Source organism: Streptomyces lasiicapitis (assembly GCF_014646335.1).
Lineage (GTDB): Bacteria > Actinomycetota > Actinomycetes > Streptomycetales > Streptomycetaceae > Streptomyces > Streptomyces lasiicapitis.
Map to the genome: position 1 here is coordinate 1 of NZ_BMNG01000004.1, position 110,890 is coordinate 110,890.

General features: G+C 72.3%; 111 protein-coding genes, 1 pseudogene and 1 riboswitch (1 of these 113 cut by a window edge). Of the genes and pseudogenes, 56 read left to right on the forward strand and 56 right to left on the reverse strand.

The window, feature by feature from the left end; translation table 11 throughout:
- A pseudogene (locus tag IEY91_RS08555) lies at positions 1–205 on the forward strand (M56 family peptidase); the annotation flags it as partial.
- A gap of 37 nt (positions 206–242) precedes the next feature.
- On the opposite strand, the gene IEY91_RS08560 reads toward IEY91_RS08555, so the two are convergent.
- The gene (locus IEY91_RS08560; RefSeq protein WP_189173501.1) at positions 243–698 is read right to left on the reverse strand and encodes a tellurite resistance TerB family protein; all 456 of its coding nucleotides are present in this window, start codon (positions 696–698) and stop codon (positions 243–245) included.
- A 131-nt stretch (positions 699–829) separates the two neighbouring features.
- Here IEY91_RS08560 and IEY91_RS08565 point away from each other — a divergent pair, with 131 nt between their 5' ends.
- Entirely contained in the window at positions 830–1,522 is a 693-nt protein-coding gene (locus tag IEY91_RS08565; RefSeq protein ID WP_164326595.1) for a transcriptional regulator, read from the forward strand.
- A gap of 48 nt (positions 1,523–1,570) precedes the next feature.
- Here the strand turns inward: IEY91_RS08565 and IEY91_RS08570 are convergent, their stop codons facing one another.
- Positions 1,571–2,296 (reverse strand): 4'-phosphopantetheinyl transferase family protein, encoded by a 726-nt coding sequence (locus IEY91_RS08570; protein ID WP_229696808.1) that lies wholly within the window; start codon positions 2,294–2,296, stop codon positions 1,571–1,573.
- Between the two features lie 107 nt (positions 2,297–2,403).
- Between IEY91_RS08570 and IEY91_RS08575 the strand changes: the two genes are divergently transcribed.
- The 4 genes from IEY91_RS08575 (at position 2,404) to IEY91_RS08590 (ending at position 7,290) form a co-directional block, all read left to right on the forward strand.
- Positions 2,404–3,030, forward strand: coding sequence for a YigZ family protein (locus tag IEY91_RS08575; protein WP_189173502.1), 627 nt, complete (start codon positions 2,404–2,406; stop codon positions 3,028–3,030).
- An 84-nt stretch (positions 3,031–3,114) separates the two neighbouring features.
- A complete protein-coding gene (locus IEY91_RS08580) occupies positions 3,115–5,499 on the forward strand; it encodes an FHA domain-containing protein (RefSeq protein ID WP_189173503.1) in 2,385 nt (794 codons plus the stop codon).
- Between the two features lie 43 nt (positions 5,500–5,542).
- Positions 5,543–6,271 carry a hypothetical protein gene (locus IEY91_RS08585; protein WP_189173504.1) on the forward strand — a complete coding sequence of 243 codons (729 nt, stop codon included), beginning with the start codon at positions 5,543–5,545 and terminating at the stop codon, positions 6,269–6,271.
- The gene (locus IEY91_RS08590) at positions 6,271–7,290 is read left to right on the forward strand and encodes a serine/threonine-protein kinase (RefSeq protein WP_189173505.1); all 1,020 of its coding nucleotides are present in this window, start codon (positions 6,271–6,273) and stop codon (positions 7,288–7,290) included. The genes IEY91_RS08585 and IEY91_RS08590 overlap by 1 nt, the downstream gene beginning before the upstream one ends.
- Positions 7,291–7,335: 45 nt before the next feature.
- Here the strand turns inward: IEY91_RS08590 and IEY91_RS08595 are convergent, their stop codons facing one another.
- Complete coding sequence (locus tag IEY91_RS08595) at positions 7,336–8,604, reverse strand: streptophobe family protein (RefSeq protein ID WP_189173506.1); 1,269 nt, start codon at positions 8,602–8,604, stop codon at positions 7,336–7,338.
- Positions 8,605–8,801: 197 nt separating this feature from the next.
- On the opposite strand from IEY91_RS08595, the gene IEY91_RS08600 reads away from it, so the two are divergent.
- The 3 genes from IEY91_RS08600 (at position 8,802) to IEY91_RS08610 (ending at position 14,311) form a co-directional block, all read left to right on the forward strand.
- Entirely contained in the window at positions 8,802–9,992 is a 1,191-nt protein-coding gene (locus tag IEY91_RS08600) for a DUF6777 domain-containing protein (RefSeq protein ID WP_189173507.1), read from the forward strand.
- A 126-nt stretch (positions 9,993–10,118) separates the two neighbouring features.
- Positions 10,119–11,297: an exonuclease SbcCD subunit D gene (locus tag IEY91_RS08605; protein WP_164326602.1), complete on the forward strand. Its 1,179-nt coding sequence runs from the start codon at positions 10,119–10,121 to the stop codon at positions 11,295–11,297.
- Positions 11,294–14,311, forward strand: a complete 3,018-nt coding sequence (locus IEY91_RS08610) for an AAA family ATPase (RefSeq protein WP_189173508.1) — start codon at positions 11,294–11,296, stop codon at positions 14,309–14,311. Before IEY91_RS08605 ends, IEY91_RS08610 begins: the two co-directional genes overlap by 4 nt.
- A gap of 77 nt (positions 14,312–14,388) precedes the next feature.
- On the opposite strand, the gene IEY91_RS08615 is transcribed toward IEY91_RS08610, so the two are convergent.
- Complete coding sequence (locus IEY91_RS08615; protein ID WP_164326604.1) at positions 14,389–14,835, reverse strand: Lrp/AsnC family transcriptional regulator; 447 nt, start codon at positions 14,833–14,835, stop codon at positions 14,389–14,391.
- A gap of 94 nt (positions 14,836–14,929) precedes the next feature.
- Here IEY91_RS08615 and IEY91_RS08620 point away from each other — a divergent pair, with 94 nt between their 5' ends.
- The gene (locus IEY91_RS08620) at positions 14,930–15,508 is read left to right on the forward strand and encodes a rhodanese-like domain-containing protein (RefSeq protein WP_189173509.1); all 579 of its coding nucleotides are present in this window, start codon (positions 14,930–14,932) and stop codon (positions 15,506–15,508) included.
- 19 nt (positions 15,509–15,527) lie between these two features.
- On the opposite strand, the gene IEY91_RS08625 is transcribed toward IEY91_RS08620, so the two are convergent.
- On the reverse strand, positions 15,528–15,905 hold the full coding sequence (locus IEY91_RS08625; protein ID WP_164326606.1) for a nuclear transport factor 2 family protein: 378 nt from the start codon (positions 15,903–15,905) through the stop codon (positions 15,528–15,530).
- Between the two features lie 114 nt (positions 15,906–16,019).
- Between IEY91_RS08625 and IEY91_RS08630 the strand changes: the two genes are divergently transcribed.
- A complete protein-coding gene (locus tag IEY91_RS08630; protein WP_189173510.1) occupies positions 16,020–16,865 on the forward strand; it encodes an SDR family oxidoreductase in 846 nt (281 codons plus the stop codon).
- Between the two features lie 66 nt (positions 16,866–16,931).
- Here IEY91_RS08630 and IEY91_RS08635 read toward each other — a convergent pair whose 3' ends face one another.
- The 3 genes from IEY91_RS08635 to IEY91_RS08645 form a co-directional block, all read right to left on the reverse strand.
- The gene (locus tag IEY91_RS08635) at positions 16,932–18,644 is read right to left on the reverse strand and encodes a DUF885 domain-containing protein (RefSeq protein WP_189173511.1); all 1,713 of its coding nucleotides are present in this window, start codon (positions 18,642–18,644) and stop codon (positions 16,932–16,934) included.
- A 175-nt stretch (positions 18,645–18,819) separates the two neighbouring features.
- Positions 18,820–20,262, reverse strand: a complete 1,443-nt coding sequence (locus IEY91_RS08640; protein ID WP_189173512.1) for a GNAT family N-acetyltransferase — start codon at positions 20,260–20,262, stop codon at positions 18,820–18,822.
- A gap of 195 nt (positions 20,263–20,457) precedes the next feature.
- A complete protein-coding gene (locus IEY91_RS08645; RefSeq protein WP_164326608.1) occupies positions 20,458–22,038 on the reverse strand; it encodes an alkaline phosphatase D family protein in 1,581 nt (526 codons plus the stop codon).
- Between the two features lie 299 nt (positions 22,039–22,337).
- Here IEY91_RS08645 and IEY91_RS08650 point away from each other — a divergent pair, with 299 nt between their 5' ends.
- Positions 22,338–22,748, forward strand: coding sequence for a VOC family protein (locus IEY91_RS08650; protein ID WP_164326609.1), 411 nt, complete (start codon positions 22,338–22,340; stop codon positions 22,746–22,748).
- A gap of 9 nt (positions 22,749–22,757) precedes the next feature.
- Here IEY91_RS08650 and IEY91_RS08655 read toward each other — a convergent pair whose 3' ends face one another.
- Positions 22,758–23,606, reverse strand: a complete 849-nt coding sequence (locus tag IEY91_RS08655; protein ID WP_164326610.1) for an alpha/beta fold hydrolase — start codon at positions 23,604–23,606, stop codon at positions 22,758–22,760.
- A 159-nt stretch (positions 23,607–23,765) separates the two neighbouring features.
- On the opposite strand from IEY91_RS08655, the gene sigJ reads away from it, so the two are divergent.
- From sigJ to IEY91_RS08670, 3 genes are all read left to right on the forward strand, one after another.
- The gene (gene sigJ / locus IEY91_RS08660; protein ID WP_189173513.1) at positions 23,766–24,659 is read left to right on the forward strand and encodes an RNA polymerase sigma factor SigJ; all 894 of its coding nucleotides are present in this window, start codon (positions 23,766–23,768) and stop codon (positions 24,657–24,659) included.
- A gap of 77 nt (positions 24,660–24,736) precedes the next feature.
- Positions 24,737–25,675, forward strand: coding sequence for a DMT family protein (locus IEY91_RS08665; protein WP_189173514.1), 939 nt, complete (start codon positions 24,737–24,739; stop codon positions 25,673–25,675).
- Between the two features lie 341 nt (positions 25,676–26,016).
- The gene (locus IEY91_RS08670) at positions 26,017–26,778 is read left to right on the forward strand and encodes a GntR family transcriptional regulator (RefSeq protein WP_189173515.1); all 762 of its coding nucleotides are present in this window, start codon (positions 26,017–26,019) and stop codon (positions 26,776–26,778) included.
- Between the two features lie 92 nt (positions 26,779–26,870).
- On the opposite strand, the gene IEY91_RS08675 is transcribed toward IEY91_RS08670, so the two are convergent.
- The 3 genes from IEY91_RS08675 to IEY91_RS08685 form a co-directional block, all read right to left on the reverse strand.
- Positions 26,871–28,028, reverse strand: a complete 1,158-nt coding sequence (locus IEY91_RS08675) for an ROK family transcriptional regulator (RefSeq protein WP_164326614.1) — start codon at positions 28,026–28,028, stop codon at positions 26,871–26,873.
- Between the two features lie 97 nt (positions 28,029–28,125).
- A complete protein-coding gene (locus IEY91_RS08680) occupies positions 28,126–28,788 on the reverse strand; it encodes a response regulator (RefSeq protein ID WP_016639509.1) in 663 nt (220 codons plus the stop codon).
- A gap of 34 nt (positions 28,789–28,822) precedes the next feature.
- The gene (locus IEY91_RS08685; RefSeq protein WP_189173516.1) at positions 28,823–30,061 is read right to left on the reverse strand and encodes a sensor histidine kinase; all 1,239 of its coding nucleotides are present in this window, start codon (positions 30,059–30,061) and stop codon (positions 28,823–28,825) included.
- 108 nt (positions 30,062–30,169) lie between these two features.
- Here IEY91_RS08685 and IEY91_RS08690 point away from each other — a divergent pair, with 108 nt between their 5' ends.
- The 3 genes from IEY91_RS08690 to IEY91_RS08700 all read left to right on the forward strand — a co-directional run bounded on the left by IEY91_RS08690 (position 30,170) and on the right by IEY91_RS08700 (position 32,477).
- Positions 30,170–31,099: an ABC transporter ATP-binding protein gene (locus IEY91_RS08690; RefSeq protein WP_189173517.1), complete on the forward strand. Its 930-nt coding sequence runs from the start codon at positions 30,170–30,172 to the stop codon at positions 31,097–31,099.
- Positions 31,096–31,839, forward strand: a complete 744-nt coding sequence (locus IEY91_RS08695; protein ID WP_164328724.1) for an ABC transporter permease — start codon at positions 31,096–31,098, stop codon at positions 31,837–31,839. Before IEY91_RS08690 ends, IEY91_RS08695 begins: the two co-directional genes overlap by 4 nt.
- Positions 31,840–32,021: 182 nt before the next feature.
- Positions 32,022–32,477 carry a hypothetical protein gene (locus IEY91_RS08700; protein ID WP_164326617.1) on the forward strand — a complete coding sequence of 152 codons (456 nt, stop codon included), beginning with the start codon at positions 32,022–32,024 and terminating at the stop codon, positions 32,475–32,477.
- 12 nt (positions 32,478–32,489) lie between these two features.
- Here IEY91_RS08700 and IEY91_RS08705 read toward each other — a convergent pair whose 3' ends face one another.
- From IEY91_RS08705 to kdpB, 8 genes are all read right to left on the reverse strand, one after another.
- Positions 32,490–33,539, reverse strand: coding sequence for an enoyl-CoA hydratase/isomerase family protein (locus IEY91_RS08705; protein ID WP_189173518.1), 1,050 nt, complete (start codon positions 33,537–33,539; stop codon positions 32,490–32,492).
- A gap of 38 nt (positions 33,540–33,577) precedes the next feature.
- Entirely contained in the window at positions 33,578–34,603 is a 1,026-nt protein-coding gene (gene meaB / locus IEY91_RS08710) for a methylmalonyl Co-A mutase-associated GTPase MeaB (protein WP_164326619.1), read from the reverse strand.
- Positions 34,604–34,615: 12 nt separating this feature from the next.
- Positions 34,616–36,853, reverse strand: coding sequence for a methylmalonyl-CoA mutase (gene scpA, locus IEY91_RS08715; protein ID WP_189173519.1), 2,238 nt, complete (start codon positions 36,851–36,853; stop codon positions 34,616–34,618).
- A complete protein-coding gene (gene mutA / locus IEY91_RS08720; RefSeq protein ID WP_164326621.1) occupies positions 36,850–38,706 on the reverse strand; it encodes a methylmalonyl-CoA mutase small subunit in 1,857 nt (618 codons plus the stop codon). Before mutA ends, scpA begins: the two co-directional genes overlap by 4 nt.
- 240 nt (positions 38,707–38,946) lie before the next feature.
- A complete protein-coding gene (locus tag IEY91_RS08725) occupies positions 38,947–39,792 on the reverse strand; it encodes a GNAT family N-acetyltransferase (protein ID WP_189173520.1) in 846 nt (281 codons plus the stop codon).
- 251 nt (positions 39,793–40,043) lie between these two features.
- Positions 40,044–40,121 (reverse strand): 50S ribosomal protein bL37, encoded by a 78-nt coding sequence (locus IEY91_RS42600; protein ID WP_373287920.1) that lies wholly within the window; start codon positions 40,119–40,121, stop codon positions 40,044–40,046.
- A gap of 17 nt (positions 40,122–40,138) precedes the next feature.
- On the reverse strand, positions 40,139–40,987 hold the full coding sequence (locus IEY91_RS08730) for an SDR family NAD(P)-dependent oxidoreductase (RefSeq protein WP_164326622.1): 849 nt from the start codon (positions 40,985–40,987) through the stop codon (positions 40,139–40,141).
- 324 nt (positions 40,988–41,311) lie between these two features.
- Positions 41,312–43,477 (reverse strand): potassium-transporting ATPase subunit KdpB, encoded by a 2,166-nt coding sequence (gene kdpB, locus IEY91_RS08735; protein WP_189173521.1) that lies wholly within the window; start codon positions 43,475–43,477, stop codon positions 41,312–41,314.
- A 430-nt stretch (positions 43,478–43,907) separates the two neighbouring features.
- Here kdpB and IEY91_RS08740 point away from each other — a divergent pair, with 430 nt between their 5' ends.
- On the forward strand, positions 43,908–45,305 hold the full coding sequence (locus IEY91_RS08740) for a GlnX family signal transduction membrane protein (RefSeq protein ID WP_189173522.1): 1,398 nt from the start codon (positions 43,908–43,910) through the stop codon (positions 45,303–45,305).
- A 306-nt stretch (positions 45,306–45,611) separates the two neighbouring features.
- Positions 45,612–46,295 carry a response regulator gene (locus IEY91_RS08745; RefSeq protein ID WP_164326625.1) on the forward strand — a complete coding sequence of 228 codons (684 nt, stop codon included), beginning with the start codon at positions 45,612–45,614 and terminating at the stop codon, positions 46,293–46,295.
- Between the two features lie 57 nt (positions 46,296–46,352).
- Here IEY91_RS08745 and IEY91_RS08750 read toward each other — a convergent pair whose 3' ends face one another.
- On the reverse strand, positions 46,353–47,243 hold the full coding sequence (locus tag IEY91_RS08750) for an endonuclease/exonuclease/phosphatase family protein (RefSeq protein WP_189173523.1): 891 nt from the start codon (positions 47,241–47,243) through the stop codon (positions 46,353–46,355).
- Positions 47,244–47,548: 305 nt separating this feature from the next.
- On the opposite strand from IEY91_RS08750, the gene IEY91_RS42605 reads away from it, so the two are divergent.
- Both IEY91_RS42605 and lysA read left to right on the forward strand, forming a co-directional pair.
- Positions 47,549–48,166: an SAV_915 family protein gene (locus IEY91_RS42605; protein WP_373287910.1), complete on the forward strand. Its 618-nt coding sequence runs from the start codon at positions 47,549–47,551 to the stop codon at positions 48,164–48,166.
- Between the two features lie 397 nt (positions 48,167–48,563).
- Positions 48,564–49,934 (forward strand): diaminopimelate decarboxylase, encoded by a 1,371-nt coding sequence (lysA, locus tag IEY91_RS08760; RefSeq protein WP_164326627.1) that lies wholly within the window; start codon positions 48,564–48,566, stop codon positions 49,932–49,934.
- Between the two features lie 127 nt (positions 49,935–50,061).
- Here the strand turns inward: lysA and IEY91_RS08765 are convergent, their stop codons facing one another.
- Together IEY91_RS08765 and IEY91_RS08770 are read right to left on the reverse strand one after the other, a co-directional pair.
- Positions 50,062–50,697: a response regulator transcription factor gene (locus tag IEY91_RS08765; RefSeq protein WP_204328262.1), complete on the reverse strand. Its 636-nt coding sequence runs from the start codon at positions 50,695–50,697 to the stop codon at positions 50,062–50,064.
- Positions 50,697–51,851 (reverse strand): sensor histidine kinase, encoded by a 1,155-nt coding sequence (locus IEY91_RS08770; RefSeq protein ID WP_164326629.1) that lies wholly within the window; start codon positions 51,849–51,851, stop codon positions 50,697–50,699. Before IEY91_RS08770 ends, IEY91_RS08765 begins: the two co-directional genes overlap by 1 nt.
- A 156-nt stretch (positions 51,852–52,007) precedes the next feature.
- On the opposite strand from IEY91_RS08770, the gene IEY91_RS08775 reads away from it, so the two are divergent.
- Positions 52,008–52,775, forward strand: coding sequence for a DedA family protein (locus tag IEY91_RS08775; protein ID WP_229696810.1), 768 nt, complete (start codon positions 52,008–52,010; stop codon positions 52,773–52,775).
- Between the two features lie 77 nt (positions 52,776–52,852).
- On the opposite strand, the gene purB is transcribed toward IEY91_RS08775, so the two are convergent.
- The gene (gene purB, locus IEY91_RS08780; protein ID WP_189173524.1) at positions 52,853–54,295 is read right to left on the reverse strand and encodes an adenylosuccinate lyase; all 1,443 of its coding nucleotides are present in this window, start codon (positions 54,293–54,295) and stop codon (positions 52,853–52,855) included.
- A 68-nt stretch (positions 54,296–54,363) separates the two neighbouring features.
- Entirely contained in the window at positions 54,364–55,149 is a 786-nt protein-coding gene (locus tag IEY91_RS08785; RefSeq protein ID WP_229696811.1) for an SDR family oxidoreductase, read from the reverse strand.
- Positions 55,150–55,291: 142 nt separating this feature from the next.
- Here IEY91_RS08785 and IEY91_RS08790 point away from each other — a divergent pair, with 142 nt between their 5' ends.
- The 4 genes from IEY91_RS08790 to IEY91_RS08805 all read left to right on the forward strand — a co-directional run bounded on the left by IEY91_RS08790 (position 55,292) and on the right by IEY91_RS08805 (position 59,227).
- Positions 55,292–55,858: a TetR/AcrR family transcriptional regulator gene (locus IEY91_RS08790; protein ID WP_164326632.1), complete on the forward strand. Its 567-nt coding sequence runs from the start codon at positions 55,292–55,294 to the stop codon at positions 55,856–55,858.
- A gap of 128 nt (positions 55,859–55,986) precedes the next feature.
- Positions 55,987–57,423: an MFS transporter gene (locus IEY91_RS08795; protein ID WP_189173526.1), complete on the forward strand. Its 1,437-nt coding sequence runs from the start codon at positions 55,987–55,989 to the stop codon at positions 57,421–57,423.
- Positions 57,420–58,805 (forward strand): carotenoid oxygenase family protein, encoded by a 1,386-nt coding sequence (locus IEY91_RS08800; protein ID WP_189173527.1) that lies wholly within the window; start codon positions 57,420–57,422, stop codon positions 58,803–58,805. The genes IEY91_RS08795 and IEY91_RS08800 overlap by 4 nt, the downstream gene beginning before the upstream one ends.
- Complete coding sequence (locus IEY91_RS08805) at positions 58,802–59,227, forward strand: SRPBCC family protein (RefSeq protein ID WP_189173528.1); 426 nt, start codon at positions 58,802–58,804, stop codon at positions 59,225–59,227. The genes IEY91_RS08800 and IEY91_RS08805 overlap by 4 nt, the downstream gene beginning before the upstream one ends.
- A gap of 39 nt (positions 59,228–59,266) precedes the next feature.
- On the opposite strand, the gene IEY91_RS08810 is transcribed toward IEY91_RS08805, so the two are convergent.
- Together IEY91_RS08810 and IEY91_RS08815 are read right to left on the reverse strand one after the other, a co-directional pair.
- On the reverse strand, positions 59,267–60,112 hold the full coding sequence (locus tag IEY91_RS08810) for an SGNH/GDSL hydrolase family protein (RefSeq protein ID WP_189173529.1): 846 nt from the start codon (positions 60,110–60,112) through the stop codon (positions 59,267–59,269).
- Positions 60,113–60,181: 69 nt separating this feature from the next.
- The gene (locus IEY91_RS08815; RefSeq protein WP_189173530.1) at positions 60,182–60,892 is read right to left on the reverse strand and encodes a maleylpyruvate isomerase family mycothiol-dependent enzyme; all 711 of its coding nucleotides are present in this window, start codon (positions 60,890–60,892) and stop codon (positions 60,182–60,184) included.
- 70 nt (positions 60,893–60,962) lie between these two features.
- On the opposite strand from IEY91_RS08815, the gene IEY91_RS08820 reads away from it, so the two are divergent.
- Positions 60,963–62,024 carry a LysR family transcriptional regulator gene (locus IEY91_RS08820; protein ID WP_189173531.1) on the forward strand — a complete coding sequence of 354 codons (1,062 nt, stop codon included), beginning with the start codon at positions 60,963–60,965 and terminating at the stop codon, positions 62,022–62,024.
- 42 nt (positions 62,025–62,066) lie between these two features.
- Positions 62,067–62,315 carry a holin gene (locus tag IEY91_RS08825; protein WP_164326639.1) on the forward strand — a complete coding sequence of 83 codons (249 nt, stop codon included), beginning with the start codon at positions 62,067–62,069 and terminating at the stop codon, positions 62,313–62,315.
- Positions 62,316–62,458: 143 nt separating this feature from the next.
- Here IEY91_RS08825 and IEY91_RS08830 read toward each other — a convergent pair whose 3' ends face one another.
- The 5 genes from IEY91_RS08830 to IEY91_RS08850 form a co-directional block, all read right to left on the reverse strand.
- Positions 62,459–63,472 (reverse strand): hemolysin family protein, encoded by a 1,014-nt coding sequence (locus IEY91_RS08830; protein WP_164326640.1) that lies wholly within the window; start codon positions 63,470–63,472, stop codon positions 62,459–62,461.
- Positions 63,469–64,809, reverse strand: a complete 1,341-nt coding sequence (locus IEY91_RS08835; protein WP_189173532.1) for a hemolysin family protein — start codon at positions 64,807–64,809, stop codon at positions 63,469–63,471. The genes IEY91_RS08830 and IEY91_RS08835 overlap by 4 nt, the downstream gene beginning before the upstream one ends.
- 232 nt (positions 64,810–65,041) lie before the next feature.
- Complete coding sequence (locus tag IEY91_RS08840; protein ID WP_164326642.1) at positions 65,042–65,467, reverse strand: GNAT family N-acetyltransferase; 426 nt, start codon at positions 65,465–65,467, stop codon at positions 65,042–65,044.
- A gap of 140 nt (positions 65,468–65,607) precedes the next feature.
- The gene (locus IEY91_RS08845; protein ID WP_189173533.1) at positions 65,608–68,172 is read right to left on the reverse strand and encodes an ABC transporter permease; all 2,565 of its coding nucleotides are present in this window, start codon (positions 68,170–68,172) and stop codon (positions 65,608–65,610) included.
- A gap of 10 nt (positions 68,173–68,182) precedes the next feature.
- A complete protein-coding gene (locus IEY91_RS08850; RefSeq protein ID WP_229696813.1) occupies positions 68,183–69,112 on the reverse strand; it encodes an ABC transporter ATP-binding protein in 930 nt (309 codons plus the stop codon).
- A gap of 211 nt (positions 69,113–69,323) precedes the next feature.
- Here IEY91_RS08850 and IEY91_RS08855 point away from each other — a divergent pair, with 211 nt between their 5' ends.
- The 3 genes from IEY91_RS08855 (at position 69,324) to IEY91_RS08865 (ending at position 70,433) form a co-directional block, all read left to right on the forward strand.
- A complete protein-coding gene (locus IEY91_RS08855) occupies positions 69,324–69,551 on the forward strand; it encodes a hypothetical protein (protein ID WP_016643343.1) in 228 nt (75 codons plus the stop codon).
- Between the two features lie 36 nt (positions 69,552–69,587).
- A complete protein-coding gene (locus IEY91_RS08860; protein WP_164328726.1) occupies positions 69,588–69,926 on the forward strand; it encodes a fic family toxin-antitoxin system, toxin component in 339 nt (112 codons plus the stop codon).
- A gap of 144 nt (positions 69,927–70,070) precedes the next feature.
- Positions 70,071–70,433, forward strand: coding sequence for a VOC family protein (locus IEY91_RS08865; RefSeq protein ID WP_229696814.1), 363 nt, complete (start codon positions 70,071–70,073; stop codon positions 70,431–70,433).
- Positions 70,434–70,448: 15 nt separating this feature from the next.
- Here the strand turns inward: IEY91_RS08865 and IEY91_RS08870 are convergent, their stop codons facing one another.
- Genes IEY91_RS08870 through bioB form a run of 4 tightly spaced genes read right to left on the reverse strand, consistent with a single transcriptional unit; the run spans position 70,449 to position 74,381 of the window.
- On the reverse strand, positions 70,449–71,120 hold the full coding sequence (locus IEY91_RS08870) for a class I SAM-dependent methyltransferase (protein WP_189173535.1): 672 nt from the start codon (positions 71,118–71,120) through the stop codon (positions 70,449–70,451).
- Positions 71,121–71,171: 51 nt separating this feature from the next.
- Positions 71,172–71,876, reverse strand: coding sequence for a dethiobiotin synthase (gene bioD, locus IEY91_RS08875; protein WP_189173536.1), 705 nt, complete (start codon positions 71,874–71,876; stop codon positions 71,172–71,174).
- Positions 71,873–73,216 carry an adenosylmethionine--8-amino-7-oxononanoate transaminase gene (locus IEY91_RS08880; protein WP_189173537.1) on the reverse strand — a complete coding sequence of 448 codons (1,344 nt, stop codon included), beginning with the start codon at positions 73,214–73,216 and terminating at the stop codon, positions 71,873–71,875. The genes bioD and IEY91_RS08880 overlap by 4 nt, the downstream gene beginning before the upstream one ends.
- Complete coding sequence (bioB, locus tag IEY91_RS08885) at positions 73,209–74,381, reverse strand: biotin synthase BioB (protein WP_189173538.1); 1,173 nt, start codon at positions 74,379–74,381, stop codon at positions 73,209–73,211. The genes IEY91_RS08880 and bioB overlap by 8 nt, the downstream gene beginning before the upstream one ends.
- Before the next feature lie 197 nt (positions 74,382–74,578).
- On the opposite strand from bioB, the gene IEY91_RS08890 reads away from it, so the two are divergent.
- Positions 74,579–75,715, forward strand: coding sequence for an 8-amino-7-oxononanoate synthase (locus tag IEY91_RS08890; protein ID WP_189173539.1), 1,137 nt, complete (start codon positions 74,579–74,581; stop codon positions 75,713–75,715).
- Between the two features lie 57 nt (positions 75,716–75,772).
- On the opposite strand, the gene IEY91_RS08895 is transcribed toward IEY91_RS08890, so the two are convergent.
- Positions 75,773–75,997: a DUF397 domain-containing protein gene (locus IEY91_RS08895; RefSeq protein WP_164326649.1), complete on the reverse strand. Its 225-nt coding sequence runs from the start codon at positions 75,995–75,997 to the stop codon at positions 75,773–75,775.
- Between the two features lie 9 nt (positions 75,998–76,006).
- On the reverse strand, positions 76,007–76,867 hold the full coding sequence (locus IEY91_RS08900; RefSeq protein WP_164326650.1) for a helix-turn-helix domain-containing protein: 861 nt from the start codon (positions 76,865–76,867) through the stop codon (positions 76,007–76,009).
- A gap of 262 nt (positions 76,868–77,129) precedes the next feature.
- Here IEY91_RS08900 and IEY91_RS08905 point away from each other — a divergent pair, with 262 nt between their 5' ends.
- Entirely contained in the window at positions 77,130–77,561 is a 432-nt protein-coding gene (locus IEY91_RS08905; protein WP_164326651.1) for an ATP-binding protein, read from the forward strand.
- A 134-nt stretch (positions 77,562–77,695) separates the two neighbouring features.
- On the opposite strand, the gene IEY91_RS08910 is transcribed toward IEY91_RS08905, so the two are convergent.
- From IEY91_RS08910 to IEY91_RS08925, 4 genes are all read right to left on the reverse strand, one after another.
- On the reverse strand, positions 77,696–78,238 hold the full coding sequence (locus tag IEY91_RS08910) for a DUF6328 family protein (RefSeq protein WP_164326652.1): 543 nt from the start codon (positions 78,236–78,238) through the stop codon (positions 77,696–77,698).
- A 163-nt stretch (positions 78,239–78,401) separates the two neighbouring features.
- On the reverse strand, positions 78,402–78,875 hold the full coding sequence (locus tag IEY91_RS08915) for a C40 family peptidase (protein WP_189173540.1): 474 nt from the start codon (positions 78,873–78,875) through the stop codon (positions 78,402–78,404).
- Between the two features lie 3 nt (positions 78,876–78,878).
- Positions 78,879–79,043: riboswitch (cyclic di-AMP (ydaO/yuaA leader) on the reverse strand.
- A gap of 460 nt (positions 79,044–79,503) precedes the next feature.
- Positions 79,504–79,833, reverse strand: coding sequence for a hypothetical protein (locus IEY91_RS08920; protein ID WP_189173541.1), 330 nt, complete (start codon positions 79,831–79,833; stop codon positions 79,504–79,506).
- Between the two features lie 7 nt (positions 79,834–79,840).
- Complete coding sequence (locus IEY91_RS08925) at positions 79,841–80,470, reverse strand: ATP-dependent Clp protease proteolytic subunit (protein WP_164326655.1); 630 nt, start codon at positions 80,468–80,470, stop codon at positions 79,841–79,843.
- 121 nt (positions 80,471–80,591) lie between these two features.
- Between IEY91_RS08925 and IEY91_RS08930 the strand changes: the two genes are divergently transcribed.
- The 16 genes from IEY91_RS08930 to IEY91_RS09005 all read left to right on the forward strand — a co-directional run bounded on the left by IEY91_RS08930 (position 80,592) and on the right by IEY91_RS09005 (position 94,491).
- The gene (locus tag IEY91_RS08930) at positions 80,592–80,906 is read left to right on the forward strand and encodes a type II toxin-antitoxin system Phd/YefM family antitoxin (RefSeq protein WP_189173542.1); all 315 of its coding nucleotides are present in this window, start codon (positions 80,592–80,594) and stop codon (positions 80,904–80,906) included.
- Between the two features lie 278 nt (positions 80,907–81,184).
- Positions 81,185–81,487: an urease subunit gamma gene (locus tag IEY91_RS08935; protein WP_189173543.1), complete on the forward strand. Its 303-nt coding sequence runs from the start codon at positions 81,185–81,187 to the stop codon at positions 81,485–81,487.
- A 16-nt stretch (positions 81,488–81,503) separates the two neighbouring features.
- Positions 81,504–81,821: an urease subunit beta gene (locus tag IEY91_RS08940; RefSeq protein WP_164326658.1), complete on the forward strand. Its 318-nt coding sequence runs from the start codon at positions 81,504–81,506 to the stop codon at positions 81,819–81,821.
- On the forward strand, positions 81,814–83,535 hold the full coding sequence (locus IEY91_RS08945; protein WP_164326659.1) for an urease subunit alpha: 1,722 nt from the start codon (positions 81,814–81,816) through the stop codon (positions 83,533–83,535). Before IEY91_RS08940 ends, IEY91_RS08945 begins: the two co-directional genes overlap by 8 nt.
- Before the next feature lie 14 nt (positions 83,536–83,549).
- On the forward strand, positions 83,550–84,224 hold the full coding sequence (locus tag IEY91_RS08950) for an urease accessory protein UreF (RefSeq protein ID WP_189173544.1): 675 nt from the start codon (positions 83,550–83,552) through the stop codon (positions 84,222–84,224).
- 292 nt (positions 84,225–84,516) lie between these two features.
- Positions 84,517–85,239, forward strand: a complete 723-nt coding sequence (ureG, locus tag IEY91_RS08955) for an urease accessory protein UreG (protein WP_189173545.1) — start codon at positions 84,517–84,519, stop codon at positions 85,237–85,239.
- Positions 85,185–86,027, forward strand: coding sequence for an urease accessory protein UreD (locus IEY91_RS08960; protein ID WP_189173546.1), 843 nt, complete (start codon positions 85,185–85,187; stop codon positions 86,025–86,027). The genes ureG and IEY91_RS08960 overlap by 55 nt, the downstream gene beginning before the upstream one ends.
- Before the next feature lie 341 nt (positions 86,028–86,368).
- Positions 86,369–87,589 carry a ferredoxin reductase gene (locus tag IEY91_RS08965; protein ID WP_189173547.1) on the forward strand — a complete coding sequence of 407 codons (1,221 nt, stop codon included), beginning with the start codon at positions 86,369–86,371 and terminating at the stop codon, positions 87,587–87,589.
- A gap of 76 nt (positions 87,590–87,665) precedes the next feature.
- Entirely contained in the window at positions 87,666–88,724 is a 1,059-nt protein-coding gene (locus IEY91_RS08970) for a fatty acid desaturase family protein (protein ID WP_189173845.1), read from the forward strand.
- A 196-nt stretch (positions 88,725–88,920) separates the two neighbouring features.
- A complete protein-coding gene (locus tag IEY91_RS42480) occupies positions 88,921–89,274 on the forward strand; it encodes a hypothetical protein (RefSeq protein WP_189173548.1) in 354 nt (117 codons plus the stop codon).
- A gap of 120 nt (positions 89,275–89,394) precedes the next feature.
- Positions 89,395–90,426, forward strand: coding sequence for an acyl-CoA desaturase (locus tag IEY91_RS08980; RefSeq protein WP_229696871.1), 1,032 nt, complete (start codon positions 89,395–89,397; stop codon positions 90,424–90,426).
- A 74-nt stretch (positions 90,427–90,500) separates the two neighbouring features.
- The gene (locus tag IEY91_RS08985; protein ID WP_189173549.1) at positions 90,501–90,944 is read left to right on the forward strand and encodes a DUF5994 family protein; all 444 of its coding nucleotides are present in this window, start codon (positions 90,501–90,503) and stop codon (positions 90,942–90,944) included.
- A gap of 91 nt (positions 90,945–91,035) precedes the next feature.
- Entirely contained in the window at positions 91,036–91,545 is a 510-nt protein-coding gene (locus IEY91_RS08990; RefSeq protein WP_189173550.1) for a DUF5994 family protein, read from the forward strand.
- Positions 91,546–91,743: 198 nt separating this feature from the next.
- A complete protein-coding gene (locus IEY91_RS08995; protein WP_164326666.1) occupies positions 91,744–92,340 on the forward strand; it encodes a DUF5994 family protein in 597 nt (198 codons plus the stop codon).
- A 5-nt stretch (positions 92,341–92,345) separates the two neighbouring features.
- Positions 92,346–92,600: a hypothetical protein gene (locus IEY91_RS09000; RefSeq protein WP_164326667.1), complete on the forward strand. Its 255-nt coding sequence runs from the start codon at positions 92,346–92,348 to the stop codon at positions 92,598–92,600.
- A gap of 253 nt (positions 92,601–92,853) precedes the next feature.
- Positions 92,854–94,491 carry an alpha/beta hydrolase gene (locus IEY91_RS09005; RefSeq protein ID WP_189173551.1) on the forward strand — a complete coding sequence of 546 codons (1,638 nt, stop codon included), beginning with the start codon at positions 92,854–92,856 and terminating at the stop codon, positions 94,489–94,491.
- 35 nt (positions 94,492–94,526) lie between these two features.
- Here IEY91_RS09005 and IEY91_RS09010 read toward each other — a convergent pair whose 3' ends face one another.
- Together IEY91_RS09010 and IEY91_RS09015 are read right to left on the reverse strand one after the other, a co-directional pair.
- Positions 94,527–95,012, reverse strand: coding sequence for a YbaK/EbsC family protein (locus tag IEY91_RS09010; protein WP_164326668.1), 486 nt, complete (start codon positions 95,010–95,012; stop codon positions 94,527–94,529).
- Positions 95,013–95,103: 91 nt separating this feature from the next.
- Positions 95,104–95,847: a lysophospholipid acyltransferase family protein gene (locus IEY91_RS09015; RefSeq protein ID WP_189173552.1), complete on the reverse strand. Its 744-nt coding sequence runs from the start codon at positions 95,845–95,847 to the stop codon at positions 95,104–95,106.
- A gap of 263 nt (positions 95,848–96,110) precedes the next feature.
- Between IEY91_RS09015 and IEY91_RS09020 the strand changes: the two genes are divergently transcribed.
- Positions 96,111–96,509 (forward strand): subtilase-type protease inhibitor, encoded by a 399-nt coding sequence (locus IEY91_RS09020; RefSeq protein WP_189173553.1) that lies wholly within the window; start codon positions 96,111–96,113, stop codon positions 96,507–96,509.
- Positions 96,510–96,546: 37 nt separating this feature from the next.
- On the opposite strand, the gene IEY91_RS09025 is transcribed toward IEY91_RS09020, so the two are convergent.
- The 5 genes from IEY91_RS09025 to IEY91_RS09045 form a co-directional block, all read right to left on the reverse strand.
- Positions 96,547–96,705 (reverse strand): hypothetical protein, encoded by a 159-nt coding sequence (locus IEY91_RS09025; protein WP_189173554.1) that lies wholly within the window; start codon positions 96,703–96,705, stop codon positions 96,547–96,549.
- Between the two features lie 94 nt (positions 96,706–96,799).
- Positions 96,800–97,759: a cytochrome c oxidase assembly protein gene (locus IEY91_RS09030; protein ID WP_164326671.1), complete on the reverse strand. Its 960-nt coding sequence runs from the start codon at positions 97,757–97,759 to the stop codon at positions 96,800–96,802.
- Between the two features lie 129 nt (positions 97,760–97,888).
- Positions 97,889–98,914 (reverse strand): 6-phosphofructokinase, encoded by a 1,026-nt coding sequence (locus tag IEY91_RS09035; RefSeq protein ID WP_164326672.1) that lies wholly within the window; start codon positions 98,912–98,914, stop codon positions 97,889–97,891.
- 169 nt (positions 98,915–99,083) lie between these two features.
- Complete coding sequence (locus tag IEY91_RS09040) at positions 99,084–99,812, reverse strand: type 1 glutamine amidotransferase (protein WP_164326673.1); 729 nt, start codon at positions 99,810–99,812, stop codon at positions 99,084–99,086.
- A gap of 49 nt (positions 99,813–99,861) precedes the next feature.
- Complete coding sequence (locus tag IEY91_RS09045; protein ID WP_164326674.1) at positions 99,862–101,109, reverse strand: Mur ligase family protein; 1,248 nt, start codon at positions 101,107–101,109, stop codon at positions 99,862–99,864.
- A 148-nt stretch (positions 101,110–101,257) separates the two neighbouring features.
- Here IEY91_RS09045 and def point away from each other — a divergent pair, with 148 nt between their 5' ends.
- A complete protein-coding gene (gene def, locus IEY91_RS09050; RefSeq protein ID WP_189173555.1) occupies positions 101,258–101,803 on the forward strand; it encodes a peptide deformylase in 546 nt (181 codons plus the stop codon).
- A gap of 30 nt (positions 101,804–101,833) precedes the next feature.
- On the opposite strand, the gene IEY91_RS09055 is transcribed toward def, so the two are convergent.
- Positions 101,834–102,490, reverse strand: a complete 657-nt coding sequence (locus IEY91_RS09055) for a TetR/AcrR family transcriptional regulator (RefSeq protein WP_164326676.1) — start codon at positions 102,488–102,490, stop codon at positions 101,834–101,836.
- A gap of 166 nt (positions 102,491–102,656) precedes the next feature.
- Between IEY91_RS09055 and IEY91_RS09060 the strand changes: the two genes are divergently transcribed.
- Positions 102,657–103,883, forward strand: coding sequence for an acyl-CoA dehydrogenase family protein (locus tag IEY91_RS09060; protein WP_164326677.1), 1,227 nt, complete (start codon positions 102,657–102,659; stop codon positions 103,881–103,883).
- A gap of 42 nt (positions 103,884–103,925) precedes the next feature.
- Here the strand turns inward: IEY91_RS09060 and IEY91_RS09065 are convergent, their stop codons facing one another.
- The gene (locus tag IEY91_RS09065) at positions 103,926–105,038 is read right to left on the reverse strand and encodes a hypothetical protein (protein WP_189173556.1); all 1,113 of its coding nucleotides are present in this window, start codon (positions 105,036–105,038) and stop codon (positions 103,926–103,928) included.
- A gap of 141 nt (positions 105,039–105,179) precedes the next feature.
- Here IEY91_RS09065 and IEY91_RS09070 point away from each other — a divergent pair, with 141 nt between their 5' ends.
- The 3 genes from IEY91_RS09070 to IEY91_RS09080 all read left to right on the forward strand — a co-directional run bounded on the left by IEY91_RS09070 (position 105,180) and on the right by IEY91_RS09080 (position 107,518).
- A complete protein-coding gene (locus IEY91_RS09070; RefSeq protein ID WP_189173557.1) occupies positions 105,180–106,322 on the forward strand; it encodes an isoaspartyl peptidase/L-asparaginase family protein in 1,143 nt (380 codons plus the stop codon).
- Positions 106,323–106,455: 133 nt separating this feature from the next.
- The gene (locus IEY91_RS09075) at positions 106,456–106,905 is read left to right on the forward strand and encodes a MarR family winged helix-turn-helix transcriptional regulator (protein ID WP_189173558.1); all 450 of its coding nucleotides are present in this window, start codon (positions 106,456–106,458) and stop codon (positions 106,903–106,905) included.
- Between the two features lie 58 nt (positions 106,906–106,963).
- Complete coding sequence (locus tag IEY91_RS09080) at positions 106,964–107,518, forward strand: isochorismatase family protein (protein ID WP_189173559.1); 555 nt, start codon at positions 106,964–106,966, stop codon at positions 107,516–107,518.
- Here the strand turns inward: IEY91_RS09080 and IEY91_RS09085 are convergent.
- The 5 genes from IEY91_RS09085 to IEY91_RS09105 form a co-directional block, all read right to left on the reverse strand.
- On the reverse strand, positions 107,502–108,305 hold the full coding sequence (locus IEY91_RS09085; RefSeq protein WP_189173560.1) for a GNAT family N-acetyltransferase: 804 nt from the start codon (positions 108,303–108,305) through the stop codon (positions 107,502–107,504). The two genes, IEY91_RS09080 and IEY91_RS09085, sit on opposite strands and share 17 nt — an antisense overlap.
- Positions 108,306–108,346: 41 nt before the next feature.
- Positions 108,347–108,964 carry a trimeric intracellular cation channel family protein gene (locus tag IEY91_RS09090; protein ID WP_164326683.1) on the reverse strand — a complete coding sequence of 206 codons (618 nt, stop codon included), beginning with the start codon at positions 108,962–108,964 and terminating at the stop codon, positions 108,347–108,349.
- Complete coding sequence (locus tag IEY91_RS09095; RefSeq protein WP_189173561.1) at positions 108,964–109,263, reverse strand: hypothetical protein; 300 nt, start codon at positions 109,261–109,263, stop codon at positions 108,964–108,966. Before IEY91_RS09095 ends, IEY91_RS09090 begins: the two co-directional genes overlap by 1 nt.
- Before the next feature lie 316 nt (positions 109,264–109,579).
- Positions 109,580–110,620 (reverse strand): beta-ketoacyl-[acyl-carrier-protein] synthase family protein, encoded by a 1,041-nt coding sequence (locus IEY91_RS09100; RefSeq protein ID WP_164326685.1) that lies wholly within the window; start codon positions 110,618–110,620, stop codon positions 109,580–109,582.
- Positions 110,621–110,735: 115 nt separating this feature from the next.
- Positions 110,736–110,890, reverse strand: the end of a protein-coding gene (locus tag IEY91_RS09105; RefSeq protein WP_164326686.1) for an MmyB family transcriptional regulator. The gene runs 667 nt beyond the window's last position; the window shows 155 of its 822 coding nt (coding positions 668–822); its start codon lies beyond the right edge, outside the window; its stop codon occupies positions 110,736–110,738.

Genomic DNA, 110,890 nt, shown 5'->3' on the forward strand with positions numbered 1-110,890 from the left:
GGGCCTCGCCGCGGCGGGCCCCGTGCCGCGCCGCGTCGCGGCCCTGCTCGGCCCGGCGCCCGCGGCCCGCACCAGGCCCCCGCTGTTCACGGCGGTGGGCCTGGCGCTCTGGGGCGCCGCGTGCGGCACCGCCGTGTCCGCGATGTCCTCGGCGAACGCGGCGGTGACGATGGTGCTTGTCCTGCGGGCGGCCACCCCGCTGTGACGTGCGGGTGACCGCGGCGGTCAGGGACCGAAGGCCGTCAGAGGTCGAACTCGTGCGGCGGCAGGTCGAGCGCGAAGCACGCCTCCCGCACCACGGCCTGCTCGTCCTTGTCGAAGTCGCCGTCGGCGCCGCCGATGACGATGCCGATCTGGATCACCGCGCGCGCCTCGGCCGGCTTCTTCTTGGCCTTCGCGACCTCCTGCAACACGCTCACCTTGCCGAACGCGAAGTCGGCCGTCAGCTTGTCCACGTACGCGTCGAAGCGGCGCCGCAGGTCGTCCGCGGCGAAGTTCTGCAGCACCCCGTTGGTGGCGATCAGCTGCGCGACGCGCTGGCGCTCGGCGGCGTCCACGGTGCCGTCGGCGGCCGCGACAAGGGCGCACATCGCCATGCTGGAGTCGCGGAAGGCCCCGCTCGTGAGGTCGTTCTTCTTCGCCGTCAGCTGCGCCTGCATCGTCGACGCGGATTCCTTCAAGCGGTCCCACAGGGCCATGGAAAAACTCCATCAGTTGGTGCGTGCGGTTGTTGCCCGCAAGTTTCTACAGCACTGTAGAAACTACATCGTCGGAAGCACCCGGACCAAAAAGCACCCAAAGGTTCCGTACGTACGGAAAGGTTGCCCCCATGGCACCGACGCCCCGCGAACAGCCGGACGGCACGGCACGCGCGCTCCTTGAGGGCGCGACGACCGAGCTCGCGCCGAAGCCGCACGCCAACCCCCTGGTCCCGCTCGTCGCCGACGGCCGCGCCGACCGGCGGGCGCTCGCCGCGCTCGCCCAGGAGCAGTGCCGGGTCATCCCGGCCGACCGCCGGTCCTTCCTGCATCTGGCCGGCCGCTCCGGCGACGCGGGCCTGGCCGCGTGCGCCGCCTTCTTCGGCACGCTCGCCGAGGGCGAGGGAGTGGCGCTCGACCGGCTCGGCCCGCTGCTCACGGCCTGCGAGGTGAGCGCGGAGCGGGCCGCCGCGTACGACCCCATGGCGGGCTGCCAGGCCTATCCGGCGTACGTCGCGTGGCTGGCGCTGAACGCCGAACCGGCCGACGCGGTGCTCGCCCTGACCGCCAACTTCGCGGCGTGGGGCGGCTATTGCGGCACGATCGCGGGCGCGCTGCGCACGCACTACGGCTTCTCGGAGGAGGCCTGCGGCTTCTTCGACTTCTTCGCCGAACCCGCGCCGGACGTCGACCGCGCGGGCCTCGCCGCGCTCCAGGAGGGCATCGACCGGCAATGCCTCACGCCCCCGACGGCGCTGCGGCAGGGGCGGCTGCTCCAGGACTACGAGGAGATGTTCTGGGGGACTCTGGCCGGTCTCGCGTGAGCCGCCGGGCCGGACCGGGTGAGGGGCCGCCGGACTGAGTGAGGGGCCCTACTCCGCCCCGCCCTGCTCCGCCCGCAGCACGATCGCCGTCACGGCGATCCCGTCCCGCACCAGCCACGTGCCGGAGAACCCCGTGAGCTCGGCGCCCGCGACGACGGGCCCCTCCACCAGGAGCTTCGCCGAGAACGTGCCGTCGGGCCGGATGTCCAGGTGCGCGTCCTCGAAGCCGAGCCAGCGCTGGGTGAGCGGGAACCATGCCTTGTAGACGGTCTCCTTGGCGCTGAACAGGAGACGGTCCCACGGCACGCCGGGGTGGTCGACGGCGAGCGCGGCCAGCGCCGCACGCTCCTTCTCGTCGCTGACCAGTTCCAGGACGCCGGGGTCCGACAGCGGCTCGGCGGGCTCCGCGTCGACGCCGAGCGAGGTGACGGCGGCGGGGCGGGCGACGACCGCGGCGCGGTAGCCCAGGCAGTGCGTCATGCTGCCGACGACTTCTGCGGGCCACAGCGGCTCGCCCTTGTCGCCGCGGAGGATGGGCGCGGGCGGCACGTCGATGCGGGCGAGCGCGATGCGGGCGCAGTGCCGCGCGGTGGCGAACTCGCGCTGCCGCTTGGCCACCGCCTTCGCCACGTACGCGGCCTCTTCGGGGTAGAGGTAGGCGTCGGCCGGGTCCTCGCGGGTCTCGGCCACGAAGACGGGCTCCCCGGCCAGGAGCGTGCCCAATATGGCGGTCTCGCCGGACAGTTCGCCGGTGGCCTTCGAAGGTGACGTCACGGTCGATCACTTTACCGGCGGGCCGCGCGGCGCGGTCCCCGAGGCCCCGCCCTGCCCCGTACCCCGGGGGCAACGGCCCAGGTGAGCCGAGCGCATAGGGTGGCCTGATGCCCGACGAGTACCGCACAGTGGCCCGCGAGGGCGTGCACGAGACCGAGGTCAACCGCTCGCGCTTCCTGTGCGCGCTCGCGCCCGCCGCCACCGAGCGGGAGGCCCAGGACTTCGTCGCCCGCGTCCGCAAGGAGCACCCGACGGCCTCGCACAACTGCTTCGCGTACGTCATCGGCGCCGAGGCCTCCGTGCAGAAGGCGAGCGACGACGGCGAACCGGGCGGCACCGCGGGCGTCCCCATGCTCCAGATGCTGCTCCGCCGCGACATGCGGTACGTCGTCGCCGTCGTGACCCGCTACTACGGAGGCGTCAAGCTCGGCGCGGGCGGCCTGATCAGGGCCTACGGAGGAGCGGTCGGCGAGGCGCTCGACGCGGTCGGCACCCTGACCCGCAAGCGGTTCCGGCTCGCCACCGTCACCGTCGACCACCAGCGCGCGGGCAAGATCCAGAACGATCTGCGGTCGGCGGGGCGCGAGGTGCGCGACGTGCGGTACGGGGACGCGGTGACCATCGAGATCGGCCTTCCGGACGCCGACGTGGCGGCCTTCACGGCGTGGCTCGCGGACGCCACGGCGGGCAGCGCGGTGTTCGAGCTCGGGGGAGAGGCGTACGGGGACGCCTAACGCCGGGCGGGTCCGACCCCAGGCATGAACAGTGCTGGGCCTGAGCCCAGGCGTGAACGTGTGCGAATAGGTAGAATTCGGGGCATGGGAGAGCGGCCCGGAGTGCCGACTGCGCCCGAACTCGTCCTCGAGACCGACACCGGCTCCACGGTGATGAGTCCGAGCCGGGACTATCACGTCGGCCGCGACCCGCTGAGCGACATCGTCATCGACGACGCCCGCGTGTCCTGGCACCACGCCGTCCTGCACGCCGAGCTCGACCACTGGACGATCGAGGACGAGCACAGCACGAACGGCACGTACGCCGACGGACACCGTGTCCAGGAGTGGGGCGTCGGACCCGGCAGCGTCCTGCGCTTCGGCAACGCCACGGACGGCCCGCGCGCCGTGCTCGTCGGCCACGAGCCCCCCGCGCCCCCGGCGCCCGCCGCCCCCGAGCGCCCCTCCGCCGTCCGCACGCCCTCGGCCACCGGCACCTTCCGGCAGCCGACGAGCGTACGCCCGCTGCCCGCCCGCACCGTCCGCATCGGCCGCGCCGCCGACAACGACCTGGTCATCGACGACCTGGTCGTCTCACGCCGCCACGCGGAGCTGCGCTACCTCGCGGACGCCACGTACGAGATCGTGGACCTCGGCAGCCACAACGGCACCTACCTCAACGGCCAGCCGGTCGCCCGCGCCCCCGTCCTGCCCGGGGACATCGTCGGCGTCGGCCACCGCGCGTACTGCCTCGTCGGCGACGAGCTGCAGGAGTACGTCGACACGGGCGAGGTGTCGCTCGACGTGCAGGAGCTGACCGTCGCCGTCGACCGGGGCCGCAAGACGCTCCTCGACCGGATCTCGTTCCCCGTCGGCGAGAAGTGCCTGCTCGCCGTCGTCGGACCCAGCGGCGCGGGGAAGTCCACCCTCCTCAACGCCCTCACCGGCCAGCGTCCCGCCGACGGCGGCACCGTCCTCTACGACGGCCGCGACCTCTACCGCGACTACGCCGAACTGCGCCAGCGCATCGGACTCGTACCGCAGGACGACATCCTGCACGCGCAGCTCACCGTGCGCAGGGCTCTCGGATACGCCGCCGAACTGCGCTTCCCCCAGGACACCGAGAAGGCCGAACGCCGGGCCAGGGTGGATGAGGTCATCCGTGAACTCGGCCTGGAACAGCGCGTCGACCAGCCCATCCACAGCCTCTCCGGCGGCCAGCGCAAGCGCGTCAGCGTCGCCCTCGAACTGCTCACGAAGCCGTCGCTGCTCTTCCTCGACGAGCCGACGTCCGGGCTCGACCCCGGCATGGACCGCTCGGTGATGCACATGCTGCGCGGCCTCGCCGACGACGGCCGGACCGTCATCGTCGTCACGCACAGCGTGCTCAGCCTCGACGTGTGCGACCGGCTCCTCGTGCTCGCGGCGGGCGGCAGGATCGCCTACTACGGGCCGCCGCAGGACTCGCTCCCGTTCTTCGGCTACGACCAGTGGCCCGAGGCGTTCGAGGCCTTCGAGGGGGACCGCGAGCGGGACTGGGCGGGGGACTACCGGCAGTCGCCGTTCCACCAGCAGTACATCGTCAACTCCTCGGCGCAGCCGTATCTCCAGCCGCCGGGCGGCGCGGGCCAGAGCGGGGCGGGTGCGGCCGTCACCTTCGCGCCGCCGCCGAAGGCGCAGAGCTGGGGCTCCCAACTGCGCACCCTGGTGCGGCGGTACGCGGCCGCCCTCGGCGCGGACCGCACGTTCCTCGCCATCATGATCGCGCTGCCGTTCGTGATGGGCGCCATGGCCCGCGCGCTCGCCGGGAGCAGGCTGACGCAGGAGACGGCGATGAACGCGCTGCTCATCCTCTGCGTCGGCGGAGTCCTGACCGGCGCCGCCAACGCCGTACGGGAGCTGGTCAAGGAGCGCGTGATCTACCAGCGCGAACGGGCCGTGGGGCTCTCCAGATCGGCGTACCTGATGTCCAAGGTCGTCGTCCTCGGCACCATCACCGTGCTGCAGGCCGTCGTGCTGACCTTGGTGGCCCTGCTCGGCGTCGACCTCAACGCGCCCGCGGGCGCGGGAGTGCTGTTGCCGCCGCTGGTCGAGATCACCTTGGCGGTGGCCCTGCTTGCCTTCACGGCCATGATGCTCGGGCTTCTCGTCTCGGCCCTGGTGCGCAAGGAGGAGGTGACGATGCCGTTGCTCGTGCTCCTCGCCATCGTCCAAGTGGTGTTCTGCGGCGCGCTCCTGAAGCTCCACGGCGTGCCCGGCGTCGAGCAGCTGGCGTGGCTCGTGCCCTCGCGGTGGGCGCTCGGCGCGATGGCGGGGACCATCGGCCTCGGCAGGATCGTCCCGGGCGAGCTGACGGCCGACCCGCTGTTCCGGCACTCCACGGGGGTCTGGCTGCTCAACATGGGCATGCTCGTGGCCCTCTCGGTCGTCTTCGGATACGCGGTCGCCAGGCTGCTGCGACGGCACGAACCCGCGGTCATGCGGAAGTAGCGAACGGCGAGCAGGAAGCGAACGGCGAGCAGGAGCGGACGAGATGACCACTGCGGACTTCCGGCCCACACATGTCGTCCCCCAGGACGGGCTGCCCGCCTGGGAGGCGCCGGACGCGAACCGTCCGACGACGCCGCTCGACGCGCTGCTGCCCGTGCAACTGCTCGACCGGCTCGGCGACTGGGGCCGGATCGTCTGCGCCAACGGCTGGTCGGCCTGGGTCGACGGCCGCCTCCTGGTCGCCGTCCCCCACGATCCACCGGCCGCGGGCCACCCCCTGACCCGCACGGCGGACCCGCGCCCGCTCCTGGCGAGGTCCGAGGACGCCCTGGTCCGCTACCGCCGCGCGGCCGAGGAACTCGCGGGCGGCACGACGGACGGCGAGTCCTTCCACCGCCGGACCCGGGGACTGCGCGTCGGCATGATCGTGGACGGCGAGTCGATGTGGCTCTACGACGCCGAACACGAGCGGTGGGTCTTCTGCGACGGGACCCGGCTCAGTACGTACGCGGCGGGGGAGGGGCCGAGCGTCGACGGCGACGGGCCTGCCGCGGGGCCGGAGCCGACGCAGGTGGTCCCGGCCGTGGCGGATCCGGGCCCGGCGCGTGCTCCGTACGGCGAAGGGGCCGCCCCCGACCCGTACGGCCAAGGCAGCACCCCCGACCCGTACGGCCGAGGCGGCACCCCCGACCCGTACGGAGAAGACGCCACCCGCCGCATCCCGCCCGTCACGGTCGACCCCGACCCGCGGGCCCGGCCCGGTGACGCCTGATGGGGACCGCGCCGCGCGACGCGCCGTCGAGCCGCGGTTCGCACTCCGGGCGGCCCTCCGAGCTGCTCGGGAAGCAGATCGCGGGTTACCGGGTCGAGAGCGAGATCGGGCGTGGCGGGATGGCCGTGGTCTATCGGGCCAAGGATCTGCGCCTGGACCGGACCGTCGCCCTGAAGCTGCTCGCGCCCGAGCTGGCGCGCAACGACACCTTCCGGCAGCGCTTCACGCACGAGTCGCGCGTGGCCGCCGCGATCGAGCATCCGCACATCGTGCCGGTCTTCGAGGCGGGCGAGACCGACGGCGTGCTGTACATCGCCATGCGCTACGTCTCCGGGCTCGACCTGCGCCACCTGCTCGACCGCTCGGGTCCGCTGCCCGTCGGCGCCGCCCTGCGCATCGCCGCGCAGGTCGCGTCCGCGCTCGACGCGGCCCACGATCACGGCCTGGTCCACCGCGACGTCAAACCCGGCAACATCCTGGTGGCCAAGGGCACGGACAGCGAGCACCCGGAGCACGTCTACCTCACGGACTTCGGCCTGACGAAGAAGTCCCTGTCGCTGACCGGGTTCACGACGGTGGGCCAGTTCGTCGGGACCCTCGACTACGTGGCGCCGGAGCAGATCTCGGGGCGCCCCGTGGACGGCAGGTGCGACGTCTACAGCCTCGCCTGCGTCGTCCACGAGACCATGGCCGGAGGGCCGCCCTTCCAGCGCGACGACGACATGGCGCTGCTGTGGGCGCATCAGTACGACCAGCCGCCCCGCCTGACCGAGAAGCGCCCCGGCGTCCCCGAAGCCCTCGACGGAGTCCTCGCGAAGGCGCTGGCCAAGAGCCCGGACGACCGGTACGACTCCTGCCTGGAGTTCGCGTCCGCGTTGCGTGCCGCCGCGACGGGTGGCGTGCGGGGGCACCCTCCGACACAGGTGGACGCCCAGGTCGTGGGAGCCTCCGCCGACCCGGGAGCGCCTCCGGAGCCGCCTCGCTGGGCGCTGCCGGTCTATCGGCGGTTGCCGGGCTGAGGGCCTCGTGGCCCGCGCCCCTTTGGAGTGCTCTCCACCTCGCCCCTACGGAGCGCTCTCCACCTCGCCATGCCGGTGGACCCGCCGCGCGAGCAGGCCGCCGATGAACCCGGCGACCAGGCCCCAGGCCACGGCGAGGACCAGCGCCGTCCCCAGGTGCGGCCGCAGGTCCACGACTCCGGACAGGCCGCCGCCGAGGTCCCCGATGCCAAGGAGCGAAAGGCCCGCGTGGGCGGAGACACGCGCGAGCAGGCAGACGGCGAGGACCGTGAGGGCCATCGCCACCGCCATGTGCACGGCGTGCTGCCAGGCCCGCATCCGGGCCGGCGAGCGCGCCGCCATCAGGAACGCGGCGCCCAGCACCATGACCGCCGCGACGACCAGCAGCCACCACACCTTGCCGTCGTGCTCGGAGAGCGTCCGCACGCTGAGCGTGGAGACGTCGGGAGTACGCAGCACCTCGTCGAGCACGCGCGGCATGGGCAGCCCGAACGGCCCGTCCACGCGGCCCTCCCAGGACGCGCCGAGCCCGAGGGTGAACGCGAGCCAGAGGAGGTTGGGCAGCCCGAGGAGCAGCACCGCGGCCGTCTCGGCGGCGTGCCCCCGCGTCGCCGCGACGACCACGCCGATGACGAGCCCCAGGGCGACGTACGCGAGCAGCAGGACCACCATGGCGTACGCCGCGGGACGCACCGACTCCTGGAAGCGCACCAGGCGTGCGGGGAGCGGCGCCCCGCGTGAGACAAGGAGTGCCAGGGCGAGCACGCCCGCAAGCCACAGCAGGCCGAACACGAGGGTCAGCGGCACATTCGTCTCGAAGCCGACCTTGGGCGTGGCTCCCAGCAGGTCGGTGATGTCGGACGCGGTCCCCTCGCCGAGGGAGATGGTGAACCGGTGGCGGGCCGGCAGTGCGAGGCCCACGAGGAGCAGGACCCACAGCAGCGCGATCCGGGCGGCCCAGCCGGTCAGTTCCCTGGTGTCGGCGACGGCCCGGTGCCGCAACGGCCTGAGGAATCCCGCGCCGAGGACCAGGGCTCCGGCCAGGGTGACCGAGAGAGGGACCACGGAGAGCCCCGCGTCCGTCTCGGCGATTCCCCCGGCGCCGCCGGTCAGCTCGATGGACCCGCCGACCGCCATCAGGACGACCGCCGCGACGACGCCGCCGAACGCGCCGTCGGGCAGGTCCCCGGCCCCGGCGGCCCACAGGCCGAGCGCGGCGACGACGACCATGGCCACCAGCGCGGCGAACACGGCGAGGAGGGCGTGGGGCCAGCCGTGGGGGGCTTGTCGGCCGGACGGTGTCTGGTGACTCACGTTGTCACGCTAAGCAGCCCCGCGTCGGCGCGCCCCTCGGGAGGGCCGACCGCGTCGGTTCGTGGACAGCCCGGAATCGGTACGCACAATGGCCGCGTAACGGAATAAGACGTACAGAACAGTGGAAAGCGTGACCAGATCCGTCCGTCACATCCCAAGCATCCGTACGTCGCACCCTACGCAGGGGAGAAGTCTTCGTGAGCGTCGAACCGCCGTCGTCAGGCCGCCCCACAGGACCTCCCTCCGGCCCGCTCTCGGGCCCTTCCCAGCCGGGCGCCACCCAGCCGGACGCGACTACGCCCAGTGCGACTCCGCCGGGCTCGACCCCGCCTGGTTCGACGCCGCCGCCCGGCGGTCCGCCGAGCGGCGGGGGCCCGGGCGGGGGACGACCGAACGAGCCCGACGAGAGCCCCGGAGGGAGCCCGGAGCCGGACCGCCCCTGGTGGAAGTCGGCGCCGCGCGTCGCGGTGATCGCCCTCGCCGTCGTGGCGGCCGTGGTGCTGACCGTCGTCCTCACCCGGCCCGACGACTCCGACGGCGGCTCGAAAGCCGAGGGCGAGGTCCTCCTCCAGCCCGCGGCGAAGTCGGGCCCCGACCCCTTCACCGCGTCGACGGCCCGGTACGACGACACCTCGCCGTCCCCGGCCGCCCTGCCGAGCTCCTCGGCGTCGGCCAACGTGACGCGCGGCGTCGACGGCGCCGCCCCCGGCCTCTACGGCGGGACGCGCAAGGTCGGAAGCTGCGACGTGGAGAAGCAGGTCGACGTACTCAAGAAGGACCCGGCGAAGAACAAGGCGTTCGCCTCGGTCCTCGACATCGACGCGTCCGCCGTCCCGGACTATCTGCGCGCGCTCACGCCCGTACAGCTGCGCATGGACACCCGCGTCACCAACCACGGCTACCGCGACGGCGCCCCCACCGCCTACCAGGCGGTCCTCCAGGCGGGCACCGCCGTGCTCGTCGACGACCGGGGCGTGCCGCGCGTGCGCTGCGCCTGCGGGAACCCGCTGCTGCCCCCCGTCGCGCAGAAGAGCACCCCGAAGCGGACGGGCGAGGCCTGGCCCGGGTACCAGTCGTCGAACGTCGTGGTCGTGGCGCCCGCCGCGCAGGTCGTGAACGTGTTCGTCATGTACGACCCGAAGAGCGGCGAGTGGTTCGAGCGGGACAAGGGCGACACGGGCGGCGGCGACAAGGAGACGGAGCCGCCTGCCGACCAGCCGTCCGCGTCCCCGTACCCGTCCACGTCCGTGTCCTCCTCCCCTTCGCCCTCCGCCAGTGAGTCGCCCTCGCCGTCCGCCTCGTCCTCGCCGTCGGCGCCCTCCTCGGAGCAGGAGCAGTCGCCCGCGTCCCGGCCCGCGGAGCCGCCGTCGGCGCCGGGGGCATATTGAGGTGGGTGATCGAGCAGGTGCCGAGAGGCGCTAGCGTGGTGGGTGCTGTCGGCGGGGCCCGTGCTGGGGCGGTCCTCGATCCGGGGCACAGGAGGGGTGAGCGAGCATGCGGGCCGGAGCGGCGTCTTGAGAATTCTGCACACGTCCGACTGGCATCTGGGCCGGTCGTTCCACCGCGTGAACATGCTCGACGCCCAGGCGGAGTTCATCGGCCACCTCGTCGCCACGGCCCGTGAGCGCGAGGCGGACGCCGTCGTCGTGTCCGGGGACGTGTACGACAGGGCGGTGCCGCCGCTCGCCGCCGTCGAGCTGTTCGACGACGCCCTGCACCGGCTCGCGGACCTCGGCGTCCCGACGGTGATGATCTCCGGCAACCACGACTCGGCGCGCCGCCTCGGCGTCGGCGCCGGGCTCATCGACCGGGCGGGCATCCACCTGCGCACCGCGCCCGCCGCCTGCGGAGAGCCCGTGGTCCTCGCGGACGCGCACGGGGACGTGGCGTTCTACGGCCTTCCCTATCTCGAACCGGCCCTGGTCAAGGGCGAGTTCGGGGTGGAGCGGGCGGGCCACGAGGCGGTGCTCGGCGCCGCCATGGAGCGGGTGCGCGCCGACCTTGCCGCCCGCACGCCGGGCACCCGTTCCGTCGTCCTCGCCCACGCCTTCGTCACCGGCGGCGAGGCCAGCGACAGCGAGCGGGACATCACCATCGGCGGGGTGGCCGCCGTGCCCTCCGGGGTCTTCGACGGCGTCGACTATGTGGCGCTCGGCCACCTGCACGGCAGCCAGGCCATCAGCGAGCGCGTGCGCTACAGCGGCTCCCCGCTGCCGTACTCGTTCTCGGAGTCCGCGCACCGCAAGAGCATGTGGCTCGTCGACCTCGGAGCGGCGGGGGAGATCGAGGCCGAGCGGATCGACTGCCCGGTGCCGCGGCCGCTCGCCCGCGTCCGCGGAGACATCGAGACGCTGCTCGCCGACCCGGACCTCGCCCGCCACGAGGAGTCCTGGGTCGAGGCGACGCTCACCGACCCGGTGCGCCCCGACGACCCCATGGCCCGCCTCTGCGAGCGCTTCCCGCACACCCTCAGCCTCGTCTTCGACCCGGACCGCGCCCCCGAGGACCCGGACGTGTCGTACGCCCAGCGCCTCAAGGGCCGCGACGACCAGCAGATCGCGGAGGACTTCGTGACCCATGTGCGCGGCGCGGGCCCCGACGAGCGGGAACGGATCGTGCTGCGGGACGCGTTCGACGCCGTACGCACCGACGCTGTGCTCATTCAAGACGGGGTCCGCGAGGTGGCCCGATGAGGCTGCACCGGCTCCGGATCACCGCGTTCGGCCCCTTCGGCACCACCCAGGAGATCGACTTCGACGACCTCTCCGCCGCCGGGCTCTTCCTGCTGCACGGGCCGACCGGCGCGGGGAAGACCTCCGTCCTCGACGCGGTCTGCTACGGCCTGTACGGCTCGGTGCCGGGACCCCGGCAGGGCGGCGGGCAGGGGGCGACGCTGCGCAGCGACCACGCGCAGCCCGCCGCGCGCACCGAGGTGTGCCTCGAACTCACCGTCGCGGGGCGCCGGTTGGAGGTCACGCGGCAGCCGCCGTGGGAGCGCCCGAAGAAGCGCGGCACCGGCACGACCATGGAGAAGGCGCAGAGCTGGCTGCGGGAGTACGAGGCTGGGGGCGCCGACGGTGGTGGCGTCTGGAAGGACCTCTCCCGCTCCCACCAGGAGATCGGTGAGGAGATCACGCAGCTCCTCGGCATGAGCAAGGAGCAGTTCTGCCAGGTCGTGCTGTTGCCGCAGGGTGACTTCGCCCGGTTCCTGCGCGCCGACGCGGAGGCCCGCGGCAAGCTCCTGGGGCGGCTCTTCGACACGCGCCGGTTCGCCGCCGTCGAGCAGCGGCTCGCCGAGCAGCGCCGCGCCGCCGAGGCACGGGTGCGCGAGGGCGACGCGGACCTGCTCGCGGACGCCCACCGCATGCAGCAGGCGGCGGGCGCCGACGGCGCCGAACTTCCCCTGCCCGACGGCACCCCGGGCGACCCCGGGCTCGCCGACTCCGTGCTCGCCTGGGCGGCCGTTGCCCGCGCGGGCGCCCGCGAGCGCCTCACCATCGCCCGCAGCGCCCTCGCGCACGCGGAGTCCGGCCACGCGACGGCGAGCGCCGAGCTGGACGACGTACGCGAACTGGCCCGGCTCCAGCGGCGGTTCGCCGACGCCCAGGAGCGCGCCGCCCGCCTCGACGAGCGGGCCGACGACCACGAGCGTCTTGCCGCGCGCATGGAGAAGGCCCGCAAGGCGGAGACCGTCGCCCCCGCGCTCGCCCTGCGCGCAGACGCCGACGACGACCACCGCCGCGCCACGGCCGACGAGGCACGCGCGCGTGCGCAGCTCCCCGCGACGTACGCCGACGAAGGCGCCGCCGGGCTCGCGGGCGCCGCGCGCAAGGCCAGCGAGGAGCTGGGCGGCCTCGCCTCCGCCCGCCGCGCCGAGCACCGCCTCTCCGAACTCACCGCCCAGCGCGCCGACTTGGACCGCCAGGAGCGGGCCGACGACGAGCTTCTCCAGGAGGCCGCGGGCTGGCTCGCCGACTGGGACACCACCCGGACCCGGCTGCGCGACGGCATCGAGGCGGCCCAGGAGGCCACCACCCGCACCGAGCACCTGGCAGGGCGGCTCAAGACCGATCAGGAGAAGCTGGACGCGGCCCGCCGCCGCGACCGGCTCACCCAGGAGGCCGCCGCGGCCCAGGAGCGCCTGATCGCCGCCCGCGAGCACGCCAGTGCCGCCCACGAGCGCTGGCTCGGCCTCAAGGAGCAGCGCCTCGCGGACATCGCCGCCGAACTCGCCGCACACCTCGGCGACGGCGCCCCCTGCGCGGTCTGCGGCGCCACCGAACACCCCGCCCCCGCGCGGAAGTCCGCGGGCCATGTCGACCGTGCCACCGAAGAGGCCGCCCTCGCCGCCCACCAGCGCGCGGACGAGGCCCGCAGTGCCGCCGAGCGGGACCTCGGCACCGTACGGGAATCCCTCGCGGCCGCCACCGCCGCCGCGTCCGACACGCCGGCCGACGAACTCGCCGCAGCCGTCGAGGAGTTGCGGCGCGCCCACGCCGAGTCCCGTGACCTCGCGTCCGGCCTGCACGCCGCCCGCGAGGCGCTGGCGCGGGCGGAGCGGGAGCACGACCGCCGGGTCGCCGCCCAGCAGGAAGCGGCCCGCCGCGTCGAGTCCCGCGCCGCGATGCGCGACGCCCTCGCCGGTGAACAGGCAGGCCTGGAAGAGGAGTTGACCCGGGCGCGCGGCGCGTCCGCGAGCGTCGCCCAGCGCGCCGCACAACTGGAGCGCCAGACCGCCCTTCTCACCGAGGCCGCCGACGCCGCGCGCGCCGCCGACGAGTCGGCCCAGCGCCTCAAGGACGCCGACGCCCGGCTCGCCGACGCCGCCTTCCGCGCCGGATTCGACACGCCGTCCGCCGCGTCCGCGGCCCTGCTCGACGCCGCGGGCCACCGCGAGCTCCAGCACCGCATCGACGCCTGGCAGAACGAACAGGCCGCGGTCCGCGCGCTGCTGGCCGAGCCGGACGCGGCCGCCGCCGCGCAACGGCCCCCGGCGTCGCCCGCCGCGGCCGATGCCGCCGCGGAAGCGGCCGGTCGGCGGCTGCGCGCCGCCGGGTCCGCCTGCGACGCCGCCGCCCGGCGGTCCGCCGAACTCGACCGGCTCTCCGCCCGCTCGGCCACGGCCGCCCGGCGGCTCGCCCCGCTGCGCGAGACCCACGACCGCGTGGCCCGGCTCGCCACGCTGGCCGCCGGGACCTCCGCCGACAACGAACGCAGGATGCGCCTGGAGTCGTACGTCCTCGCGGCCCGCCTGGAACAGGTCGCCGCCGCGGCGACCGTCCGGCTGCGCCGTATGTCTTCGGGCCGCTACACCCTCGTCCACTCCGACGACCGCACCGGCCGCGGCCGCTCGGGCCTCGGCCTGCACGTCGTCGACGCCTGGACCGGCCGCGAGCGCGACACGGCGACGCTGTCCGGCGGCGAGACGTTCTTCGCCTCGCTCGCCCTCGCCCTCGGCCTCGCGGACGTCGTCACGGACGAGGCGGGCGGTGTGCGCCTCGACACGCTCTTCATCGACGAGGGCTTCGGCTCCCTCGACGACCAGACGCTCGACGAGGTCCTCGACGTCCTGGACTCGCTGCGCGAGCGGGACCGCAGCGTGGGCATCGTCAGCCATGTCGCAGACCTGCGGCGGCGGGTGCACGCGCAGTTGGAGGTCGTGAAGGGCAGGGCCGGGTCTGTGGTGCGGCAGCGGGGAGAGGGCTGAGCGCCGGGTCCCCTGGCGCGGCCGCCGGGCTCGTGCTGCGGGGGCGCCGGGCTCGCGGTGAGAAAGGGCGGGCGGCTTCACTGCCCCAAGGGGCGGCCCGTCAGCGGTGACGAGTAGACGACGCTGGTCGTCACCGACCCGAGGGCGCCGATCTTGCCGGAGACCTCCTCCAGGTGCTTCATCGAGCGCGCGGCGACCTTGATCACGAAACAGTCGTCGCCGGTGACGTGGTGCGCCTCCAGGATCTCCGGGGTCGTCTCGACCAGGTCGTGGAACGGCTTGTAGTTGCCGTTCGGATAGCGGAGCCGTACGAAGGCGAGCACCGGCAGGCCGAGGCGCTCCGGGTCGACCACGGCCGCGTACCCCTGGATGACGCCCGCCTCCTCCAGGCGCCGCACCCGCTCGGTGACGGCGCTCGCGGACATCGAGACGGCACGCGCCAGCTCGGCGTAACTGGCGCGGCCCTGCCGCTGCAGGACATCGAGGATGCGCCAGTCGGTGGCGTCCGTGGAATAAGCGGTCATGTCCGAGAGGAAACAGGGAAAACCCCGGCTGATCAAGAGGTGGACCGGGAATCGCCCCTTCAGGACCGCGGCGTGCGCGCATAGATTTTCAGCCATGAACACCATGACTTCGCAGAGCGCCACAAACGCCGTGAACAGCACGAACGCCGCGAACGGTGCGGGCGCCGAGAACACCGCGAGTGGCGCGACCTCCGCGACCCCCGCGACCTCCGCGAACTCAGTCCTCCGTGTCCCCCCGGCCGCCCCCGCCGCGGCCGCCGCCTACTTCGGCGCGAGCCTCGCCTTCCACGCGGACGTGTCCGACGTCGCCTCCGCGCTCGCCGCCGGCGGCGACCCCGGCTTCGTCGTCCTCGACTCCCGCTCCACCGAGTCCTGGGACCAGGGGCACGTCCCCGGCGCCGTGCACCTGCCCACCGCGCTCATCCCGAGCCAGGCCGAGCAACTCCTCGACAAGTCGGTCCCGGTCGTCACGTACTGCTGGGGCCCCGGCTGCAACGGCGCGACCCGCGCGGCCCTCGCCCTGGCCCAACTGGGCTTCCAGGTCAAGGAGATGCTCGGCGGCTTCGAGTACTGGGCCCGTGAGGGCTTCGCGTACGAGACGTGGGAGGGCTCCGACCGCCGCGCCGTCGACTTGCTGACGGCGCCCGAGGAGGGCGCGGACTGCGGCTGCTGAGGCGCGGCCCCGGCCCGCCTCACATCGGCTGCACGAAGTCGGCCCGCCACTTGGGCGACGGGTCGGAGCCGACTTCGCTCCAGTACTCGCGGCCCGCCACGATCCGCCCGTCCCACACCGTCCAGAACGACGCCACCCTGTGCACCCCCATGGTCTCGTGTTCCACCTCCACCTCGGAGACCACGGTGTCGCCGGCCGCGACGATCCGCAGCAGCCGGATCGACCAGCCCTCCGGATACTCCGCGTTCACGCGCAGGTAGTTGTCCCTGCCCACGATGCGCTCGGCGCTCACCGGCCATTCGACGACGACGTCCTCGGCAAGCAGCGCACGCACCCCCGTCCAGTCCCGTGCCCGCATGCGGTCCCACAACGCCGTGACGATCTCAGTAGGTGTCATGGCGGAAATCGTGGCAGGAGCCACTGACAACGGGCGCTCGCCCACTGCCAGTTGATCCCGTGCCCCCGGATAATCCCGTGCGCCGCGAGCCGCGAGTCCGCATCATGACCTGTCATGCCGAAACTTCCCCAGCCCACCGCCGCCGGACTCCGCCGCGATCCGCTGCCGTTGCGGGGGCGCACCGCCCTCGTCACCGGCGCGAGCCGCCGCGACGGCATCGGCCACGCCGTCGCCCGCCGTCTCGCCGCGTACGGGGCGAGCGTCTATCTGCACCACCACGTGCCGCACGACGCCGAGATGCCCTGGGGCGCCGACCGACCCGAGGACGTCGTCGCCTCCGTGCGCGAGGCGCTGGCCGACCCGGACGCGCGCGTCGCGCACGGACCGGCCGACCTCGCCGACGCGGAAGCGCCCGCCGAACTCGTCGCGGTGGCGGCCGAAGCACTCGGCGGACGCCTCGACATCCTCGTCGCCAACCACGCCCGCAGCGGCCGCGACGGCACCCTCGACGAGATCGACGCGGCGATGCTCGACGCCCACTGGGCCGTCGACACCCGCGCCGTGATCCTGCTCGTGCAGGCGTACGCGAGGCTGCGCGCCGGGCTGCCGCCGCGCACGCCCGGCGGGCGCGTCATGATGATGACGTCCGGCCAGGACATCGCGGGCGGCATGCCGGACGAACTGGCGTACGCACTGCAGAAGGGCGCCCTCGCCTCCGTGACCCGATCGCTCGCGACGGGGCTCGCCGACCTCGCCGTCACCGTGAACACGGTCAACCCCGGCCCCGTGGACACGGGCTACATGACGGGCGACGCGTACGAGGAGATCGCCGCCCTCTTCCCGGCGGGCCGCTGGGGCATGCCCGACGACCCGGCCCGCCTCATCGCGTGGCTCGCGACGGACGAAGCCGAGTGGATCACGGGGCAGGTCGTCAATTCGGAGGGCGGCATCAAGGGCTGACTCCAGGCCGGAGGCCGGGGGAGTGCGACGGGGCGGGGAGCCGAAGGAGCCCCCGCCCCACCCGCCTCACAACGCCGACAACTCGTCCACCAGATCGTCGAGCCCCAGCGACCCCTGCGACAGCGCCGCCATGTGCCAGGCCTTCGCGTCGAACGCGTCCCCGTGCCGCTGCCGCGCGTTCTCGCGGCCGAGCAGCCAGGCGCGCTCGCCGAGCTTGTAGCCGATGGCCTGGCCGGGCATCGTGAGGTAGCGCGTCATCTCGCTCTCCACGTAGTCCGCGGGCCGGCTGCAGTGCGCTCCGTAGAACTCCTGGGCCAGATCGACCGTCCACCGCTCGCCGGGATGGAACGGCGAGTCCGCAGGGATCTCCAGCTCCAGGTGCATGCCGATGTCGACGATGACCCGCAGCGCGCGCATCATCTGCGCGTCGAGGTAGCCGAGCCGCCGCTCGGGGTCGGTGAGGAAGCCGAGCTCGTCCATCAGGCGCTCCGCGTACAGCGCCCAGCCCTCCGCGTTGGCGCTGACGATGCCGACGGTGGCCTGATAGCGGGACAGGCTCTCGGCGACGTGCGCCCACTGCGCGATCTGCAGGTGGTGGCCGGGAACGCCCTCGTGGTACCAGGTCGAGACCAGGTCGTACACGGGGAAGCTGGTCTCGCCCATGGTGGGCAGCCAGGTCCTGCCGGGCCGCGAGAAGTCCTCGGAGGGCCCGGTGTAGTACGGGGCGGCCGCACCGCCGGGCGGGGCGATCCGCGACTCCACCTTCCGCACCCGCTCGGCGAGTTCGAAGTGCGTGCCGTCCAGCGCCTCGATCGCCTCGTCCATGAGGTCCTGCAGCCACTGCCGGGCCTCGTCGACGCCTTCGATTCGCGCACCGTGCTCGTCGACGTGCGCCAGCGCCACCCACGGCGTGGCGGCGCCCGGCAGGATCTTCTCCGCCTCGGCACGCATCTCGCCGAGCAGCCGGTGGTACTCGGCCCAGCCGTACGCGTACGCCTCGTCGAGGTCCAGGTCGGTGCCGTTGAAGTGGCGCGACATACGGGCGTACCGCTCGCGTCCCACCACGTCGGACGCGCCCTCGACGGCGGGCGCGTACACGTCCCGCATCCAGTCGCGCAGCGCCACCACCGCGCCGGTCGCCGCCTTCGCCGCCGCGTCGAGATCGGACCGCAGCGCCCGCGGTCCCTCCGCCGCGAACTCCTCGAACCAGCCGGGACCGCCCTCGACGCCCGCCCACTGCGTGAGCTGCTCGATGAACGTGGCCGTCGGCCGCGGCGGACCGAACAGCTCGCGCTCCAGGCCGAGTTCGAGGGAGGCGCGGTAGCCCTCGTACGCGGCGGGCACCGCCCGCAGCCGCTCGGCGATCGCCGCCCAGTCCTCGTCCGTCTCCATCGGCGTCAAGGTGAAGATCTCGCGCACCGCGTGCGGGCGCGTGTGCAGATTGCCGACGGCACGCAGGCCCTCGTCGGCGTCGTGCACGGCCAGCTCCGCCGTCAGCCGCTCGCGCAGCAGCCGCGCGCAGCGCCGCTCGACGTCGGAGTCGGCGCCCGGCCGCGTCTCCGCCTCGTCGAGCCGCGCCAGCGTGTCGCGCGCGAGCGCCGCGAGGGCGTCCAGGCCGGCGGGCGAGAGGTCGGGGAGCTTGCCGCTGCTCTCCCTGACGCCGAGTTCGGTGCCGATGACGGGGTCCAGGGCGATGAGCTCGTCGACGTACGCGTCGGCGACCTGGCGGGGCAGCGGCGCCGGGGCCGCGGCCGTGGGGGTGATCTTCGTGTCTGACATGCGGACATCCTGATACGAGACGGGGGCCCGCGTCGACCTTTTCCGGAACGGCCCGGCTTTCCCGGCACGGCCCGGTTTGCGCACGCCGGACGCCCGCGTTCTCCGCGCGGGAGGCGGGGGAACGCGGGCGCCGGAGGCATACCGGGAGCGTCGCCGAGATGCGGGCGGCTTCGGCCTACTGGTGGCGGGCGTACGGCGGTTGGGGCTGGACCGGTGTCGTGTCGAGGCGGGCCGTGATGACCAGGGTGCCCTCCTCGATCTGGAAGTCGAGGGGCAGATTCAGGCCGCGCATCGCGGCGACCATGCCGGTGTTGGACGACTGCGTCACCGCGTACACGCTCTCGCAGCCCGCCTCCATCGCCATCGTGACCAGACGGCCGAGCAGTTCGCCGCCGATGCCGCGGCGCTGCCAGTCGTCCTCGACGAGCAGCGCGATCTCCGTCTCGTCGCCGTCCCACAGCAGATGGCCGAGGCCGACGACGCGGCCTGAGGCCGTGCGGGCGGCGAGCGTACGGCCGAAGCGGGGGCTCAGGAGGTGGTTGAGGTAACGGTCGGCGTCGTTCACCGGGCCGTGGTAGCGCATGCTCAGGGTGCGCTTCGAGCAGCGGTCGTGCATGGCCTTGGCGGCCCGGACGTCGCCCGTGTCGGCGCGGCTGACCGTGATGTCGCTGCCCTCGGGGAGCGTCAGGACGTCCTGCCCGCGCGGGATGCGCGGGCCGAGCCGGGTGTCGAGCTCCACGAGCGCCCGCGCGCGGGCGAACTCCGTGGGGGTGAACGGGAGATAGGGGCGCTCGACCGTGATCACGCCGCCTTCGGGGGCCCGCAGCCGCAGCACGGTCCCTTCCAGCGCGCCCTCGACGGGCGCCGACTCCTCCGTGCGCGCGGGCAGCGAGCGGATGGTGCACCGGCCCAGCAACTGGCGCAGGGCGAGCGGCAGTTCCGCCGCGTCCAGGGCCGTGCGGGTGGCCAGGCCCAGGATGCGCGTCGGCGCGTCCACCAGGTCGTGCGCGTCGGCCCGCTCGATCCAGGTGCTGGAGCCGCCCGCCCGGGAGATCGTGCGCGTGAGGTCGGACGCGGGCAGCGCCGCCGGGGCCCGCAGCAGGAACTCGTCGACCGTGCCGTCGGCCAGCGGATGGGTCTGCAGGCTCAGGATGTCGACGCGGTCGTGCGCGAGCGCGGTGCACAACACGGCGAGCGAGCCCGGCTGGTCGCGCACGGTCGTCCGCATCCGCCACAGCGTCGTCGGCGCGCCCTGCGGGTCGGCCGCAGCGTCATCGGAGGCCGCATCTGGTGCTGCCTCGGCGGCGGATCCGGCCCGGTGCCCGGCCTCGTCCTCCGTCGGGGATGGCCGGCCGCCGGTATCGGACCCGTCGCCGCCCGGCGGCGCGTGCGTGTGGCGTCGTGCCCACCATGTGTGGAACCCGGCCGTGGCCACCAGGATCACGGCCGAGAGAAGGAGGAGCTCGGGCCCGTCGGGGCCGTGCCCCACGAGGTTCGCCACGGCGTCGGCCACGGCCACGGCCGTGAACAGCGCGGCGAGTTCGACGACATCCCGGCGCCAGTGGTGGGCCGGCCTGCCGTGCCTCTTGCGCGTCAGATCAGACATGTCAGCACTCATGCAGCCACTGTGACCGAAGGGTGTTGCGTGATCACGAACGGTTTGTGACTGATGGGTTAAGAGTGGTTCTGTCCGTTTCATTCTCTTTACTCACCCTGGTTGTCCGTCGCTGTCCCCCGTACGCCCGCAACGGTCCGCGCGGGTGCGGGCGGGCCCTGAGGCCTGTCTGCGGCCTGCCCGCACCCGCGCCGGCCATCACTGGCCCACGCGTCCCGGCTGCAGCACCTTGGTGAAGAGCACGCCTCCGCCCTGCTGCCGCAGTCGCACCGTCAACTCCCCGCTGTCGCCGTCGATGTCCACCTCTCCGTAGTAGGGCGGTGTCTCCGCCGGCGACGTGTTGGGACGGTCCGGCGCCTTGACGAACGTCTGGTCCGGACCGAAGGTTCCATCGAGCTTCACGGCCGGGAAACCGCCCGCGGCGAGCGGCCCCGACACGAACTCCCAGAATGGCGCGAAGTCCTTGAAGGCGGCTCGCGCCGGGTCGTAGTGCTGCGCCGAGGTGTAGTGCACGTCGGCGGTCAGCCACACCGTGCCGGTGATCTTCCGGTGCTTGATGTGCCGCAGCAGCTCGGCGATCTGCAGCTCACGGCCGAGCGGCGCGCCCGGGTCGCCCTGCGCGACGGCCTCGAAGTTCGTCTGCCCGTCGGCCACCACCAGGCCGAGGGGCATGTCGGAGGCGATCACCTTCCACACCGCGCGCGACCGCGACAACTCCCGCTTCAGCCAGGCGAGCTGCTCGGCGCCCAGGATGCCGGTGGCGTCCTCGGGCTGCCGGTTCGGCGAGTTGGCGTTGCGGTACGTCCGCATGTCGAGCACGAAGACGTCAAGGAGCGGGCCCTGGCGCAGCACCCGGTACACCCGTCCGTCGCGGTCGCCGGGACGCTGCGTGGAGATCGGGTAGTACTCGCTGAACGCCCGCAGCGACCGCTGCGCGAGGACGTCTACGTCCTTCTCCGTGTACCGGGGGTCGTTCAGGATCTGCCCCGGGTACCAGTTGTTGCGCACCTCGTGGTCGTCCCACTGCACGATGGACGGCACCTGCGCGTTGAAGCGGCGTACGTTCTCGTCGAGCAGGTTGTAGCGGAAGTTGCCGCGGAACTCCGCGAGGGTCTCGGCGACCTTCGACTTCTCCGGAGTGGTGATGTTCTTCCACACCCTGCCGTCGGGCAGCGTCACGCTCGGCAGGATGGGGCCGTCGGCGTAGATGTTGTCGCCGCTGCACAGGAAGAAGTCCGGGTTGCGGCCGCGCATCTCCTCGTACACCTGCCAGCCGCCCAGCTCCGGGTTGATGCCCCAGCCCTGGCCCGCGATGTCCCCCGACCACAGGAAGCGCACGCCGTCGCGGCGTCGGCGGGACGTCGTGCGGAACGTGCCGGTGACGGGCCGTCCGGTGCGGCGCGGGTCGTCCGGGTCGGCGAGCAGCACGCGGTAGTGGATCTGCTCGCCGGAGGGCAGTCCGCGCAGCCGCGTCGTCCCGGTGAAGTCGGTGCCAGGACCCAGCAGCGGGCCGTGCCAGCGGGTCGGTCTGCGGAACGACTCCGTGGCGGACGTCTCCACGATCATGCGGGCGGGCCGGTCGGAGCGGACCCACACCAGGCCCGAGTGGGCGCCCACGTCACCGGCCTGCACGCCCCAGTCGGCGCTCGGGCGCCCGCGGAGGGCGAGCGCCGGGGCCGCACCGGACAGCGCGGGCACGGCGAGCGCCGCGGGCACGGCGAGCGAACCGCGCAACAGGCTCCGGCGGCGCGGTGAGGGGCTCGACGGACGGTGTGACATGAAGACGCCTCCAGGGACGGCCGATCGGTCGGGTGTGCGATGCCAGGTGTACTGCGATGTGCGTGCCACGTGTACTGCCGCACCACGGCGTGCACGCGAACCACAAGTGAACAACTGCCCATGGGCGCGGGGGAACCGCCGCGCGGGCACGGGAACCCGTCGGACGCGCCCTAGGCCCACGGCCCTACGTCGCGGGCCTCCCCAAGAGAGGACCGACGGCCGATGTCTTCAAGATCGTCCGCTGCCTAGGGTCGCAACACGGCGCGTGACAGGGCGTGCCGCAACCAAGGAGGACCCCCGTGCCCGTGAACGGTCAGAGCCACATCCGTATCGCCCGCCCCTCCCGTGACCTGGCCGCCGCCGAGCGGTTCTGGGTCGACGGCCTCGGGCTCGACGTCGTCTACCGCCACGAGGAGGGTGACGGCCCCGGTGGGCACGCGCTGCTCATGGTCGGCTGGCCGGACGCCTCCTGGCACCTGGAGCTCGTCCATGAATCGGCCGCCCCCGTAGAGCCGCGGCCCACGGAGGAGGACCTGCTCGTCATCTACGTGGACGGGGAAGTCCCGCAGGACCTGCTCGCCCGCCTGGAAGAGCGCGGCGGCAAGCGGGTGCAGTCGCCCAACCCGTACTGGAACGAGTGGGGCGTCACCGTCGAGGACCCCGACGGCTACCGCCTGGTGCTCTCCACGCGCGCGTGGTCCAACTCCTGAACTGCCGCGTCAGCGGCTCGTGTCCAGGATGACGCGTGCGACCAGCGCGGGGTCGTCGTGCATCGGCACGTGGCCGCAGCCGGGCAGCCGCACGAGCCGCGCCCCGGGGATCGCGTGCTTCGCGCGGATGCCCTGGCGGCGCAGCAGCAGGCGGTCGCGGGTGCCCCAGGCGACGGTGACCGGCAGCTCCGGGACGTCGTCGCGGAAGAGCACGTCCTGCCCGGCCATGAGCGTCTCGTGGAAGCCGGTGGCCTCGCGCAGCGCGACCGTCTCCGCGACGACCGCCTCCGGCGAACGGTGGCCGGGGTGGGCGTAGATGGTGCTGGTGAGCGCCGTCCGGCCGACCGCGCTCCGCGAGAGCCGTTCGACGGTCGACATCGGCATCATCCGCGCGATCCGGCGCATCGTACGCAGCGTCGTGAACGCGTACCGCCGCTCCGCCTCGTTCCAGAACCCGGCGGGGGACAGCGCGGTGACGGACCGTACGAGCTTCTCCCGGCCGAGTTCGAGGGCAAGCAGGCCGCCCAGCGAATTGCCCGCCACATGCGGCCGTTCGACCCCCAGGGCCCCGCACAGGGCGTGCAGCGCGGGCACCACCGTCGACAGGTCGTACGCCAGGCCCTCCGGCAGCGCGGGGGAGGCGCCGAAGCCGGGCAGGTCCACGGCGATCACGTCGCGCTCGGCGGCGAGGATGCCGATGACGGGGTCCCAGGCCTGGCGGTGGTGGCCGATGCCGTGCAGCAGGAGCAGGGGGGCGCCGGTGCCCGTGCGCTCGTAGGAGACGGTCACCGTGCGCGGGCCGCGGGGCGACTCGACGCCGAACGACACCTCTGTGACCTCTGCCACCTGTGCGGGCATGACTGCTCCTGACTTAGACATCCTGTCAGGAACAATTACCGCCCAGTAGCGACGAGTTCAAGAGGGTGGCGGCAGGGACTTGGGGCGGGCTCATTGTGATCCTCGTCGGGATGCCCACCGCGGGTGGACACCGGTGGATCCGTCGGCTGGGATGGTGACGTGGCTACCGACACCGCGACCGACGTCTTCGAAGAGCACCGGCCCGTCCTGATGGGTGTCGCCTACCGCATGCTCGGACGCGTGGCCGACGCGGAGGACGTCGTCCAGGACGCGTGGCTGCGCTGGTCCGCGGGCGCGCGCGGGGACGTGCGCGAACCGCGCGCCTTCTTGGTGCGGATCACCACCAGGCTCGCTCTCGACCGGCTGCGCCAGGCCCAGTCGCGCCGCGAGTCGTACGTGGGGCCCTGGCTGCCCGAGCCGCTGGTCACCGACTTCGGGCCGACCGTGCCCGACACCGCCGAGCGGGCCGTACTCGCCGATTCCGTCTCGCTCGCCGTGCTCGTGGTCATGGAGTCGCTCTCGCCGCTGGAGCGCGCGGTGTTCGTGCTGCGGGAGGCCTTCGGGTTCCCGTTCGCGGAGATCGCGGCCACGCTCGACCGCAGCGAGGCCGCCGTGCGTCAGCTCGCCGGTCGCGCCCGCAAGCACGTCGAGGAGGGCAGGCCCCGCTACGAGGTCGACCCGGCCCAGCGCCGCGACCTCACCGAACGCTTCCTCGCCGCCGCCGTGGACGGCGACCTCGACGGGCTGATGTCCCTGCTCGCGCCGGACGTCCGGCTGGTCGGCGACAGCGGGGGCAAGACCCGGGGACCGCTGCGGGTCGTGGAGTCGGCCGACAAGGTGGGCCGCTTCCTCGTCGGCGCCGCGCGCAAGGGCGCGTCGGAGAAGGTGGGCGAGCACGAGTTCCGCATGCTGGAGCTGAACGGCGCCGAGTCGGTGCTCGTCCTGGTCGGCGGCAAGCCCGACAGCGTCATCCAGGTCGAGGTCGCCGACGGTCGGATCCAGCGCGTCTTCATCATGCGCAATCCGGACAAACTCGTGGGACTCGCAGGCTGAGGCAACGTTCGGCCGCCGCACCGCATCTATCACTCGGGGTGCCGCTCGGCACCCTGCGTGTGTGAACGGAGCTTTTAGTGATCATCGGCCTCCTGACGGCTGTCGCGGCATCGGCCTGCTACGGCACGGGATCGGTCCTGCAAGCCGTGGGATCCCGCAAGTCCGCCCGTCGGGAGGCGGCAGCGGCGTCCACGTCCGGCACCACCGAGCACGGCGGACCGAGCCTGTCGTCCACCGCCAAGGCCGCCATGACCTGGGAGTTCATGGTCGGCACCGTGCTGGACTTCGTGGGCTTCGGACTGGGCGCGCTCGCCGCCCGGCTGCTTCCGCTGTTCCTCTCGCAGACCGTGATCAGCGCCAACCTGGTGATCACCGCGCTCCTGGGCATCAAGCTCCTCGGCATCCGGCTGTCCCGCGCGGAGTGGAGTTCCATCGGCGTCGTCTGCGCCTCGCTGGTCATGCTGGCCACGGCCGCCGGGTCGGAGGGCGAGAGCCGGGGCTCCGACGCGGCGCACTGGTGGCTGCTCGTGGTCACCGTGCTGCTGATGGGCGGCGGCACCCTGCTGGTCCGCCGGCTCGGCTCCCGGGGCGCCATCACCGCCGGCCTCCTCTCGGGCCTCGGCTTCGGCGCCATCGGCGTGGGGGTGCGAGTCCTTGACGGCGTCGATCCGTTCGACCCGCTGGCCCTGCTCGCCGACCCGGCGCTGTACGCCATCCTCGTCGCCGGCGCCGTCGGGATGTACCTGCATACCGTCGCCCTGCAGATCGGGTCGGTCAACGGCGCCACGGCGGCGCTGGTCGTGGGCGAGACGATCCTGCCGGGGATCCTCGGCGTGCTGTGGCTCGGCGACTCCTCGCGCGCCGGATTCCTGTGGCTCGCGATCGCCGGCTTCGTCCTCGCCGTCGCCGGAGCGGTGGCGGTCGCCTGGTTCGGCGAGCCGGACGGCACGGCCGGACAGGCGCCGGACGAGGAGGACGGGCCACACGCCCGGCACAAGGACCTCGCCCGCACTTAGGCGCCCCCGGCACACGGTGGCTTCAGGCCGTTTACTTCCCGCGAGCACAGCAGGAGCCGCGGCTGCTCGACCAGGTCCGTATCCCGCGCCAGGCGGGGGCTTTGTCGTGCCCGCATGCGCACGGGACGTATCGGATTGCGTCACACCGGAGCGCCCGGTGTCGACCACGCGCGAACAGCGCGTGAATGCTCTGTGGCATCACTTCAGTGCGGGCTGTAACGGACACAGGATTGGTCTTGACCAAGGGTGAGCGCGGCTCTATCGTCGCTGAGATAGTGCAGGAACCTTTAATAAACAAGGCGCGAAAAAGCCGCCTGCGCACGGCGATTGCGGAGGACAGGGTGGGGACCACGCAGCTTGAATCGGTGCCGGAGCCGAAGTACTGGCACCTCAAGACCGTGCTCAGCGAAGCATTGGACTCCGAGTTCGCCGTGGGGGAGATCCTGCCCAACGAGCGCGACCTCGCCGCCCGGTTCGGCGTCGCCCGCGCGACGCTCCGCCAGGCACTGGAACAGCTGGAGCTGGAGGGACGGCTGCAGCGCCGCCGCGGCGTCGGCACGACCGTCGCCCCGCCGCGCATGGGTGTGGCCGTCGGCTCCGCCCAGGGAAGCTGGCCCGGCGCGGCCGGTGACGCCTGGCAGCCCGCCGACAGCGAGCTCGCCCCGGCGCCCGCCGACGTGGCCCGCGCCCTGGACGTCGACCCGGCAGAGCCGGTGCACGTCGTGCGCCGCACACGGGTCTCGCACGGCCAGCCCGTCGCCGCGGAGCTGCTGTACGTCCCGGCGGTCTCGGTCCCCGACCTCTCCGCGATCGACGCGCCCGCCGGGCCTGCCCGCGCGCGTGCCGTGCTGCGCGAGCTCGGCCGCCTCGACCTCGAAGGTCAGGACCGCGCCGTGGAGCTCGGCTCCGCCCGCGCGGACGACGCCAAGGCCCTCGACCGCCTGCCCGGCGCCCCCGTCCTGGTCGTCACCACCCGCTTCCTGGCCGACGGCCGCACGGCGGCGCTCTCCATGGCCACGTACCGCGCGGACACCTGCCGCCTCACCTTCGGCGACCAGGGCGCGGTCGAGATCCACCACGGACCGGAGCAGCGGGCTTCCTGAAGCACCAGGGGTCCACGGGCTGAAGGCCCAGGGGCCCGAGGGCTGAAGTCCCAAGGGCCCCACGGGACCTCAGGGTCACACGACGGCGCGGCCTACTGCCGCGCCGTCACTGTTCCCTCCACCGCGAACAGCTCCTCCTCCACGTGGTCGAGCGCCAGCCGCAGCGCCCCCGTGGCCACCGCGGCCTCACCGAGCATCGACAGGGTCACGCGCGGCGGCCTGAGGCAGTAGCGGGCCAGCTCGCGGTGGAGCGGCTCCAGGACGCCGTCCAGGCCCGCGGCCCAGCCGCCCACCACGACCAGCTCGGGGTCGAGCGCGAGGACCAGCGCGCCCACGTCGTGCACCAGACGCCGTATGAACCGGTCGACCGCCGCGAGCGCCCGCTCGTCGCCCTCACGCGCGTGCGCGAAGACCTCCGCCACCGCCTGCTCGTCCAGCGGGTGCAGCGGCTCGTCCGTCGTCGACAGGAGCGTCTCCGGCGTCACCTCGCGGCCCAGCAGGTGCAGCGCGCCGATCTCGCCCGCCGCCCCGCCGTACCCGCGGTGCAGCCGCCCGCCGATCAGCGAACCGGCACCGGGGCTCAGGCCCGCGAGGACGAACACCACGTCGTCGGACTCCGTCGCCGCGCCCTTCCAGTGCTCGGCGACCGCCGCCGCGTTCGCGTCGTTCTCCACCAGGACCGGGCACTTGAAGGAGCGCCGCAGCCGCTCGCCCAGCTGCAGGCCCGTCCAGCCGGGCAGCGCCGTGCCGAGCCGGACCGAGCCGTCCGCCTCCACGATGCCGGGGCTGCCGACGCCGACGGCGCGCAGCGAGCCCCGGGAGACGCCCGCGCGGCGCAGCAGATCGGCGACTGCGCCGCGCAGCCGGTCCAGGCGCTCGTCCGCGGGCGCCGTCTCGGAGACGTCCTTCGCGGCGGTCCCGATGATCTTGCCGTCGAGGTCGGCGAGGACGGCCGCGACACGGTGCGGACCGATCTCGAGCCCGAGCAGATGTCCCGCCTCCGCCCGGAAGCGGAACTTCCGCGCCGGTCGTCCCTGGCGTCGCGCGCCGCCCTCGTCCGCGTCCGTCTCGACCACGAGCCCGGCCTCGCTGAGCCCTTCGACCACGCCCTCCACCGTGGGCCTGGACAGACCCGTCGCCCGGGTGATCTCCGTGAGTGTCGCGAAATCCGCCGCACGCAGCGCGTGCAGCACCACCGCGGAGTTGATCCGCCGTAGCAGAGAAGGATCTCCGCCGGTCAGCCGCCCCAACGTCCGTCCTTCCGTCCCGTGCGCATGATGGGCGAAGGGTACTCGGAAGCCGCCGACCGGGGCGAGTGCCGATCAGGCCGCCCGGTCTCGGCCCGGTTCAGCCGGGGGCGACAAAACCGGATTCGTACGCCGTGATGACGGCCTGCGTCCGGTCGCGCGCCCCGAGTTTCGCCAGCAGCGAGCTCACGTGCGACTTCACGGTCTCGGTGCCGACGACCAGGCGCGCGGCGATCTCCGCGTTCGACAGGCCGCGCGCCATGAGCCGCAGCACTTCCTCCTCGCGACCGGTCAGCGCGGCCCGTTCCAGGGCCGCCACGGCGTCCGGATTGCCGCGCAGGCGGCCGTGCGCACCCGCCAGTTCACGTACCGCCGCCGGGAAGAGCAGCGACTCGCCCTCGGCCACCAGACGCACGGCGTGCACGATCTCGGCGGGCCTGGCCCGCTTCAGCAGGAACCCGTCGGCTCCCGCGCGCAGCGCCTCGTACACGTACTCGTCGTTCTCGAAGGTCGTGATCACGACGATCTTGGGCGGGTCCGCGACCGTGCGAAGCACCGCGCGGGTCGCCTCGATGCCGTCGAGGAGGGGCATGCGGACGTCCATGGCGACGACATCGGGCCGCAGCTGCCGCACCAGGGGGATCACGGCGGCGCCGTCCGCGGCCTCACCGACGACCTCGATGTCGGGCTGCGCCTCCAGGACGGCGCGCAGGCCCGCGCGGACGAGGGGTTCGTCGTCGACGAGAAGGACGGTCACCGGCATCCGGCCAGCGTAGATCACGGCTGTTCTCACCCCCTCACGCCAGGGGCAGTTCGACGCGGACCCGCCAGTCGCCGTCGTGCGGGCCCGTGTGCGCCCGGCCGCCGAGGAGCGTCGCGCGCTCCCGGATGCCGCGCAGTCCGCTGCCGCCGCGGCCGGTCGGTGCCGTGGGCGCGGGCAGGGTGTTGCGTACGTCGAGCGTGAGCAGGCCGTCGTCGGCGGCGACCTGGACGCGTACCGGAACCTGGCCCGCGTGCCGCAGGACGTTCGTCAGGGCCTCCTGGAGCATGCGGTAGCCCTCGCGGGACACCGGCCCGGGCAGCCGGTCCACCGGGCCCGTCACCTCGGCCTCGACCTTCACGCCCGACGTGCGAGCGAAGTCCAGGAGCCGGTCGGCGTCCGCGAGCGTCGGCCGCTGCCGCCCGGGCTGCCCGTCCTCGCGCAGGATCCGCAGCACCCGGTCCAGATCCTCCAGGGCGTGCCGGCCCGTGTCCTCGATGGCCTCCAGCGCGCGGTCGGTGAACTCCGGGTCGGCGGCGGCCCGCGCGGCGCCCGCCTGCACGACCGCGACGGTCAGCGCGTGCCCCAGGGAGTCGTGCAGCTCGCGGGCGATGCGGTTGCGCTCCAGGAGCTGCTCGGTGCGCTCCTCCAGGGCGGCGAGGCGCTGGGCGGGGGAGGGGCCGAGGAGGCGCCCGGCGACGGCGGCCATGAAGTGCCCCACCGCCACCACGAAGCCGAGCAGGATCAGCAGCGGCGCGGGAACGAGCAGCGCGTCCGTCCACCAGGGGCCGTCGGCGAGCGCGGGGAGGAACAGCGCCGGATCCGTCGTGCGCTCCTGCGCCGCCGCGCCGATCGACGCCAGCGTCTGACCCATGAGGAAGAAGGTCACGAAACCCGTCGCGGATCCCGCCTCGATCCGCAGCACGAGCCAGAGCGCCGTGCGGCAGCGCTCGTTCCAGGAGGCCGACGGCATGACGGAGACACCGGGGCCGGCGGGCTCCGCGTCGTGCGGACCGGCCGCCCCGCGCGCGTGGGCGCCGGGGAACAGCATCAGCCGCGCCTGCAGACCCTCGGCCCGGCGCATCGCAGGCACCAGACCGGCCGCGACCCCCAGGGGGACCGGGAGGACGAAGAACCCGACAACCAGGTCGAGGGCCTTCGCCTCCGACATCCCGTAGACCGACGCGCACGTCAACCCGGCGACACAGCCGACGAGCACGTGCAGCCAACGGGTGTACGTGACCGCGCGGGTGAGCGGTCGCAGGAAGCGGGGCATGCGGTCATCGTGCCAGCAGCCGCGCGGGGCCCGGCTCCCCCGCACGGGGGAGACGATCTCCCCGGGCGGGGGAGGCCCCGTGACCGCCCGCGCCGCGACGCTGTCCCCATGACCAGCATCGACGTCCAGCAGCTCACCAAGGAGTACGGCACCACCCGCGCGGTGGACGATCTGACGTTCAGCGTCCGCCCCGGTCAGGTCACCGGCTTCCTCGGCCCCAACGGCGCCGGAAAGTCCACCACGTTGCGCCTCGTGCTCGGCCTCGACCGGCCGACCTCCGGCACCGCGACCGTCGGCGGACGCCCGTACGCGGCGTACGACGAACCGCTCCGCCAGGTCGGCGCCCTGCTCGACGCGCAGGCCGCCCACGGGTCCCGGACCGCCCGCAACCACCTGCTCGCGCTGGCCGCCAGCAACCGCGTCGCCGCCAGGCGGGTGGACGAGGTCCTGGAGGAGACCGGCCTGGCGGCCGTCGCGGGCCGCCGCGTGAAGACGTACTCCCTGGGCATGCGTCAGCGCCTCGGCATCGCCGCCGCGCTGCTCGGAGACCCCGAAGTGGTCCTCCTGGACGAGCCGTCGAACGGGCTCGACCCCGAAGGCATCATCTGGATCCGTGAGCTGATGACGGGCCTGGCCCGTGAGGGCCGCACCGTCCTGGTCTCCAGCCACCTCATGAACGAGACCGCCACGTTCGCCGACCACCTGGTCGTCCTCGGCCGCGGCAGGCTCCTCGCGGACACCCCGATGCGGGAGTTCATCGCGGGACACAGCCGACCGCGCGTCCGGGCGCGCACCACCGACCCGGCCCGGCTGCGTACGGTGCTCGCCCGCGCGGGGCACGAACTGGCCGAGGCCGGCGACGGCCGCTGGACGGTCGACGGAGTCCGGGCCGAGGAGATCGGCAGGCTCGCCGCGCGCGAGGGCGTGCCCATCCTCGAACTCGTCGACGAGGAGGCCTCCCTGGAGGAGGCGTACCTCGCGCTCACCGCCGCCGAGACGGAGTTCTCCGCTCCGTCCACACCTCTCCAGGAGGCCTGACCGTGTCCACTTCCGCTGTGCTCCGCTCCGAATGGATCAAGGTCAAGTCACTGCGGGGGAGCGTCGGTTCGCTTGTCGCGGTGTTCGTGGCGACCGTCGCCATCACGGTCCTCGTCTTCGCCACCGTCGGCCGCGCGGAGGCCGACAACGCCGACGCGGAACCGCTCTTCGACGCCTTCTACGCGTTCAACTTCGGGCAGGTCGCCGCCATCAGCTTCGGCGCCACGGCCGTCAGCTCCGAGTACGTCAACGGCGCACTGCGCGTCTCGCTGGCCGCCGTGCCGCGCCGCGGCCTGTTCTTCGGCGCGAAGACCGCCGTCCTGGGCGCGGCGGCGCTCCTGGTGGGGCTCGTCACCAGCTTCACCACGTTCCTCGGCGGGCAGGCCTTCCTCGGCGATTACGCGATCGGACTCGGCCACCCCGGGGCCGTACGCGCGTGCTTCGGCGGGGGCGTCTACCTCGCGCTGATGGCGCTGTTCGCGGCGGGGCTCGCGGCGGTGCTGCGCAGCGGGGTCGCCGTGCTCAGCGTGCTGATCCCGTTCACCCTGATCGTCCCGTTCGTGCTCGGGGACATGGCGGGCGGCGCGGCGCAGTTCCTGCCCGACCGGGCCGGGCAGCAGATCCTGCACGAGGACCCGAGCGGGATGCTCGGCCCGTGGACGGGCCTCGGCGTGACGGCGGTGTGGGCCGGGGCGGCGCTGGCGGCGGGGTGGTGGGCGGTGCGGCGGCGGGACGCGTGAGGGGACGACCGGCGGGGTCGGTCCAGCGCGGCCGACCCGCCGTCTGCCGCAGTCAGGTCAGGACCCGGCCGGCACTTCGCCGGCCGTCCGTCGCAGTCCGGTCAGACCCCGGCTGACGTCTCGCCAGTCCTCGGATGCCTGACGGACAGCCAATTGTCAGTGGCGGCGGCTTTACTGGAGTCATGAGCAGCGCAGACCACATCGCCGCGATCGACCTGCTGCGCGCCCGGGCCTTCCCCGCGGCGCCCGGCAGGTCGGAGCACGGCTATGGCGGACCCGGCTTCCACGTCGCGGAGTTATCGACGCACGACCAGATGTGGGACGACGACGGCACGGCCCACGAGGAGACGGAGCTGCGGTACGAGGCCGAGCGCGACGCCCTCACCGTCCTGCTGTCGCGGCGCTGGGGCGAGCCTCAGATCTTCAGCCTCACCGGCATTCTCGTGCGCCTCCTGGCCCAGGAGGTGGACGGCGAGGGCGAGCCGGTCCCTGACCCGTGGGCCACCCTCAGCGAATCCGTTCCTGACGTCCACCTGTGGCGGGCCGACGGCCACTGGATAGCCGTGGGCGTGGCCCACTGGGGCGAGCGGCTTGCCCTCCAGCTCGTCGCCGTGATCACGGAGGTCGACCCGCCGTAGCGGGTCGCGAGGTCAGGAGCCGAGCCCCAACTCCCCATAAGCGCAAGGCCCGAAGAACCGCTCCACGTCCGCCTCCGAGACCGACGCGAGGTCGGCGGGCGACCAGCGCGGCCGGCGGTCCTTGTCGACGACCTGGGCGCGCACCCCCTCGGGGAAGTCCGGCGCCGTCAGACACGCGCACGACACGCGGTACTCCTGGTTGAGTGCCTCCTCCAGGGAGCCAAGGTCACGCGCCCGGCGCAGGGCGGCGAGCGTGACCTTCAGTGCCGTGGGGGAGCGCGAGAGCAGGACCTCGGCAGCCTCCTTCGCGGCGTGCTCACCGCAGGACTGGAGGCGGTCGACGATCTCCTCCACCGAGTCGGCGGCGTAACAGGAGTCGATCCACGCGCGCTGCGCGGCGAGTTCGCCCTCCGGAGCGGACTCGGCGTACGACCGCACGACGTCGGCCGCGTCGGCGTCCGCCAGCGCCGCCGTGAACTCCTCGAGGCGCGCCGAGGGCACGAAGTGGTCGGCGAGGCCGCACAGGAGCGTGTCGCCCGCGCCCACCGCTGTGCCGGTCAGCGCCAGATGCGTGCCGAGCTCGCCCGGCGCCCGCGTCAGGAGATAGGTGGCGCCGACGTCGAGGACGAAGCCGATGATCGTCTCCGGCATGGCGACCCGCGAGCGCTCGGTGACGACCCGCACGTCGCCGTGCGCCGAGATGCCGACGCCGCCGCCCATGACGTAGCCGTCCATCACCGCGACGTACGGCTTCGGGTAGCGCGCGATCCGGGCGTTGAGCACGTACTCGTCGTGCCAGAACGCCGCCGACCCCGCGCCGCCGCCCGCGAGGATGTCGTCGCGCACGGCCCGGATGTCGCCGCCCGCGCACAGGCCGCGCTCGCCCGCGCCGGTCACGACCACCGTGCGGACCGTGTCGTCGTGCTCCCAGGCGGTGAGCGCCTCGTCGACGAGGCGGACCATCGGGTGGTCGAGCGCGTTCAGGGCGCGCGGCCGGTTCAGGACGATGTGGCCCGCCCGGCCCTCGACCCGCGTCAGAACCGGTGGTGCGTCGTGACTCACTGAGCTGTTCCCTCTCCTTGGATCCCGGTGGCTCCTGCTCACTGAGGCCGAGCGGTTCCCTCGCCCTTGTCCGCCTGGAAGTCCGCCTGGAACGCGTCCAGGATCCGCTCCGCCGCCACCGTCGCCGTCAGCGTCCCCTCCCGCACCTGCCGTTCCAGGTCCGGCGAGAGCCGCCGCACATCGGGGTGGGCGTGGAGCCGGCCGAGGAGTTCGTCGCGGACCATCGTCCACGTCCAGTCGACCTGCTGGTCGCGCCGCTTGGCGGCCAGGCGACCGGTGGAGTCCAGGAGCGCACGGTGCTGTTCGAGGCGGTCCCAGAGCGTGTCGAGGCCCTTCGACTCGCGGGCGCTGCAACTCAGGACAGGGGGCGTCCACGCGGCGTCCGGGGGATGCATCAGGCGCAGGGCGCCCGCCAGCTCCCGCGCCGCCGAGCGCGCGTCCCGCTCGTGCGGGCCGTCCGCCTTGTTGACCGCGATCACGTCGGCCAGCTCAAGGACGCCCTTCTTGATGCCCTGGAGCTGATCGCCCGTGCGGGCCAGGGTGAGCAGCAGGAACGTGTCGACCATGTTGGCCACGGCCGTCTCCGACTGGCCGACGCCGACGGTCTCCACGAGCACCACGTCGTAACCGGCCGCCTCCATCACCACGATGGACTCGCGGGTCGCCTTCGCCACCCCGCCGAGCGTGCCCGCCGTGGGGGAGGGCCGCACGAACGCCATCGGATCCACCGACAGGCGCTCCATGCGGGTCTTGTCGCCCAGGATGGAGCCGCCCGTCCGCGACGACGACGGGTCGACGGCGAGCACCGCGACGCGGTGGCCCAGCGACGTCAGCATCGTGCCCAGCGCGTCGATGAACGTGGACTTGCCCACGCCAGGAACGCCGCTGATGCCGATGCGCCGCGCCCGCCCCGAGTGCGGGAGCAACTGCGTCAGCAACTGCTGCGCGAGCACCCGGTGTTCGGCCTTGGTGGACTCCACGAGCGTGATCGCGCGCGCGATGTGCGCGCGCTTGCCGTCGAGCACGCCCTTCACATAACTGTCGAGATCGATCCTCGGTGCCATGGGCTCAGCGGCTCACAGCTCGCCACTGCCGGAGGCGGCCTCGGCGGCGGGCAGTTCGTGGCCGAGCCCGTCGGCGAGCCGCCGCACCAGGTCGTACGCCGCGTCCGGGATGACCGTGCCGGGCGGGAACACCGCCGCCGCGCCCGCCTCGTGCAGCGCCTCGACGTCCTGCGGCGGGATCACACCGCCCACGACGATCATGATGTCCTCGCGCCCCTCGGTGGCCAGCTCCGCGCGCAGCGCCGGTACGAGGGTGAGGTGCCCGGCCGCCAGCGAGGAGACGCCGACGATGTGCACGTCCGCCTCGACGGCCTGCCGCGCGACTTCCCCGGGCGTCTGGAACAGCGGGCCGACGTCGACGTCGAAGCCCAGGTCGGCGAAGGCGGTCGCGATCACTTTCTGGCCGCGGTCGTGGCCGTCCTGGCCCATCTTGGCGACCAGGATGCGCGGGCGGCGTCCCTCGGCCTCCTCGAAGGACGTGACCAGGGCGCGGGTGCGCTCGACGGACGGAGAGGGGCCTGCTTCGGTGCGGTACACACCGGAGATCGTACGGATCTGGCCCGCGTGCCGCCCGTACGCCTTCTCCAGGGCGTCGGAGATCTCGCCGACCGTGGCCTTCGCGCGGGCCGCGTCGACCGCGAGGGCGAGGAGGTTGCCCTCCAGACCGGGGCCCGCGCCGCGCTCGGCGGCCGTCGTCAGCTTGGCGAGGGCGTCCTGGCACACCGCGCTGTCGCGCTCCTCGCGCAGCCGCCGCAGCTTCTCGATCTGCTGGGTGCGCACGGAGGAGTTGTCGACCTTCAGGACCTCGATCTGCTCGTCGCTGTCCACCCGGTACTTGTTCACGCCGATCACCGGCTGGCGCCCGGAGTCGATGCGGGCCTGCGTGCGCGCGGCGGCCTCCTCCACGCGCAGCTTCGGGATGCCCGCGTCGATGGCCTGCGCCATGCCGCCCGCCGCCTCGACCTCCTGGATGTGCTGCCAGGCGCGGCGCGCCAGGTCGTACGTCAGCTTCTCCACGTACGCGCTGCCGCCCCAGGGGTCGATGACCCGGCAGGTGCCCGACTCCTGCTGGAGCAGGAGCTGGGTGTTGCGGGCGATGCGCGCCGAGAAGTCGGTGGGCAGCGCGAGGGCCTCGTCGAGGGCGTTCGTGTGCAGGGACTGCGTGTGGCCCTGCGTCGCCGCCATCGCCTCCACGCAGGTGCGCGTCACGTTGTTGAAGACGTCCTGGGCGGTCAGCGACCAGCCCGAGGTCTGCGAATGGGTGCGCAGCGAAAGGGACTTGGCGTTCTTCGGGTCGAACTGCTTGACCAGCTTCGCCCACAGCAGGCGCGCCGCGCGGAGCTTGGCGACCTCCATGAAGAAGTTCATCCCGATCGCCCAGAAGAACGACAGGCGCGGCGCGAACGCGTCCACGTCAAGGCCCGCCTCGCGCCCCGCTCGCAGGTACTCCACGCCGTCGGCGAGCGTGTAGGCCAGCTCCAGGTCGGCCGTCGCACCGGCCTCCTGGATGTGGTAGCCGGAGATCGAGATGGAGTTGTAGCGCGGCATCTTCTGCGAGGTGAACGAGAAGATGTCGGAGATGATCCGCATCGAGGGCTTCGGCGGATAGATGTAGGTGTTGCGGACCATGAACTCTTTGAGGATGTCGTTCTGAATGGTCCCCGCCAGCTTCTCCGGCGGTACGCCCTGTTCCTCGGCGGCGACGATGTACAGCGCGAGGACGGGCAGCACGGCGCCGTTCATCGTCATCGACACCGTCATCTTGTCCAGCGGAATGCCGTCGAAGAGCTGGCGCATGTCATAGATGGAGTCGATGGCCACGCCCGCCATGCCGACGTCGCCGGTCACGCGCGGGTGGTCGCTGTCGTAGCCGCGGTGCGTCGGCAGGTCGAAGGCGACGGAGAGGCCCTTCTGGCCGGCCGCGAGGTTGCGGCGGTAGAAGGCGTTGGACTCCTGCGCGGTGGAGAATCCCGCGTACTGCCGGATCGTCCAGGGCTGGTTGACGTACATCGTCGGATAGGGGCCGCGCAGATACGGCGCGACGCCCGGGTACGTCTCCAGGAAGTCCAGGCCCTCCAAGTCGGCGCCCGTGTACAGCGGTTGGACGGCGATGCCCTCGGGGGTCTCCCACAGCAGGTCGTCGGCGCCCTTGCCGGTGGCGGTCTCGACCGCGGCGCGCCACTGCTGTGCGGAGCCCCGGGGCGCCGCGTCCGGCTCCAGGCCGATGCCGGTGAAGTCGGGGATCGTCATGGCGCCACTCCCATGAGGTCGAGGGTGGAGGAGAGCACGGCCACGGCGTCGCAGCCGGCGAAGACGTACGCGTCGACGTCGTTCCCGTACTCGCCGGGCCGCCCCGCGAGGAACACCCGCTCGGCGCCGGCGGACTTCAGCGCCGCGGCGACCGCCGCCGCCTCGTCCGCGTACAGGGCGTCGCTGGAACACAGACAGGCGACGCGGGCGCCGCTCGCCTTGAAGGCGTCGGCGACGCTCGTCGCGTCCACCGACACCGGGTCGTGGACGGCTTCGATGCCGCCCGCCTGGAAGAGGTTCGACGCGAACGAGGCGCGCGCGGTGTGCGCGGCCGCCGGGCCGAGCGCGGCCAGGAACACCTTCGGACGGGCACCGGTCTCGGCGAGGTGCGTGTCGGAGCGGGCGCGCAGGGCTTCGTACGCCTCGTCGCGGCGCACCCGCGGCAGGCCGCCGGTGGGACCTGCGGGCGCGGGCTCGCGCGCGACGGGCTTCTCCGTCAGATTCGGGAACTCGCTGACGCCCGTGATCGGTTCGCGGCGCTTGGCGAGCTTCTTGCCGCGCTCGGCCCAGGTCGCCGCGATGCGGTCGCCGAGCATGCCCGAGCGCAGGGCCGCCGCCTGGCCGCCCGCGCGCTCGATCTCCTGGAAGAACTCCCAGGCGGCGTGGGCGAGTTCGTCGGTGAGCCGCTCCACGTAGTACGAGCCGCCCGCCGGGTCGATGACCCGCGCCAGGTGCGACTCCTCCAGGAGGATCGTCGAGGTGTTGCGGGCGATGCGGCGCGCGAAGGCGTCCGGCAGGCCCAGGGAGTGGTCGAAGGGCAGCACCGTCACCGCGTCGGCGCCGCCGACACCGGCGCTCATGCAGGCCAGCGTCGTGCGCAGCATGTTCACCCAGGGGTCGCGGCGTGCCATCATCACCGGCGACGTCACCGCGTGCTGGAGCTGCGCGCCCGCGTCGGCGTCACCGCTGGCCTCGGCGACGCGCGCCCAAAGGCGGCGTGCCGCACGGAGTTTGGCGATGGTGAGGAACTGGTCGGCGGTGGCCGCGTACCGGAACTCCAGCTGCGCGCACGCCTCTTGGAGGGTGAGGCCCGCGTCGGTCAGCAGCCGCAGATACGCGACGCCGGTGGCGAGCGAGGCGCCCAGCTCCTGCGCGGGGGAGCCGCCCGCCTCGTGGTAGGGCAGCGCGTCCACGGTGAGGGCGCGCAGGCCCACGTACTCACGGCCGCACAGCCGTGCGAGCTCGACGGCCGTGTCCGTCGCCAACTCCTCGCCCGTGCGCGCCTCGTACGCCAGCGGGTCCGCGCCGAGATTGCCGCGCGCCGCGTCCTTGGCGACGCCCGCGGCCTCCACCAGGCGCAGCAACTCCCGTGCGGCGGGGCCGACATCGGGGCCCGCGTCGAGGACGACGGGTGCCAGGTCCAGATACACGCCGTCGAGCGCCCGCTCCAGGCCCGACACCGGCAGCGCGTCCGGGCCCAGGGTGAGCCACAGCGACGTCACGCCGTTCTCCAGGTCGGCGAGGACCAGCTCGTTCGTGCGCGCGGGATCGCTCGTGGCATGCCGCTGCCGTACGTCCCAGCCGGTCGCCGCACCGCCCGCCGCGCGACCGCCGCGTACGTACGGGGCGAAGCCCGGATGGCCGACATCAGCCACGGCGTCATGGGCGGTGTACAGGGGGCGGGTGCTGAGCCCGTCCTCGAGCGCGGTGGACAGCGCTTTCTCGGCCGCCGCCCCCGATGCGTCCTTACCCGACTTCCGCAGTACGCCTTCCACCAGGCGCTGCCACTGCTCATGGGTCGCATCAGGGAACTCGGCGGCCAGCGAAAGCCCGTCATCAGGCAGGACCGTCATGTTCCGATGCTAGGGCTGAATCAGGGCCCGGCGCCGGGGCACGGCTGTGACCTTGCACTCTTCGTGTCGGTCTTGATCTGGGGCGGTCGACGCGTTACTACCCGGGAGTAATTTCTAGGGGTGGGGTTCTGCTCGACCAGGGGTGCGATACGGGGTGCCGGGCGGGCTGTCGGGGCTTGTGGGCGACGTCGGCGTGCTCTAGGCATCGCCGGGGTGCTGGCGCCCGCCTCGCTCAGCTCGTCAGGCCGGGGTCTTCGCGGACGTCGTGGGCGGTGCGGCCGCGGCCGGGAGGCCCGCGTGTGCGGCGGGGGGAGCGCCCGGGACCGCGGCGGCGCGCGGCGTGCCCGTCGCGTAGTGGGTGTACTCGCGCTCCAGACGGAAGCCCGCCGTCCAGGCCAGCAGGCGGCTGGGGCGGTTGTCACGCCCGCACGACCAGCTCGCGGTGCGGCCGCGCGCCGCGGCGTCCGCGGTGAGCGCGGCGACGCAGGCGTGCGCCAGGCCCTTGCGGCGGTGCTCGGGCGCGGTGGCCACGGCCACGTCCTCGTACGCCTCGCCCGCGAAGTAGGAGCAGGCCACGGACACGACCCGACCGCTCCGGTCGAACGCGGCGACGGCGTGCCCGGAGGCGGCGAGCGCGGAACCGCCGCCCCAACTCGCGTGCAGCCAGCCCGAGTCGGCCCACAGCGCAGCGAACGCGAGCGCGTCGTCGCCGGACACGCGGCGCACCCGCACTCCGCGCGGCGTGCGGGGCGCGTCGACGTGCTCCCGGTGGACGTACACCATGCGCTCGGCGGGCACGATGCGGTCGAAGGCGGCGCCGAGCACCGGCAGGAAGCGCGCCGGCGCGTCGACATGATGGGCGGCGAACTGCGCGAGGCCACCGGGGGAGACGGCGAGCGGGTCGCCGCGCAGCAGCACATGGCCGGCGCACGACACCGCGAGGGCGCGCGGGGCGTCCGTCCGGTCGGCCCACCACTGGCCCGCGCCGTGCGTGAGGACGTGCTCGGGCAGCGCGGCCGTTCCGGGCGCCGCGGCCGTGAACCAGCGCGAGAGTGCGGGCAGTTCGTGCCGCTGAAGCGGGATCACGGGGCGGTCCTCCTGGGGCTGCGGTGGGTTGGGTGGTGGCTGGGCAGGGGGTGGTGCGCGCATGGTGATGCGTGGTGCGGGCTGGGGCGTTGATGGTGCGGGTGTGCTGGATCGTGGCACGGGCCCGGCCGTTGGTGGTGCAGGCTGCGACGGCCTGCCGGTGTGCGCACGCGCGGCACGGGGCGGGAACGGCGACAGCGGTGCGGCCCTCCGGGTCGGGAGGAGCGCACCGCTGACCGCGCCGGGGCAGGCTAGCCCTGGCCCGCCTTGCCGCCGTGGTTGGCCTTCTTCTCGCGACGTGCCCTCTTCTTGCGTGCGCGCTTGGACATCTAGGCGTTCGAACCCTTCAAGAGTCGTGGCCGACCAGCAGGGCGGCGAGCTTGTTGAGACGCTTGACGGTGCGGTCCTCCGTCGCGGCCGCGGCGGGCTCGACGCGCTCGGCGCGGTCGTAGTACGCCCCGTTGACGATCTCGGTCGCCGGGTCGCACAGGCGCACCACGTGGGCGGCGCCCTCGGCGGCCGACGTGCCCTCGTGCGCGTACAGCGGCAGGAGCGCGGTGTCGCACACGCCGGGGTGCACCGACACGGCGGTCACGCGCGGGTCGGCGGCGAAGACGGTGAGGGCGAGCTGCGACTGGGCGTAGGCCGCCAGACGCGAGTAGCGGCGGGCGCGGTTCGGGTCGCTCCAGGAGATCGACCCTGTGCGGTGCAGCGACGACGACACGTTGACGACGCGGCCGCCCGGCTCTTCCCCAAGCTCTCGGCTTCGCTCGAGCAGGGGATGCCCCATCGTCAGGGCGGGCTCGAGCAGGCTCGTGAGGAGGAAGTGCGCGAGGAAGTTCACCTGGAAGGCGATCTCGTTGCCGTCGGCGGTGATGGTGTGGCGCTCCGGGGCGGCCATACCCGCGTTGTTCACCAGCACGTCCAGGTGCGGGTGTTCGGCGACGACGAGGCTCGCGAGCCGCTCGACCTCCTCCAGATGGGTGAAGTCGGCGGCGAACGCGCGCAGCTTCGCGACGTCGACGCCGGCCGTGGCGACGAGCTTGTCGACGGCGGCCTGGGCCTCGTCGGCGGTGCGGCCGTGCACGAGCACGGTGACACCGCGCTCGGCGAGGAGGCGGGCACTCTCGTAGCCGATGCCGGAGGTGGCTCCGGTGACGAGCGCGGTGCGCCCGTCCAGTGAGGCAGAAGACATGATCGGATCCTGTGGTGAGGCATGCCTCGGCGGCCCCCGGCGGGGGCGTGCGGCATGCGAAACGAAAAAGCCGTGCGCGCTCCTCAGGAGCGCCGCTCACGGCGAAGGGGGATGCGGTGCGGCGTCAGCGCACCGGGACGTGAACAGCGCGCGAGACCGGCACCACCGTATGAGGCGGCCGGTCGTCATGGCGCGCGAAGCTGTTCACGTCGTTCATCCAACTGGCCCGTGAGCTGGGCTTCAAGCGCCCTTCACGGTCTTTGACGGCCTCCTGATGCGCTTGACGGGGCCTTGATGTGCGGGCCCCCTCAAGCCGCGGTTCGCTCAGCTCAGCCCAGGGAACGTGGACACCACCAGGTCGATCAGCTTGATCCCGAGGAACGGCAGCACGAGCCCGCCGAGTCCGTACACCGCCAGGTTGCGGCGCAGCAGGTCGTGCGCGGACGCCGGTGTGTAGCGCACACCGCGCAGGGCGAGCGGGATCAGTACGACGATGATCAGCGCGTTGAAGATGATGGCCGACGTGATGGCCGACTTCGGGCTGTGCAGGCCCATGATGTTGAGGGACTCGAGGCCCGGGTACGCCCCCGCGAACATCGCCGGGATGATCGCGAAGTACTTGGCGACGTCGTTGGTGATCGAGAACGTGGTCAGGGCGCCGCGGGTGATGAGGAGTTGCTTGCCGATCTCCACGATCTCGATGAGCTTGGTCGGGTTGGAGTCCAGGTCCACCATGTTCCCGGCCTCCTTGGCGGCCGAGGTACCGGTGTTCATGGCCACGCCGACGTCCGCCTGCGCGAGCGCCGGGGCGTCGTTGGTGCCGTCGCCGGTCATCGCGACGAGCTTGCCGCCCTCCTGCTCCTTCTTGATGAGGTCGAGCTTGTCCTCGGGCGTGGCCTCCGCGAGGAAGTCGTCGACGCCCGCCTCCCGGGCGATGGCGCGCGCGGTGAGCGCGTTGTCGCCGGTGATCATGACGGTGCGGATGCCCATGCGGCGCAGCTCGGCGAACCGCTCGCGGATGCCGTCCTTCACGACGTCCCTGAGCTGTACGACACCGAGGACGCGCGGCCCGTCCCAGTCGTGCACGGCGACGAGCAGCGGCGTACCGCCCGCCGCGGCGACGGAGTCGGCGAACATCCGGGCCTGCGGCGGCACCTGACCGCCGCGCAGCTCCACCCAGGTGATCACCTGCGCGGCGGCGCCCTTGCGGATGGTGCAGGCCGCGCCGTTGTCCCAGCGCAGATCGATGCCGCTCATCCGGGTCTGCGCGCTGAACTCCACGAACTGCGCGTTGGCCAGCTCGCCCTGCGCCGGTGCGCGAAGGCCGTACTTGTTCTTGGCGTGTACGACGATGGAGCGGCCCTCGGGCGTCTCGTCGGCCAGTGAGGAGAGCTGGGCCGCGTCCGCGAGGTGCATCTCGTCGACGCCGGGCAGCGGCATGAAGGCGTCGGCCTCGCGGTTGCCGAGGGTGATGGTGCCGGTCTTGTCGAGCAGGAGCGTGTTGACGTCGCCCGCCGCCTCGACCGCGCGGCCCGACATGGCGAGCACGTTGCGCTGCACGAGCCGGTCCATGCCCGCGATGCCGATGGCGGAGAGCAGCGCGCCGATCGTGGTGGGGATCAGTGTCACCAGCAGCGCGACGAGCACCGTCGTGGGCTGCGCCGCGCCCGCGTACGAAGCCATCGACTGCAGGGACACGACGACCATGACGAAGACGATGGTGAGCGCCGCGAGCAGGATGTTGAGGGCTATCTCGTTCGGCGTCTTCTGCCGGGACGCGCCCTCGACCAGCGCGATCATGCGGTCCAGGAAGGAGTGTCCGGCGCGCGAGGTGATGCGTACGACGATCCGGTCGGACAGCACCGTCGTGCCGCCCGTGACACCGCTGCGGTCGCCGCCCGACTCCCGGATGACCGGGGCCGACTCACCGGTGACGGCGGACTCGTCGACCGCCGCGACCCCGTCGACCACGTCGCCGTCCGCCGGGATCAGCTCGCCCGCCTCGACCAGGACGAAGTCGAAGGGCCGCAGCTCGGTGGCGGCCACCGCCTCCGTCTCCGCTTCCTGGAGGTCCGTGCCCACGCGCCAGTTGTTCCGCAGGCGCAGCGCGACCGTGTCCGTGCGCGCCCTGCGCAGCGCCTGCGCCTGCGCCTTGCCACGACCCTCCGCCACGGCCTCCGCGAGGTTGGCGAAGAAGAGCGTGAGCCACAGCCACAGGCTGATGATCCAGGAGAACACGGAGGGGTCGAACACCGCGGTCCCGGTCGTGATCACCGCGCCGCAGCCGACGACGAACAGGACGGGATTCTTGACGAGGGCGCGCGGGCGCAGCTTGTGCAGCGCGTCGGGGACCGACCTCAGGAGCTGCCCGGGTTCGACGAAGCCGCCGGGGCGGACCCGCCGGCGGCCGCCGGGACGGTTCTCGGGACTGCGCCCGGACGACGGGCTCTCGGGCATGTGCGGAGCCTGCTGCGGGGCGGCGGGAAGCATCGGCGAGGGTGACTTTCTGGTGGGGGAGCGGCCACGGAGCGCGGCCGTGCGGACAGGAAGGTAGCCGTCCCAACCTCACCAAATCACCTTCACAGCCGGGAATTTACGACCCCCTGACAGGCCGTCCCGAACGCCCGTCAAGCCTGCGTCAAGAAGCCCTGATGGTGCATAAGGAGGGCGTCAACAAAACCGGGAAGCGCCAAAACGGACCCAAGACTGATCACCACGGGGGAACGGACGAACGAGTCCGTGATGTGAGGTGGGAGGGCGCGTGACGATCACCGCCGGCAGTACGCACAGTCCAGATGCGGGGGCCGGGGCTGTGTCCGCCACACATCCGGTTGAAATCGTCCGTCCGAACGGGCGTCTCGGCCCGCGGCTCAGAGGGGGGCCGCGGGCCGGGCGTCCGCAACCACCGGACGTCCGACGGGTGTTGAGGCGCGCCTGGTCGTCGCTTCCGGCCCGGCTGCGCCTGCTGCGCACCGTGATCCTGCTGCTCGCCGCCGCCCTCGCGGCGCTCCTCGGTACGGCGGGTTTCGCCGCGCTCGAGGCGTGGGACGACGTGGCCGACCGCGACGCGCCGAGCACCACCAGCGCCGCGGGTCTGAACCTCGCGCTCAACGACATGGACGCGCAGGTCGCCAACCTGCTCCTCGCGAACGGCGACGCGGGCCGCGGCCGCCTCGACGTCCCGTACGACAAGGCCGTCGAGGGCTACGGCGCATCGCGTCACACCATCAGCACCGCCCTGCGCACCCTCTCCGTCGCCGCTCAGCACGACCGCGGCGCCGGCCGCACCGTCGAGGACCTCACCGAGAACTTCGCGCGCTACCAGGAACTGGTCGGCCGCGCCCTGGAGAACGACGCCCGCAAGGGCGGCAAGACCGCGGCCGGTGACGACTACCGCACGGCGACCGACCTCCTCCAGGGTCAACTCCTGCCAGAGGCACGTGAGTTGGTCGAGTCCAACAACACCGCGTACGAGCGGCACTACGACGCGGCGCGCTCCCGGCTGACCGGCGAGCTGATCGCCGCCGTCCTCGTCGGAGCCGCGCTGCTCGTCGTCCTCGTCGGACTCCAGTGGCACCTCACGCGGCGCTTCCGGCGCGTGTTTAACCCCGGGCTGCTCGCCGCGAGCCTGTGCGCGCTCATCGCCGTCGTCCTCGGCTGTCAGCTCCTCGCCACGTCCTCGGAACAACTGCGGATCGCACGCCGCGACGCCTTCGACTCCGTCGTGGCGCTGTCGCGCGCCCAGGCCACGGCGTACGACGCCAACGCGGACGAAAGCCGGTACCTGCTGCTCAAGGACCGGCGCGCCCAGTACGGGAACTCCTTCTTCGCCAAGTCGCAGGCGCTGTACGGCATTGCGGGCTCCACCCCGGCCACGTACGACTCCCGGCTCGACGAGACCTGGAGCACCTACAAGACCGACCACCGCACCCTCCCCTTCACCGGGGAGTTCCGGCGCGAACTCGACAACATCACCTTCCCCGGCGAACGCGCCGCCGCGGAGGCCGCCGTCGAGGCGTACCTCGTCTACCAGCGCGACGACCGCAAGATCCGCAAGCTGGTCGCCGACGGCCGCGAGCGCCAGGCCGTCGACTTCTGCATCAGCTGGGAGGAGGGCACGTCCAACTCCCACTTCCTCGACCTGGACCGGGAGTTGAAACGGGTCACCGGCATCAACCAGAGCCACTTCGAACGGGCTGCCGAGGACGGCCGGGGGGCGGTGCCGGGGGTGCTTCCGTGGATCGGGGGCGCGCTGGGGCTCGTGGGGCTCTGTACGGTGCTGGGCTTGCGGCCTCGGCTTGCGGAGTTTCGCTCTTGACGTGACCTTGGCGCTCGCAAAGGACCGGAGCTCGACACGGTCTGCGGGGAGGCCGTCACCGTCGTCCTGCCGTCCCGCCGCCGCCACGCCGCCGCGCGCGGCGGGCCGGAATGATCAGCTCCCGCCGACCGTCGGGCTTGGTGAACGAGGCATGGCCAAACCGTAAGAGAGCCGTCAACGCCGTCCCGGCTGCCGTATGAGAGGCGTCAAGAGCGACGGCGAACCCGCTGGTGGGCGCTTTGCTTCACAAGACCGCACAAATTTCGCGGGCTCGGCCCGCACGCACATTCAGGAGGCGGCACACCGATGACCCGGGTGCTGGTGGTCGAGGACGACCCACAGCTCGTACGGGCTCTGGAGATCAATCTGAAGGCACGCAAGTACGAGGTGGACGCCGCGGTCGACGGGGGCACGGCCCAGCGTCTCGCATCGGCGCGTCCGCCGGACGTGGTCCTCCTTGATCTCGGGCTGCCCGACATGGACGGCATCGACGTGATCAGATGGCTGCGGGGCTTCAGCCGCGCACCCATCCTCGTCGTGTCCGCCCGCCAGGCCTCCGACGAGAAGGTCGCGGTGCTCGACGCGGGCGCCGACGACTACATCCCCAAACCGTTCAGCATGGACGAGCTCCTCGCCCGGCTGCGGGCCGCCGCCCGCAGGACCCGCTCCGCGGAGCGCGGAGAGACCACGGCCGTCATCGAGACCGAGGGCTTCACCCTCGACCTGCTGGCCAAGAAGGCCTTACGGGACGGCCGCGCCGTGCGTCTCACCCCCACCGAGTGGCACCTCCTGGAGGTCCTGGTCCGCCACCGCGGCCGCCTGGTCAGCCAGCAGCAGCTCCTCGGCGAGGTGTGGGGGCCCACGCACAGCACGCGGACGAACTACCTGCGGGTCTACATGGCCCAGTTGCGGCGAAAACTCGAGCCGGACCCGGCTCATCCACGGCATCTGATCACGGCGCCGGGGATGGGGTATCGGTTCGAGGGGTGACCGGGTGCCGGGTGCGGGGTCCGTGGGCCTGCCAGCCGGAGGTTCGGGGGAGGACTGTCAGCCGGAGGTCGCGTCCGGGCCCGCCAGGTCCGCGACGACCGCCGCGTGGTCGGACGGCCAGACGCCGTCGACGGGCCCGTCGCCCGCGCGCCGTACGCCGCGCACCGCTCCGAGGCCTCCGGGGCCGCACGGCCCGACGTGGACGTAGTCGATCCGGATGCTCGGGTCGTGTGTCGGCGCCACGTACGGGTTCTCCGCGTCCCAGGTGGCGGACGCGGCGCCCGGCTCCGCGTACTGCCAGGCGTCCAGGAGCACCTGACCCGGTACGGCGGGCGCCGTGCGGTACCCGCCCAGGAGCCGGATCTCGTCCGAGTCCGGCACGGCGTTGAAGTCCCCTGTGACGACGGGCGGGAACGCCGTTCCGGTCCGGTGTTCGGCCACGAACGCCGCGAGCACCGCGACCTGGGCGCACCGCACCGCCGACGCGTACGGCGGGGACGACAGATGCGTGGTGAAGAACGGTACGTCCTGGCCTGGCGCGGCCAGACGCGCGTACAGCACGAGGCGGCCGTCGTCGCTTGCCGCGTCGAAAGGGCCGTCGTCACCTGCCGCGTCGAGGCGGCCGTCGTCACCTGCCTCGTGGAGCGGCGGCAACTGCGCCACCGCCCGGTCGGCCACCGGCCACCGGCTGAGGACCGCGTTGCCGAAGTCGACCGCGGGATCGCCGACGCGCTGCCGCCACCACTGCGGGGCGGGCGTCGGCTCCCACGTCCAGTGCAGGTCCAACTCGTCGGCGAGCCATTCGGCCAGGTTCTCGCCGTTCTTCTGCCAGACCTCCTGCAGGCCCACGACGTCCGGCCGCAGGTCGCGGAGCACCGAGAGGATCGCCTTCTGCCGTTGCTCCCAGGGGCCGAAGCGGCCCCATACGTTCCACGTCAGTATCCGCACGTGACCTCACTTGTCGCTTGCCGTGCACGCCTGGCCCGGCTGGTCGTGCCCACTTGTCGCGCATGCCTGGAGGGGCCCACCCTCACCCGTTCGGGCCCGTACGCCGGCCCGTACGCCGGGCCCGCGCGTCAGCAGAGTGTCAGCGTGCGCCGCATCTCCGTCAACGGGTCGTCATGGTCGGTCGGTTGACACCCCGTGCCGGGCATAACGTCACCGTGTGCCCGGTGCTCGTCTGCGCGCCACCGGGACCACGGCGACCGCCCGACCCGACGAGGGCCTGCCGAGGCTCCTCAAGGAGGATTTCCATGACCCAGCAGCTGGTGTACGGAGAAGACCCCGAGCCTTCCGAACGGGGCCCGGCCGGACCCCTGTTCGTGCCCGTCCGGCCGGGACCCGCGGGCTGTGTCGCCCGCCTGTTCCGCACTCCCGTCGGCGGCCGCACCGCCGTCGCGTTCACCACACCGCAGCGCCTCGCCGACGAACTCGGCGCCCGTCAGCCCTGGATCCGGCTCTCCGAACCCGCGCTGCGCTCGCTCACCGAACCGCTGGGTGTCGCCCGTGTCACGGTCGACCCGCGCCTCACGCCACGCACGGCCGACTCGACGGCCACCGGCCTCCCGCCCGGCTTCCCGGCCGAGGCCCGCACCTCCCGTACCTCCCGCACCTCCCGTCCCTCCGGCCGCCCGGCCGACAGCCGCACCGCCGACTCCCCGGACCTCCGCCGCGTCCCCGCCTTGCCCGCCGCGCCTGCCTCGCCCGCCGCCCCGCACCTCACGCCGGCCGGCCCCGGGGCCGTCGCCGCGTCCGCCGACACCGCTCGGCGCACCTCCCGCTGGCGGGACTGGGACCCACAGGCCGTGGGCGCGCTGCGCGTCACCGGAGCGGCGGCGATCGTCGGCGCCCTGACCGCCTGGATCGGCTGAAACCCGGGCCTGGGGCACGGAGTGCCAGGACGCCGGGGGCGCTGTGTGAAGGCGCGCGGAGGACGCCGATGACGCCGGTACTGGCGCGGCCCCCTGAGCCGGCTTGGACACCCACCGAGCTCCAGCCACTCACAGCGGCGCGGGCCCGCGACAGCGCGGACCAGGGAGAGACGCCCTTGACGTCCTCGATACCGGTCACGGCGCCGCCACCGGCCCGCCCCGCTGCCACCACAACTGACGAACTACCCCCGCCGCCGCCCATGACGGCGCTGACGCCGACCGCGCCCGACACGCCGACAGCGGCCGAGAGGCCGTCAGCGCCCGAGACGAGGACGACGAGGACGACGAGGACGACGAGGACGACGTGAAGACGACGAGGCGAAAAGAGAAGCTAACCATGACCCTTGCGGACATCCCCGCAACCCCCGGCCCCACCACGGCCCCCGTCGGCGCCCCGCCCATGGACGCCCCCGACGACCTGACCGTGTGGCCGCACTCCACCACGCGGCTCGCCCACGGCGACCTGGCCGTCGGCGGCGTACCGCTCACCGAGATCGCCGACCGCTTCGGCACCCCGGCCTACCTCCTCGACGAGGCCGAGGTGCGTGAACGCTGCCGCACCTACCAGCACGCCTTCCCCGAGACCGACGTCCTGTACGCGGCCAAGGCGTTCCTCTGCCGCGCCATGGCCCACTGGGTCGAGGAGGAGGGCCTGGGCCTCGACGTCTGCTCCGCCGGCGAACTCGAACTCGCCGTCACCACCGGCTTCCCCGCCTCCCGCATCGTCCTGCACGGCAACGCCAAGAGCCCCGAGGACCTGCGCTCCGCCCTGCGCCTCGGCGTCGGACGCATCGTCATCGACAGCGCCTCCGAGATCGCCCGCCTTGCCGCCGCCGTGCCGCCCGGCAGCCGCCAGAAGGTCCTCGTCCGCGTCGTACCCGGCATCGCCGCGGGCGGACACAGCAAGATCCAGACGGGCACGGAGGACCAGAAGTTCGGCCTGTCCATCACGGACGGCTCCGCGCAGCACGCCATCGCCCGCATCCTCGACCAGCCCGGCCTCGAACTGGTCGGCCTGCACTGCCATCTGGGCTCCCAGATCGCCACCGACAAGCCGTTCCTGAGCGCCGTGCGCCGCCTCGTCGGACTGATGGCCCGCATCAAGGACCACCACGGCATCACCCTCCCCGAACTGGACCTCGGCGGCGGCCACGGCATCGCCTACAACCCGGGCGAGGACGCTCTCGACATCACCACCCTCGCCCGCAAGGTACGCGCCGAACTCGCCGAGAGCTGCGCCGCCGCCGGCCTCGCCGTGCCCCGCCTGGTCGTCGAACCCGGCCGCGCCATCGCGGGCCCCGCGGGTGTCGCCCTGTATCGCGTCCTGTCGGTCAAGCGCACCAGCGACCGCACCTTCGTGGCCGTCGACGGCGGCATGAGCGACAACCCGCGCCCCGCGCTCTACGGCGTCCGCTACCTGCCCCGTCTCATCGGCCGCCGCTCCACCGCCGCGCCCGCACCCGTGACCGTCGTCGGACGCCACTGCGAGGCCGGCGACGTTCTCGCCTCCGACATCCACCTCCCCTCCGACACCCGCCCCGGCGACCTGCTCGCCGTCCCCGTCGCCGGCGCCTATCACCTGTCGATGGCCTCCGGCTACAACCTCGTCGGCCGCCCCCCGGTGGTCGCCGTCGCCGACGGCCACGCCCGGCTCCTCGTACGCCGCGAGTCCCTGGAGGACTTCCGCAGCCGTGACGTCGGCCTCTAACCGCCCCTCCGCCACACCCCCTCCGCCACACCCCCCGCGTCAGACCTCTCCCGTCAGACGCCCCCACACGCGGTCCTGCGCTCTCAAGGCCGGACGGCGGCGCCGCGGAACTCCCGCTCCGTCGGCGTCACGAGCCGAGAAAGCGCAGGATCGCCAGCACCCTGCGGCTGTACCCGCCGCCGTTGGTCAGCTCCAACTTGTCGAAGATCGCGTTGACGTACTTCTCCACCGCGCTCTGCGAGACGTGCAGTTGCTCCGCGATGGCCGCGTTCGTGTGCCCCTGCGCCATCTTGGCGAGCACCTCGCGCTCACGCTCGGTCAGCCGCTGCAGCGGATCCACATGGCTGCTGAACGTCAGCAACTGGCGTACGACCTCCGGGTCGAAGGCCGTCCTGCCCGCCCCGACACGGTCGAGCGCGTCCAGGAACTCGTCGACCTGGACGACACGGTCCTTGAGCAGATAGCCGACTCCTTCCGTTGCTGTGGTCAACAGGTCCGTGGCGTAACGCCGTTCGACGTACTGCGAGAGCACGAGGACGCCTGTGTCCGGCCAGGTGCGGCGGATCTCCAGGGCGGCCCGCAGTCCCTCGTCGGTGTGCGTCGGCGGCATCCGCACATCGACCACGGCGGCGTCCGGCGGGTCGCTGGCGATCGCCTCGAGCAGGGCCTGCGCGTCCCCCACGGACGCCGTCACCTCGTGTCCCTCTTCGGCGAGCAGCCGGGCCAGGCCCTCACGCAGCAGCGTCGAGTCGTCGGCGAGCATTACACGCATGGCAACTCCGCGGTGATGACGGTGGGACCCCCGGCCGGACTGGCCACCGTCAACGTACCGTCGAGCGCCGCGACCCGGCGGGTCAGGCCAAGGAGCCCGCTTCCTGACGGGTCGGCCCCGCCGCGGCCGTCGTCCTCGACACGGAGCCGCAGCAGTGTGTCGGTGAGGTCGGCCCGCACCGTGACATGGTCGGCACCGGAGTGCTTGACCGCGTTCGTCACGGCTTCGGCGGCTACGAAGTACGCGACTGCCTGCGCCGTCGGCGGGGGTGTGTCCCGCAGGGCGCAGGCGAGCCGCACGGGTATCGCGGCACGCTCGGCGACCGACTCCAGGGCGGCGGCGAGTCCGCCCTCGTCGAGCGCCGCCGGATACACGCGCCACGCCACGTCCCGCAGCTCCTTGAGGGCCTGTTGCGACTCCTCGTGGGCCTGGCGGAGCAGCTCCGCCGCCTTGTCGGGGTCCGGGACACGCCGTGCCCGGCCGAGCAGCATGCCCAGCGCGACCAGTCGTTGCTGAACGCCGTCGTGCAGGTCCCGCTCGATGCGGCGGCGCTCGTCGTGAACGGCCTCCACGACTCCGGCCCGGCTCTTGGCCAGCTCGCCGATGCGGCGCTCCATGCTCTGGCGGTCGCTGGGGCTGAGGAAGTGGCGGGCCAACTGCTCGTCCATCAGCGCCACGGCGTGCACGCCTTGTATGCACAGGAAGAGCAGGAAGAGGCCGGCGAACGCGGACGGCGCCACGGTCAGCGCCCAGTCGTCCAGGTCGGCTGCCAGGAACCAGCCCCACACCAGCAGGGACGCATAGCCCGCGCCGACCACCGCGGCCAGCAGCACCACGCCGCCCAGCATCCCGACCGTCCAGCGCGTGGCCACATAGGAGAGGGCGGGCATGCCGGTCAGCGGTGCCGTCCTCTCCGCCGTGCCCGTGCCGTAGCAGAGCGCCATCCGGCGCCGCTGCAGCTCGGACCACCAGCGGGCGGCCGCCAGTATCCGGGGCTCGCCGCGACTGGCGTCGGCGGAGCGCCCGAGTGTGGCGAGCAGCCACAGCCCGGACACGAGCGTCATGGCCAACTCGACGATGCCGCTGAGGAATCCGAGCAGGACTCCGGCGGCGACGCGCAGTCGGCGGGCGAGAAAGTTTCGCATGATCAATCACGCTATCCGAGCGGTGCGCGCGGCGGACTGCGGAAAACCGTAAAGCTGACTGCGGTCGACCGCAGGCCCCGCCTGCGGCGGCCCGCAGCGGAACTCTGCGGCCGCCCTCATACCGCGGTGGCCTGCGGTTTCCGTACCGTCGAAGACATGATTCCCATCGCTGAACACACCCTCGCCGCCGGGTCCGAGCCCGCCGTCGCAGCCGCCGCATCCGCGTCCGCGACAGCCGCGGCGTCCGTGCGGTCCGTCCGGTCCGTCGTGTACGCGGCCGCGGACGCGGACGCCCCCGCGGGCGGTATAGCGGGATGGGCGGCCGACCTCATGGACTCGCTCGGCGCGATCGGCGCCGGTGTGGCGATCGCGCTGGAGAATCTGTTCCCGCCGCTGCCCAGCGAGGTGATCCTGCCGCTCGCCGGCTTCGCCGCCAGCCAGGGCAAGTTCAGCCTGTTCTCAGCCCTGCTGTGGACCACGGTCGGCTCGGTCGTCGGGGCCCTCGCGCTGTACTGGGTCGGCGCGCTGCTCGGCCGTGACCGCACCGTCGCCATCGCCGCGCGCCTTCCGCTGGTGAAGACGTCGGACATAGAGAAGACGGAGACGTGGTTCGCCCGGCACGGCACCAAGGCCGTGTTCTTCGGCCGCATGATCCCGATATTCCGCAGCATGATCTCGATACCGGCGGGCATCGAGCGCATGCCACTGCCCCTGTTCCTGGGCCTGACCACGCTGGGCAGCCTGCTGTGGAACAGCGTGTTCGTCCTCCTCGGCTACGGACTGGGCAGCCGCTGGCACGAGGTCACCGACGCCGTCGGCCTGTACTCCAAGGCGGTCCTCGGCGTGGTCGCCCTGGCCGTAGTGGCGTTCGTGGTGGCCCGCATACGTAAGGCGGGCCGCGGTTCGCACCGGGCGAGGAGCTAGCCCCACCGGATGCACAAACCACGGCCCGCCGCGTCGAAGTCAGTCCCGTGCCGCCCTGCGCGGGCGTCGCGGACGGCTCAGAGAATCGCGCCCGGCGTGTATGCCGCCGCCTCGGGGTGCTCCTTGAGCACCGCCTCGATCTGGGCGACGACCGCGGCGACCTGGTCGCTCGCGGCGCCGGTGAACGACAGCTTGTCGGCCATCAGGCCGTCCAACTGGGCGCGGTCCAGCGGAATGCGGGAGTCGGCGGCCAGCTTGTCCAGGAGCTCGTTGCGCTCCGCGCCCTGCTCGCGCATGGCGAGCGCGGAAGCCACCGCGTTCTCCTTGATGGCCTCGTGGGCCTCCTCGCGGCCGACACCGGCCCGCACCGACGCCATGAGCACCTTGGTCGTGGCGAGGAACGGCAGGTAGCGGTCCAGCTCACGGGCGACGACGGCCGGGAACGCGCCGAACTCGTCGAGGACGGTGAGGAAGGTCTCCAGCAGGCCGTCCAAGGCGAAGAACGCGTCGGGCAGGGCCACGCGGCGCACGACGGAGCAGGAGACGTCACCCTCGTTCCACTGGTCGCCGGCCAGCTCGGCGGTCATCGAGGCGTAGCCGCGCAGGATGACGGTCAGGCCGTTGACGCGCTCGCAGGAGCGGGTGTTCATCTTGTGCGGCATCGCGGAGGAGCCGACCTGGCCGGGCTTGAAGCCCTCGGTGACCAGTTCGTGGCCGGCCATCAGGCGGATCGTCTTGGCCAGGGAGGACGGCGCGGCGGCGAGCTGCACGAGAGCCGTGACGACCTCGTAGTCGAGGGAGCGCGGGTAGACCTGGCCGACGGAGGTGAAGGCGCGGTCGAAGCCGAGGTGGGTGGCGATGCGGCCCTCCAGCTCGGTGAGCTTGTCGGCGTCGCCGCCCAGCAGGTCGAGCATGTCCTGGGCGGTGCCGACGGGGCCCTTGATGCCGCGCAGCGGGTAGCGGCCGAGGAGGTCGTCCAGGCGGCGGTAGGCCACGAGGAGTTCGTCGGCGGCGGTGGCGAAGCGCTTGCCGAGGGTGGTGGCCTGCGCGGCGACGTTGTGGGAGCGGCCGGCCATGACCAGCTCGGCGTACTCACCGGAGAGGCGGCCGAGGCGGGCGAGGACGGCGACCGTGCGGGAGCGGACGAGCTCCAGGGAGAGCCGGACCTGGAGCTGCTCCACGTTCTCGGTGAGGTCGCGGGAGGTCATGCCCTTGTGGACGTGCTCGTGACCGGCGAGGGCGTTGAACTCCTCGATGCGGGCCTTCACATCGTGGCGGGTGACCTTCTCGCGCTCGGCGATGGAGGCGAGGTCGACCTGGTCGAGCACGCGCTCGTAGTCGGCGATCGCGGCGTCCGGCACGTCGATGCCGAGGTCCTTCTGCGCGCGCAGGACGGCGAGCCAGAGGCGGCGCTCCAGCTTCACCTTCTGCTCGGGCGACCAGAGCGTGGCGAGCTCGGTGGAGGCATAACGCCCGGCGAGGACGTTCGGGATACGGGGCTTTGCAGGCGCGGCAGTCACAGTCGGCCATTCTACTGGCGGTTTCTGCAGGCCAGCGCCGCGGCTTTCGTCGTCGGAAGCTACAAGAGTCAGCGCAGCGTGTAGCCGCCGTCGGGGTAGAGCGTCGAGCCGGTCATGTAGCTGTTGGCGAAGAGGAAGAGCACGGTGTCGGCGATCTCGTCCTCGCTGCCCAGCCGGTGCAGGAGGGTGTCGCGGCGGTACTGGGCGAACGCGGCCTCGCGGGCCGCCGCGGGACGTCCCTCCCAGAGGTGGCCGTCGACGGTGCCGGGGGAGACGACGTTGACGCGGACCGGGGCGAGCTCGACGGCGAGGCCGCGAGCGAGGCCTTCCAGGGCGGCGTTGCACGCGGCGTACGCGGGCGCCGGACCCGGGGGACGCGCGCCCGCGGCGCCGGACATCAGGACCACGGACGCGTCGGGGGTGAGTTTCGGCGCGGCGAAGCGTACCGCGTGGTACTGGCCCCAGAACTTCGACACGAAGGGGCTCTCGGCGTCCTCGTCGCTCAACTCCCGCATGGGGCCCACCTGGTAGGTCCCGGCGGTGGTGAGGAGATGGTCGACGCGGTCGAGCCGGTCGAAGAAGGCGGCGAGCGAGGCCCGGTCGGTGACGTCGACGGTGTGCCACGTCGCCGCGTCGCCCAGCACCTCGGCCGCGGCGGCCAGACGCTCCGGTGACCGCCCGCCGAGCACCACCCGGGCCCCGGCCGCGACCGCCTGGTGCGCGACGCGCAGGCCGATCCCGGAGCCGCCGCCGATCAGGACGACGGTGCGCCCTTCGAGGCGGCCACCGTCCGGGCGCCTGCGGTCGGCGTCCGTGCCGGTATCGGTGTCCGGGGTGAGAGGTGTCGTGCTCACGGTGCGGCTCCTTCTCGGGCGGGATCGATACATGATCAATAACTGGGTCTCGTCAACCCGCCGCCTCCGCGGCGTATTCCGCCGTCAAGGCAGCGGGTTGAAGAGCTTGACGTCGCCCAGGTGTGAGTGGTCTATTACTCACATGGGAACGACGAAGGCGCGTCAGCTCTCCACGGCGGAGGCGCGCAGAGGTGAGGTGCTGGCGACCGCGGCGAAGGTGTTCGCGGCGCGCGGGTATTACGGCACGTCCACGACGGAGGTCGCCAAGGGGGCCGGGATCTCGCAGTCGTATCTGTACCGGCTGTTCCCGGACAAGCGGGCGTTGTTCGTGGCCGTGATCGAGGATGTCTCGCGGCTGATCCGTGAGCGGCTCGGTGAGGCGGTCGCGAAGGTGGGCAGTGCGGATCCCGTTGACGTGCTGCGGGCGATGGGGGATGAGTACGCGCACCTCATCGCGGACCGGGAGGATCTGCTGAAGGTCCTGATGCACGCCAACTGCGCGGCCAGCGAGCCGGAGATCAGGCAGGCGGTGCAGGGGATGTACGCACGGCTCGTGGAGTATGTGCGGTCCGCGTCCGGGGCGCAGGACGGTGATGTGCAGGAGTTCTTCGCCAGAGGGTTCCTGTGCAATGTCGTGGTGTCGATCGGCGCGCTCGAGGTGGACGCGCCGTGGACCAGGACGCTGCTGGCGGGTATCAGGCACTACTGAGTCACTGAATCGCCGCTCCGCACGGAGGCCGCGCGCCCGCGGCCTTCTCTTCGGAGTGAAGTGTGAGTGATCGACCACTCTTTCTCTGTCGCCGGAGCGCAGGGCTCGGAACTTGGGGGTTGGGCGTGATGGTGAGGGAACAACAGAGGGAGGCACGGGCACGGCGCCAGGCGGGGCGAGCCCCGGGGGTCTCGGGGACACGGCAGGGGCCCGCACTCGCGGCGCTCGCGACGGCTCAGTTCGTCGTGGTCCTCAGTACCTCGATCGTGAATGTGGCGCTGCCCGCGGTCTCCGAAGGGCTCGGCCTGGGGCCCGGTGCGCTGTCCTGGGTGGTGAACGCCTATGTGCTCGCCTTCGGTGCGCTGTTGCTGCCCGGTGGGCGGCTTGCGGATCTCTTCGGGCGGCGGCGGATGTTCGTGGCCGGGACCACGGTGTTCGCGCTCGCCTCGCTCGCCGCGGGCCTCGCTCCGAACGCCGCCGCGCTGATCACGGCCCGCGCCGTCCAGGGCGTCGGTGCGGCGCTCCTCGCGCCCGCCGCGCTCGCGCTCGTCCTGCTGATCTTCCCGTCGGGTCCGGCGCCCGGCGGGGCGAAGAGGCTGGGGCGCGGCACGGCACTCGGTGTGTGGGGTGCGGTATCCGGTGCGGGAGGTGCGGCCGGGGTGATCCTCAGCGGCGTACTCACCGAGTGGTACGGCTGGCGTGCGGTGTTCTTCGTCGCGGTGCCGCTCGCCGGCGCCTCGCTCGCGGCGACCCTGCTCCTTGTCCCCGCCGACCGGCCGTCGGGCGGCGGCCTCGACGTGGTCGGCGCGCTCACCTCGACGGCGGGCCTGACCGCGCTCGTCTACGCGCTCACCGCCAAGCAGCCGCTCCCCGCCGCCGCGGGCCTCGCGCTCCTCGCCGTGTTCGCCCACCGCCAACGCCGGGCCCGCACTCCGCTCGTACCGCCGCGCCTGCTGCGCACCGGACGCGTCGCCGCGGCCAACCTGGCCATGACGCTGCTCGGCGCCATCTGGGTCGGCCTCTTCTACTTCCTGCCGCTCTACCAGCAACAAGTCCTCGGATACGGCGCGTTGGAGGCGGGTCTCACCCAGCTTCCGCTCGCGCTCACCGTCGTCGCCGCGTCCACCCTCGCGCCCCGGCTGCCCCCGCGCGCGGGCCTCGGCGCAGGGCTCACCGCCCTGACCCTCGGGCTCGGGCTGCTCGCCCTGGCCCGTACCGACGGCAGCTTCGCCGTCGACCTGCTCGGCCCGTCGGTCCTCGTGGGCGCGGGGCTCGGCATCGCGTTCGTACGGCTCACCGCGCTGTCCACCGACGGGGTGCCGCCCGCCGACTCGGGACTCGCGGGCGGCCTCGTCAACACCACCCGGCAGATCGGCGGTGCCCTCGGCCTCGCCCTGCTGACCGCCCTCGCACCCACCGCGACCGATTACCGCACGGCCTTCACCACGACGGCACTCATCGCCGTCGCCACGACCGCCACCGCCCTGATCACCCTCGGCCCGCCCACCACGGCCACCAAGGCCACCAATGAACCCACCGACCTCACCAGGAGGCAGCAGCCATGACCACCAAGCCCTACCTCACCGGCCACTACACCCCCGTCACCGACGAGACCACGGCCCACGGCCTGACCGTGCACGGCACCCTCCCGCGAGAGCTCAACGGCCGCTACTTCCGCAACGGCCACAACCCCAGGCCCGGCGTCACCCCCACCCACTGGTTCAAGGGCAGCGGCATGATCCACGGCGTCCGGCTGCGCGACGGCCGCGCCGAGTGGTACCGCAACCGCTGGGTGCACACCCCCGCCCTGGACGGCGTGCCCTACATGGGCGCCGACGGCGTACCGAACCTGCGCGCCAGTGACGCCGCCACGCACGTCGTCGAGCACGCCGGCCGCATCCTCGCCCTCCAGGAGGCCAACCTCCCGTACGAGATGACGCCCGAGCTCGACACGATCGGCGCCCACGACTTCGGCGGCCGCCTGAAGACCGCGATGACCGCGCACCCCAAGACCGACCCGGTGACGGGCGAGCTGCACTTCTTCGGCTACGGACCGTTCCCTCCGTACCTGACGTACTACGTCGCCGACGCCAAGGGCGACATCGTCCGCTCCGAGGTCGTCGAGGGCGCGGGGCCGTCCCTCATGCACGACTTCGGGATCACCGAGCGGTACGTGGTGTGGCTGGACCTCCCCGTCGTGTTCGACGCCGAGGAGCACTCCGGGATCCCGTACCGCTGGAACGACCGTTACACCCCCCGCATAGGTGTCATGCCGCGCACCGGACCCGCGAAGGTGCAGTGGTTCGAGGTGGAGCCCGGCGCCCTCCTGCACGTCGCCAATGCGTACGAGGACGAGCGCGGCCGCGTCGTCCTGACCGGGCCGCGCTACGACCGCGGAGCCTGGGAGCAGACGTGGAAGTTCTGGGTCGGCGCGCCCGGCCACGCACCGCAGCCCATGGTCGGCGCGACCGGCCACCGCTGGATCCTCGACCTGGCCACCGGCACCGCGGCCGAGGAGGCGGTGGACGACCTCGTGACCGAGTTCCCCACCGTCAACGAGGACCTGGTGGGCCGCCCGAACCGCTACAGCTACGCCGTGGCCTTCCCCGGCCCGGAGCTCGACGAGTACGCGATCGTCAAGCAGGACCACACCGCGGGCACCCGTGAACTGGTCCGCATGGGGTACGGACGGATGCCCGGCGAGGCCGTCTTCGTACCGGCAGAGGGGGCGACCGGCGAGGACGAGGGCTATCTCCTGACCGTCGTCAGCGACATCGCCAAGGACGCCTCGCAGCTCCTCGTCATCGACGCCTCGGCCCCGACCACCGCGCCCGTGGCCGTCGTGGAGCTGCCGCGCCGAGTGCCGAGCGGCATCCACGGCTCGTGGATCGCCGACGCCGACGCCGCGTCCGCCGAGGCCCCGTCCACCGAGGGCGGTGCCGCATGATCAGCACCCGGCACGAGATCACCGTCGCCGCCCCCGTCGAGGACGTCTGGCGGCTGCACACCGACATCGCCGCCTGGCCCCTGTGGAACAGCGGCATCGAACGGGCCGAGATATCAGGCCGGTTGGAGGTCGGCGCGTCCTTCAGGTGGCTCACGCACGGTCTGGACATCACCTCCACGGTCGCGGCCCTGGACGAGTTCCGCTCCATCACCTGGGGCGGCCCCACCTCCGGCATCGACGGCATGCACCGCTGGACCTTCGTCCCGACGGCCGACGGCGGTACGTCGGTGGTCACCGAGGAGTACTGGACCGGCGCCCCGGTCGACGCCGATCCCGAGGGCATGCGCAAGCTCCTCGCCCAGTCCCTGATCGACTGGCTGGAGGAGCTGAAGGAAGCGGTGGAAGGGAGGACCGGGACGTAGGGCCCACAGCGGTTCGGATCCGTCCGTGGCGCCCGTCGCTCAGGCCGGGTCCGGCTCCACGCGCCGCCACCTCTGTACGGGTCCCGGGGCCGCCGCGTCCTCGGGCGTCACCCAGAACGCGCGTCCCGTCGCCGGGTCCACGTGGGCGCCCGTGCGGCCGTCGCCGGACGAGCGGCCGGTGAGGCGGCGGCCGATCCACGGGCCCAGGTGCTGCCGGGCGAAGCGGACGTCGCTCACGCGGCGGGCGGCCCAGGCGGGGCGGGCGGAGGCGGGCATCGGGGTGCGCCAGTCGTCCTGGGGCGCGTGGCCGAGGGTCTGCCACACCGCCTCGGCGACGCGGCGGTGGCCCTCCGCCGTCAGGTGCAGCCGGTCGACGTCCCACATCCGCTGGTCGGCGAGCGCCGCGGCGCCGTACAGGTCCACGACGACGGCGCCGTGCCGTGCCGCGAGGTCGTCGACGTATCCGAAGAGCTCCTCCATGCGCGGGCGGAACCGCTGGAGGACCGGGCCCTGGCGGCCGGGGCTGCGCATCAGGACGAGCTGCTTGCACGCGGGGGCGAGGGTCTCCACCGACTGCTCCAGGAGGCCCCGCACCCGGCCCATGTCGCAGTTGGGCCGCAGCGTGTCGTTGAGGCCGCCGACGAGGGTGATCACGTCGGCGCCGAGCGTGGCCGCCATCGGGGCCTGCTCCTCGGCGATCTGCCCGATGAGCTTGCCGCGCACGGCGAGGTTGGCGTACCGGAATCCGGGCGTACGGGTCGCGAGGCGCTCGGCGAGCACGTCGGCCCAGCCTCGGTAGCTGCCGTCGGGAAGCAGGTCGGACATGCCTTCGGTGAAGGAGTCGCCGACCGCGACGAGGCTCGTGTGAGTGGGATCGATCTCCATGGCGATGCGATGGTATCCCGCCGCCCGCGGGCCCGCTCGGGCCCCTCAGGCCCGCATGAGGCGTTGCGCTCAGGCGCGCGTGAAGCGTTCCGCCGCCTCGCCGCGCAGCCGTCCGGGCGGCAGCCCCCGGCCGAAGGCCACAAGCAGCAGATCCTGCGCGGAGCCGGAAAGCGGAGCCCCCGACCCGAGCGCCCAGTCGACGTCCTCGGCGTGCAGCTCCAGGCCCACGATGTCGGCGCCGAAGAACTTCGCGGACTTCGGCGTGACGTGGTCGAGGAGGATGCGGAGGCGGTCCTCCGGTACGCGGCGGGGGATCCCCAGCGCGACGGTGATGTCGAGTCCGTGCACGACATCGTGGCCGAGCGCGCTCGCGAAGCCGCCGACGGGCGGGGTCCACGGGTGCTCCGCGTGGTCCCGCAGGAACCCCGCGAGGTCCCCCGGCGGGAACGCCGCCGCCTCGGCGCGGGCGAGGCGGTCCGTCATACGGTGCAGGCGCCCGCCCGCCTTCGCCAGCTCCCACAGGACGCGGGGGAGCGGGTGGCGGAAGCCCAGCGACATATGGGCGGCGACCTCGCGCACGCGCCAGCCCGCGCACAGCGACGGGGCGTCCCACTGCTCCGGGGAGAGGCCCTCCAACAGGTCGGCCAGCTCGCGGCGTTCGGCCGCGATGGCGGCGCGGATGTCCCTGGTGGTGTGCGCCGCGCCGTCGTTCGCCGTGGAGTTGCCGTTCGCCGTGGCGGCGTCGTTCCCCGTCTCAGCATCGTTCCCCGTGTCAGCCATGCTCCAAAGATCGTCCGGGCACGGCCATAAGTCCAAGACTCAGTACATCTCGTAGCTAGCATCCCGAGTTATGGAACTTCGACAGCTCCGCTACCTCCTCGCCGTCGTGGAGGAGGCCAACTTCACGCGCGCGGCCGCCGCCCTGCATGTCGCGCAGCCCGGCGTCAGCGCCCAGATACGCCAGCTGGAACGGGAGCTGGGGCAGCGGCTCCTGGACCGCTCGGGCCGTTCGGTGACCGTGACGGAGGCGGGCGCGGCCGTGCTGCCGTACGCGCGCGCCGCGCTCGCCGCCGTCGACGGGATGCGGCAGACCGCCGACGAGTACGCGGGATTGCTGCGCGGGCGGGTCACGCTCGGGCTCGTGTCGGGCGCGGCGACGCACGAGTACGACGTGGCGTCGGTGCTGGCCGACTTCCACGACGACCACCCGCACGTCGAGATCGCCCTCACCGAGGACACGTCGGACCGGATGCTGGCGGCCGTGCGCGAGGGGCGGCTCGACATCGCCCTGGCCGGTCTCGCCGAGGACACCCCGCCGCAGGGCGTGACCTGGCAGATCGTGGTCGACGAACCGCTGGCGGCGCTGGTCGCCGCGGACGACCCGCTCGTCGCGCAGGCGAGGGCCGCGCTCGCGGGCGCCGGCGGACGCGGGGACGGCGGATGCGGGGACGGCGGACGCGGGGACGGTGGACGCGGGGACGGCCTGGGAACCGTCCCCCTCGCGGCCCTCGCCGGCCGCCCCCTCATCAGCCTGCCACGCGGTACGGGACTGCGGGCCGTGCTCGAACGGGCCTGTACGCAGGCGGGGTTCACGCCGAGGGTGGCGTTCGAGGCGGCGGCGCCTCCGCTGCTGATCCAGCTCGCCGCGCGCGGGCTCGGCGTGGCCGTCTTCCCCGCGCCGGGCGCGTCCGCGTCCGCCGACGCGTACGGACTGCGGGTGGTCGGGTTCGACGAGCCGTGCCCGCGCGGGCGGCTCGGCCTCGCCTGGCGGACGGACGGTCCCACGGGTCCCGCGGCACGGGCCTTCCTGGCCCGCCTGCGCGCCGCCCTGACCGCGGCCGCGCGCGTCGAACCGGAGCCTGCCCGCATCTCGACGCCGGTCCCCAACCAGCGGGAACATGACGGTAGTTGAGGGCTCACCGAAGGGCTCCTCGCTACCGGAGAGGGGTCCGTCATGTGGACCGCTGCCTTCTGGAAAGCCACCGCCGAGCGCGCCGTCCGCACCTTCGCGCAGGCGCTCGCCGCCGTCCTCGTCGCCGGGGCGACCAACCTCCTCGACGTGGAATGGGTCGCCGCGCTCGGCACGGCGGGGATGGCGGCGCTGCTCGCGGTCCTGACCGCCCTCGGCTCCGCGAAGATCGGCCCACCTGGGCCCGGCTTCACCGAGACCCCGGACGGGCGGGGGCGCCAGCCAGTGCTCTGACGCCTGCCTACGCCCTAGTCCGCCCCCATCCGCACCCGCCGCCGCGTGCTCCTCGGGCAGACCCGGCCGCCGCGACGACCCTCGCTTCACATGAGCCGCCGCGACGCCCCCTGCCCCACGCGAGCCGTCGCCGCGCCCTCACCTCACACGGGCTGCCCGAACAGCGACCGCAGCACGTCCTCCATGGTGACCATGCCGGCCAGCCGGCCGTCCTCGCCGAGCACCGCCGCCACATGGGTGCGGCTGCCCCGCATGGCCGTCAGGACGTCGTCCAGGGACGTCGTCTCCCGCACCCGCGCGATGGAACGCATGTCCGACACCCGGAACGGCAGGTCCCGGGGCGAGACGTCCAGCGCGTCCTTCACATGGAGGTAGCCGACGATCCGCCGCCCCTCGTCCACGACGGGGAAGCGCGAGAAGCCGGTCTCGGCCGACAGCCGCTCAAGGCGTTCGGGCGTGACCCCCACGCGTGCGTAGACCACGCGCTCCAGCGGAAGCACCACGTCCCGCACCGGACGGCGGCCCAGCTCCAGGGCGTCGTGCAGGCGCTCCTGCGCGCGGTCGTCGATCAGGCCTGCGTCGCTGGAGTCCTGCACCAGACGGGCCAGTTCGGCGTCCGAGAAGGTCGCCGAGACCTCGTCCTTCGTCTCGACCCGCAGCAGCTTCAGGATCGCGTTGGCGAACGCGTTGATCGTGAAGACCACCGGGCGGACCGCCCGCGCGCACGCCACCAGCGGCGGCCCGAGCAGCAGCGCGCTGCGCACCGGCTCGGCGAGCGCGATGTTCTTCGGGATCATCTCGCCGAGCAGCATGTGCAGATACGTCGCCACGGCCAGGGCGATGACGAACGAGATCGGGTGCACCAGGCCGTGCGGCACGCCCACGGCGTCGAACAGCGGCTCAAGCAGGTGCGCGATCGCGGGCTCGGCGACGACACCGAGCACCAGGGTGCACAGCGTGATGCCGAGCTGTGCCGCCGCCATCAGCGCGGACACGTGCTTGAGGCCCCACATCACGCTCTTGGCGCGCCGGTCGCCCTCCTCGGCGTACGGCTCGATCTGGCTGCGACGCACGGAGATCAGCGCGAACTCGGCGCCCACGAAGAAGGCGTTGACGACGAGCGTCGCCAGGCCGATCAGCAACTGGATGACGGTCATCGCTTGTTCTCCTCCGGCTCGTCACCGGCTGGTTCGGCGGGCGCGCGCAGTGTGAGGCGGGCGGCGCGGCGGCCCGTGGCGTCCACCACGTCCAGGCGCCAGCCCGCGACCTCGACGCTGTCACCGGCGGCCGGGATGCGGCCCAGCTCGGTGGCGACCAGGCCGGCCAGCGTCTCGTACGGACCGTCCGGCACCCGCAGGCCCACGCGGGCCAGCTGGTCGGTGCGGGCCGCGCCGTCCGCGGAGTACAGCTCGCGGCCGTCCTCGTCGGTGCCGGCCGGGGCCAGGTCGGGCGTCTCGTGCGGGTCGTGCTCGTCGTGGACCTCGCCGACGACTTCCTCGACGATGTCCTCCAGGGTCGCGACGCCCGCCGTACCGCCGTACTCGTCGATGACGACGGCCATGGTGCGCTTGCCCGAGAGCCGGTCCAGGAGCCGGTCGACGGTCAGTGATTCCGGTACGAGCAGCGGCTCGCGCATCAGCTCGTTCACGGAGTGGCGCGCCCTGCGCTCGGCGGGCACGGCCAGCACGTCCTTGATGTGTACGACGCCGACGACCGAGTCGAGATTGCCGCGGTAGACCGGGTAGCGGGACAGGCCGGTCGCGCGGGTGACGTTGGCGACGTCCTCGCAGGTGGCCTGCACGTCCAGGGCGACGACCTGCACGCGCGGAGTCATCACGTTCTCCGCGGTGAGGTCGGCCAGGTTCAGCGTGCGCATGAACCGCTCGGCGGTCTCGGCCTCCAGGGCGCCCTCCTTCGCGGAGTGCCGGGCCAGGGCGACGAGCTCCTTGGGCCCGCGCGCGGAGGCGAGCTCCTCGGTGGGCTCCATCCCGAAGCGGATCACCGCGCGGTTCGCGGTGTTGTTCAGGTGCCTGATGAAGGGGCGGAAGGCCGCGCTGAACACGCGCTGCGGCGTCGCCACGCGCTTGGCGATGGGCAGCGGCGTGGAGATCGCCCAGTTCTTCGGCACCAGCTCGCCGACGACCATCAGGAAGAGGGTCGACAGGGCGGTGCCGAGGATGAGGGCGGTGGCCGAGGATGCCGAGTCGGGGACGCCCGCGGCGTTCAGCGGGCCCTCGATGAGGTCGCCGATCGCCGGTTTGGCGAGCATGCCGACGATCAGGCCGGTCACGGTGATGCCGAGCTGGGCCCCGGAGAGCTGGAAGGTGAGGTTCCTGACGGCCTTGAGGGCGCTGGCGGCGCCCCGCTCGCCGCGCTCCACGGCGCGTTCGAGGTCGCTGCGCTCGACAGTCGTGAGCGAGAACTCCGCCGCGACGAAAACTCCGCACGCGAGCGAGAGCAGCACCGCCACGAGGAGCAGGAGCACTTCGGTCATCGGGTCACCTCCGTCCCATGATCGGCCAGGGGCGTGGTGATCGCGCGATGTCGGGTACTAGGAGGCTCGCCCATGGGCGGACGCTCACACCTTTCCGTAGGTTCGAGTGGTCCAACCATGTTAAAGGACCGGCAAAACTCTCCGCTCCACATTACGTTCCGTTACGATGCGGGGCTGCTCGTGGGCCGCGGGGGCCGCTCTCGTACGCAGCGGGTTCCCTCTCGTACCGGCTTCAGTCGGCGAGCGGCTTGACCCAGCGGCTCCACTGCGGCTGCGGGGCATAGCCGGCCGCGTGCCAGGCGTGGTGGGCGAGCTCGTTGCGGTTGAGCACCATGGCGTCCGCTCGGCGCCCGCCGAGCGCGGCGAAGCGCTCCTCGGCCCCGGCGAGCAGGGCCGAGCCCACGCCCTGCCTGCGCTGGTCCGGACGGACGGCGAGCCGGTAGAGGTGGCAGCGCCAGCCGTCGAAGCCGGCGATCACCGTGCCGACGAGTTCCCCGTCGCGCTCGGCGAGCAGCAGGGCTCCCGGGTCCCGCGCGACGAGGCGCTCCACGCCGGAGCGGTCGTCACTGATGCTGGTGCCCTCGGCGGCGGCCTTCCAGAAGGCGAGCACGGCGTCCAGGTCGTCGGGCGTCGCCGCCCGTATGCGCAGATCGGTCATGGCCAATCCCATCACCGCGTGCCGCCCGGCTGTCCGGAATTCCAGAATCCGGACGGCATTCCAGGATCCGGACGGCGGCGGTACGCGGCCGACAGCGGTGCACGGGGCCGGGCAGGGGCGCCGGGCGGCCAATAAACGCGTCACTCGTGCGCGATCGCCTCCAGCACGTTCATGCGGGACGCCCGCAGCGCCGGAAGCAGCGCCGCCACGATGCCCACCACCACCGACCCGATCACGACCGCCACGAGCGTCGACCACGGCACCGCGAACGCCTTCAGCCCCTGCAGCTCCAGGACCTGCTGCATCGACACGCCCCACACCAGACCGAGCGCGAGCCCGAGCACCGCGCCGAACACCGCGATCACCACGGACTCCAGCCGGATCATGCGCCGCAACTGCCGCCGCGCGAGCCCGATCGCGCGGAGCAGCCCGATCTCCCGGGTGCGCTCGACGACCGACAGGGCAAGGGTGTTGACGACGCCGAGCACGGCGATCACGATCGCGAGGCCGAGGAGCGCGTACACGAGGTAGAGCATCACGGCGATCTGTTCGCGGATCAGCTTCTTGTAGTCCGCCTGGTCGCGCACCTGCACCTGCGGATAGGGGTCGAGCGCGGTGTCGAGCCGGTCCCGCAGCGCCTCGGTGTCCGTGCCCGGCGAGGCGTTGACGTACACGGCGGAGTCCTGGCCGTCGGGCACGTACTTCTCCAGCGTGCCGAGCCCCATGAACAGCCCGCCCTCCATCCCGGGCCCCGCCGCGCCGTCGTTGTCGGTGAGCGCGGCCACCGTCAGCTCCGCCTTGCGCTCGCCGGGGAACTCCACGGGCAGCACCGAACCGACGCGTACGTCATGGTCCTTGGCGTAGTCCCGGTCCATCGCGAGACGTCCGGGCGCCAGCGCCTGAGCCGAATTCCCTTGTGCGTATGTCGTCTTCACGACCTCGTCGAGCTGCTTCCCGAAGCCGGCCGCCGTCGTCTCCGCAGTCCTGCCGTCCGGCATGCGCAGCTTCATGGGCGTGAAGCGGCTGCGTACGACGAGCCCCGCGCCGTCGGTATCCGTCACCTTCTTGGTGACCTCCGGCGGGAACGGCATGAACGCGTTGTTCTGTACGACGAAGTCGGCGCCCAGCGTCTTGTCGATCTGGTCGTCGAACGACTTGGTCATGGAGGCGCTGGCCACGGACAGGCCGCCGACCAGGGCGAGTCCCACCATGAGCGCGGCCGCCGTGGCGCCGGTGCGGCGCGGGTTGCGCAGCGCGTTGCGCTGGCTCATGCGGCCCACGGAACCGAACAGGGCGGGGAAGGCGCCGCCGAGCACCCGGATCACCGGCCGCACGAGCAGCGGTCCCGCGACGACGGTGGCGATGAGGCTGAGGACGACACCGAGCCCGAGCAGCGAGGCCGCCGTGGCGGTGTCGGAGGAGGTCGCGCACCCGACGAGCGCCGCAGCGCCGGCCACCGCCACGACCGACCCCACGAGGGCCCGCATCCGCAACGGCCGCCCCACGCCCGCGATCTCGGCGTCCGCGAGCGCGGCCATCGGCGAGACCTGCGCGGCCCGGCGCGCCGGCAGATACGCCGCGACGAAGGTGACGCCCACCCCGACGACGTACGAGGCGAACGGCGTCGGCCAGCCGATCACCATCTCCGTGGACTTCAGGTTCATGCCGAACAGGCCCATCAGCTCGATGAGTCCGGCGGCGAGCCCGATCCCGGCCGCGAGGCCGAGGGTGGAGCCGACCACGCCGAGCAGCACCGCCTCGATCAGCACGGAGCGGCGCACCTGCTTGCGGTCGGCGCCGAGCGCGCGAAGCAGGCCCAGCTCGCGGGTGCGCTGCGCGATGAGCATCGAGAAGGTGTTGACGATCAGGAAGATGCCGACGAGGACGGCGACACCGGCGAAGCCGAGCATCACGTACTTGATGACATCCAGGAATCCGCCCAGCTCGGAGGCGGCGGACTCGGCCTCCTCTTCGGCGGTCTTGAGGTCGTAGGCGGTGCCCAGTTCGGCGGCGACGTGCCGCTTGAGGTCGACGTCGCTGACGCCGGGGGCCGCGTCGACGGCGATGGAGGTCGCCGCGTCCTTGTCGCCGAGGAGCTTGGTCTGCGCGGTCGGGGTGTCCAGGAAGACGAGCGCGGCACCGGGGTTGGTGGTCGTGAACGTGGCGATGCCGACGATCCGCACCTTGAACGAGCCCGGCGCGGCGAGGACGGAGAGCGTGTCCCCGATCTCCACGTCCTTCTTGTCGGCGGTGTCCGCGTCGATCAGGGCCTCGCCGGGACCGCTCGGCGTACGGCCCGAGGTGAGCTCCACGGGACTGCGGTCGCTCTTGTACCAGTTGAGGGCGATGGTGGGCGCGCCGGTGGTCGAGCCGACCGGGTCGTTGTCGCGGTCGACGACCGTGATGTTCTCCACGGACGCGTCGACGTGGGTGGCCGCGACGCCGTCGACCTTCGCGACCCGCTTGGCCACCTCCGCGGGGAGCGTCGGGGTGCGCCCGGTCGGCACGCTCTCGTCGAGGTCGTCCTTGGGCGCGACGGTGACGTCGGCGGAGGTGGAGGCGAACAGCCGGTCGAAGGTGCGCGTGACCGTGTCCGAGAAGATCAGGCTGCCCGCGACGAACGCCACCGAGAGGATCACGGCGAGCGCGGAGAGGGCGAGCCTGCCCTTGTGCGCGAGGAAGCTGCGGAGTGTGGCCTTGAGCACGGGAGTCGCCTCAGTCCTGGGGGGACGGGTCGTCGGGAGCGGGCTTGGTGAGGGTCGGCGCCGGGCCGGGCGGCGCACCGGAGGCCCCGGGCCCGTCGCCCGCGTCCGGTGCCACTCCGTCGGCAGGGTCCGGTGCCACCCCGTCGGCCGCGTTCGACGCGACCCCGTGCAGTACGTCGAAACGCTTCATCCGCTCCAGGACACCCTCCGCCGTAGGCCGCGGCATCTCGTCCACGATCCGGCCGTCGGCGAGGAAGAGCACCAGGTCGGAGTGGGCGGCGGCGCCCGGGTCGTGCGTCACCATCACCACCGTCTGGCCCAGCGTGTCCACCGCCTCGCGCAGGAACCCGAGCACTTCGAGCCCGGCCCGCGAGTCGAGGTTGCCGGTCGGCTCGTCGGCGAAGATCAGCTCCGGCCGTGAGGCCAGCGCACGCGCGCACGCCACGCGCTGCTGCTGGCCGCCGGACAACTGGGCGGGCCGGTGGCTGAGGCGGTCGCGCAGGCCGAGGGTGTCGATGACGTGTTCCAGCCACTCGGCGTCGGGGCGCTGGCCCGCGATGTCCATGGGCAGCGTGATGTTCTCGCGCGCGTTGAGCGTCGGGATGAGGTTGAAGGACTGGAACATGAAGCCCACCCGGTCCCGCCGCAGCCGCGTCAGCTCCCGGTCCTTGAGCCCGGTGATCTCCGTCCCGCCCAGCCACACCTGGCCCGCCGAGACCGAGTCGAGCCCGGCCAGGGTGTGCATCAGCGTGGACTTGCCGGAACCCGAGGGACCCATCACGGCGGTGAACCGCTGCCGCGCGATGTCCACGTCGACCGAGTCCAGGGCGATCACGGCCGTCTCGCCGGAGCCGTAGGCCTTGGTCAGGCCGCGTGCGCGGGCGGCGACGCCCGGCGGCTCGGCGTGCTCCGTGTTCGGCGTAGAAGCAGGTGTGGACAAGGCCGCCTCCCCGGTTGTGGCCGTCCCGACTCGCGTATGCCAGCAGAGAGTAGAGGCTCGGACCGGGTGGCTGGTATCCCTCGCAGGTCGGTCCCTGAGGCGCGTGTAAGGGGCACCCGGCCGGGGCTGCCGGGGCCGGGGCCGGACACCGGGCCTCCCGGCTCTCCCGGCCCTCTTGTCGGTGCTAGCGGATCGGCGCTAGCTTGTGGGCATGGCGAAGACTCAGTTGAACGTGCGGGTGGACGAGGACACCGCCCGGGCCGCGCGGGAACGCGCCCTGGCCCGCGGCATGAGTGTGAACCGCTACATCGAAGAACTCGTCAAGCAGGACGCGGGCGAGCTCGGCCACACCTTCGTGGAGGCCGCCGCCGACTTCATGAAGCAGTACGAGTCGGTCTTCGCCGAGGAGTTCGGCGCGGAGCGCGAGGGTCGTCGCTGACCCTTGAACCTCAGAATCGACCTCGCCTGGCTCCTCATGGTCGCCGAGCACAAGACGCCGGGAGACCCTCAAGTCACCGACTGGGGCGCCCTGGTGGCCGCCGTGGCCCGCCACGAGGCGGAGATCTTCGGCGTGCCCGTCTACGAAGGCCCGCACGACCGCGCCGCCGCCCTGCTCCAGCTCCTGCTGCACCTGCCCGCCCTCGAACGCTCGAACGCGCTCTTCGCCTCCTCGGTCGCGTACGCCTATCTCGTCGCCAGCGGCGTGAAGGTGGTGACCTCGCCCGAGCAGGTGCGGGATCTGGCGCGGCTGGTCAAGGAGGACGGGGCGAGCGTCCACGACATAGCGCGTGAGCTGCGGCAGTGGAGCCTGTGACGGATCGGTCCCGTGAGCCGGCCCGTGCGGGGCGGTTGCGGTCCGGCGACCGGCGCGGTATTCCTCGGTGAGGGGCCGATGAGTTGGGGGCCGCCCGCCGGTCAGCACCAGGAAACCGGCCGCGACCACAAGGAGGACGGCGTCATGCCCGCCACCATCCAGCCGATGCTGATCACCCCCGATCTGGACCGTCTCGTCACCTTCTACCAGCAGCTCCTCGGCGCCGAGGAGACGGCCCGGGTGCCCGAGGAGGGACCCACGTTCTTCGTCGACCTGCGCATCAAGGACTCGGACCTCGCCATCGTCGCCGACAAGAGCGTCCAGCTGGGCACACCCCAGCGCTCGCTCCTGAGCGTGACGGTGGACGCCGTGGACGAACTGCTCTCCCGCGTCGAGGCCCTCGGCGGCACGGTGCTCGGCCCGGCCAACGACATGCCCTGGGGGCAGCGGGTCGCCCACATCCAGGACCCGGACGGCAACGCGGTCAATCTCGCGCAGCCGATCTGAGGCCGCAGGCCTTGTTCAGGCGCCCGTCCCGGGCCCGGTGTCGTCCGCCGGCGGGCGCCTCGCCGAGCCCAGGACGCAGTACGACATGGGCAGGCGCGGCCCTCTCTCGGGGATCAGGAACCGCCGGTAGGGGCCCAGCTCGAACCCGGCGGCGCGCAGCGCGCCCACCGTGTCCCTGCTGACGTGGCAGCCGCCGAACAGCGGCGGCCACACCGTGCGGTCCAGGGCGCGCTGGACCGCCACCATCGCGCCGCCCGGAGCCCGGCCGTGCTCGAAGAACCGCAGCTCACCGCCCGGCCGCAGCACCCGCCGCAGCTCCGCCAGCGCCCTGGGCACGTTCCGTACGCTGCACAGCACCAGCGACGCCACCGCGAAGTCGAACGCCTCGCTCTTCACCGGCAGGGCCTCCGCCGCCCCCGGCACCACGTCCACCGGGACGTCCGCGCGCATCGCCGCCGTCACGGCCAGTCTGCGCAGCACTCGCTCCGGCTCGATCGCCACCACCTCGGCGACCGTGCCCGGGTAGTGCGCGAAGTTCAGTCCGTTGCCCGCGCCCACCTCGATCACCCGGCCCGTGACGCCCCGCAGGAGTTCCTTGCGGTGCGGGGCGATCACGGGCTCCGCCGCGACGCTTTGGCGGGCGTAGAAGCGGGCGAAGAGGGGGTGGTGGATCGGGTCGCGGGGCATGGGGGGTATTTCCCCAGTCCCGCCCCTTCCCGAAACTGAGGGCCGGACGGGCTACGTGGTTGCTCCCAGTGTCCATCCGCCGCCCAGCTCCGGGGCGAGCCACTCTCCCGCCCCCGCCCGGAACTCCTCCGGCCCCAGTCGCCCCGCCCCCTCGGGCAGCGCCCCCAGCAGCGGGGCCCCCGCCTCGGCGGCCAGTTCTGTCAGGTTGCAGCGGGAGGCCAGGTCCGGGGTGTGGGGCCAGGCGCCGATGACGATGCCCCGGGTGGTGAGGCCGCGGGCTCGTAGGGCCTCGCCGGTGAGGGTCGTCATGTTGAGGGTGCCCAGGCCGGCGGTGGTGACCACGAGGACGGGCGCGTTCAGGAGGCGGGCCGCGTCCGCGAGGGTCCGCCTCTGCTCGTCGAAGCGGACGAGCAGGCCGCCCGCCCCCTCCACCAGGACCAGGTCGTGCGAGGCCGCCAACTTCTCCGCGGCCTCGGCCACCTCGGCGGGCGTCACCGCGGGCAGCCCGGCCCGCCGCGCGGCCGTGGCCGGGGCCAACGGCTCGGGGTAGCGGGCGAGTTCGACCGCCGTCACCTGGTCACCCGCGAGCCGTACGACCTCGTCGGCGTCGCCCGGCTCCCCGGGACCCACGCCGGTCTGGGCGGGCTTGAGCACGGCGACGCTGCGTCCGGCGGCGACGGCCAGCGCCGCCACGGCCGCCGTCGTCATCGTCTTGCCGATCTCCGTCCCCGTACCGGACACCATGAGCACGCTCATGCCGACACCGCCCCGCGAGCCGAGGCCGTCGCCGCCGTGCTCGCCTCCGCCGCCGCGCACACCGCCCGGCCGATCCGCGCCACGTCGTCGTCACCCGTGATGAACGGCGGCATCGTGTAGATCAGGTCGCGGAACGGCCGCACCCACACGCCCTCGCGCACGGCGGCAGCCGTCGCCGCGGCCATGTCGACCTGGTGGTCCAGCTGCACGACCCCGAGCGCGCCGAGGACCCGTACGTCACGTACGCCGGGCAGCTCGGCCGCCGGAGCGAGCCCGGCCCGCAGTGCCGTCTCGACGCGCTTGACCTCCGTCCGCCAGTCCTGGCCGACGAGCAGGTCGATCGAGGCGTTGGCGACCGCCGCCGCCAGCGGGTTGCCCATGAACGTCGGCCCGTGCGCGAGCACCGGCACCTCGCCGCGGGCGATGCCCTGCGCGACCCGCGCGGTGCACAGCGTCGCCGCCATCGTCAGATATCCGCCGGTCAGGGACTTGCCCAGACACATCACGTCGGGCGTGACGCCCGCGTGCTCCGCAGCGAACAGCGCGCCCGTGCGCCCGAAGCCCGTCGCGATCTCGTCGAAGACGAGCAGCACGTCGTGCGCGTCGCACGCCTCGCGCAGCGCCCGCAGATAGCGGGGCGAGTGGAAGCGCATGCCGCCCGCGCCCTGCACCACCGGCTCGACGATCACGCCCGCCAGCTCGTGCGCGTGCTGTCCGACCATGTCGTGGAGGTGCTGCGCGTACGTGTCGTCGTACGCGTCGAAACCGGCCGGAGGCAGGTCCGCGAACACCTGCTGGGGGAGTACGCCCTGCCACAGGCTGTGCATGCCGCCGTCGGGGTCGCACACGGCCATCGGCTGCCAGGTGTCGCCGTGGTAGCCGCCGCGCCAGGTCAGCATCCGCCGCTTCTCGGGGCGGCCGACCGAGCGCCAGTGCTGGAGGCACATCTTGACGGCGACCTCGACGGACACCGAGCCGGAGTCGGAGAGGAACACGTGCTCCAGGCCGTCCGGCGTCAGGTCGACAAGTCGCTTCGCCAGGCGTACGGCGGGCTCGTGCGTGAGCCCGCCGAACATGACGTGGCTCATCTGCTCCAACTGGCCGCGCACCGCCTCGTTGAGGACGGGGTGGTTGTAGCCGTGGATGGCCGACCACCACGACGACATGCCGTCGACCAGCTCGCCGACGCCGCCGACGCGCAGCCGCACCCCGCTCGCCGACTCCACGACCAGCGGGTCCACGCGGCCGGGCATCGGGCCGTAGGGGTGCCAGACGTGGGCGCGGTCGAGGTCGAGGATCTCCTGGACGTCCGGGCCGGGGGTGGTATGTCCGTCACGCATTGGGCGCCAGATCCGTTCCCGCGCCCCGGCGGCGTACCGCCACCAGGTCCGTGCGCGCCTCGGGCACCTCGGCCTCGGCCGCGGGCACCTCCGCCTCCTTCGACCCGCACGCGGAGTTCGCAGACTCCTCCGAGCCGCAGACCGAACCGCAACCGCCGCCCCTGCGGTGCTCAGGCAGCGTCACCTGGTCCGTGGTCTCCACCTCGAACCCGGCGTCCGCGATCATCTCCAGGTCGGCCTTGCCGGCCTGGCCCTCACTGGTCAGGTAGTCGCCGAGGAAGATCGAGTTGGCGAGGTGCAGGGCGAGCGGCTGCAGCGTGCGCAGGTGCAGTTCGCGGCCGCCCGCGATGCGGACCTCGATGTCCGGGCAGACGAACCGGACCATGGCGAGGATCCGCAGGCAGCGCTGCGGGGTGAGGTTCCACTCCTTGGCGAGCGGGGTGCCCTCGAAGGGGATCAGGAAGTTCACCGGCACGGAGTCCGCGTCGAGCTGGCGCAGCGCGAAGACGACGTCGACCAGGTCCTTGTCCGTCTCGCCCATGCCCGAGATCAGGCCGGAGCAGGCGGAGAGCCCGGCCGCGTGCGCCTTCTGCACGGTGTCGACGCGGTCGGCGTACGTGTGCGTCTTGGTGATGTCGCCGTACGTCGCCTCGGACGTGTTGAGGTTGTGGTTGTACGCGTCCGCGCCCGCGCCGCGCAGCCGCTCGGCCTGGCCGTCGGAGAGCAGGCCGAGGCAGGCACAGACCTCGACGCCCTCGTTCTCTTCCTTGATGGTCTTGATGGTGTCGGAGACGCGGTCGACGTCCCGGTCCGTGGGCCCGCGGCCGCTCGCCACCAGGCACACCCGCTTGGCACCGCCGGCAAGCCCGGCCGCCGCGGCCTTCGACGCCTCGTCCGGCTTCAGCCACGTGTACTTGAGGATCCCCGTGTCGGCGCCGAGCCGCTGCGAGCAGTACGAGCAGTCCTCGGGGCACAGGCCCGACTTCAGGTTGACCAGATAGTTGAGTTTCACTCGACGGCCGAACCAGTGGCGCCGCACCTTTCCGGCCGCCGCCACCACATCGAGCAACTCGTCGTCGGAGGTCGCGAGCACGGCAAGCGCCTCGTCACGGGTCGGCAGTTCGCGCCGAAGCCCCTTGTCCACCAGCGTGTTGAGCAGATCCATGGCGCTGATCCTGACGTACGCCAGTCTTTCTGACCATGGAGACAGTGCACAACAGAACCATCGGGAGGTGTGGGTATTGCCACACCATGGCCCGGTGGTGCGGCGGCTAGGGTCTGTGCACTGTCTACAAACCCTGTGTCCGTACGCCCTGTGCCCGCATCGCGGCCGCGGCGGCCCACGACGTCCCGGAGGCCCTCATGGCGAGCTCGCCGTTCGACTGGATCGACGAGCAGGCACGACTGCGCGAGCGGGCGGGTCTGGTGCGTACGCTGCGCCCGCGCCCGGCCGAATCCGGTCTCCTCGATCTCGCGGGCAACGACTACCTGGGGCTCGCCCGGCACCCGGAGGTCACCGAAGGCGCGGCGGCCGCGGCCCACCGCTGGGGCGGCGGCGCGACCGGCTCGCGCCTGGTCAGCGGCTCCACCGAGCTGCACGCCGAACTGGAGCGCGAGCTGGCCGCGTTCTGCGGCTTCGAGTCGGCGCTCGTGCTGTCCTCCGGGTACGCGGCGAACCTCGCGGCGGTCACCGCACTCGCCCCGCACGGCTCGCTGATCGTCTCCGACGCGGGCAACCACGCCTCCCTCATCGACGGCTGCCGTCTCGCGCGCGGGACGACGCAGGTGGTGCCGCACACGGATCCGGACGCGGTACGCAAGGCGCTCGGCACCCATCAAGGCCCCGCGGTCGTCGTCACGGACTCGGTGTTCTCGGTCGACGGCGATGCCACGCCACTGCCCCAACTCGCCGATGTATGCCGGGAGTTCGGCGCCGGACTGCTCGTCGACGACGCCCACGGCCTCGGCGTGCTCGGCGAGGGCGGGCGCGGCGCCCTGCACGCGGCGGGGCTCGCGGGCGCTCCGGGTGCGGTGGCCACGGTCACGCTGTCGAAGTCCCTCGGCAGTCAGGGCGGCGCCGTGCTCGGCCCGGCCAAGGTCATCGACCACCTGGTCAACGCGGCCCGCACGCTCATCTTCGACACCGGTCTCGCCCCGGCCGCCGCCGGTGCGGCGCTCGCGGCCCTGCGCGTGCTGCGCCGCGAGCCGGAACGGGCCACGCGGGTGCGCGCGGTGGCGTCCGGGCTCCACGAACTCCTGACGGGGGAAGGGCTTTCGGCGGTACGTCCCGACGCCGCCGTCGTCTCGGTGCGCGCGCCTTCGCCGGAAGCGGCGGTGCGCTGGGCGGCCGACTGCCGAGGTGCGGGCCTCGCCGTCGGCTGTTTCCGCCCGCCGTCGGTACCCGACGGCATTTCACGGTTGCGGCTGACCGCACGTGCCGACCTCAGCGACGCACAGGTCGCCGACGCCGTCCGCGTGATCAGCCGCACCGCACCCTGACTCCTGAGATCTGGCACCTGAGACCTGGGTCCAGGGTCCGGCGCAGTCACCCGGGCATCACCGAAGGGCGTCGATGAAGCCCTCCCAGGCGGCAGGGGAGAAGAGCACGGCCGGGCCTGCCGTGGCCTTCGAGTCGCGCACGGCGAGCAGACCGGCGAGCGGTCCCGAGCCGAGCGATGCGGTTTCCACGCAGTTGTTCATTCCATTGCTGCGGCTGCTGCGCCGCCACCGCGCGTCCCTGAGAGACGTGCTGGAGGGAACGTACCGAGGCAGTGCAGTCATGGTGCCTCCTTACGCGCCGTCACCTAACCCGGCGATGAAATCCATTGAATCCTTAACGGAAAGCGCCTTTCCCTGAAGAGAGTTGAAAGCGTTGGTGTACGCCTTGAGGTCTTCTTTCCGTTCGAGGTAGAGGCTACTCGTCAAGTGGTCGAGAACAACCACATCCAGATCAGAAATGTTCGGAAAGGAGAGAATAACGAAAGATCCAATCAACCCGATGTGCTCTCCCGCCGCGAACGGCAGTACCTGGACCCGGACTTGGGGGAGCCGTGCCGCCTCCAGTAACCGCCGCATCTGCCCCGCGAGCACCTCGGGCCCGCCCACCTGGCGGCGGAGCACCGCCTCGTCGAGGATCACGCTCAGCCTGAGCGGCGGATTGTTGCGCAGCACGTCCTGACGGGCCAGGCGCACCTGGACCAGGGCCTCCACCTGCTCCTCCGGAAGCCCGCCGAGCGCGGCACGTGTCACCGCGCGGGCGTAGTCCGGGGTCTGCAGCAGGCCGGGGACGACGGTGGTCTCCAGGGTGCGCACCCGGCAGGCCTGTGACTCCAGGCTGATGAAATCGCGGTAGGCGGGCGGCAGCAGACCGCGGTAGGCGTGCCACCAGTGGTGCCGCCCGGTCTCGTCGTCGCCGCCCGCGAGCGCGACCAGGAGTTCCCGCAACTGCGGGTCCTCCACGTCGTACGCCTCCAGAAGGAGCCGCACGTCGGACGCGCGCACTCCGGAGCGTCCGGTCTCGATCCGGCTCACCTTCGACTGGTGCCAGCCGACGCGCGCGGCCGCCTCGCCACTGGTGAGTCCGGCGAGTCCGCGCAGCGCCCGCAACTCCGCGCCGAGTTTGCGGCGCCGCACCGCGGGACCGTACTGCATGTCCGTCTCCTTCCGGACGTCCGCGCCAACCGTACGGGACAGCGGGAGACTGTAGAGGAAGCGCCAGTCTTGCGCCCAAATACGGTCTGCCGTCGCAGAGTTCACCGCTTCGAGCGACAGATATATGCACATCTCGGTGGATCGCCGCGCGTCACCGGCCCAGGAGTGGCAGTCTGGCGCGAAGCACCAGTTCCGGGACTGTCCTCGAGTTCTTCCGCCACGAGTCGGAGTCCGGTCCCGGTGGGAAAGGGACAGCGTCGCCATGGCAGACCTCCAGGAAGCATCCGTCACTCTGCCGAGCGATCCTGTCTCGGTCTCCGCCGCCCGCAGGTACGTGGCCGACGTCCTCTCGGAGTGGGGTCTGCCGGCCGGTGCCGACGTCGGCGACACCGTGCGGCTCATCGTCTCCGAGCTCGCCACGAACGCCGTGCAGCACACCCTCGGCCAGTCGCCCACCTTCACCGTGGACGTCCAGCTCGACCGGGACGAGCAGCTGCGCATCGGCGTCACCGACAGCCACCCGCGCTACCCCAAGCGCCTGCCCGCCGCCGTCCAGCAGGACAACGGCCGCGGCATGGTCATCATCAGATGGCTCACCGCCGAGTGCGGCGGCAGGCTCTCGATCTGCCCCACGGCGGAGGGCGGCAAGACGGTGTGGATCACGTTGCCGTGGTCGGTGCCGGTGCAGAGTTGACGCGGGCGGCGGGGCGGGTTGACGGGGTCACCGTCTGCGGGCCGCGTCGTGGGGGTGCGTTGACGTGGCCGATGCGTGGGCGGGGCTGGTGCGTGAGCGGGGCTGGCGTCAGTGGGTCTTGGCGGAGCCGCTGTTCACGTGAGCCCGCTGCTGCCCTCGCCACCCTCGGCGTCGGCCGACCGCACCTCGCCCGATCGTTCCCCGGCCCGTGCGACCGCCCGCGGCAGCAGTCCCCACAGCCCGCCGCACACCAGCAGCGTGCCCGCGGCGGCGGCGATCGCGCCGGTCCGGCTCGCCGCGACGTCCACGACGAGCAGCACTGAACCGGTGAGCGCGAGGACCAGGACGCCGAGTCCGATCCCGGCGAGCCGCGACGACACCCGGACGATGAGCGGCTTGGCGCCCCGCTGGAACAGCCCCCGGTGCACCGCGGCGGGCGCGGTGAACAAGGCGGCCGCCAGGACGGCGAGCAGCAGCGTGGTGACGTACGTGGCGCGCTGCATCGTGTCGAGCGACGGGAAGCGGGGAGTGAACGCGAGCGTGAGCAGGAACGCGAAGAGGATCTGCACCCCGGTCTGAGTGACCCTCAGCTCCTGCAGGAGCTCGGTGAAGTTGCGGTCGGCGCGTTCGAGTGGGGTCTCGTTGCGGCCTGAGTCGGAGCGGCCTTGGTCGGACATGCAGTACGAGTAACCCGCGCCGGCGCGATCCACTCCTGGCGGGCACCCGTGCGGACGCGGGGCCTGTGCGGACGGGGCCTGTGGAGACAGGGCCTGTGCGGACAGGGCTTGTGCGGACGGCGGCTGCCGCCTCGCGGCCGTCGGCCGCCGTCCGCACGCCGGGCTAGCGGACCCGGCCGTACCAGACGCTGCTGGTCCAGATCTTCTCCAGACGGACCACCGTGCCCCGCTTCGGGGCGTGCCAGATCTTTCCCTTTCCGGCGTAGATGCCGACGTGGTAGACACTCCGGCCGGAGTGGAAGAACACCAGGTCACCGCGGGTGCGGTTGCCCTTGGAGATGTGGCGGGTCTTGTTGTACTGCTGTGCGGCGGTGCGCGGCAGCTTCTTGCCCACGCGCTTGTACGAGTAGAGCGTGAGGCCCGAGCAGTCGAACCGGTGCGGTCCCACCGCTCCGTAGCCGTACGGAGAGCCCTTCTTGGAAGCCGCGATCTTGAGCGCCTTCGTCCCGTGTGTGGCTGCCTCGGCCTCGGAGACGAGTCCGGGGGCCACGATGGTGCCGCCCACGGCGGCGAGCGTGAGTGCCGATGCGGTACCGGCCCTCGTCAGCAGCGACGGAACACGATTCAGCGCAGTCATGCGCAACCCTTCGTCAGCCGCCTGTGAAGGATGACCTGTCGGGTTCGGGCAGGCGAAGATGCCCGGTCGATTTACGACTTCACCCCAAGGGCCTCCCGGTCTCCCGGACGGCCCGCCATGCTGGGTCCTCCACTCCTGCCGATGCACAGATGTCGACCGGTCATCCGGGTGGCGGCAGGACTCGGCGTCCGCCCGGACCGCCCCGCCGCTTGTGGCGGGGGCTTGTCGTCGGAAGGGATCTTCACCCGAGAGTGGCGAAAAAACCGAGCCGAATCGGCAGTATGTGAGGCTCCTCACGGCTGACCCGTTCAGGTGGACAGCGCCCGAAAAGGACTCAGATCACACTCGGCGACGACTGTCCGAACAGCACCGGAACGTCCCGTTCCGCGTGGCACGTACGGGAGTTGCGCAACTCCAGAGGCTCGTGTGTACGAGCGATTCGTACACCGAAAGGGCTACCCCGTCTGGTCGTACTTCCGGCCACGCCGGACACCGCGCCCCTCACCTCCGCAGCCGTCCGCACCCTCAACGGACGGATGGCGCGGGCGCGCTGCGGCCGGGGCGCTCCTGGAGGCGATCGGCGCGACGGCGCACCCTCGGCGCGGCGCCGTGACGGCCGGAGGATCGTTCAGCCCGCGGTCGGTGGCGCGTCCTCGCCGACGGCGGGCGGCGGTACGGTCACGCGCGCGGCGCGCCGCTCGCCGTCCAGGACCCGCAGGGCCCGCGCCAACGTCTCCGTGTGGACTTCCGTTTCGCCCCGCTGGTGCATCAGGACCAGCGCGTCCCGCAGTTCCGTCGCCCTGCTGACCAGCGCCTGTGCGGCGCGCAGCCCGCCGTACGTGCGCTCGGCGCGCGCCGGATTGATCCTGCCGACGAGGTCCACCACCGCCAGATAGGCGTCGATCACCTCCCCCTCGGCGCGGGTGAGCGCGGGCAGCGGCGGCAGTTCGGGCAGCACCGGGGCCTCACCCGGCGTCCGTGCGCGAAGCCCTGCGGCTCGGCACGACCCGGTCCACAAGGCCGTACTCCACCGCGGCCGCGGCGTCCAGGACCATGTCGCGCTCGATGTCCGCCGTGACCCGCTCCGCGTCGCGCCCCGTGTGCCGTACGAGCATCTCCTCCAGGAGCGTACGGGTGCGCCGCAGTTCGTCGGCCTGGATGGCGAGATCGGTCGGCTGGCCCCGCAACTCCTCCGGGAGCGCCGGCTGCTGGAGCAGCACGCGCGCGCCGGGCAGGATCGACCGCTTCCCCGGCGTGCCCGCGGCGAGCAGCACCGCGGCGGCGGACGCGGCCTGGCCGAGGCAGACGGTCTCCACGTCACAGGTCGTGTAGCGCAGCGTGTCGTAGATCGCCGTGGCCGCGCTGAACGAGCCGCCCGGCGAGTTGATGTACAGCGAGATGTCCCGGTCCGGCGCGACGTACTCCAGGTGCAGGAGCTGCGCCATCACGTCGTTCGCGGAGACGTCGTCGACAGGAGTGCCGAGGAAGACGATCCGTTCCTCGAGGAGCTTGGAGTACGGATCCAGCGTGCGGAGCCCCGAGCTGGTGCGCTCGGTGAACTCCGGCAGGACGTGGCGGGCGAACGGCTGCTGCATGAGCGTGCCTCCCGATGTGTACGGCATGCGTGCGGGCGCATGGGCATGCCTGCGGGTGCCGTCGCCGGGCGACGGCCTCTGTAAAAAATGTACAGGACGTACATGACGTTATGATGGGGGTATGGCCTACGAGATTCCGGTGACGCAAGCCCGCGCAGAGCTCGCCGATCTGATCAACCGCGTTGTCTACGGCAACGAGCGTGTGGTCGTCACCCGCCACGGCAAGCCGCTCGTGGCCCTTGTGTCCGCCGATGACCTGCGGTTGCTCGAAGAGGCCGAGGGGATCGAGGCGGTCGACGGGATCGCGGAGGCCCCCGCTCCGGCGGACGAGCCGGTCATCAGCTCCGTCTCGCGGATCGGCTCCACGTCGTCCGGCGCGGGGGAGCGGCAGCGCTTCGGCATCGCGGCCGAGCACCGCGGGCCCCACATGACCTGAAGCCGTCGGATTGCCTGAAGGGTGCCGTGAGGCCCCGACGGGCATGCGCGACGCCTGATGGGTATGGGGAACCCCTGCCGCCGGTCATGACGAAGTCAAGGGCTGGTTAACCTCGCTGAAACTCCGTCCAACTAGCCTGCCCTGCCACGCCACCTGGGGATTTCGTACGCCAAGGTGTACACCGGCAGGTACTTCACTGCCCGCTACATCTATACCCGTCGCGGTGGCCGCGGCAGCCGGACCCCGCACGGTCCGGAGCGAGGACTGTGAGGTGGGACGTGCAACTGACCCCGCACGAGCAGGAAAGACTGCTCATCCATGTGGCCGCCGACGTGGCCGAGAAGCGCCGTGCCCGCGGCCTGCGCCTCAACCATCCCGAGGCGATCGCGCTCATCACGTCGCACATCCTCGAAGGGGCCCGCGACGGCCGCAGCGTCGCCGACCTGATGTCGTCGGGCCGCACGGTGCTCACGCGGGACGACGTCATGGAGGGCATCCCCGAGATGATCCACGACGTGCAGGTCGAGGCGACCTTCCCGGACGGTACCAAGCTCGTCACCGTCCACGAGCCGATCGTCTGACGGGGGTACGAGCCGTATGCAACCCGTCCCGGGCGAGATCTTCTTCGCGGACGAGCCCGTCGCCTTCAACGAGGGCCGCGCGACCACCCCGTTGACCGTCCTCAACGCAGCCGACCGCCCCGTCCAGGTCGGCTCCCACTACCACTTCGCCGAGGCCAACCCCGGCCTGGAGTTCGACCGCGCCGCCGCGCGCGGCCAGCGGCTGAACATCGCCGCGGGCACCGCCGTGCGCTTCGAGCCCGGCATTCCCGTCGAGGTCACGCTGGTCCCGCTCGCCGGCGCGCGCGTCGTACCCGGGCTGCGCGGCGAGACCGGAGGTGCCCTCGATGCCTGAGCTCTCCCGTGCCGCGTACGCCGACCTCTTCGGCCCCACGACCGGCGACCGGATCCGGCTCGCCGACACCGGCCTGCTCGTCGAGATCGAGGAGGACCGCTGCGGCGGCCCCGGACGCTCCGGCGACGAGGCGGTGTTCGGCGGCGGCAAGGTCATCCGTGAGTCGATGGGCCAGTCCCGGGCGACCCGCGCCGAGGGAACGCCCGACACCGTGATCACCGGCGCCGTCGTCATCGACCACTGGGGCGTGGTCAAGGCGGACGTCGGCATCCGCGACGGCCGCATCACCGGCATCGGCAAGGCCGGCAACCCGGACACGATGGACGGCGTACACCCCGACCTGGTCATCGGCCCGGAGACCGAAGTCATCGCGGGCAACGGCAAGATACTGACCGCGGGCGGCATCGACACCCACATCCACTTCATCTCGCCGACCATCGTCGACGAGGCACTGGCCTCCGGGGTCACCACGCTCATCGGCGGCGGCACCGGCCCCGCCGAGGGCAGCAAGGCCACCACCATCACCCCCGGCGCCTGGCACCTGGCCCGGATGTTCGCCGCCATGGAGAACGCCCCGGTCAACATCGGCTTCCTGGGCAAGGGCAACACCACATCGGCCGCGTCCATGCACGCCCAGCTCCGCGCGGGCGCCGTCAGCTTCAAGATCCACGAGGACTGGGGCGCGACTCCGGCGGTGATCGACGCCTGCCTGAACGTGTGCGAGGACACGGGCGCCCAACTCGCCGTCCACACCGACACGTTGAACGAGGCGGGCTTCGTCGACGCGACGTTCGCGGCCGTCGGCGGGCGCACGCTGCACGCCTTCCACGTGGAGGGCGCGGGCGGCGGCCACGCGCCGGACATGATCACGGCGGTCTCGCTGCCGAACATGCTCCCCAGCTCGACCAACCCGACCCGCCCGCACACCGTCAACACCGTCGAGGAGCACCTCGACATGCTGATGGTCTGTCACCACCTCAACCCGGCCGTGCCGGAGGACCTCGCCTTCGCCGAGTCCCGCATCCGCCCGACGACGATAGCGGCGGAGGACATCCTCCACGACCTGGGCGCCATCTCCATCATGTCCTCGGACTCGCAGGCGATGGGGCGCGTCGGCGAGGTCATCCTGCGGACCTGGCAGACGGCCCATGTGATGAAGCGGCGGCGCGGTTCGCTCCCGGGTGACACCAGGGCCGACAACCACCGAGCGCGTCGGTACGTAGCCAAGTACACGATCAACGCGGCGATCGCGCAGGGGATCGAGGGGGAGGTGGGCTCGGTCGAGAGCGGCAAGCTGGCCGACCTGGTCCTCTGGAACCCCGCGTTCTTCGGCGTGAAACCGCAGGTGGTGCTGAAGGGCGGGCAGATCGCGTACGCCCAGATGGGTGACGCCAACGCTTCCATCCCGACACCGCAACCGGTCCTGCCGCGCCCCATGTTCGGCGGGCACGGCAAGGCGCCCGCGCGCAATTCGCTGAACTTCGTGACGCAGTCCGCGCTGGACGACGATCTGCCTGAACGACTCGCATTGGATAGAGCGTTCGTTCCAATCAACTCGACCAGAGGCCGTACGAAGGCCGACATGCGCGAGAACGACGCCCTGCCGCGCGTCGAGGTCGCCCCCGACAGCTTCGCCGTACGCATCGACGGCGAACTCGTCGAACCCGCACCCGCCGCCGAACTGCCGCTGGCCCAGCGGTACTTCCTGTTCTGAGGCGGTGACCCGACATGTCACGAGCCGCACTGCTCGTCCTGGCCGACGGCCGCTTTCCCGCCGGGGGCCACGCGCACTCCGGCGGGGCCGAGGCGGCCGTGAAGGCGGGCCGGATCACCGGGGCGGCGTCCCTGGAGGACTTCTGCCGGGGCCGCCTGCACACGACCGGCACGGTGTCGGCCGCCCTGGCCGCAGCCGCCGCGCTCGGACTCGACCCCGTCGCCCTCGACGAGGCGGCGGACGCGCGCACGCCGTCGGCCGCGCTGCGGGTGGCTGCGCGCAGGCTGGGGCGACAGTTGCTGCGGGCCGCGCGGGTCGCGTGGCCCGCCCCCGAACTCGACGCGCTGGCACGCCAGTTCCCCAAAGGGGCCCACCAGCCCGTCGTCCTCGGCGTGGCGGCGCGGGCTGCCGGCCTCGACGCGGAGGACGCTGCGTACTGCTCCGCGTACGAGTCCGTCAGCGGCCCCGCCACCGCGGTGGTACGCCTCCTGAGCCTCGACCCGTTCGACGCGACGGCCGTTCTGGCCCGTCTCGCACCGCAGTTGGACGAGGTGGCGCGGGCCGCCGCGGAGTCCGCTCGGCGGGCGGTGGGGGAGGGGGTGGACGCGCTGCCCGCCGCGTCGGCGCCGCTGTTGGAGGTGGGGGCGGAGGGGCATGCGGGGTGGGCGGTGCGCTTGTTCGCGTCTTAGGCCGTGCCGGGGGCTCCGCCCCCGGACCCCCGTATCGGCCTGAACGGCCTAGTCCTCAAACTCCCCCAAGCTCTTAAGGAGCAGGGGGACCCCCTCGACGGGCCATTTCCCACCCGCCTTCCCTATTCAGCCCGTCCGGCGTTTGAGGACGAGCCGCGAAGCGGCGATGGCGGGGTCCAGGGGCGGCAGCCCCTGGTTACGGGGAAGGGGCGGGCCTGGGGCGCCACCCGCGAGGCCCCACCCACAACCGAACAACTCCCCACCACCACACCCCAAACAAAGGAACCAATCCATGCACCTCAACCACACCCACGAAAGCGACGGCGCAGCCGTAAGCGCGGACGCCCACCGCCCCGACGGCACCCGCCGAGCCCTCCGCATCGGCCTGGGCGGCCCAGTGGGCTCGGGCAAGACGGCAACAGTGGCAGCCCTCTGCCAGACCCTCCGCACCGAACTCTCCCTCGCAGTCGTGACCAACGACATCTACACCCGAGAGGACGCGGAGTTCCTCCTCCGCGAGGCAGTCCTGCCGCCCGAACGCATCACGGCGGTGGAGACAGGAGCCTGCCCCCACACCGCCATCCGAGACGACATCTCCGCGAACCTGGAGGCGGTGGAGGACCTGGAGGACGAGGTCGGCCCACTGGACCTCATCCTCGTGGAGTCCGGCGGCGACAACTTGACCGCAACCTTCTCGCGCGGCCTGGTAGACGCACAGATCTTCGTCATCGACGTGGCGGGAGGCGACGACATCCCCCGCAAGGGCGGCCCCGGCGTCACAACGGCGGACCTCCTCGTGGTGAACAAGACCGACCTGGCTCCGTACGTGGGCTCGGACCTGGCCCGCATGGCCGCCGACGCGAAGGCCCAGCGCGCGGAACTGCCGGTGGTGTTCCAGTCACTGCGCTCGGAGGAACACGTCACGCCGGTGGCGCGATGGGTACGTGAGCAGCACGCGACATGGACGAAGAAGCAGACCGCACCGGCATCGACCACAGCCGAACCGACACAGTGACCCACCACCCCCCGTCCCCCCGACCACCCCAAAGCCCCGCAGGCGTCCAAGCCCGAGCCCGCATCGCCGCCCGCCCGGACGCCCGAGGCCGCACAGCCCTGCCCGTCCTGCACGGCGAGGGCCCCCTGGCCCTGCGCCGCACCCGCACCACGGGCCCGGAGGCCCACGTCATGCTGGTGGGTGCGATGAGCGGCCCCCTGGGCGGGGACCACCTGACGGTGGAGGCGGAGGTGGCCGAGGGGGCGAGGCTGAGCGTCGGATCCGCCGCGGCGACGATCGCGCTGCCGGGACAGGACGGGGCACCGGCACGGTACGACGTGTCGCTCACCGTCGCCGACGGCGCGGAACTGCACTGGCTGCCGGAGCAACTGATCTCAGCGCGGGGAAGCGAACTCCGCGTCACGACACGGGCCGACATCGGGGCGGGCGGACGGCTGGTGCTACGCGAGGAACAGGTGCTCGGCCGCACCGGCGAGGCCCCGGGACTGCTGCACAGCAGACTGACGGTGCGCCGAGCCGGCCGAACACTCCTGGACCAGGAACTGTCGTGCGGCCCGGGCGCCCCGACGGGCTGGGACGGCCCCGCGGTCCTGGCAGGCCATCGAGCGGTGGGCCAACTCATCGTCGTACGCCCGGAGTTCGAACACGAAGGCCCAAAACCGGCGATGCTCGGCGACTCCGCAGCCCTGACCCCCCTGGCAGGCCCGGCGGCCCTGGTGACCGCCCTGGCCCCGGACGCCCTACGCCTGCGCCACATCCTCGACGACGCCTTGAACCGCCTGACGTAGCCCACCACGAAGACGACCGCTCCCGCAGGCCTGTCCCGGTCATCGCCGGATGTCCCGGAATCCGACGCCGGAGGACCGGGTTCCGGGACTGCATACACACCCCCGCGAGGCGCGTCGACTCGATCCGGCCAATCAGAACCGCACGCAGACCCGCGGGCCCTCGCCGTCGTGCCAGCCTGCGGCCCCCGCCGCCGTCGACTGCCGTCCTCCCCTGGGTGTCCTGCCAGGCCGTGGCGACGGCACTACTGGCGGGAACGCCTCCCGTCGCCCCTGTACCCGGCACCCCGACGTGGTTCGCTGGCGGAAGCCCGCCCTGGAGTCCCCCGGAAGGGCACGTACGCATGCCTGTCTTCGCGCCTCGTCCGCAGTCGCCGCCCTGGGGCCTCCCCGGCCGCTTCGGCACACGCCTCCTCTCAGCCCTGAGCACTCTGACGACCCCGCTGACCACACCCCTCACCCCGGACGACTTCCTCGGCCTCGTCGATCCGCTGCTCTCCGCACGGCACCCCGCGGGCGTGGTGACCGCCGTGCGGCCCGAGACCGCGGACGCCGCCACGCTGGTGATCCGGCCGGGCCGCGGGTGGTACGGCGGCCACCGGGCCGGTCAATACCTGCCGGTGGGCGTGGAGTTGGACGGCGTACGGCACTGGCGCACGTACTCCCTCACGTCCGCCGCGGGTGCACCGGACGGCGAGGTGACCATCACCGTCAAGGCGGACCCCCGCGGCAAGGTGTCACCGCACCTGGTACACCGCACGCCACCCGGCACCATCCTCCGACTCGGGCCCGCACAGGGGGAGTTCGTGTTCCCCGAGCCCGAAGCGACCCCCGACCGGCTCCTGTTCGTGACGGCGGGCAGTGGCATCACGCCTGTCATGGGGATGCTGCGTACGATCGTTCTCCGTCGCGACCGGCCGGCCCCCGACGTCGTACTGCTGCACAGCGCGCCCGCACCGGACGAGTGCCTGTTCCGTGCCGAACTGACCCACATGGCAGGCCAGTTGACGTGGCTGCGCCTCCACCTGCGATATACGCGCACCGCCGCCCGGATCACCGCCCGGGACATCGCCCTGCTCTGCCCGGACTGGCGCTCCCGCGAGACGTGGGCCTGCGGCCCTGAGGGTCTGCTCGCCGTACTGCGTGAGCACTGGGAGGCGGAGCGGCGGGGCGGAGAACGGCCTGACGGGCAACGATCCGACGGGCAACGGCCGGGCGGCACGGAGGGCCCGCGCGCAGGCAGCCTGCACGTGGAGCGCTTCCACCTCACCGCACCGACTGCTGCCCCACTCACCCTCGCCGACGACTCAGGCGGTCGGGTACGGTTCGCGCGCACCGGAGTCGAGGTCGCTTCACCCGCGTCCGTCCCCCTCCTGGTGACCGGCGAGCGCGCGGGCGTGCCCATGCCGTACGGGTGCCGCCGAGGCATCTGCTTCGGCTGCCTCGTGCCCCTGCTCCACGGACGCGTACGCGACCTGCGAACCGGCGAAGTGCACGATGCGCAAGGCGAGTTGATCCAGACCTGCGTCCAGGCCGCGGTCGGCACCCTCGTACTCGACCGCTGAGCGCGCGCCTCTCCGCCCGACCCCTCAAGGAGCATCCGTGACCTCAACCGTCACAGACCAGCCGCCCCCGAACCCGATGAAGGCGGCGCCTCCCCTCGAACCACCGCCCTGGACCGACGACTTCGGCGCCGAACTCGACCGCCTCCGCGCCGAGATCGTCGCCAGGCGCGGAGCCAGGGACGCCCGGTACATCCACACGGTGATCGCCGTCCAGCGCGGTCTGGAGGCGGGCGGCCGCATCGCCCTGGCCGTCTCCCTCCTGCCACCCGCCTGGCTCGCGGGCACCGCGATGCTCACCACCGCCAAGGTCCTGGAGAACATGGAGCTGGGCCACAACATCCTGCACGGCCAGTGGGACTGGATGGGCGACCCGGCCGTCCACTCCACGACCTGGGAGTGGGACTTCCTCACCCCCGCAGACGCGTGGAAACACACCCACAACCACCTGCACCACACGTACACGAACGTCGTGGGCCGCGACCGCGACCTCGGCTACACCGTCCTGCGCATGAGCCCCGAACAGCCCTGGCACCCGGCGTACCTCCTGCAACCGCTGTACGCAGCCCTGCTCGCGCCCGTCTTCGAATGGGGCATAGCCCTGTACGACCTGGAGGCGGACGCCGTGACCGCCGGCCGCAAGAGCGTACGGAGCCTGCTCGGCGAGATCGGGCGGCTGCTCCGCAAGGGGGCACGGCAGGCGGCCAAGGACTACGTCCTCTTCCCGCTCCTCGCGGGCCCTTCCGCGCTGCCCTGCCTCCTTGGCAACCTCACCGCGAACGCCCTGCGCAACGTCTGGGCGCACACGGTGATCTTCTGCGGTCACTTCCCCGGCGAGGTCAGGACGTTCACGGAGGCGGACATCGAGGGGGAGACCCGCGGCGCCTGGTACCTGCGGCAGATCCAGGGCTCGGCCGACTTCGAGGGCGGCCCGCTGCTCCACATCCTGTCCGGCAACCTGGGCCATCAGATCGAACACCACCTCTTCCCCGACCTCCCCAGCAACCGCTACGCCGAACTGGCCCCACGGGTGCGGGACCTCTGCGAGGAGCACGACGTCCCGTACGTCACCGGACCGCTGTGGCGGCAGTACGTGTCGATGTGGGGGCGCGTTGTGCGGCACGCGGTGCCCGGGTGAGCCGTGCGGTGTCGTGGGTTCGGCGGCCGCGGGCCACGGCCGTGCGGCGCGGATCGGCCCCATTCCGGCCACGCCGGAGTGCCGCAGGAGTACGGTGAAGGAAGCGAGGACCTTTCGTATACCGGCGTTCAGGCCGGTCTCGGCCTCGTGGCTCCACGACACCGGGTGCCGCGCGCTCGGAGGCAGGTTCCGCCTTATGACCGCCGAAACCCCTCCACTGCCCGAGCGCGCCGAGGTCCGCATCGTCACCACGTCCCCGGAAGCGGCACGGCGGGTCGCCGACGCGCTGCGCCGGTTCTTCGCCTGCGACGAAGGCCGCAGCTACCCGGCGGGCCCCGAGGGCACGCACACGCGCCTGCACCTGACCCTGGATCCCTCGTACCCCCTGGATCCCTCGTACCCCCTGGATCACTCGTACGTCACCGATCCCTCGTACGCCGCTGATCCTTCGTACGCCGCCGATCCCTCGTACAGCGCGCGCCCGCACCGGCCGTGGATCGAGACCAGCAGGCGGCCCACCGACCGTACGCATCCGCGCGAGGCGGTCTGACCGTCCCGTCTGCCGCGGTCCGCCACCCGGCAGTACACCACCCGTCGTCCGTACAGGGGCAGCCCGTGACCCCGGCCGCGCCACCCGCACCGAGGTCAAGGAGTCCCCATCGTGTCGTCCATGATGCGCAGTTCCCCCACGTCGGAGGCCGCGCGCCCCGCGGAGGTCGCGGCGCCGCCGAGCGTTGCCCAGCCGTCCCAGGGATATGACGGAGCGGGGCCGTTCCCCGTCGAAGCGGACGCCGACGCACCGGCCGCCCCACGCGGCATCAGTGATCGCCTGTACGTGACCGTCACCGCGGCGATCGTCGTCGCCCCGTTCCTGGGCCTCGGCCTGGCCGGCTGGCTGCTGTGGGGGAGTCTCATCCATCCCGCCGACGTCCTGCTGGCCCTCGCGTTGTACGTCGTCACCGGACTCGGCGTCACCGTCGGCTTCCATCGCGGACTCACGCACGGCGGCTACCGGGCCGTGCGTCCCGTGCGCGTCGCACTCGCCGTGGCCGGTTCGCTGAGCTTCCAGGGCGACGTCATCGGCTGGGTCGCCACGCACCGCCGCCACCATGCCTTCACCGACCGGCCCGGCGACCCGCACTCCCCGTACCGCTACGGCACGCATCTGCGCGGCCAGTTGCGCGGCCTCGCGCACGCGCACGTCGGCTGGCTCTTCCGCAACGAGCCCACGTCCGCCGGGCGTTACGCCCCCGACCTGCTCGCGGACCGCGACATCCGTGCCGTCTCGCGCGCCTTCCCTGCCCTGTGCGCCCTCACCCTCGCGCTGCCGTTCGCGGCCGGCTGGGCCATCGGCGGTACGTGGCAGCGTGCCCTGACTGCCTTGCTGTGGGCGGGACTTGTGCGTATCGCGCTGCTGCACCACGTGACGTGGAGCGTGAACTCGCTGTGCCACATGATCGGCAGGCGCCCCTTCCGTACCCGGCGGCACGACCGGGCCACCAACCTGTGGCCGCTGGCCCTGCTCTCCTTCGGCGAGAGCTGGCACAACCTCCACCACGCCGACCCCACCAGCGCCCGGCACGGCGTCGACCGCGGCCAGATCGATCCGTCCGCCGCGTTCATCCGTCTCCTCGAACGCGTCGGGTGGGTGTACGACGTGCGCTGGCCGACACCCGACCGGGTCACCGCCCGCCGTGCGTGAACGCGGCACCGCCGTACGTGAACCCGGTCGACCCGTCACCCCCACCCACCGCACGACAGTCCACAGGAGACGCCATGACCGCCGCACTGCAACCCTTGCTCCCCGCCCACTCCGCACACCCCGCCCACTCCGCGCAATCCGCCCACTCCGCACTCCCTCTGCTCCGCCTGCGTCTCGCGCCCGGTGGCGGCCTGCCACAGCACATCGACGGCGCTTGGTGGCCCCACTCGTACGACCTGCTCGCGGAACTCCCGCGGCTGCTCGCCGGACTGCCCAGGGCCTGGGGGCACATCAGCAGCGTCACGGTCAACGGGGCGACCTGGGCCACGACTCCGGGCCGGATGCTGGTCTTCAACCAGGTGGTGCGCCTGCGCAGGTCCACCGTCGCGTCCGCCCCGCACACGGTCTGCCTGCTCGCCCCGAACCGGGGCAGGTGGGACCTCCTCGTCGTACCGCCCGACACCCCGCGGAGCGCGGCCGAGCCGCTCATGGCCGCGGCGGTGGGAGACGACAGCTGACCGCCCTGCCCTGCCCGGGCCGGAGCGAGGAGTACCGTGAAATGAGGAAGATCCTCGAAATGAGGAAGATCCTCGCAGACAGGCGAACACGATGTCCGACTCCGACCCCCCACGCGCGGCGAAGCTGCTGCCGGACGCCATCCACACGGCCGTCAGGCCCGGCACCGCCCTCCTGCGCCTGGAGACGACACACGAGCGCCGGGGGATCCTCGACGGGGCGTGGTGGCCGCGTTCCCGCGACATCGACGCCGAGCTTCCCGGTCTGATCACCGCGCTTACCGAACACCTCGGGCCGGTCACGCGGGTGGGTCTGGACTCCGATGCCTGGGAGGAGGCCCCGGCCCGACTGGTCGTCGAGGGCCGTGTCGTGCACCTCGACTTCTCGCCGGTCGGTGACGACACCGTCCTCGTCACCCGGGGCGACCAGGACCACTTCTCCCTGCTCGTGGTCCCGCCGCACGCGACGCCCGACGCCGCCCGCGCCGCGATGGCGTCGGCCGTCCGCGCCGACAACCTCGCCGAGGCCGAACAGATCCTCATCGACACCGGCACCGACCGGACGCGTACGGGGGCGACGGAAGACCCGCGGCCGGACCACTAGCACCACGAGGCGTACGGGAACGTGGCCCCTACCCGGGGGGCCAGGGGAACGACGGGAGCACCACGGCCCGTTAGCCCCCTCCGAGGAGTACCCTCGAACTACCGAGGATATTTCGCGCACCGGCCGCCATGCTTGTGTCGTTTTCGGCGATCGAATACGCCGGGCCGGTGGTAGTCGGCCCGGGGCAGGGTTCGCGTCATGACTGCGACCATCTCCTTCCCGCAGACCCTCGAGGCCAGGCCGACCGCGCCGCCTTCCCCCGCCGGCTCCTGGCCCTCTTCGCCACCTCTCCGCCTTTCGCTCGCTCCCGTCGGTCCCCAGCCTTCGCTGCTGGACGGCGCCTGGTGGCCCCAATCCCGCGACCTCAGCATGGAACTCCCCACGCTGACGGCGGCACTCGACCCGTTGTGGGGGCGCATCACCCGGGTCACCGTGAATCCCGTCCACTGGCCCGTCGTGCCGCACAAGGTGCCCGTCGCCGGGCATGTGGTGAAAGTCGGTTGGTACCGGGACGAGCAGGACCCCCACGAGCTGATGCTCCTCTCCTACCGCGCGGGCCGCTGGAATCTGCTGGTGATCCCGCCGCAGACGCCTCCCGACTCGGCTGTCTGGCTGATGGCCGCCGCGAGCGACCCATTGGGAACGTCGACCGCGAGCCGGTTGATGGCGGAAGCCGCGCGACGGCGGACGGTCGCGGAGAACGACCGGGCCGTGGAGGAGGCCTGGGCCTCCGAAGGAGGCCATGAGGCCCGCGATCCGGCCGCCACGACACCGCAGCGACCGCAGAGGATGTGAGGACGATGGAGACCGTCGTGACCGTGATCGCGCTCCTGGCGCTGACCGCCCTCGGAGTGCTCCTCATCCACCGACTCAACACACAGCACAACGAACGCATCGCGTCCTTCCACTACGGCCGCCCCCGGGCGACCATGCGGACCCCCGCGCCGCCGGTCCCGCCGAAGCCGGACACCCCGGCCGGACCGACGGCCACCGGCGACCGCCGAGACCACCGCGACGGCGGCCGAGGCCGCTTCAGGCCACGCCGCCGCCCCTGACGGCAACTTCGTGCTTCCACCGGAGCCGTAGTCACACAGCAAGACACGCACCCAAGGCCGGAGGCCCGATCCCCTCAAGGGGACCGGGCCTCCGGCCTGCCATCGCCGCTCACCGGTACAAACCGATCCGTTTATCGGATTGGTAAAAATCGTCCGACACGTCTGTTGTCAGGGACCATGCAGACGGAAGTATCCCCGTACCGAGCGAACGACCGAATCGATGTGCGGGAGGCCCCACTTGAGTCGTACCCCGATGACCACGCGGACCAGACGGACGGTGACGTTCGGGTCCGCGGGCACACTCGTCGCGGCGACGCTGATAGCGGGGGCGCTTGCCGCGCCGTCCGCGAGCGCCGACGCCCAGGCCGGGCAGGACAGCAGCCGGAGCGGGAGTGGCAGTGCCCACGCCGCGGCCGGCAAGGACCGGGAAGCGGCGGGTGCCGCCGTCGCAGCCCGGCGCGCCGCCAAGAAGGGCATCGACTGGAAGGACTGTCCCGAGGACTGGGGCATCGCCAAGCCGATCCAGTGCGGGTGGGTCACCGTCCCGCTCGACTACGCCAAGCCGCACGGCAAGCAGATCAAGCTCGCGGTGGACCGGATCGGTAATACGGGGAGCAAGAAGGAGCGGCAGGGTGCGCTGCTCTACAACCCCGGTGGGCCCGGTGCCTCCGGTCTGCGGTTCCCCACGCGTGTCACGACCAACAACAAGCTGTGGGAGAAGACCGCCAAGGCCTACGACTTCGTGGGCTTCGAGCCGCGTGGCGTCGGCCACTCCGCGCCCATCTCCTGCGTCGACCCACAGGAGTTCGTGAAGGCCCCCAAGCTCGACCCGGTCCCGGACTCCGCCGCCGACAAGCGCGCCCAGCGCAAGCTCGCCGCCAAGTACGCGGACGGCTGCAAGGAGCGCAGCGGCTGGATGCTGCCGCACATGACGACGCCCAACACCGCCCGTGACCTGGACGTCATCCGTGCCGCGCTCGGTGAGAAGAAGCTCAACTTCCTGGGTGTGTCGTACGGGACCTACCTCGGTGCCGTGTACGCGACGCTCTACCCGTCGCACGTGCGCCGGATGGTCTTCGACTCGGTCGTCAATCCGTCGAGGGACAAGATCTGGTACGAGGCCAACCTCGACCAGGACGTCGCCTTCGAGGTCCGCCTGAAGGACTGGATGGAGTGGGTCGCCAAGTACGACGCCACCTTCCACCTCGGCGCCACCTACAAGGAGGTGCGCGCGCAGTGGGAGAAGCTGCGGGCGACGGCCAAGGCGAAGCCGTTGAACGGTGTCGTCGGCCCGGCCGAGCTGGTCTCGTACTTCCAGAACGCGCCGTACTACGACTCCACCTGGGTCTCCATCGCGACCAACTGGAGCAAGTACGTCGCCGGTGACCCGAAGCCGCTGATCGAGGCCGCGAGCCCCGACCTGTCCGACGTGGCAGGCAACAAGTCGTCGGAGAACGGCAACGCCGTCTACACCGCCGTCGAGTGCGCCGATGCCAAGTGGCCCACCAGCTGGAAGAAGTGGGACCGGGACAACACCCGGATCCACAAGGACCACCCGTTCATGACCTGGGCCAACGCCTGGATGAACCTGCCGTGCGCGACCTGGCCGAGCAAGCAGCACAAGCCCGTCGAGGTCAAGACCGGCAAGGGCCTGCCGCCCACGCTGATCGCCCAGGCCACGCGTGACGCCGCCACGCCGTACCCGGGCGGGGTCGAGCTGCACAAGCGGCTCAAGGGTTCCCGTCTGATCACGGAGAAGGACGCGGGCTCGCACGGCATCACCAACCTGGTGAACCCCTGCCTCAACGAGCGCGTCGACACCTACCTGCTCACCGGCAAGGTGGACAGCCGGGACGTGACGTGCACCCCGCACGCCACGCCCAAGCCGTAGTCACTGCCACGGCTGCAGCTACGGCCACCGGATAGTTACTGGGAGATCGCTTCCAGCCTCGGCTGGGCGATCTCCCGGTAGTCCGCGGTCCGCAGCGCAAGGGAGCGGTCCAGGCGCGCCGCGTTGAAGAACAGTTCCCCGTGGGCCAGGAGCGCGGGATCCACGACCAGTTCGAGGTCGGGGTCGAACGAGAATGGCAGGATCGTGCCGCTCACGCTCCCCGAGAGCCGCTCCGCGACCTCCTGCGTGGCGAAGCCCGCGTACACCCCGCCGAGCAGGGCCTTGAGCGCGTTCAGGTCCACGCGCCGGTCCCCGGGCACGACGGCGAGGACGTACCGCTTCGTCTTCTTGTCGAGCTTCACCATCACCACGATGCACTTCGCGGCCTGCGCGAGCTCATTGCCGCGCAGTGCGCTCACCGCCTCCGTGGCGCCCTCCGGAGCGTGTTCGATGACGCGGTACTCCGCGCCTCGCTCCTCCAGCAGTCCGATGAGCTTCGTGTACTGCGCGTGCTCGGTCACTTGGGCCTCCCGCCGTGCCGGCCAGGCGTCCCCCGCCCGGTGGTCGAACAGATCGATCACTGGATCATAGGCGCGGCGGTACGCGGAATGCTCAGCTCAGCGGCATCCTCGGGAACTTCCGGTCCGGTAAGGAACGGCGGCTCTCCGCGGCGCGCTGCTCCGCCTCCTCCGCCTTCACGACGGCCGCGTACTTGTCCACGTACTCCTGGCCGGACAGGCCGAGGATCGCGTACATGATCTCGTCCGTGACCGCGCGCAGGACCGCCTTCTCGCCGTCCATGCCCTCGTAGCGCGAGAACTCCAGCGGCTCCCCGAAGCGGATCGTCACCCGCCGGAAGCGCGGCACGACCTTCCCGGGCGGCTGCGCCTCGAACGTGCCGATCATCGCGCACGGCACCACCGGCACATGCGCCCGCAGCGCCATCGCGGCGACCCCGACCTTGCCCTTGTAGAGGCGTCCGTCGTGCGAGCGGGTGCCCTCGGGGTAGATGCCGAGCAGCTCGCCCTTGCGCAGCACGCCGAGGCCTTCGCGGATCGCGGCCTGGCCGGCCTCCTTGCCGGAGCGGTCCACCGGGATCTGCCCGGCGCTGCGGAAGAACGCGGCCGTGAGCCGCCCCCTGATGCCGGGCCCGGTGAAGTACTCGGCCTTCGCCAGGAACGTGATGCGCCGCCTGATGATCGCGGGCATCAGGAAGTGATCGGAGAACGACAGGTGGTTCCCGGCGACGATCGCCGCTCCGTGCTCCGGAATGTGCTCCAGGCCTTCGATTCTGGGGCGGAACATCAGCCGGAGCAGTGGCCCGAGGATCACGTACTTCAGCAGTAGGTAGAACATGCGGGCGCCGCCTTCCCCCGGGGGTGGTGCCGACGCACAGTAGTCAATCGACGGCGCATGCGCGAGAGCCCGTTCGGGTCTTGTGGATCGTGCGACGCGAGGTCCGGGGCGTGAATCCGTACGAGGGAGGCGCCCGACCCGTACGGGGGAGTGACCGGCGCGGCGGCTTGCCGGGCGGGGTGCCGCGGGGTGCTCTGACCGGTGCCCGACGTCCCTGACGCCACCGTCCGTGACCGGCGTCCGTCGCTGCCTCCGGAGGTCCCATGCGCTCGCTCACCGTCACATCGGCCGCCCTGCTCGCACTCGCCGCGGCCGCCGCGCCCGTCGCCGCGGCGCCCGGAATCGACGCGCCGTCCCGCCAGCGCGGGGTCTTCCTGACGATTTCGGGCGACGAGAACACCTGGATCCGGGGCGTCGTGCTGCGGTGCGTGCCCGAGCCCGACGGCCACCACCCGCACGCGGCGCGCGCCTGCGCGGAGCTGGACGCGGCGGGCGGCGACTTCGGCAAGCTGGCGGGCGAGCCGCGCCTGTGCACCAGGGAGTACGCCCCCGTCACGGTGAGCGCGACCGGGGAGTTCCGGGGCAGGCCCGTGGCCTGGCACAAGACGTACGGCAACGCCTGCGAGATGGGGTCGGGGACCGGGAACGTCTTCCGTTTCTGAGTCGGAACCCCTCGCCGGAGGCCCCGCGGCCCCCACCTCACGTAGGCCGCGAGAACACCATCGCCACCGTCAGCAGCCCCAGCACCACCCAGCCGAACCACAGCCAGCCGTTGCTCCCGAGCGCCACCGTGTAGGCGGTCACCATCACCAGACCCCCGATGGTGAAGCCGCCCATCGTCTTCGTAGAACCAGGCATCGCCCTGCCTCCTCAAACGCAGGTCGGGCGTCCGGTTACCGGAGCGCCGTGACCGTGGCCTGAGGCCATCCTCACCCGCGATGCGGCATTGCCGCTAGCGTCCGCGCGTCGCCAGTGATGCCAGATAGGCGTTGTACGCCTCCAGCTCCTTGTCCCCGTCGCGGTCGGCGGCACGGTCCTTGCGGCGGCCTTCGCGCTGGTCGGAGCGGTACCACTGGTAGAGCAGGGCGAGCAGCACGAGTACCGAGGGGACCTCGCTGAACGCCCAGGCGATGCCGCCGGCCGCGTTCTGGTCGGCGAGCGCGTCGACGCCGAGCGAGGCCGGGGGGTTCTTGTACGTGTCGATCATGGGCTCGGACGCCATCATCAGGGCGATGCCGAAGAACGCGTGGAACGGCATTCCGGCGAAGAGCTCCAGCATCCGCATCAGGTGGCCGGGGCGGTGCGGGCCCGGGTCCACGCCCATGATCGGCCAGAAGAACACCAGGCCGACGGCGAGGAAGTGCACCATCATGCCGATGTGCCCGGCCTTGGAGCCCATCAGGGTGTCGAAGAGCGGCGTGAAGTACAGCGCGTACAGGCTCGCGATGAACAGCGGGATCGTGAACGCGGGGTGCGTGATGATCCGTACGTAGCGGCTGTGCAGCAGCGCAAGGAGCAGCTCGCGCGGGCCCTTGCGGCCGCGGCCCGCGACCGGCAGCGCCCGCAGCGCCAGCGTGATCGGCGCGCCCAGGAGCAGCAGGATCGGCGAGAGCATGCTGATGATCATGTGCTGCACCATGTGCACGCTGAACAGGACCATGCCGTAGTCGTTCAGCTTGGTGCACATCACAAGGAGGATGGTCAGGACGCCGACGACGAACGAGATCGTGCGGCCGACCGGCCACTTGTCGCCGCGCCGCACCAGACGCGCGACCCCCCACCCGTACAGGGCGAGGGCCACCAGGCAGCCGATGAGGAAGAAGGGGTCGGCCGAGGGCTCGAGCCCGCGCCCCAGCGTGAACGGCGGCAGATCCATGTTCATGCCATGCATGCCGTGCCCGCTGTGATCCATCCGCTGGCTCCTGTTTCGTGCAGATTGTGCGCTGTGTGTCCGCACCAGAGTAGAACCGCCCCCGGCCGCGCTTGCGACCGGGGGCGAGTACTTGAAACGCGGGCTACTGGCTCACAGCATGCGGCTGGCTCAGAGCACGCACTCCGCTTCCTCGTACCGCTCGTCGGGCACGGTCTTCAGCGTCTCGACGGCCTCGGCCAGGGGCACCATCACGATGTCCGTGCCGCGCAGCGCCGTCATCCGGCCGAACTCGCCGCGATGCACGGCCTCCACGGCGTGCCAGCCGAAACGGGTCGCGAGCACGCGGTCGTACGCGGTGGGGGTGCCGCCGCGCTGCACGTGGCCGAGGATCACCGGGCGGGCCTCCTTGCCGAGGCGCTGCTCCAGTTCGAGGGAGAGCTGCCGTGCGATGCCGGCGAACCGCTCGTGGCCGTAGACGTCCTTGACGCCCTCGTCGAACGCCATGCTGCCCTCGCGGGGCTTGGCGCCCTCTGCGGCCACGACGATGGCGAACTTCTTGCCCGCCTCGAACCGCGCGCCGACCTTCTTCGCCAACTCCTCGATGTCGAAGGGCCGTTCCGGTACGACGATGGCGTGCGCGCCGGCCGCCATGCCGGAGTGCAGCGCGATCCAGCCGGTGTGCCGGCCCATGACCTCGACGATCAGGACGCGCTGGTGCGACTCGGCGGTGGTCTTCAGGCGGTCGAGGGCTTCGGTGGCCACGCCGACGGCCGTGTCGAAGCCGAACGTCACGTCCGTGACCGCGATGTCGTTGTCGATGGTCTTCGGTACGCCGACGATCGGCAGGCCCGCGTCCGACAGGAGCCGGGCGGCCTTCAGCGTGCCCTCGCCGCCGATCGGGATGATCGCGTCGAGGCCGAGGTCGGCGACGTGGCCCTTGGCGCGTTCGACGCCGTCACGCAGGTGGGCGGGCTGTACCCGCGAGGAGCCGAGGATCGTGCCGCCGCGCGCCAGGATGCCGCCCACCGCGTCCAGGTCCAGCTTGCGGTAGTCGCATTCGAGCAGGCCCTTCCAGCCGTCGTGGAAGCCGATGACCTCGTCGCCGTGGTCGGCGACGGCACGGTGGACGACCGAACGGATGACGGCGTTCAGGCCGGGGCAGTCGCCCCCGGAAGTCAGGACACCAATGCGCATAGCCCGGAAACCTTCGCTACGTGGACCGAATCCCGGACCACGTCGTCCGGCTGGATCAGCGTTCACCCTACCGGCGCGAGGTCCGCCCACGCAGAGTCCGCCCACTCAGTGGACAGCGGCTCGGGGCGGGCTGGATTCAGCGATTCCAGCCGCCCCGTCGCCGGAGGCGTTACGCAGGCTGCTGGGCGGCCGCGATGCGCTCGCCGCGCAGCGCCTCGTACCAGCGGTCGTCCGTCGGCGGCAGCGCGTTCACATCGAGGGCCAGCTTCAGGAGCAGGTCCGCGATGAGCGGGTTGCGGGCGAGCACGGGGCCGTGCATGTACGTACCGAAGACCGTGCCGTTGTACGCGCCTTCGGTGCCGTCGCCCGTGCCGTTGCCCTTGCCGAGGCGGACGCGGGCGAAGGGGCGCGAGCCCGGGCCGATGTGCGTGATGCCCTGGTGGTTCTCGAAGCCGGTCAGCTCGGGCAGGCCGAGCTGCGGGTCGATGTCGCCGAGCACGTCGCCGACGCAGCGCTCGCCCTCGCCGCGGGTGGACACCACGTCGAGCAGGCCGAGGCCGGGCTCGCGCTGGCCGAGGTCGTTGATGAACTCGTTGCCGAGGATCTGGTAGCCCGCGCACACCGAGAAGACGATGGCGCCGTTGCCGACGGCCCGCTGCAGGCCGCCGTCGCGGCGCAGCCGCTCGGAGGCCAGGCGCTGCGGGCGGTCCTCGCCGCCGCCGATCAGATAGATGTCGCCGGAGGTGGGCACCGGCTGGTCGCTGCGGACGTCGTACCGCTCGACCTGGAGGCCGCGCTGTTGGGCGCGGCGCTCGACGACGAGGGCGTTGCCCTGGTCGCCGTACGTGCTCAGCAGGTCCGGGTAGACCCACACCAGACGCAGGCTGTTGTCGCTCATGCTCATTGGTCCCTACGAAGCTCTCGAAGTGCGGGGGAGTCCGGACGGCTCAGTTGCCGACGCGGCGGCGCAGGTCCTGGAACGCGGTGTAGTTCGCGATCGTCTCGATGCGGCCGGGCGGGGCGATCTGCACGGCCTCGTCGAGCGTCTCGCACACGCGGAAGTCGAGGCCCGCGACCTCCAGGCGGACGGCGAGGTCCAGCTTGCGGTCGCCGAGCACGAAGATCGGGCGGCCGGCGAGGCGGGTGTAGTCGACGTCCCACAGCCAGGAGGTGTCCGTGCCGTCGGCGCCGCGGGCGTTCACCGACAGGACCACAGGCGCCGGGGCCGGGTCGATCAGCGAAAACGTTTCGAGCCAGCCCGCCGGGTTCTTCGCGAGCAGCAGCCGCAGGTCACGGCCCTGGAACTGGACGACGTCATAGCGGCCCGCGACGGCCTGCACCTGGTACATCCGCTCCAGGGCGACCTGCGGGGGCACGCCGAAGACGGCGGCGACGGCGGCCGAGGAGGCGGCGTTCGCCTTGTTCGCCCGGCCCGGGAGCTGGAGGTGGATCGGCCAGGCCGAGCCGTGCGGGTCGAGCACGTAGTCCCCGGACAGGGCCCAGCTCGGCGCGGGGCGGCGGAAGCCGCACTCGCCGCAGAACCAGTCGTCGCCGGGGCGCTGCATCACGCCGCCGCACGCCGGGCACGACCAGGCGTCGTCCTTCCACTCCTGGCCCGCGGCCACCCACACCACGTTCGGCGAGGAGGAGGCGGCCCACACGACCAGCGGGTCGTCGGCGTTGGCGATGACGACGGCCTTGGAACCCGCCAGGCCCTCGCGCCACTTCTCGGCGAGCATGCGGGTCTCACCGGCGCGGTCGAGCTGGTCGCGCGAGAGGTTGAGCAGCGCGATCGCCTTGGGGTCTACGTCACGGGCCACACCCGCGAGGTACTTCTCGTCGACCTCGATCACGCCGAACCGGGCCTCGGAGCCGCCCGCGAGCGCGGAGGTGATGCCGGCAGGCATGTTCGCGCCGAGCGCGTTGGAGACGACCGGGCCGGCGGCGCCCAGGGCCTCGGCGATGAGCCGCGTCGTGGTCGTCTTGCCGTTCGTGGCCGAGACCAGCACCACGTCCAGGTGCGTGGCGAGCCGGCCCAGAAGCTCCGGGTCGAGCCTGAGGGCCACCTTGCCGCCGATCACCGAACCGCTGCCGCGGCCCGCCGCGCGCGACACCGCCGCGGCCGCCTTGCCCGCCGTCACGGCCAGCTTGGCCCGCGGCGACAGCGGGTCTGCACTGCCAGGGTGTCCTGCCATCAGTCTGGATCCTCCTTGCGTACGGCGCCGCGCCTGCCCGGCATCGTGTCGGGCCAGCCTATCGAGATCGACTGACAAGCCCGAATCACGGCACCCGGCACGGCACCTGTGGACGGCGCGGCTGTCCCCTGACCGTACTCTTGCCGCCATGCGACACGGCTCTATCCCGGGCGCCTCAGGGCGCGTACGACCCCTGACCCTGCTCGGTGACCCCGTGCTGCACACCCCCTGCGAGGAGGTGACCGACTTCGGTCCCCAACTGGCCGCCCTCGTCGAGGACATGTACGCCACGATGTACGCGGCGAACGGCGTGGGCCTGGCCGCCAATCAGGTCGGCACGGGCCTGCGGGTGTTCGTGTACGACTGCCCGGACGACGAGGACGTACGTCACCTCGGGCACCTGGTGAACCCGCGTCTGGTGGACGTGGACGGGGTGAGCGTGCGCGGTCCTGAGAGCTGTCTGTCGCTGCCGGGTCTGGAGGCGGCGACCCCGCGCTTCGACCACGCCGTCCTTGAGGGCGTCACGCTGCGCGGGGAGCCGGTGCGGGTGCACGGCACCGGGTTCTTCGCCCGCTGCCTCCAGCACGAGTACGACCACCTGGAGGGCGGGGTGTACACCGATCACGTCACCGGGTGGCGCCGTCGGCGGGTGCTGCGGCAGGCGGCGCGGGCGCCTTGGGCCGCCCCCGCCTGAACCGTCAGGGGAGGGACCGGGGGCCGGACCTCAGAACCCGGGCCCGCCCAGGCGGTTGCCCGCCGCCGCGAGCCGGCCCCACAGCAGGTCGGCCAGGCTGCGCACCAATTCGGCGCGGGAGCAGGGCCGTTCGCCGAGCCACCAGTCGCCGGCCGCGTGCATCATGCCGACGATGCCGTGGCCCCACACGCGCGCGAGCTGGGTGCTGTCCGGGCCGAGGTCGACGCGCTCCTCGATGACCTCGGCCAGCTCCTCGCCGAGCCTGCGCAGCAGGGGAACGGAGTGCAGGCCGACGTCGAAGCCGCCCTCGCCGGTCTGGTCGCCGGTCTGGCTGGCCTCCGACGGATGCATCAGGAAGCGGTAGACCTGGGGGCGGGCCTCGATCGCCGCGAGGTAGGTGTCGAGCGTGGCCTCCACGCGCTCCCTGCGTTCGGCGGGGGCGTCCAGGGCCGCGCGCAGCGCGGCGAGCAGCGCGTCCGTGTGCCGCTTGGCGAGGGCCGCGTACAGCCCTCCCTTGTCGCCGAAGTGGCGGTACAGAATGGGCTTGGTGATGCCCGCCTCGGCGGCGATGGCGTTCATCGAGGCACCGGGTCCGTCGCGGAGCACGACGCGGTCGGCCGCCTCGAGCAGTTCGCGCCGCCGTTGCTCGGCGGACCGTTGCTGATCGGTCCGCTGCGTGGTCTCCATGAAGTGCTCTCTCCGCCCGATGCGATTGCGTGACGCACGCGCAACGTAACACTCGCGCCGGGGTGCGCATCGAACGGGCTGCCGGGAGTTGACATCGGCTACCGGCCGGTAACAGACTCCAGTTACCGCAAGTAACGTAGCAGGGTTCCGCAGTCCTGGAGGGGTCATGGCCGAGTTCACCATGGAGCTCAACGACGAGCAGCGGGAGGTCCGGGACTGGCTCCACGGGTTCGCCGCCGATGTGATCCGCCCCGCGGCGGCCGAGTGGGACGAGCGCGAGGAGACGCCCTGGCCGGTGATCCAGGAGGCCGCGAAGGTCGGCATCTACTCCCTGGACTTCTACGCCCAGCAGTTCTTCGACCCGACCGGGCTCGGGATACCCATGGCGATGGAGGAGCTCTTCTGGGGCGACGCGGGCATAGCCCTGTCCATCGTCGGCACCGGCCTCGCCGCCGTCGGCGTCCTCGCCAACGGCACCGAGGAACAGATCGGCACCTGGATCCCGCAGATGTACGGCGACGTGAACGACGTGAAGGTCGCCGCCTTCTGCTCCTCCGAGCCCGACGCGGGCTCCGACGTGGCCTCCATGCGCACGCGCGCCGTCTACGACGAGGCCAAGGACGAGTGGGTCCTCGACGGCACCAAGACCTGGGCGACCAACGGCGGCATCGCGGGCGTCCACGTCGTCGTCGCGGTCGTCGACCCCGAGCTCGGCTCCAAGGGCCACGCGTCCTTCATCGTGCCGCCGGGCACCCCCGGCCTGTCCCAGGGCCAGAAGTTCAAGAAGCACGGCATCCGCGCCTCGCACACCGCCGAGGTCGTCCTGGAGGACGTGCGCGTCCCCGGCTCCTGCCTGCTCGGCGGCAAGGACAAGCTGGACGAGCGCCTGGCACGCGCGCGTGAGCGCGCGAAGACCGGTGGCGAGCGCCTGAAGAACGCCGCCATGGCGACCTTCGAGGCGTCCCGCCCGGCGGTCGGCGCGATGGCGGTGGGCACGGCCCGCGCCGCGTACGAAGAGGCACTGGAGTACGCCAAGACGCGTACGCAGTTCGGCCGCCCCATCATCGACAACCAGGGCGTCGCCTTCCAGCTCGCCGACATGCGTACGCAGATCGACGCGGCCAGGCTGCTCGTGTGGCGCGCCTCCTGGATGGCCACCACGGGCAAGAAGTTCGAGTCGGCCGAGGGCTCGATGTCCAAGCTGTTCGCCAGCGAGACCGCCAAGAAGGTCACCGCCCAGGCGATCCAGATCCTCGGCGGCAACGGCTTCACCCGCGAGTACCCGGTGGAGCGCATGCACCGGGACGCCGCGATCTACACCATCTTCGAGGGCACCAGCGAGATCCAGCGCCTGGTCATCGCCCGTACGCTCTCGGGGATGCCGATCCGCTGACTCGGGGGCTGCCGATCTGCCGAGCCGCACCCCGTCCCGCGCTCACACGAGCTTGTCCTTGTACGCGATGTTGCAGCGCCGCGCGCCCTCCGCGCCGGACGCGAAGCCGAACGTCAGGCGGGCGCGGTAGCCGCCGGGTCCGGCCGCGTCCGGCACGAGCATGACGTTCATGCCCTCCGGCTCGCGGAACGTCAGGCTCTTCAGGGCGCGCGTCAACGCCCGCTCGGTGACTCCGGTGTTGAGGTCGACACGGGTGATGTATGTGTTGCCGGTGTCGTCGGCGTTGCCGGGGCCGCCGTTCTTGTACGCCTCGCCCTCGTACATGTACAGGTACGAGCCGTACAGGCAGAAGCCCTGCGCCACCGGCGGCTTGTAGAGGTCCGCGCGGTGGGCCAGCGGGGCGCCCAGGGGCGCGGCGACGGCCGCGTCCAGGTCCCAGACGGCGCACTGCAGACCGCCGCCCCGGTTGAAGCGGACCAGGAGCCGGCGGTGGTGGATGTCGACGACCGGGCGCGGCGCGGACAGCGTCGCGCCCGCGCCGGGCAGCTTCGCCGGGTCGGGCGTGCGGTCCTTGAAGTCCATCGCCGCGCGGTCGGCCGCGCTGTCCCAGTGGAAGCTGCGCGGCGGCTGACTGGCGGGCGGGCCCAGGTACTTGACGCGGCACACCTTCGTGCCGAAGCCGGTCCTGCCGTCCGGCGCCTCGGAGGCGTACTCGATCCACAGGTACGGCGGCGCGCCCGCGGCGGTCGGCTCGACGCCGATCTGCGCGCCGTGCCCGAACCCGCGCAGATACATGCGCCCGATCTTCGTCGCGCCGTCCGCGCTCAGCTTGGTGATCGCGATGTCGCCCTCCTTGAGGCGGGTCGCGTACGGCACCCCGTCGTCCGGGTTGTACATGACCTGCGCGACGTACCAGTGCTTGTTGAGGTGGTCGTAGCCCGCGCACTGCATGACGGTCGGGCACCACGTGGGCCGGTGCATGAACACGGGGTCCGAGGGGTCGGCGAGGTCGAAGGCGCGGGACGCGGGGAGGGCGAGCGGCTGGACGGCGCGGGCGGGGTGCGTGGTGCCCAGGCCCGCGCCGGCGAATGCGGCCGTCACGGCGGTGGTGCCGGCGAGGCGGATGAGGTCCCTGCGGGTGACGTGTTCCCCCATGAAGTGCCCTTTCCGGTACGGGAGTTGGACGCGCGTCGGACAGGTGACGGGGTGATGGTAGGGGCGGACGACGCGTACTGGTAGACGCCATGGCCATGCCATTACCGTGGACGCCCGCGTTCCGCCTGCTGAGGAGTGCCGATGCGCAGACGCCCCCTGACCTGGCTGATTCCCGCCCTCGCCACCGCCGCGGCGGTGACCGCGACCGTGGTCCTCGTTCCCGGTGGGGAGGGCAGGGATCCGGACGGCCGCACGGCGCCCGCCGCGCACGGGGAGCGGCCCGCGGGGAAGGGCAAGCCCGATGCGCGGGACGTGGTGCTCGCCGTGCACGGCGGGGCCGGGACCGCGCTCGACCGGGACAAGACGACTCCGGAGCGCGAGAAGGCGTACCGGGGCGGGCTCGCCGAAGCCCTGAAGGCCGGGCAGAAGGTCCTCGACAAGGGCGGCTCCAGCGTGGACGCCGTCCAGGCCGCCGTACAGCGCCTTGAGGACAACCCGCTGTTCAACGCGGGCAAGGGCGCCGTGTTCACCGCGGACGCGGGCCATGAACTGGACGCTTCGATCATGCGCGGCTCGGACCTGAAGGCGGGTGCGATGGCGGGCGTGAAGAGCCTGCGCAACCCCGTCGCGGGCGCCCGCGCGGTCATGGACAAGTCCCCGCACGTGCTGCTCTCGGGCGAGGGCGCCGACGACTTCGGGGCGCGGCACGGGCTGAAGACGGTGACTCAGGACTACTACTGGACGCAGGCTCGGTGGGACGCGCTGATGGCGGCCAAGGAGGCGGAGCGGGGCGGAAAGGGTGGCCGCAAGGGGAGTGCCGACTCGCCTGCGGCCGTCGCCGACGCGCAGTCCAAGGGGACGGTCGGCGCGGTCGCCGTCGACGGCAGGCGTGACCTGGCGGCCGCCACCTCCACCGGCGGCATGACCAACAAGCTGCCCGGCCGCATCGGTGACTCGCCGCTGATCGGCTCGGGGACGTACGCGAAGAACAGCACCGTCGCCGCGAGCGCCACCGGGGCGGGTGAGGTGTTCATCCGGGGCGCGGCCACCTCGACGATCTCCAACCTCATGGAGTTCAAGGGGGTCGGCGTCGCGACCGCCGCGTACGAAGTGATCGTCAAGCGGCTGCCGGGGCTCGGCGGCGACGGCGGGGTGATCGCGCTGGCGCCCAACGGGGAGTTCGACGCCCCGCACAGCAGCCCGGGGATGCTGCACGGCTATCTGACGAAGGACGGCAAGGTCGTGACGAAGATCTTCCCGGACGAGACGCCGCCGAATTCCTGACGGGCACTTCCTGGTGCCCGCTTCCTGGCGCCCGGTCCTGGCGCCCGGTCCTGGCGCCCGCGGTGGGCTCTGCCGAGCGAGAGGTAGGCAGGCAAACTTGCAAGGTTGCCTGCCTACCTCTTACCGTGGTGCCATGGCCGAATCCGCTGGAAAACGTGCGTCCGCGGCGCCCGAGCGCCTCGCCGCCGAGCTGACGGTCGCCGTGCGGCACGTCGTGCGCCGGATGCGGTCCGCGGCGCCGGACACCGGTCTCACCGCCTCGCAGCGCTCCGCGCTCGCCCGGCTCGCCGAGGCCCCGGCCACCACGGCGGCGCTGGCCCGCGCCGAGCTGGTGAAGCCGCAGTCGATGCGGCTGACCGTCGGCGCCCTGGAGGCGCAGGGGCTCGTGGCCCGGTCACCCGATCCGAGCGACGGGCGGCAGTCCCTCATGTCGGTCACCGACCAGGGGCGCGCCGTGCTTGCCGAGATGCGCGCCGCCAAGAACGACTGGCTCGCCGCGGCCATCGCGGACGAACTGGACGAGCGCGAGCGCGACCGACTGGCCGACGCCGTACGGCTGTTGGAACGGCTGGTGCGCAAGTGAGCCCGGCCTCCACGCACTGAACTCGCCCCTCGCGCAGGCACGACCGAAAGGCACCACCATGACCGCCACCACCCTCGACCCGAAGACCGCCCTCGTCCTCGTCGACCTCCAGAAGGGCATCACCGCACTGCCGTCCGTCCACCCGTCCGAGCAGATCGTCGAGCGGGGCGCCCGGCTCGCCGAGGCCTTCCGCGCGAAAGGGCTTCCCGTCGTCCTGGTGCACGTGGTCGGCGGCGCCCCCGGACGCACCGAGGGAGAGCTACGGGGACGCGGTGAAGTGCCCGCCGACTGGGCCGAGCTGCGGCCCGAGCTGAACCGGCGGGACAGCGACATCGTCGTCACCAAGCACCAGTGGGGCGCCTTCTACGGCACCGACCTCGACCTCCAGCTACGCCGCCGCGGCGTCACACAGGTCGTCATCGGCGGCATCGCGACGTCCATCGGCGTGGAGTCCACGGCACGCGCCGCCCATGAGCACGGCTACCACGTCACGATCGCCGTCGACGCGGTGACCGACCTCGACGAACGGACGCACCGCAACAGCGTGGAGAGGATCTTCCCGCGGCTCGGCGAGACGGACACCACGGACGCGATCATCAAACTCCTGGGCTGAGCGGCGGTCGGTAGATGTACGGCGTGGTCGTGCCCAGCTCCGCGAAGCCGAGCCGCCGCAGGATCGGGCGGCTCTGGTCGGACGCGTCGACCTGGAGGTAGGGCACGCCACGGGCCTCGGCGATGCGGGCGCGGTAGGCGATCAGCGAGCGGTACACACCCCGGCCGCGCCACTCCGCCACCGTGCCGCCGCCCCACAGCCCGGCGAAGTCCGTGCCCGGCCGGAACTCCAGGCGCGCCGAGCTGATCGGCACGTCGCCCGCCATGGCCACGACCGCGTCGAGCGTCTCCGGCGCCGTGGTGAGCTGGTCGAGGATCTGCCGGCCGAGCGCGGTGCCGTCCGTGCCGAAGGCCTGTTCGTGTACGTCGACCATGAGCCGTACGCCGTCCGCGTCCGTGACCGGGAGCAGCCGGACGCCCTCGGGCGGGGCCGTGTCCAGGGGCAGTTCGGCGACGGCCGCGACCATCAGCGTCTCGGCGGGCTCGGGCGTGAAGCCGGCCGCGAGGAGGCGTGCGGGCAGGTCGGCGGGCAGATCGTGGGAGTACGCCTTCCACTCGAACTCCACGCCGAGGGCGGTGAAGTGGCGCACCTGGGCAGCGATGGCCTCGTCCGCGGTGCTTTCGTCGAGCTCCGACCAGAGGACGCAGTTCCAGTCGTGCGCGGCGCCCATGCGCCGTACGACACCGCCTGCCCGCTCGATGAGCACGCCCGGCCCGTCCGGCCCGTCCGCATCCAGGTTCCGCCGCATCTGCCGGTCGTACGCCGCGAGCACCGCTGAGTGATCCATGGAGGTCACTTCAGCAGCGGTGTGCGGGTGGGGCAACGGAATTACCGCCTGTCCGCGGCTCGGGTGAGCGGCGGCAGGTGCAGGGACTTGGTGATCGCGGCGAGGCGCAGGGCGAGCACGAGCCCGGCGGACGTGACCGTGGTCGCGGTCGGGGACGCGCCCGCGTGGTGCAGGCCGAGGTAGCACAGGGCGCCCGCCAGGGCCGCGGTCGCGTACACCTCCTCGCGCAGCAGCAGCGGCGGGAACTGGCCGCACAGCACATCGCGCACGACCTCGCCGGTGACGCCCGTGAGCACGGCGAGGATGACGACGGCAAGCGGTGTCACCCGCGCGTCGATGGCGGCCTGCGCACCCATCACCGTCACCACGGACAGACCGACCGCGTCCACCACCATCAGCGACCGCTGCGGCAGTTCGCGGTGGCGCAGATACAACATCGTGCCCGCACCCGTGCAGGCGACGACGGTGAGCAGCACCCAGTCGTGCGTCCAGTACAGCGGGTGCCGGTCGAGAATCAGATCACGCAGCGTGCCGCCGGAGATGGACGCCACGAACGCGAGCACGAGTCCGCCGAACGGGTCCATCCGCGCGCGGTGCGCGGCGAGCACGCCACTGGCGGCGAAGGCGGCGATGCCGACGAGGTAGAGGGTGTGCAGCATCACAGGTCGGCGCCTCGTGAGTCCGCGCGCTGCGTGGCCGTGCCCTGTGAGACCGCGCCTCGCGAGTCCGTATTCCGCGAGCCCGGTCGCCGCAGCGCCACAAGAACCGCCGCGGACGCGGCGACGGCGATCGCCAGGGCGAGGGCGTCGAGGCGCGGGTCCGCGCCGCCGTACTGCGCCGAGGGACGGGACTGTCGATTCCGGGCAGGCGCGTTCGCGACGAGGACCGCCGTCAGCACGCACACTCCGGCGGCTCCTGCCGCCTTGAGCCACCACCTGGGATTTCGCGCCGAGAACATCCGCCCAGCTTGACCGCGGCGTGCTGGGGCGCGCCATCGGTCACGTGGTCGGTTTCGGGGTGGCCGAAAGGACGAGTCGCCATGCGTCGGCCACAGCTCGGCCACGCGAGTGATGCGGGCCGTCGGCACCAGGTCTCGCACAAGCGCACGCAAACACCCGGCAAAGGCCGACCTGGCGGGGCCGGCCGTGGGGGAAGGTACGAGGTGGGCCGTTGCGCCATCACGCGCCGACCGCCCTTGAGGCAGCACGACGAGCACGCGCGGGAGGTGGCGGGAGCGATCGGTTGCGGGCCGGCCGGGCGAGGTGGCGTCGGCGTCAGGCGTGCCAGCGGCAGCGCAGTGCCGCGGTCGTGAAGCCGGGCCCGAACGCGACGGTGTAGCCGCGTGCCCCGTCGGAGGGCGGTGCCGTGTGCGTGCGTTCCAGGACGCGGAGGACGCTGACGCCGCCCAGGTTTCCCTCGTTGGCGAGGGTGTCCGTGGAGTGCCGCGCGCCGTCCGCACCGAGGCCGAGGGCAGCCGCGGTGTCGGAGATGATGCGCGGGCTGCCCGGATGGATGACGGCGAACTCCGCGCTCTGCGGGCCGATCCACTCCAGGAGATGCGGCAGTACGTCGTCGGCCGCGGTCAGCGCCTTCCGGGTGGAGTCGAAGTGGAAGCCGTCCGCCGAGATCCGGCCGCGCTGGCGGTCGACGCTGCCCGGCAGGACGTACTCGTACGAATCCTCGATCACCAGGCCCGGGCCGAGGGGCTCGTCGGTGACGACGGCCGCGGCCGCGGAGTCGCCGAAGAGGGCCTTGTAGATCATCGCCTCTATGCCGGTGTCGTTGTGGTGGTAGACGGAGGAGATGACCTCCGCGGCCACCACCAGGACCTTGCTGCCCGGCCGCACCGCGATCAGGTCGGCGGCCCGGGTCAGGGCCTGTGTGCCGCCGGGGCAGGCCAGCGTGGTCAGTGCGATCCGGCGCACCGTGGGGCGCAGCCCGAGCTGTGCGATGAGGTGGATGTCCAGGTTCGGCACGGACCAGCCGGTGGTGTGCGTGGTGACGATGGCATCGATGTCCCCCGGGGCGAGGCCTGCGGAGCCGAGCGCCGCGGTGGCTGCTCGCTCCGCCATGACGAGGGCGTCGTCGAAGGCGGCGGTGGCTCGCTCGTGGACGCCCGCCGTGCCGGCCACGGTGGGGGAGTCCAGGGGGCGGGTGAAGAACCGCGTCTGGACGCCGCAGTTGCCGATGACACGCAAGAACGCGCCGAGCCGGGGGTGCTCGGCGTGGTGCTGCCGTATGTCGTCGGTGATCTCAACGGTCGTGACCTTGTGATCACCGACAACGGTGTGAGGTCTGAGGACAAATGCGGACACGAGATGGCTCCCACCGGCGCAGTCGTATGTGGAGGGCAGACATTAGGAAACGTACTGCACCTCGTCGAACGTGCGTCCAGTCGTGCCGGTTCCTGGTGCGGAATCCGCAGTGCCGTCACGTGGCCCGGAGCAGGGGCGCTCTCGCGTGCAGGCGCTCCCTTCCCGAGTGAAACACGAGGATCATCATCCGGGCGCCCGGAGCGGTCAAGGGCTGGGCCGCGCACATGATGACCCAGCCCTCGCCCTTCTCGGCGTGCAGCAGGGGCCGCT

Excerpts from the sequence above, each read along its gene's own strand:
- IEY91_RS08560 (WP_189173501.1), bottom strand. The coding sequence starts at position 698 with ATGGCCCTGTGGGACCGCTTGAAGGAATCCGCGTCGACGATGCAGGCG.
- IEY91_RS08590 (WP_189173505.1), top strand. The coding sequence starts at position 6,271 with ATGGGGACCGCGCCGCGCGACGCGCCGTCGAGCCGCGGTTCGCACTCC.
- IEY91_RS08900 (WP_164326650.1), bottom strand. The coding sequence starts at position 76,867 with ATGCAGTACGGTCCCGCGGTGCGGCGCCGCAAACTCGGCGCGGAGTTG.
- IEY91_RS08645 (WP_164326608.1), bottom strand. The coding sequence starts at position 22,038 with ATGTCACACCGTCCGTCGAGCCCCTCACCGCGCCGCCGGAGCCTGTTG.
- IEY91_RS09070 (WP_189173557.1), top strand. The coding sequence starts at position 105,180 with ATGCGCAGACGCCCCCTGACCTGGCTGATTCCCGCCCTCGCCACCGCC.
- IEY91_RS08870 (WP_189173535.1), bottom strand. The coding sequence starts at position 71,120 with ATGCCCCGCGACCCGATCCACCACCCCCTCTTCGCCCGCTTCTACGCC.
- IEY91_RS08960 (WP_189173546.1), top strand. The coding sequence starts at position 85,185 with ATGGACGAAGAAGCAGACCGCACCGGCATCGACCACAGCCGAACCGAC.
- IEY91_RS08775 (WP_229696810.1), top strand. The coding sequence starts at position 52,008 with ATGATTCCCATCGCTGAACACACCCTCGCCGCCGGGTCCGAGCCCGCC.
- IEY91_RS08825 (WP_164326639.1), top strand. The coding sequence starts at position 62,067 with ATGTGGACCGCTGCCTTCTGGAAAGCCACCGCCGAGCGCGCCGTCCGC.
- IEY91_RS08945 (WP_164326659.1), top strand. The coding sequence starts at position 81,814 with ATGCCTGAGCTCTCCCGTGCCGCGTACGCCGACCTCTTCGGCCCCACG.
- IEY91_RS08890 (WP_189173539.1), top strand. The coding sequence starts at position 74,579 with ATGGCGAGCTCGCCGTTCGACTGGATCGACGAGCAGGCACGACTGCGC.
- lysA (WP_164326627.1), top strand. The coding sequence starts at position 48,564 with ATGACCCTTGCGGACATCCCCGCAACCCCCGGCCCCACCACGGCCCCC.
- IEY91_RS42605 (WP_373287910.1), top strand. The coding sequence starts at position 47,549 with ATGACCCAGCAGCTGGTGTACGGAGAAGACCCCGAGCCTTCCGAACGG.
- IEY91_RS08970 (WP_189173845.1), top strand. The coding sequence starts at position 87,666 with ATGAAGGCGGCGCCTCCCCTCGAACCACCGCCCTGGACCGACGACTTC.
- IEY91_RS08800 (WP_189173527.1), top strand. The coding sequence starts at position 57,420 with ATGACCACCAAGCCCTACCTCACCGGCCACTACACCCCCGTCACCGAC.
- def (WP_189173555.1), top strand. The coding sequence starts at position 101,258 with ATGCGACACGGCTCTATCCCGGGCGCCTCAGGGCGCGTACGACCCCTG.
- IEY91_RS08995 (WP_164326666.1), top strand. The coding sequence starts at position 91,744 with ATGACTGCGACCATCTCCTTCCCGCAGACCCTCGAGGCCAGGCCGACC.
- IEY91_RS42600 (WP_373287920.1), bottom strand. The coding sequence starts at position 40,121 with ATGTCCAAGCGCGCACGCAAGAAGAGGGCACGTCGCGAGAAGAAGGCC.
- IEY91_RS08745 (WP_164326625.1), top strand. The coding sequence starts at position 45,612 with ATGACCCGGGTGCTGGTGGTCGAGGACGACCCACAGCTCGTACGGGCT.
- IEY91_RS08640 (WP_189173512.1), bottom strand. The coding sequence starts at position 20,262 with ATGAGTGCTGACATGTCTGATCTGACGCGCAAGAGGCACGGCAGGCCG.
- IEY91_RS08615 (WP_164326604.1), bottom strand. The coding sequence starts at position 14,835 with ATGACCGCTTATTCCACGGACGCCACCGACTGGCGCATCCTCGATGTC.
- IEY91_RS08630 (WP_189173510.1), top strand. The coding sequence starts at position 16,020 with ATGCCGAAACTTCCCCAGCCCACCGCCGCCGGACTCCGCCGCGATCCG.
- bioB (WP_189173538.1), bottom strand. The coding sequence starts at position 74,381 with ATGGATCTGCTCAACACGCTGGTGGACAAGGGGCTTCGGCGCGAACTG.
- IEY91_RS08690 (WP_189173517.1), top strand. The coding sequence starts at position 30,170 with ATGACCAGCATCGACGTCCAGCAGCTCACCAAGGAGTACGGCACCACC.
- IEY91_RS08680 (WP_016639509.1), bottom strand. The coding sequence starts at position 28,788 with ATGCCGGTGACCGTCCTTCTCGTCGACGACGAACCCCTCGTCCGCGCG.
- IEY91_RS09055 (WP_164326676.1), bottom strand. The coding sequence starts at position 102,490 with ATGGAGACCACGCAGCGGACCGATCAGCAACGGTCCGCCGAGCAACGG.
- IEY91_RS08830 (WP_164326640.1), bottom strand. The coding sequence starts at position 63,472 with ATGACCGTCATCCAGTTGCTGATCGGCCTGGCGACGCTCGTCGTCAAC.
- IEY91_RS08610 (WP_189173508.1), top strand. The coding sequence starts at position 11,294 with ATGAGGCTGCACCGGCTCCGGATCACCGCGTTCGGCCCCTTCGGCACC.
- IEY91_RS08865 (WP_229696814.1), top strand. The coding sequence starts at position 70,071 with ATGCCCGCCACCATCCAGCCGATGCTGATCACCCCCGATCTGGACCGT.
- IEY91_RS08565 (WP_164326595.1), top strand. The coding sequence starts at position 830 with ATGGCACCGACGCCCCGCGAACAGCCGGACGGCACGGCACGCGCGCTC.
- IEY91_RS08990 (WP_189173550.1), top strand. The coding sequence starts at position 91,036 with ATGTCCGACTCCGACCCCCCACGCGCGGCGAAGCTGCTGCCGGACGCC.
- IEY91_RS08950 (WP_189173544.1), top strand. The coding sequence starts at position 83,550 with ATGTCACGAGCCGCACTGCTCGTCCTGGCCGACGGCCGCTTTCCCGCC.
- IEY91_RS09025 (WP_189173554.1), bottom strand. The coding sequence starts at position 96,705 with ATGCCTGGTTCTACGAAGACGATGGGCGGCTTCACCATCGGGGGTCTG.
- IEY91_RS09045 (WP_164326674.1), bottom strand. The coding sequence starts at position 101,109 with ATGGCAGGACACCCTGGCAGTGCAGACCCGCTGTCGCCGCGGGCCAAG.
- IEY91_RS08700 (WP_164326617.1), top strand. The coding sequence starts at position 32,022 with ATGAGCAGCGCAGACCACATCGCCGCGATCGACCTGCTGCGCGCCCGG.
- IEY91_RS08840 (WP_164326642.1), bottom strand. The coding sequence starts at position 65,467 with ATGACCGATCTGCGCATACGGGCGGCGACGCCCGACGACCTGGACGCC.
- IEY91_RS08770 (WP_164326629.1), bottom strand. The coding sequence starts at position 51,851 with ATGCGAAACTTTCTCGCCCGCCGACTGCGCGTCGCCGCCGGAGTCCTG.
- IEY91_RS09005 (WP_189173551.1), top strand. The coding sequence starts at position 92,854 with ATGACCACGCGGACCAGACGGACGGTGACGTTCGGGTCCGCGGGCACA.
- IEY91_RS08805 (WP_189173528.1), top strand. The coding sequence starts at position 58,802 with ATGATCAGCACCCGGCACGAGATCACCGTCGCCGCCCCCGTCGAGGAC.
- IEY91_RS08625 (WP_164326606.1), bottom strand. The coding sequence starts at position 15,905 with ATGACACCTACTGAGATCGTCACGGCGTTGTGGGACCGCATGCGGGCA.
- IEY91_RS08685 (WP_189173516.1), bottom strand. The coding sequence starts at position 30,061 with ATGCCCCGCTTCCTGCGACCGCTCACCCGCGCGGTCACGTACACCCGT.
- meaB (WP_164326619.1), bottom strand. The coding sequence starts at position 34,603 with ATGGCACCGAGGATCGATCTCGACAGTTATGTGAAGGGCGTGCTCGAC.
- IEY91_RS08765 (WP_204328262.1), bottom strand. The coding sequence starts at position 50,697 with ATGCTCGCCGACGACTCGACGCTGCTGCGTGAGGGCCTGGCCCGGCTG.
- IEY91_RS09095 (WP_189173561.1), bottom strand. The coding sequence starts at position 109,263 with ATGTTCTCGGCGCGAAATCCCAGGTGGTGGCTCAAGGCGGCAGGAGCC.
- IEY91_RS08585 (WP_189173504.1), top strand. The coding sequence starts at position 5,543 with ATGACCACTGCGGACTTCCGGCCCACACATGTCGTCCCCCAGGACGGG.
- IEY91_RS08730 (WP_164326622.1), bottom strand. The coding sequence starts at position 40,987 with ATGTCTTCTGCCTCACTGGACGGGCGCACCGCGCTCGTCACCGGAGCC.
- IEY91_RS09065 (WP_189173556.1), bottom strand. The coding sequence starts at position 105,038 with ATGGGGGAACACGTCACCCGCAGGGACCTCATCCGCCTCGCCGGCACC.
- IEY91_RS08820 (WP_189173531.1), top strand. The coding sequence starts at position 60,963 with ATGGAACTTCGACAGCTCCGCTACCTCCTCGCCGTCGTGGAGGAGGCC.
- kdpB (WP_189173521.1), bottom strand. The coding sequence starts at position 43,477 with ATGCTTCCCGCCGCCCCGCAGCAGGCTCCGCACATGCCCGAGAGCCCG.
- IEY91_RS08810 (WP_189173529.1), bottom strand. The coding sequence starts at position 60,112 with ATGGAGATCGATCCCACTCACACGAGCCTCGTCGCGGTCGGCGACTCC.
- IEY91_RS08855 (WP_016643343.1), top strand. The coding sequence starts at position 69,324 with ATGGCGAAGACTCAGTTGAACGTGCGGGTGGACGAGGACACCGCCCGG.
- IEY91_RS08620 (WP_189173509.1), top strand. The coding sequence starts at position 14,930 with ATGAACACCATGACTTCGCAGAGCGCCACAAACGCCGTGAACAGCACG.
- IEY91_RS09040 (WP_164326673.1), bottom strand. The coding sequence starts at position 99,812 with ATGAGCGACAACAGCCTGCGTCTGGTGTGGGTCTACCCGGACCTGCTG.
- IEY91_RS08965 (WP_189173547.1), top strand. The coding sequence starts at position 86,369 with ATGCCTGTCTTCGCGCCTCGTCCGCAGTCGCCGCCCTGGGGCCTCCCC.
- IEY91_RS08925 (WP_164326655.1), bottom strand. The coding sequence starts at position 80,470 with ATGCAGCAGCCGTTCGCCCGCCACGTCCTGCCGGAGTTCACCGAGCGC.
- IEY91_RS08880 (WP_189173537.1), bottom strand. The coding sequence starts at position 73,216 with ATGCGTGACGGACATACCACCCCCGGCCCGGACGTCCAGGAGATCCTC.
- ureG (WP_189173545.1), top strand. The coding sequence starts at position 84,517 with ATGCACCTCAACCACACCCACGAAAGCGACGGCGCAGCCGTAAGCGCG.
- IEY91_RS09000 (WP_164326667.1), top strand. The coding sequence starts at position 92,346 with ATGGAGACCGTCGTGACCGTGATCGCGCTCCTGGCGCTGACCGCCCTC.
- IEY91_RS09090 (WP_164326683.1), bottom strand. The coding sequence starts at position 108,964 with ATGCTGCACACCCTCTACCTCGTCGGCATCGCCGCCTTCGCCGCCAGT.
- IEY91_RS08895 (WP_164326649.1), bottom strand. The coding sequence starts at position 75,997 with ATGACTGCACTGCCTCGGTACGTTCCCTCCAGCACGTCTCTCAGGGAC.
- IEY91_RS09020 (WP_189173553.1), top strand. The coding sequence starts at position 96,111 with ATGCGCTCGCTCACCGTCACATCGGCCGCCCTGCTCGCACTCGCCGCG.
- IEY91_RS08910 (WP_164326652.1), bottom strand. The coding sequence starts at position 78,238 with ATGTCCGACCAAGGCCGCTCCGACTCAGGCCGCAACGAGACCCCACTC.
- IEY91_RS08795 (WP_189173526.1), top strand. The coding sequence starts at position 55,987 with ATGGTGAGGGAACAACAGAGGGAGGCACGGGCACGGCGCCAGGCGGGG.
- IEY91_RS09085 (WP_189173560.1), bottom strand. The coding sequence starts at position 108,305 with ATGGATCACTCAGCGGTGCTCGCGGCGTACGACCGGCAGATGCGGCGG.
- IEY91_RS08655 (WP_164326610.1), bottom strand. The coding sequence starts at position 23,606 with ATGCCCGCACAGGTGGCAGAGGTCACAGAGGTGTCGTTCGGCGTCGAG.
- IEY91_RS09060 (WP_164326677.1), top strand. The coding sequence starts at position 102,657 with ATGGCCGAGTTCACCATGGAGCTCAACGACGAGCAGCGGGAGGTCCGG.
- IEY91_RS08790 (WP_164326632.1), top strand. The coding sequence starts at position 55,292 with ATGGGAACGACGAAGGCGCGTCAGCTCTCCACGGCGGAGGCGCGCAGA.
- scpA (WP_189173519.1), bottom strand. The coding sequence starts at position 36,853 with ATGACGATCCCCGACTTCACCGGCATCGGCCTGGAGCCGGACGCGGCG.
- IEY91_RS08835 (WP_189173532.1), bottom strand. The coding sequence starts at position 64,809 with ATGACCGAAGTGCTCCTGCTCCTCGTGGCGGTGCTGCTCTCGCTCGCG.
- IEY91_RS08940 (WP_164326658.1), top strand. The coding sequence starts at position 81,504 with ATGCAACCCGTCCCGGGCGAGATCTTCTTCGCGGACGAGCCCGTCGCC.
- IEY91_RS42480 (WP_189173548.1), top strand. The coding sequence starts at position 88,921 with ATGACCGCCGAAACCCCTCCACTGCCCGAGCGCGCCGAGGTCCGCATC.
- IEY91_RS08815 (WP_189173530.1), bottom strand. The coding sequence starts at position 60,892 with ATGGCTGACACGGGGAACGATGCTGAGACGGGGAACGACGCCGCCACG.
- IEY91_RS08915 (WP_189173540.1), bottom strand. The coding sequence starts at position 78,875 with ATGACTGCGCTGAATCGTGTTCCGTCGCTGCTGACGAGGGCCGGTACC.
- IEY91_RS08575 (WP_189173502.1), top strand. The coding sequence starts at position 2,404 with ATGCCCGACGAGTACCGCACAGTGGCCCGCGAGGGCGTGCACGAGACC.
- IEY91_RS09075 (WP_189173558.1), top strand. The coding sequence starts at position 106,456 with ATGGCCGAATCCGCTGGAAAACGTGCGTCCGCGGCGCCCGAGCGCCTC.
- IEY91_RS08860 (WP_164328726.1), top strand. The coding sequence starts at position 69,588 with ATGGTCGCCGAGCACAAGACGCCGGGAGACCCTCAAGTCACCGACTGG.
- IEY91_RS09080 (WP_189173559.1), top strand. The coding sequence starts at position 106,964 with ATGACCGCCACCACCCTCGACCCGAAGACCGCCCTCGTCCTCGTCGAC.
- IEY91_RS08985 (WP_189173549.1), top strand. The coding sequence starts at position 90,501 with ATGACCGCCGCACTGCAACCCTTGCTCCCCGCCCACTCCGCACACCCC.
- IEY91_RS09015 (WP_189173552.1), bottom strand. The coding sequence starts at position 95,847 with ATGTTCTACCTACTGCTGAAGTACGTGATCCTCGGGCCACTGCTCCGG.
- IEY91_RS09035 (WP_164326672.1), bottom strand. The coding sequence starts at position 98,914 with ATGCGCATTGGTGTCCTGACTTCCGGGGGCGACTGCCCCGGCCTGAAC.
- IEY91_RS08930 (WP_189173542.1), top strand. The coding sequence starts at position 80,592 with ATGGCCTACGAGATTCCGGTGACGCAAGCCCGCGCAGAGCTCGCCGAT.
- IEY91_RS09030 (WP_164326671.1), bottom strand. The coding sequence starts at position 97,759 with ATGGATCACAGCGGGCACGGCATGCATGGCATGAACATGGATCTGCCG.
- IEY91_RS08580 (WP_189173503.1), top strand. The coding sequence starts at position 3,115 with ATGGGAGAGCGGCCCGGAGTGCCGACTGCGCCCGAACTCGTCCTCGAG.
- mutA (WP_164326621.1), bottom strand. The coding sequence starts at position 38,706 with ATGACGGTCCTGCCTGATGACGGGCTTTCGCTGGCCGCCGAGTTCCCT.
- IEY91_RS08635 (WP_189173511.1), bottom strand. The coding sequence starts at position 18,644 with ATGTCAGACACGAAGATCACCCCCACGGCCGCGGCCCCGGCGCCGCTG.
- IEY91_RS08905 (WP_164326651.1), top strand. The coding sequence starts at position 77,130 with ATGGCAGACCTCCAGGAAGCATCCGTCACTCTGCCGAGCGATCCTGTC.
- bioD (WP_189173536.1), bottom strand. The coding sequence starts at position 71,876 with ATGAGCGTGCTCATGGTGTCCGGTACGGGGACGGAGATCGGCAAGACG.
- IEY91_RS08980 (WP_229696871.1), top strand. The coding sequence starts at position 89,395 with ATGATGCGCAGTTCCCCCACGTCGGAGGCCGCGCGCCCCGCGGAGGTC.